The 115,343-nt window shown below is 71.6% G+C and carries 95 protein-coding genes, 2 tRNA genes and 1 pseudogene (2 of these 98 only partly in view); 71 read left to right on the top strand and 27 right to left on the bottom strand.

Going from position 1 to position 115,343, the window contains the following annotated elements:
• Positions 1–111, top strand: the 3' end of a protein-coding gene (locus ACZ4IF_RS03665; RefSeq protein ID WP_467559184.1) for a cation-translocating P-type ATPase. The gene continues 2,622 nt to the left of window position 1, outside the view; 111 of the gene's 2,733 nt are visible here — the last part of the coding sequence; the start codon falls outside the window, past its left edge; the stop codon is at positions 109–111.
• 132 nt (positions 112–243) lie between these two features.
• Here the strand turns inward: ACZ4IF_RS03665 and ACZ4IF_RS03660 are convergent, their stop codons facing one another.
• Positions 244–828: a TerD family protein gene (locus ACZ4IF_RS03660; protein WP_095934268.1), complete on the bottom strand. Its 585-nt coding sequence runs from the start codon at positions 826–828 to the stop codon at positions 244–246.
• 356 nt (positions 829–1,184) lie between these two features.
• Here ACZ4IF_RS03660 and ACZ4IF_RS03655 point away from each other — a divergent pair, with 356 nt between their 5' ends.
• From ACZ4IF_RS03655 to ACZ4IF_RS03595, 13 genes are all read left to right on the top strand, one after another.
• Positions 1,185–2,351: a hypothetical protein gene (locus ACZ4IF_RS03655; protein WP_467559182.1), complete on the top strand. Its 1,167-nt coding sequence runs from the start codon at positions 1,185–1,187 to the stop codon at positions 2,349–2,351.
• 48 nt (positions 2,352–2,399) lie between these two features.
• Entirely contained in the window at positions 2,400–3,176 is a 777-nt protein-coding gene (locus tag ACZ4IF_RS03650) for a TIGR03936 family radical SAM-associated protein (RefSeq protein WP_467559180.1), read from the top strand.
• Positions 3,177–3,437: 261 nt separating this feature from the next.
• Positions 3,438–7,481 (top strand): Rne/Rng family ribonuclease, encoded by a 4,044-nt coding sequence (locus tag ACZ4IF_RS03645; protein ID WP_467559178.1) that lies wholly within the window; start codon positions 3,438–3,440, stop codon positions 7,479–7,481.
• 259 nt (positions 7,482–7,740) lie between these two features.
• Positions 7,741–8,061: a 50S ribosomal protein L21 gene (gene rplU, locus ACZ4IF_RS03640; RefSeq protein WP_028802589.1), complete on the top strand. Its 321-nt coding sequence runs from the start codon at positions 7,741–7,743 to the stop codon at positions 8,059–8,061.
• A gap of 16 nt (positions 8,062–8,077) precedes the next feature.
• Complete coding sequence (gene rpmA / locus ACZ4IF_RS03635) at positions 8,078–8,332, top strand: 50S ribosomal protein L27 (RefSeq protein ID WP_030362615.1); 255 nt, start codon at positions 8,078–8,080, stop codon at positions 8,330–8,332.
• Positions 8,333–8,475: 143 nt separating this feature from the next.
• Complete coding sequence (gene obgE / locus ACZ4IF_RS03630; protein WP_345641902.1) at positions 8,476–9,912, top strand: GTPase ObgE; 1,437 nt, start codon at positions 8,476–8,478, stop codon at positions 9,910–9,912.
• Positions 9,913–10,173: 261 nt separating this feature from the next.
• Entirely contained in the window at positions 10,174–10,677 is a 504-nt protein-coding gene (locus ACZ4IF_RS03625) for a hypothetical protein (RefSeq protein ID WP_467559176.1), read from the top strand.
• Between the two features lie 99 nt (positions 10,678–10,776).
• The gene (locus ACZ4IF_RS03620; RefSeq protein WP_467559174.1) at positions 10,777–12,324 is read left to right on the top strand and encodes an FG-GAP-like repeat-containing protein; all 1,548 of its coding nucleotides are present in this window, start codon (positions 10,777–10,779) and stop codon (positions 12,322–12,324) included.
• A gap of 403 nt (positions 12,325–12,727) precedes the next feature.
• A complete protein-coding gene (locus tag ACZ4IF_RS03615; RefSeq protein ID WP_467559172.1) occupies positions 12,728–14,278 on the top strand; it encodes an alkaline phosphatase D family protein in 1,551 nt (516 codons plus the stop codon).
• Positions 14,279–14,369: 91 nt separating this feature from the next.
• Positions 14,370–15,560 carry a hypothetical protein gene (locus ACZ4IF_RS03610; RefSeq protein ID WP_467559170.1) on the top strand — a complete coding sequence of 397 codons (1,191 nt, stop codon included), beginning with the start codon at positions 14,370–14,372 and terminating at the stop codon, positions 15,558–15,560.
• Between the two features lie 351 nt (positions 15,561–15,911).
• Positions 15,912–17,411, top strand: coding sequence for a D-ribitol-5-phosphate cytidylyltransferase (locus ACZ4IF_RS03605; protein ID WP_435220486.1), 1,500 nt, complete (start codon positions 15,912–15,914; stop codon positions 17,409–17,411).
• A 214-nt stretch (positions 17,412–17,625) separates the two neighbouring features.
• Positions 17,626–19,728 carry a hypothetical protein gene (locus ACZ4IF_RS03600; RefSeq protein WP_467559948.1) on the top strand — a complete coding sequence of 701 codons (2,103 nt, stop codon included), beginning with the start codon at positions 17,626–17,628 and terminating at the stop codon, positions 19,726–19,728.
• Between the two features lie 266 nt (positions 19,729–19,994).
• A complete protein-coding gene (locus tag ACZ4IF_RS03595; RefSeq protein ID WP_467559168.1) occupies positions 19,995–21,185 on the top strand; it encodes a glycosyltransferase family 2 protein in 1,191 nt (396 codons plus the stop codon).
• A 47-nt stretch (positions 21,186–21,232) separates the two neighbouring features.
• Here the strand turns inward: ACZ4IF_RS03595 and ACZ4IF_RS03590 are convergent, their stop codons facing one another.
• Entirely contained in the window at positions 21,233–22,654 is a 1,422-nt protein-coding gene (locus ACZ4IF_RS03590; RefSeq protein WP_467559166.1) for a polysaccharide pyruvyl transferase family protein, read from the bottom strand.
• A gap of 282 nt (positions 22,655–22,936) precedes the next feature.
• On the opposite strand from ACZ4IF_RS03590, the gene proB reads away from it, so the two are divergent.
• The 5 genes from proB (at position 22,937) to ACZ4IF_RS03565 (ending at position 28,207) form a co-directional block, all read left to right on the top strand.
• Entirely contained in the window at positions 22,937–24,043 is a 1,107-nt protein-coding gene (gene proB / locus ACZ4IF_RS03585) for a glutamate 5-kinase (RefSeq protein ID WP_467559164.1), read from the top strand.
• A gap of 368 nt (positions 24,044–24,411) precedes the next feature.
• A complete protein-coding gene (locus ACZ4IF_RS03580; protein ID WP_467559946.1) occupies positions 24,412–24,906 on the top strand; it encodes a hypothetical protein in 495 nt (164 codons plus the stop codon).
• Between the two features lie 61 nt (positions 24,907–24,967).
• Positions 24,968–26,254 (top strand): glutamate-5-semialdehyde dehydrogenase, encoded by a 1,287-nt coding sequence (locus tag ACZ4IF_RS03575; RefSeq protein WP_359487274.1) that lies wholly within the window; start codon positions 24,968–24,970, stop codon positions 26,252–26,254.
• Positions 26,255–26,340: 86 nt separating this feature from the next.
• Entirely contained in the window at positions 26,341–26,946 is a 606-nt protein-coding gene (locus tag ACZ4IF_RS03570) for an SCO2584 family spore wall biosynthesis protein (RefSeq protein WP_467559162.1), read from the top strand.
• A gap of 193 nt (positions 26,947–27,139) precedes the next feature.
• Entirely contained in the window at positions 27,140–28,207 is a 1,068-nt protein-coding gene (locus ACZ4IF_RS03565) for an SCO2583 family membrane protein (RefSeq protein ID WP_359487278.1), read from the top strand.
• A gap of 57 nt (positions 28,208–28,264) precedes the next feature.
• Here the strand turns inward: ACZ4IF_RS03565 and ACZ4IF_RS03560 are convergent, their stop codons facing one another.
• Positions 28,265–29,395 (bottom strand): M48 family metallopeptidase, encoded by a 1,131-nt coding sequence (locus ACZ4IF_RS03560; RefSeq protein WP_467559944.1) that lies wholly within the window; start codon positions 29,393–29,395, stop codon positions 28,265–28,267.
• 70 nt (positions 29,396–29,465) lie between these two features.
• On the opposite strand from ACZ4IF_RS03560, the gene ACZ4IF_RS03555 reads away from it, so the two are divergent.
• The 7 genes from ACZ4IF_RS03555 to ACZ4IF_RS03525 all read left to right on the top strand — a co-directional run bounded on the left by ACZ4IF_RS03555 (position 29,466) and on the right by ACZ4IF_RS03525 (position 33,943).
• Positions 29,466–29,657: a hypothetical protein gene (locus tag ACZ4IF_RS03555; RefSeq protein WP_467559998.1), complete on the top strand. Its 192-nt coding sequence runs from the start codon at positions 29,466–29,468 to the stop codon at positions 29,655–29,657.
• A gap of 139 nt (positions 29,658–29,796) precedes the next feature.
• Entirely contained in the window at positions 29,797–29,958 is a 162-nt protein-coding gene (locus ACZ4IF_RS03550) for a hypothetical protein (RefSeq protein ID WP_095934250.1), read from the top strand.
• 70 nt (positions 29,959–30,028) lie between these two features.
• The gene (gene nadD / locus ACZ4IF_RS03545) at positions 30,029–30,748 is read left to right on the top strand and encodes a nicotinate-nucleotide adenylyltransferase (protein ID WP_467559160.1); all 720 of its coding nucleotides are present in this window, start codon (positions 30,029–30,031) and stop codon (positions 30,746–30,748) included.
• A gap of 16 nt (positions 30,749–30,764) precedes the next feature.
• Positions 30,765–32,507 (top strand): LCP family protein, encoded by a 1,743-nt coding sequence (locus ACZ4IF_RS03540; protein WP_467559158.1) that lies wholly within the window; start codon positions 30,765–30,767, stop codon positions 32,505–32,507.
• Positions 32,508–32,661: 154 nt separating this feature from the next.
• The gene (rsfS, locus tag ACZ4IF_RS03535) at positions 32,662–33,105 is read left to right on the top strand and encodes a ribosome silencing factor (protein ID WP_028802570.1); all 444 of its coding nucleotides are present in this window, start codon (positions 32,662–32,664) and stop codon (positions 33,103–33,105) included.
• Complete coding sequence (locus ACZ4IF_RS03530) at positions 33,102–33,764, top strand: histidine phosphatase family protein (RefSeq protein ID WP_467559156.1); 663 nt, start codon at positions 33,102–33,104, stop codon at positions 33,762–33,764. The genes rsfS and ACZ4IF_RS03530 overlap by 4 nt, the downstream gene beginning before the upstream one ends.
• 106 nt (positions 33,765–33,870) lie before the next feature.
• Positions 33,871–33,943: transfer RNA gene (locus ACZ4IF_RS03525), tRNA-Ala, on the top strand.
• 55 nt (positions 33,944–33,998) lie between these two features.
• On the opposite strand, the gene ACZ4IF_RS03520 is transcribed toward ACZ4IF_RS03525, so the two are convergent.
• Positions 33,999–34,868: a helix-turn-helix transcriptional regulator gene (locus ACZ4IF_RS03520; RefSeq protein ID WP_467559154.1), complete on the bottom strand. Its 870-nt coding sequence runs from the start codon at positions 34,866–34,868 to the stop codon at positions 33,999–34,001.
• Between the two features lie 223 nt (positions 34,869–35,091).
• On the opposite strand from ACZ4IF_RS03520, the gene ACZ4IF_RS03515 reads away from it, so the two are divergent.
• From ACZ4IF_RS03515 to ACZ4IF_RS03505, 3 genes are all read left to right on the top strand, one after another.
• Complete coding sequence (locus ACZ4IF_RS03515; RefSeq protein ID WP_467559152.1) at positions 35,092–36,456, top strand: MFS transporter; 1,365 nt, start codon at positions 35,092–35,094, stop codon at positions 36,454–36,456.
• Between the two features lie 69 nt (positions 36,457–36,525).
• A complete protein-coding gene (locus tag ACZ4IF_RS03510; protein ID WP_199791446.1) occupies positions 36,526–36,699 on the top strand; it encodes a hypothetical protein in 174 nt (57 codons plus the stop codon).
• A gap of 3 nt (positions 36,700–36,702) precedes the next feature.
• Entirely contained in the window at positions 36,703–36,936 is a 234-nt protein-coding gene (locus ACZ4IF_RS03505) for a hypothetical protein (RefSeq protein WP_010986886.1), read from the top strand.
• Here ACZ4IF_RS03505 and ACZ4IF_RS03500 read toward each other — a convergent pair.
• The gene (locus tag ACZ4IF_RS03500; RefSeq protein ID WP_467559149.1) at positions 36,905–38,089 is read right to left on the bottom strand and encodes a glycosyltransferase 87 family protein; all 1,185 of its coding nucleotides are present in this window, start codon (positions 38,087–38,089) and stop codon (positions 36,905–36,907) included. The genes ACZ4IF_RS03505 and ACZ4IF_RS03500 overlap by 32 nt on opposite strands.
• A 138-nt stretch (positions 38,090–38,227) precedes the next feature.
• On the opposite strand from ACZ4IF_RS03500, the gene ACZ4IF_RS03495 reads away from it, so the two are divergent.
• Positions 38,228–38,300 (top strand) — tRNA-Ala (locus tag ACZ4IF_RS03495).
• Between the two features lie 48 nt (positions 38,301–38,348).
• Here ACZ4IF_RS03495 and ACZ4IF_RS03490 read toward each other — a convergent pair.
• Positions 38,349–39,968, bottom strand: coding sequence for an NADH-ubiquinone oxidoreductase-F iron-sulfur binding region domain-containing protein (locus ACZ4IF_RS03490; RefSeq protein WP_467559147.1), 1,620 nt, complete (start codon positions 39,966–39,968; stop codon positions 38,349–38,351).
• Entirely contained in the window at positions 39,965–41,281 is a 1,317-nt protein-coding gene (locus ACZ4IF_RS03485; RefSeq protein ID WP_467559145.1) for a cytochrome b/b6 domain-containing protein, read from the bottom strand. The genes ACZ4IF_RS03490 and ACZ4IF_RS03485 overlap by 4 nt, the downstream gene beginning before the upstream one ends.
• 410 nt (positions 41,282–41,691) lie before the next feature.
• Between ACZ4IF_RS03485 and leuS the strand changes: the two genes are divergently transcribed.
• The 8 genes from leuS (at position 41,692) to holA (ending at position 52,663) form a co-directional block, all read left to right on the top strand.
• Positions 41,692–44,574 carry a leucine--tRNA ligase gene (gene leuS / locus ACZ4IF_RS03480; RefSeq protein ID WP_467559143.1) on the top strand — a complete coding sequence of 961 codons (2,883 nt, stop codon included), beginning with the start codon at positions 41,692–41,694 and terminating at the stop codon, positions 44,572–44,574.
• A 154-nt stretch (positions 44,575–44,728) separates the two neighbouring features.
• Positions 44,729–45,454, top strand: a complete 726-nt coding sequence (locus ACZ4IF_RS03475) for a hypothetical protein (protein ID WP_467559141.1) — start codon at positions 44,729–44,731, stop codon at positions 45,452–45,454.
• A 72-nt stretch (positions 45,455–45,526) separates the two neighbouring features.
• Complete coding sequence (locus ACZ4IF_RS03470; RefSeq protein WP_467559139.1) at positions 45,527–46,372, top strand: DegV family protein; 846 nt, start codon at positions 45,527–45,529, stop codon at positions 46,370–46,372.
• Positions 46,373–46,653: 281 nt separating this feature from the next.
• Entirely contained in the window at positions 46,654–47,835 is a 1,182-nt protein-coding gene (locus ACZ4IF_RS03465) for a ComEA family DNA-binding protein (protein WP_467559137.1), read from the top strand.
• A gap of 14 nt (positions 47,836–47,849) precedes the next feature.
• Positions 47,850–50,423, top strand: coding sequence for a ComEC/Rec2 family competence protein (locus ACZ4IF_RS03460; RefSeq protein WP_467559942.1), 2,574 nt, complete (start codon positions 47,850–47,852; stop codon positions 50,421–50,423).
• 4 nt (positions 50,424–50,427) lie between these two features.
• The gene (locus tag ACZ4IF_RS03455) at positions 50,428–51,258 is read left to right on the top strand and encodes an arylamine N-acetyltransferase family protein (RefSeq protein ID WP_467559135.1); all 831 of its coding nucleotides are present in this window, start codon (positions 50,428–50,430) and stop codon (positions 51,256–51,258) included.
• A 102-nt stretch (positions 51,259–51,360) separates the two neighbouring features.
• Positions 51,361–51,606 carry a hypothetical protein gene (locus ACZ4IF_RS03450; RefSeq protein ID WP_467559133.1) on the top strand — a complete coding sequence of 82 codons (246 nt, stop codon included), beginning with the start codon at positions 51,361–51,363 and terminating at the stop codon, positions 51,604–51,606.
• 70 nt (positions 51,607–51,676) lie between these two features.
• The gene (gene holA / locus ACZ4IF_RS03445; protein WP_467559131.1) at positions 51,677–52,663 is read left to right on the top strand and encodes a DNA polymerase III subunit delta; all 987 of its coding nucleotides are present in this window, start codon (positions 51,677–51,679) and stop codon (positions 52,661–52,663) included.
• A 547-nt stretch (positions 52,664–53,210) separates the two neighbouring features.
• Here holA and rpsT read toward each other — a convergent pair.
• Positions 53,211–53,477, bottom strand: a complete 267-nt coding sequence (gene rpsT / locus ACZ4IF_RS03440; protein ID WP_028802556.1) for a 30S ribosomal protein S20 — start codon at positions 53,475–53,477, stop codon at positions 53,211–53,213.
• 513 nt (positions 53,478–53,990) lie between these two features.
• Between rpsT and lepA the strand changes: the two genes are divergently transcribed.
• Both lepA and ACZ4IF_RS03430 read left to right on the top strand, forming a co-directional pair.
• Positions 53,991–55,859 (top strand): translation elongation factor 4, encoded by a 1,869-nt coding sequence (gene lepA / locus ACZ4IF_RS03435; RefSeq protein WP_467559129.1) that lies wholly within the window; start codon positions 53,991–53,993, stop codon positions 55,857–55,859.
• A 277-nt stretch (positions 55,860–56,136) separates the two neighbouring features.
• A complete protein-coding gene (locus ACZ4IF_RS03430; protein WP_467559127.1) occupies positions 56,137–58,011 on the top strand; it encodes an AMP-dependent synthetase/ligase in 1,875 nt (624 codons plus the stop codon).
• Between the two features lie 112 nt (positions 58,012–58,123).
• On the opposite strand, the gene ACZ4IF_RS03425 is transcribed toward ACZ4IF_RS03430, so the two are convergent.
• The gene (locus ACZ4IF_RS03425) at positions 58,124–58,708 is read right to left on the bottom strand and encodes a response regulator (RefSeq protein ID WP_467559125.1); all 585 of its coding nucleotides are present in this window, start codon (positions 58,706–58,708) and stop codon (positions 58,124–58,126) included.
• Positions 58,709–58,720: 12 nt separating this feature from the next.
• Positions 58,721–62,989: a HAMP domain-containing protein gene (locus ACZ4IF_RS03420; protein WP_467559123.1), complete on the bottom strand. Its 4,269-nt coding sequence runs from the start codon at positions 62,987–62,989 to the stop codon at positions 58,721–58,723.
• Positions 62,990–63,092: 103 nt separating this feature from the next.
• On the opposite strand from ACZ4IF_RS03420, the gene ACZ4IF_RS03415 reads away from it, so the two are divergent.
• The 3 genes from ACZ4IF_RS03415 (at position 63,093) to ACZ4IF_RS03405 (ending at position 68,091) form a co-directional block, all read left to right on the top strand.
• Complete coding sequence (locus ACZ4IF_RS03415; RefSeq protein WP_467559121.1) at positions 63,093–65,252, top strand: SpoIIE family protein phosphatase; 2,160 nt, start codon at positions 63,093–63,095, stop codon at positions 65,250–65,252.
• 295 nt (positions 65,253–65,547) lie between these two features.
• Entirely contained in the window at positions 65,548–66,780 is a 1,233-nt protein-coding gene (gene hemW, locus ACZ4IF_RS03410; RefSeq protein WP_467559119.1) for a radical SAM family heme chaperone HemW, read from the top strand.
• 27 nt (positions 66,781–66,807) lie between these two features.
• Positions 66,808–68,091 (top strand): hypothetical protein, encoded by a 1,284-nt coding sequence (locus tag ACZ4IF_RS03405; protein ID WP_467559117.1) that lies wholly within the window; start codon positions 66,808–66,810, stop codon positions 68,089–68,091.
• Here ACZ4IF_RS03405 and ACZ4IF_RS03400 read toward each other — a convergent pair.
• Both ACZ4IF_RS03400 and ACZ4IF_RS03395 read right to left on the bottom strand, forming a co-directional pair.
• Positions 68,075–68,878 carry a DUF3097 domain-containing protein gene (locus ACZ4IF_RS03400; RefSeq protein WP_467559115.1) on the bottom strand — a complete coding sequence of 268 codons (804 nt, stop codon included), beginning with the start codon at positions 68,876–68,878 and terminating at the stop codon, positions 68,075–68,077. The two genes, ACZ4IF_RS03405 and ACZ4IF_RS03400, sit on opposite strands and share 17 nt — an antisense overlap.
• 45 nt (positions 68,879–68,923) lie before the next feature.
• Positions 68,924–69,658, bottom strand: coding sequence for an MBL fold metallo-hydrolase (locus ACZ4IF_RS03395; RefSeq protein ID WP_467559113.1), 735 nt, complete (start codon positions 69,656–69,658; stop codon positions 68,924–68,926).
• Between the two features lie 170 nt (positions 69,659–69,828).
• Between ACZ4IF_RS03395 and hrcA the strand changes: the two genes are divergently transcribed.
• The 10 genes from hrcA to ACZ4IF_RS03345 all read left to right on the top strand — a co-directional run bounded on the left by hrcA (position 69,829) and on the right by ACZ4IF_RS03345 (position 80,941).
• Entirely contained in the window at positions 69,829–70,848 is a 1,020-nt protein-coding gene (gene hrcA / locus ACZ4IF_RS03390) for a heat-inducible transcriptional repressor HrcA (protein WP_028804625.1), read from the top strand.
• Positions 70,849–71,985, top strand: a complete 1,137-nt coding sequence (gene dnaJ / locus ACZ4IF_RS03385) for a molecular chaperone DnaJ (RefSeq protein ID WP_467559111.1) — start codon at positions 70,849–70,851, stop codon at positions 71,983–71,985. It begins immediately after the preceding gene.
• 122 nt (positions 71,986–72,107) lie between these two features.
• On the top strand, positions 72,108–73,241 hold the full coding sequence (locus tag ACZ4IF_RS03380) for a nitronate monooxygenase (protein ID WP_467559109.1): 1,134 nt from the start codon (positions 72,108–72,110) through the stop codon (positions 73,239–73,241).
• On the top strand, positions 73,238–73,987 hold the full coding sequence (locus tag ACZ4IF_RS03375) for a 16S rRNA (uracil(1498)-N(3))-methyltransferase (RefSeq protein ID WP_467559107.1): 750 nt from the start codon (positions 73,238–73,240) through the stop codon (positions 73,985–73,987). The genes ACZ4IF_RS03380 and ACZ4IF_RS03375 overlap by 4 nt, the downstream gene beginning before the upstream one ends.
• Positions 73,988–74,005: 18 nt before the next feature.
• Positions 74,006–74,398, top strand: a complete 393-nt coding sequence (locus ACZ4IF_RS03370; RefSeq protein ID WP_467559105.1) for a VOC family protein — start codon at positions 74,006–74,008, stop codon at positions 74,396–74,398.
• 147 nt (positions 74,399–74,545) lie between these two features.
• Positions 74,546–75,112: a hypothetical protein gene (locus ACZ4IF_RS03365; protein ID WP_467559103.1), complete on the top strand. Its 567-nt coding sequence runs from the start codon at positions 74,546–74,548 to the stop codon at positions 75,110–75,112.
• Positions 75,113–75,157: 45 nt separating this feature from the next.
• Positions 75,158–78,367, top strand: coding sequence for a S41 family peptidase (locus ACZ4IF_RS03360; RefSeq protein WP_467559101.1), 3,210 nt, complete (start codon positions 75,158–75,160; stop codon positions 78,365–78,367).
• Positions 78,368–78,491: 124 nt separating this feature from the next.
• On the top strand, positions 78,492–78,845 hold the full coding sequence (locus ACZ4IF_RS03355) for a histidine triad nucleotide-binding protein (RefSeq protein ID WP_359487337.1): 354 nt from the start codon (positions 78,492–78,494) through the stop codon (positions 78,843–78,845).
• Between the two features lie 6 nt (positions 78,846–78,851).
• Positions 78,852–79,757, top strand: coding sequence for a ribonuclease Z (locus ACZ4IF_RS03350; RefSeq protein WP_467559099.1), 906 nt, complete (start codon positions 78,852–78,854; stop codon positions 79,755–79,757).
• 188 nt (positions 79,758–79,945) lie between these two features.
• Positions 79,946–80,941, top strand: a complete 996-nt coding sequence (locus ACZ4IF_RS03345) for an adenosine deaminase (protein ID WP_467559097.1) — start codon at positions 79,946–79,948, stop codon at positions 80,939–80,941.
• A gap of 3 nt (positions 80,942–80,944) precedes the next feature.
• Here ACZ4IF_RS03345 and ACZ4IF_RS03340 read toward each other — a convergent pair whose 3' ends face one another.
• Positions 80,945–82,189 carry an MFS transporter gene (locus ACZ4IF_RS03340; RefSeq protein ID WP_467559095.1) on the bottom strand — a complete coding sequence of 415 codons (1,245 nt, stop codon included), beginning with the start codon at positions 82,187–82,189 and terminating at the stop codon, positions 80,945–80,947.
• Between the two features lie 388 nt (positions 82,190–82,577).
• Between ACZ4IF_RS03340 and ACZ4IF_RS03335 the strand changes: the two genes are divergently transcribed.
• From ACZ4IF_RS03335 to ACZ4IF_RS03315, 5 genes are all read left to right on the top strand, one after another.
• Positions 82,578–83,687 (top strand): carbohydrate kinase family protein, encoded by a 1,110-nt coding sequence (locus ACZ4IF_RS03335; RefSeq protein ID WP_467559093.1) that lies wholly within the window; start codon positions 82,578–82,580, stop codon positions 83,685–83,687.
• Between the two features lie 203 nt (positions 83,688–83,890).
• Positions 83,891–84,961 (top strand): PhoH family protein, encoded by a 1,071-nt coding sequence (locus ACZ4IF_RS03330; RefSeq protein ID WP_467559091.1) that lies wholly within the window; start codon positions 83,891–83,893, stop codon positions 84,959–84,961.
• 13 nt (positions 84,962–84,974) lie between these two features.
• Positions 84,975–85,472: an rRNA maturation RNase YbeY gene (gene ybeY, locus ACZ4IF_RS03325; protein ID WP_028804613.1), complete on the top strand. Its 498-nt coding sequence runs from the start codon at positions 84,975–84,977 to the stop codon at positions 85,470–85,472.
• On the top strand, positions 85,469–86,773 hold the full coding sequence (locus ACZ4IF_RS03320; protein WP_467559089.1) for a hemolysin family protein: 1,305 nt from the start codon (positions 85,469–85,471) through the stop codon (positions 86,771–86,773). The genes ybeY and ACZ4IF_RS03320 overlap by 4 nt, the downstream gene beginning before the upstream one ends.
• Positions 86,770–87,129 (top strand): MmcQ/YjbR family DNA-binding protein, encoded by a 360-nt coding sequence (locus ACZ4IF_RS03315; protein WP_359487353.1) that lies wholly within the window; start codon positions 86,770–86,772, stop codon positions 87,127–87,129. The genes ACZ4IF_RS03320 and ACZ4IF_RS03315 overlap by 4 nt, the downstream gene beginning before the upstream one ends.
• 186 nt (positions 87,130–87,315) lie before the next feature.
• On the opposite strand, the gene ACZ4IF_RS03310 is transcribed toward ACZ4IF_RS03315, so the two are convergent.
• Positions 87,316–87,438 (bottom strand): hypothetical protein, encoded by a 123-nt coding sequence (locus ACZ4IF_RS03310; protein ID WP_257004723.1) that lies wholly within the window; start codon positions 87,436–87,438, stop codon positions 87,316–87,318.
• Between the two features lie 430 nt (positions 87,439–87,868).
• On the opposite strand from ACZ4IF_RS03310, the gene ACZ4IF_RS03305 reads away from it, so the two are divergent.
• Entirely contained in the window at positions 87,869–88,777 is a 909-nt protein-coding gene (locus tag ACZ4IF_RS03305; protein WP_467559087.1) for a helix-turn-helix domain-containing protein, read from the top strand.
• Between the two features lie 111 nt (positions 88,778–88,888).
• Positions 88,889–89,101: a DUF397 domain-containing protein gene (locus ACZ4IF_RS03300; RefSeq protein WP_467559085.1), complete on the top strand. Its 213-nt coding sequence runs from the start codon at positions 88,889–88,891 to the stop codon at positions 89,099–89,101.
• A 49-nt stretch (positions 89,102–89,150) separates the two neighbouring features.
• Here ACZ4IF_RS03300 and ACZ4IF_RS03295 read toward each other — a convergent pair whose 3' ends face one another.
• Positions 89,151–90,584, bottom strand: a complete 1,434-nt coding sequence (locus tag ACZ4IF_RS03295; protein WP_467559083.1) for an MFS transporter — start codon at positions 90,582–90,584, stop codon at positions 89,151–89,153.
• Positions 90,585–90,729: 145 nt separating this feature from the next.
• On the opposite strand from ACZ4IF_RS03295, the gene ACZ4IF_RS03290 reads away from it, so the two are divergent.
• Complete coding sequence (locus ACZ4IF_RS03290) at positions 90,730–91,551, top strand: helix-turn-helix transcriptional regulator (RefSeq protein ID WP_467559940.1); 822 nt, start codon at positions 90,730–90,732, stop codon at positions 91,549–91,551.
• A 45-nt stretch (positions 91,552–91,596) separates the two neighbouring features.
• A complete protein-coding gene (locus ACZ4IF_RS03285) occupies positions 91,597–91,950 on the top strand; it encodes a cytidine deaminase (RefSeq protein ID WP_028804607.1) in 354 nt (117 codons plus the stop codon).
• A gap of 167 nt (positions 91,951–92,117) precedes the next feature.
• Here ACZ4IF_RS03285 and era read toward each other — a convergent pair whose 3' ends face one another.
• Positions 92,118–93,077 (bottom strand): GTPase Era, encoded by a 960-nt coding sequence (era, locus tag ACZ4IF_RS03280; RefSeq protein WP_028804606.1) that lies wholly within the window; start codon positions 93,075–93,077, stop codon positions 92,118–92,120.
• A 166-nt stretch (positions 93,078–93,243) separates the two neighbouring features.
• Here era and ACZ4IF_RS03275 point away from each other — a divergent pair, with 166 nt between their 5' ends.
• Both ACZ4IF_RS03275 and ACZ4IF_RS03270 read left to right on the top strand, forming a co-directional pair.
• Positions 93,244–94,590 carry an ammonium transporter gene (locus ACZ4IF_RS03275; RefSeq protein ID WP_467559081.1) on the top strand — a complete coding sequence of 449 codons (1,347 nt, stop codon included), beginning with the start codon at positions 93,244–93,246 and terminating at the stop codon, positions 94,588–94,590.
• The gene (locus ACZ4IF_RS03270) at positions 94,587–94,925 is read left to right on the top strand and encodes a P-II family nitrogen regulator (protein WP_467559079.1); all 339 of its coding nucleotides are present in this window, start codon (positions 94,587–94,589) and stop codon (positions 94,923–94,925) included. Before ACZ4IF_RS03275 ends, ACZ4IF_RS03270 begins: the two co-directional genes overlap by 4 nt.
• Here ACZ4IF_RS03270 and ACZ4IF_RS03265 read toward each other — a convergent pair.
• From ACZ4IF_RS03265 to ACZ4IF_RS03250, 4 genes and pseudogenes are all read right to left on the bottom strand, one after another.
• Positions 94,822–95,826: pseudogene (locus ACZ4IF_RS03265) on the bottom strand (DUF916 domain-containing protein); the annotation flags it as partial. The gene ACZ4IF_RS03270 and the pseudogene ACZ4IF_RS03265 sit on opposite strands and share 104 nt — an antisense overlap.
• Positions 95,827–95,897: 71 nt before the next feature.
• Positions 95,898–97,229 carry a beta-xylosidase gene (locus tag ACZ4IF_RS03260; RefSeq protein ID WP_467559077.1) on the bottom strand — a complete coding sequence of 444 codons (1,332 nt, stop codon included), beginning with the start codon at positions 97,227–97,229 and terminating at the stop codon, positions 95,898–95,900.
• A gap of 229 nt (positions 97,230–97,458) precedes the next feature.
• The gene (locus ACZ4IF_RS03255; protein ID WP_467559075.1) at positions 97,459–97,935 is read right to left on the bottom strand and encodes a hypothetical protein; all 477 of its coding nucleotides are present in this window, start codon (positions 97,933–97,935) and stop codon (positions 97,459–97,461) included.
• Positions 97,936–98,220: 285 nt separating this feature from the next.
• Positions 98,221–99,078 carry a helix-turn-helix transcriptional regulator gene (locus ACZ4IF_RS03250; protein ID WP_467559073.1) on the bottom strand — a complete coding sequence of 286 codons (858 nt, stop codon included), beginning with the start codon at positions 99,076–99,078 and terminating at the stop codon, positions 98,221–98,223.
• Between the two features lie 119 nt (positions 99,079–99,197).
• Between ACZ4IF_RS03250 and ACZ4IF_RS03245 the strand changes: the two genes are divergently transcribed.
• The gene (locus ACZ4IF_RS03245; RefSeq protein ID WP_467559071.1) at positions 99,198–100,052 is read left to right on the top strand and encodes an NAD-dependent epimerase/dehydratase family protein; all 855 of its coding nucleotides are present in this window, start codon (positions 99,198–99,200) and stop codon (positions 100,050–100,052) included.
• 5 nt (positions 100,053–100,057) lie between these two features.
• On the opposite strand, the gene ACZ4IF_RS03240 is transcribed toward ACZ4IF_RS03245, so the two are convergent.
• The 4 genes from ACZ4IF_RS03240 to ACZ4IF_RS03225 form a co-directional block, all read right to left on the bottom strand.
• Positions 100,058–101,326: an MFS transporter gene (locus ACZ4IF_RS03240; RefSeq protein WP_345642087.1), complete on the bottom strand. Its 1,269-nt coding sequence runs from the start codon at positions 101,324–101,326 to the stop codon at positions 100,058–100,060.
• Positions 101,323–102,645, bottom strand: a complete 1,323-nt coding sequence (locus ACZ4IF_RS03235; protein ID WP_467559068.1) for a GH1 family beta-glucosidase — start codon at positions 102,643–102,645, stop codon at positions 101,323–101,325. Before ACZ4IF_RS03235 ends, ACZ4IF_RS03240 begins: the two co-directional genes overlap by 4 nt.
• A 155-nt stretch (positions 102,646–102,800) precedes the next feature.
• A complete protein-coding gene (locus ACZ4IF_RS03230; RefSeq protein WP_432173408.1) occupies positions 102,801–103,067 on the bottom strand; it encodes a protealysin inhibitor emfourin in 267 nt (88 codons plus the stop codon).
• A gap of 32 nt (positions 103,068–103,099) precedes the next feature.
• Positions 103,100–104,170, bottom strand: coding sequence for a M4 family metallopeptidase (locus tag ACZ4IF_RS03225; RefSeq protein WP_467559066.1), 1,071 nt, complete (start codon positions 104,168–104,170; stop codon positions 103,100–103,102).
• 344 nt (positions 104,171–104,514) lie between these two features.
• Between ACZ4IF_RS03225 and leuA the strand changes: the two genes are divergently transcribed.
• From leuA to ACZ4IF_RS03195, 6 genes are all read left to right on the top strand, one after another.
• On the top strand, positions 104,515–106,236 hold the full coding sequence (leuA, locus tag ACZ4IF_RS03220) for a 2-isopropylmalate synthase (protein WP_467559064.1): 1,722 nt from the start codon (positions 104,515–104,517) through the stop codon (positions 106,234–106,236).
• A gap of 217 nt (positions 106,237–106,453) precedes the next feature.
• Positions 106,454–107,149, top strand: a complete 696-nt coding sequence (locus ACZ4IF_RS03215; protein WP_095934299.1) for a tellurite resistance TerB family protein — start codon at positions 106,454–106,456, stop codon at positions 107,147–107,149.
• Positions 107,150–107,325: 176 nt separating this feature from the next.
• Positions 107,326–109,431, top strand: a complete 2,106-nt coding sequence (locus tag ACZ4IF_RS03210) for an MMPL family transporter (protein WP_467559062.1) — start codon at positions 107,326–107,328, stop codon at positions 109,429–109,431.
• Between the two features lie 210 nt (positions 109,432–109,641).
• Positions 109,642–110,868 (top strand): sensor histidine kinase, encoded by a 1,227-nt coding sequence (locus ACZ4IF_RS03205; protein WP_467559938.1) that lies wholly within the window; start codon positions 109,642–109,644, stop codon positions 110,866–110,868.
• Complete coding sequence (locus ACZ4IF_RS03200) at positions 110,865–111,542, top strand: response regulator (RefSeq protein WP_467559060.1); 678 nt, start codon at positions 110,865–110,867, stop codon at positions 111,540–111,542. Before ACZ4IF_RS03205 ends, ACZ4IF_RS03200 begins: the two co-directional genes overlap by 4 nt.
• Positions 111,543–111,707: 165 nt before the next feature.
• Positions 111,708–112,916, top strand: coding sequence for a sialidase family protein (locus ACZ4IF_RS03195; protein WP_467559058.1), 1,209 nt, complete (start codon positions 111,708–111,710; stop codon positions 112,914–112,916).
• Between the two features lie 68 nt (positions 112,917–112,984).
• Here ACZ4IF_RS03195 and ACZ4IF_RS03190 read toward each other — a convergent pair whose 3' ends face one another.
• The 3 genes in view from ACZ4IF_RS03190 to ACZ4IF_RS03180 are tightly spaced (each overlapping or abutting the next) and all read right to left on the bottom strand, a layout consistent with a single transcriptional unit that may run on beyond the window.
• Positions 112,985–113,920 (bottom strand): dihydrodipicolinate synthase family protein, encoded by a 936-nt coding sequence (locus ACZ4IF_RS03190; protein ID WP_467559056.1) that lies wholly within the window; start codon positions 113,918–113,920, stop codon positions 112,985–112,987.
• Positions 113,917–115,008 (bottom strand): oligopeptide/dipeptide ABC transporter ATP-binding protein, encoded by a 1,092-nt coding sequence (locus ACZ4IF_RS03185; RefSeq protein WP_467559054.1) that lies wholly within the window; start codon positions 115,006–115,008, stop codon positions 113,917–113,919. The genes ACZ4IF_RS03190 and ACZ4IF_RS03185 overlap by 4 nt, the downstream gene beginning before the upstream one ends.
• Positions 115,005–115,343, bottom strand: the 3' end of a protein-coding gene (locus ACZ4IF_RS03180) for a dipeptide/oligopeptide/nickel ABC transporter permease/ATP-binding protein (RefSeq protein WP_467559052.1). The gene runs 1,638 nt beyond the window's last position; the window shows 339 of its 1,977 coding nt (coding positions 1,639–1,977); the start codon falls outside the window, past its right edge — the gene reads right to left on this strand; it ends in the stop codon at positions 115,005–115,007. The genes ACZ4IF_RS03185 and ACZ4IF_RS03180 overlap by 4 nt, the downstream gene beginning before the upstream one ends.

Here is a 115,343-nt window from a genome sequence, read left to right as displayed (position 1 = left end):
CTGGGGCAGTTCGCGTGGACGCTGGTGCCGCCCCTCGTGCTGCTGGCCCTGTGGGAGCTCGGCAAGCTCATCGCGCGGCGCGTCGGGGGAGCGACCGCGGGACGGGCGTGACGCCGGCGCGGGGCGGGACGTGTGGGGCGCGGGGTGCGCAGGGTGCAGGGAACGGGCTGAGGGGAGCGGGCCGGGACCGGCCCCCGGGCCCGGATCACGTGTCGTCGCGAGCCGGGCCGAGGGGGCCGCGTCCTACTTGCTGATGGCGAAGCGCATCAGGGCGTGCTCGTCGCCCTGCTTGATCTTGCCCGTCACATTGATCACTTCCAGCTTCCAGCTCCCGCCGGCCCGCACGGCCTTGGCCACGGCGCAGCCGTTGTCCTGCGTGAGCAGGCTCGGCCAGATGTCGGCGACCTGCTGGGTGCTGCCGCCGGTCGCGTCGTACACCTTGAAGCTGATGTTGCGCGCCTTCTGGAAGGAACTGCCCTTCTTGAAGGCCGCCGCGACGAACACGATCGACGTGATCTGGGGCGGGATGCGCGAGAACTCGACGGTCACCGTCTCGTCGTCGCCCTCGCCGCGCCCGGTCTGGTTGTCGCCGCTGTGCACCAGTGAGCCGTTGCCCATCGGGTCCAGCGAGTCGAGGCCGGCCAGACGCACGGGGTCGGACCCCTGCATGGCGACGGCTATCAGGTCGAGGTCGGTGCCGGTCTTGCGACGGAGTATGCCGACCACCCCGCCGCTGGCGCCGGCGGTGGGGTCCCAGGACACCCCGATCGACAGATGGGTGACTCCGTCCAGGTCCGCAGGGCCGTCTTCCTTCGTGAGCGTAATCATGAATGGATCATCCTCTTGATGGCGGGACTGCGACACGCAAAGTGTGCCTGGAACTTCCGGCGATCCACACAACTGGCCCGCGGGTTCCCGTTTCGCCCCGTTTGCGGGGCCCGGTCGCTGTCAACGGCCGCTCCGTGGGGGCGACATGGCGGTCGGGTCGCGGACGGGATCGAGCCGTTTCCGGCGCCCCGCCGGACCACGGCGGTCCGGCACGCCGGGCACGCACGGCAGTTGACGCCTCCTCATGTCCCCCGCCTGTGCGCTTCCTGGCGGCGGAGCGGTGACCATGCGGGTCGTCGCGGTACCGGATTGCCGGGGACCGCATCCATCCGGGCGCCTGACGCGTCTACGCGGGTATGGAATGGGAAAAGACGCCTGCTGAGCGACCCCCTGCACAGGCCCGTGGGCCGCAGCCCGAGGGGTGCCTCGCCGTCGCCATCCGCATTCCCGTACGCATCGTGGTGCTCGTCCTCGTCGTACCGGTGCGGATGGTGTGGGACGCGCTCGTCGTCGCCGGAAGGTTTCTGCGGGACACCGTGCTGCGCCCGCTGGGGCGGGCTCTGGCCCGGGCCGCGTGGGCCGTGTTCGTCTGGCCGTGGGTGACGCTGTGGCGGTACGCCCTCGTCCCGCTCGGCAGGGCGCTGGCCTGGCTCGGTCATGTGCTGCTCGTGGTGCCCGCGGTGTGGCTGTACCGCACCGTGCTGACACCCGTCGGGCACGCGATCGCCTGGGTGGCCCGGGGCGTGGGCGCGGCCGTCGCCTGGGTCCTCGGCGGCATCGCGGCGGCGCTCGGCTGGGTGTACGCGCGGTTGCTCACGCCGGTCGGACGGGCGATCGCCTGGCTGGTCAGGGGTGTCGGTCTGATCCTCGCCGCCGTGGGCCTCGGGCTGTACACCGCCGGCGCCTGGCTGGTGCGGCACCTCGTGGTGGTCCCGGCCCTGTGGCTGTACGAGTGGGTCCTCACCCCCGTCGGCAAGGGGATCGCCTGGCTGGCGGGCGGTCTCGCATGGCTCGTACGGATGATCTTCATCGGCGTCGGTGCCGCGTTCTACTGGACGGGCCGCATCCTTCTGGTGCTGCCCGCGCTCGCCTTGTGGCGATGGGTGCTCGCGCCGGTCGGACGCGTGCTCGCCGTCATCGGCAGGGAGATCGGCGAGGCCCTCGGGCACGCCTGGCGCGTCGCCGGACACATCTCGCTCGCCGTCGGCCGGTTCCTCGCGAAAGTCCTGCGGTGGACGTTCGTGGAGCCGGTGCGCTGGGTGTACCGGACCCTGCTGACGCCCGTCGGGCACGCCGTGCGGGACCTCGTACTGCGGCCCGCGGCCGAGGCCGCGCGCAGCGTCGGACGGGCCACCCGGCAGGCCCTGACCGCCGCCCGGGACTCCGCCCGGCAGGCCCGCGCCGACGTCCGGCGGATGCTCTTCGGCCCGCCCCGCGAGCCGCGGCCCGTGGCCCGCCGGGAACCGACGGCCGGTGAGACACGTACTCTAGGTAGCAGTACGACCGCTCTCACGAAGGACTGAACGACACTGGGCAAGCGACAGCCCGAAGGCCCGCCGCCCGCACCCGCGGTGCAGCGCATCCGACTGCGCTACACCAAGCGCGGCCGCCTCCGGTTCACCAGCCACCGTGACTTCCAGCGCGCCTTCGAGCGTGCGCTGCGCCGAGCCGAGGTGCCCATGGCGTACTCGGCGGGGTTCACGCCGCATCCGAAGGTGTCGTACGCCAATGCCGCACCCACCGGCACCGGCAGTGAGGCGGAGTATCTGGAGATCGCGCTCACCGAGGCGCGCGACCCGGAAACCCTGCGTGTGCTCCTCGACGAGTCGCTGCCCGACGGGCTCGACATCATCGAGGCCGTAGAGGCCCGCACCTCGGGCCTCGCCGACCGGCTCACCGCCTCCGTGTGGGAGCTGCGCCTCGACGGCGTGGTGCCTCAGGAGGCGGAGCGCGCCGTCGGCGCCTTCCGCGCGGCCGAGACCGTCGAGGTCCAGCGCAGGACGAAGAACGGCATGCGGACCTTCGACGCCCGCGCCGCCGTCGCGAGCCTGGAGACGCACACCCCCCGGGCTAATAGGCCGACCGACCAGCCCTGTGCGATACTGCGGCTGGTTGTTCGGCACGTGACGCCTGCCGTTCGACCCGACGACGTCCTGTCCGGTCTCCGCGCCGTGGCCGACCTGGCGCCGCCGGTCCCCGCAGCGGTGACCAGGCTGGCGCAGGGGCTGTTCGATGAAGAGACCGGCACGGTGACCGACCCGCTCGCGCCCGACCGCGAGGCAGTCACGGCCGCCCCAGCCGATCGCTCCGGGGCCGCCTCATCTGCCGCCGCGAAGGCGCCGGCGTAAGGAAGGTCCCGCGTAAGGACGGACGTCGTAGCGCCGCCCTCGAATCCGGGAGCCACCTGGGTCGGGCAGCGCACCGACCAGAAGACTTTCGCCAGGCCGTACGCACACATGGTGTACGGAACCGGCGAGACAGGACACAGAGAGCTCCCGTGCGGCGCCCGCGCCCCGGACGGCGGCACCGCGCATCGCGCGAGCCGCGGACGTCACCGGCATCGCCGGACCAGGCGCGGCGCCCGGGAGCCTGACGGGAGATCCACCCGCATGCTTGAGCCGACCGAACCCGCTGAGCCCTCCACGGGCTCCGAGAACAACGACACCCCCAGCGACACCCTGCCGCCGCGGCGCCGCCGCCGCGCCGCGTCGCGCCCCGCGGGCCCGCCTGCCGCCGCCACCGAGGCCGCGGCCGAGACCACCGCTCCGGCCATACCGGCCGTCGCCTCGGCCGACGAACTCGCGGAGGAGGAGACCGCCGAGGCCGTCGAGACCGAGCAGGCCGTCGCCGAGGAGACCCCGGCCGCCGCCGAGGCGGCCGAGCCCGAGACCCCCTCCGCCGAGGACACGGCTCCGCGCCGCACGCGCCGCCGCGCCACCCGCCGGGCGTCCGCGCCCGCCGGTGCGCCCGCGTCGGTGGAGGCGGCCGAGGCCGCCGAGACCGTGGTGCCCGCCGCCGAAGCGGTGACCGCGGAGACCGAGCCCGTGGCGGAGGCCCCGGCTCCCGCGGCGGAGGAAGCCGCGCCCGCCGGGCGTACGCGCCGTCGTGCGACCCGCCGCGCCTCCGCACCCACCGGTGCGCCCAAGGAGACCGAGGCCGTCGTGATCGCCGAGGCCGAGGAGACGCCCGAGGCCGTGGAGCCCGCCGCCGCGCAGGAGACCGCCCCGGCCGAGCCCGTCGCCGAGGCCGAGGAGGCCGCGCCCCGCCGCACCACGCGCCGGCGCGCCACCCGCCGGGTCTCCGCGCCCGCCGCCACGCCCGAGGGCGAGGCCGTCGAGGAGGGCGCCGAGACGCCCGAGCCCGTCGCCGGGACCACGCCCGCCGAGACCGCGCCGGCCACGGCCGCCGAGGTGACCGACGCCGAGGCCGCGCAGGCCGAGGACGGCGGACCGCGCCGCACCCGCCGCCGCGCCACCCGCAAGGCCGCCGGTGGCTTCTCCGCGCCCGCGGCGAAGGAGAAGGAGAGCGACGAGGGCGGTCGGCGCCCGGCGCGTCCGTCCGTCGCCGTGTTCCAGGCGCCCGTGTTCACCGAGCCGATGTTCCAGACCCCGGAGCGGGCCGCCGCCGCGGCTGCCGCCGAGGCCGCGGAGGCCGCCGAGGAAGCCGCCGAGGAGGTTGCCGGGACCGAGGTCGCCGAAGCCGCCGAGGAGAGCACCGGCGGACGCCGGCGCCGCCGTCGCCGGGCCGTCGAGGACGAGCCGGTGACCGTGCCGGCCGCCGTCGACGAGGCCGAGGAGGAGCCGGAGGAGGGCGCCGAGTCCGCCGAGGACGCCGTCGAGGGTGACGAGGGCGAGGAGGAGTCCGCGGGCTCCCGTCGCCGTCGCCGTCGTGGTGGCCGCCGCCGTCGTCGTGGCGAGTCCGCCGAGGCGGACGGCGAGTCCGCGGACGACGAGTTCGCCGCCGAACAGGCCGTGCAGGACGCCGAGGACACCGCCGAGCAGGTCGAGGAGGACGCCGAGGAGGCGGAGGAGCACGAGGAGGCGGGCGGTTCCGGCTCCAGCAGCAGCCGTCGCCGTCGTCGTCGCCGTCGTCGCGCCGGTGACTCCGGCGGCGAGGCCGAGCCCGGCGAGAACGACCCCGAGCGCACCGTCGTGAAGGTCCGCGAGCCCCGCAAGAAGGACGAGCACCCGACCGACGAGGTGCAGTCCATCAAGGGCTCGACCCGCCTGGAGGCGAAGAAGCAGCGCCGCCGCGAGGGCCGCGAGCAGGGCCGCCGACGCGTCCCGATCATCACCGAGGCCGAGTTCCTGGCCCGCCGCGAGGCCGTCGAGCGCGTGATGGTCGTCCGTCAGAGCGGCGAGCGCACCCAGATCGGCGTCCTCGAGGACAACGTGCTCGTCGAGCACTACGTCAACAAGGAACAGTCGACCTCGTACGTCGGCAACGTCTACCTCGGCAAGGTGCAGAACGTCCTGCCGTCGATGGAGGCCGCCTTCATCGACATCGGCAAGGGCCGCAACGCCGTCCTGTACGCGGGCGAGGTGAACTTCGAGGCGCTCGGCCTGGCCAACGGTCCGCGCCGCATCGAGACCGCGCTGAAGTCCGGCCAGTCCGTCCTCGTGCAGGTCACGAAGGACCCGATCGGCCACAAGGGCGCCCGCCTCACCAGCCAGGTCTCGCTGCCCGGCCGCTACCTGGTCTACGTGCCCGAGGGCTCGATGACCGGTATCAGCCGCAAGCTGCCCGACACCGAGCGCGCCCGCCTGAAGACCATCCTCAAGAAGATCGTCCCCGAGGACGCGGGCGTCATCGTGCGCACCGCCGCCGAGGGCGCGAGCGAGGACGAGCTGCGCCGTGACGTCGAACGGCTCCAGGCGCAGTGGGAGGACATCCAGAAGAAGGCGAAGAGCGGCAACGCCCCGACGCTGCTGTACGGCGAGCCGGACATGACCGTCCGCGTCGTCCGCGACATCTTCAACGAGGACTTCTCGAAGGTCATCGTCAGCGGCGACGAGGCGTGGGAGACCATCCACGGCTACGTCTCCCATGTCGCGCCCGACCTGGCGGACCGGCTGTCGAAGTGGACCTCCGAGGTCGACGTCTTCGCCACGTACCGGATCGACGAGCAGCTGATGAAGGCTCTGGACCGCAAGGTCTGGCTGCCGAGCGGCGGTTCGCTGGTGATCGACAAGACCGAGGCGATGGTCGTGGTCGACGTCAACACCGGCAAGTTCACCGGTCAGGGCGGCAACCTCGAAGAGACCGTGACCAGGAACAACCTGGAGGCGGCCGAGGAGATCGTGCGCCAGCTGCGGCTGCGCGACCTGGGCGGCATCGTCGTCATCGACTTCATCGACATGGTCCTGGAGTCCAACCGCGACCTGGTGCTGCGGCGCCTGCTGGAGTGCCTGGGCCGCGACCGCACCAAGCACCAGGTGGCCGAGGTCACCTCGCTGGGCCTGGTGCAGATGACGCGCAAGCGTGTCGGCCAGGGTCTGCTGGAGTCCTTCTCCGAGACCTGCGTCCACTGCAACGGCCGCGGTGTCATCGTGCACATGGAGCAGCCGTCCTCCGCCGGCGGTGGAGGCAAGCGCAAGAAGCGCGGCCGCGGGGGTGCCGAGCAGCCCCACGAGCACGAGCACGAGGCCGTGGCCGCGGAGACCACCGAGGCGGCCGAGACCGTCGAGGCGGAGACCGAGGCCGAGGTGGCCGCCGAGGCCGCGGCGCCCGCCGCGCTGCCCGCACCCGAGTTCGCCCCGGACGAGGAGCTGTACAGCAGCGCCGCCGAGGCCGAAGCCGCCGCGGGCCGGGGGCGTTCGCGCCGCCGGGCCACCCGGCGGGCGTCCGCTCCGGCGGGTGCGCCGCGGGCGGAGGGGCGTCCCTCGAAGCGCGCGGAGCGTGCGGAGCGGGCCGCCAAGTCGCGTGACGCCGCCGAGTCCGAGCCGGTCGCCGTCGAGGACCCGGTCGTCGAGGCGCCGCAGGAACTCGTCGCCGAGGCCGCCGAGGCCCCTGCGGTCATCGAGGCTCCGGTGGTCACCGAAGCCGCCGTCGTGGAGCCGGTCCAGGACGAGGCCGCGCCCAAGGGCCGTACGCGCCGTCGTGCCACGCGCAAGGTGTCGGCTCCGGCCGGTTCGCCGAAGGCCTCCGAGGAGGCCGTGGTGACGGTCACGGAGCCGGTCGTGGCGCCCGTGGCCGAGCCGGAGGCGGCCGCTGAGCCGCAGCCCGAGCCCGTGGCGGAGGCCGCCGCCGAGGCGCCCGCGGAGAGCGCCGCCCCGGCGCGTCCGCGCCGCCGCGCCGTCCGCAAGGCCACCGCGCCCACCGCGTCCCAGGAGGCGGCCGTCGTGGTCGTCCCGTCGGCCGCGGCCCCCGCGGAGGAGACGGCCGAAGCCGCCGAGGCAGTGGTCGCCGGGACCGAGGCCGACGAGGCCGAGGCTCCGGCCGCCGCCAAGAAGGCTGCGGCGCGCAAGACGGCCAAGAAGGCGACGGCCAAGAAGGCCGCCACCAAGAAGACGGCGGCCAAGAAGACGGCCGCCAAGAAGGCCACGGCCAAGAAGGCGACCGCGAAGAAGGCCGCCACCAAGGCCACGTCGAAGAAGACGGCGGCGGCGGAGCAGACCCTGTCCGCCGTCACGGCCTCCACCGACGAGGGCTGAGTCCCCGTCCGGCGTTCCGGCCCGGCACATCCGCCGGGCCGGGACGCCGAGTGACGGGCGGCACACCCGCGGGGCCCGGCCTGGTTTGACCCTTTCGGCCGTGGCCCCGTAACCTTGACCGTCGGCGTGTCACAGACGCGCCGCATCCCCGTAAACCTCTTCCTCCCGGAATCACGCGCGTCATGCGCTCCGGGAGAGGCTGCTCGCTCCGCGCGCGGCTGGACTGCGGGGTTCCGTTCCGAGCGAGAGAGAGATCCGCGTGTACGCCATCGTGCGCAGCGGTGGTCGCCAGCACAAGGTTGCTGTCGGCGACATCGTTGAGGTTGACAAGATTTCCACTGCCAAGGTTGGCGACACGGTCGAGCTCTCGACCCTGCTCGTTGTCGACGGCGACGCTGTGACCAGTGACCCGTGGGTGCTGGCCGGCATCAAGGTCCAGGCCGAGGTCGTGGACCACCACAAGGGCGCGAAGATCGACATCCTTCGCTACAAGAACAAGACCGGCTACCGCCGTCGTCAGGGCCACCGCCAGCAGTACACGGCGATCAAGGTCACTGAGATCCCCGCGGCTGCGAAGTAAGGGTAGGGACTGAGACATGGCACACAAGAAGGGCGCATCGTCCACTCGGAACGGTCGCGACTCCAACGCTCAGCGGCTCGGTGTGAAGCGCTTCGGCGGTCAGACCGTGAACGCCGGTGAGATCCTGGTCCGCCAGCGTGGCACCCACTTCCACCCCGGCACCGGTGTCGGCCGTGGCAAGGACGACACGCTGTTCGCGCTGGACGCCGGTGCGGTCGAGTTCGGCACCCACCGTGGCCGCAAGGTCGTGAACATCGTTCCGGTCGCCTGAACCAGCCCCACCAGGGCTCAGGCTCCGTAGAACAGAGTTCTTCGCGAGGCGGACCTCACTTCCCGCAGGGGAAGCGGGTCCGCCTTTCGCGTGTTACCGAAGAGACATTCCGTACGTAATCGAAGTGCTGGAGGCACCCCACCATGACCACCTTCGTGGACCGCGTCGAGCTGCATGTCGCCGCGGGTAACGGAGGCCACGGCTGTGCCTCCGTACACCGGGAGAAGTTCAAGCCGCTCGGCGGCCCCGACGGGGGCAACGGCGGGCGGGGCGGCGACGTGACCCTGGTCGTCGACCAATCCGTGACCACGCTGCTCGACTACCACCACAAGCCGCACCGCAACGCCACCAACGGCAAGCCCGGTGAGGGCGGCAACCGCTCCGGCAAGGACGGCCAGGACCTGGTCCTGCCCGTGCCGGACGGCACGGTCGTCCTCGACAAGGCGGGCAACGTGCTCGCCGACCTGGTCGGGCACGGCACGGCGTACGTCGCCGCGCAGGGCGGCCGGGGCGGCCTCGGCAACGCGGCGCTGGCCTCGGCCCGCCGCAAGGCGCCCGGCTTCGCGCTGCTCGGCGAGCCCGGCGACCTCCAGGACATCGTGCTGGAGCTGAAGACCGTCGCCGACGTGGCCCTGGTCGGCTACCCGAGCGCCGGCAAGTCGTCGCTCATCTCGGTCCTGTCGGCCGCCAAGCCGAAGATCGCCGACTACCCGTTCACGACCCTCGTCCCCAACCTGGGCGTGGTCACGGCGGGCGAGACGGTCTACACGATCGCGGACGTCCCCGGTCTGATCCCCGGCGCAAGCCAGGGCAAGGGCCTCGGCCTGGAATTCCTGCGTCACGTGGAGCGGTGCAGCGTGCTGGTGCACGTCCTGGACACCGCCACCCTCGAATCCGACCGCGACCCGGTCTCCGACCTCGACGTCATCGAGGAGGAGCTCAAGCAGTACGGCGGTCTCGGCAACCGGCCGCGCATCGTCGTCCTCAACAAGATCGACGTACCCGACGGCAAGGACCTGGCCGACATGGTGCGCCCCGACCTGGAGGCCCGCGGCTACCGCGTCTTCGAGGTGTCCGCGGTCGCGCACATGGGGCTCAAGGAGCTCTCCTTCGCGCTCGCCGACCTGGTCGGACGGGCCCGGGCGGCCAAGCCGCGCGAGGAGGCGACCCGCATCGTCATCCGCCCGAAGGCGGTCGACGACGCCGGCTTCACCGTGACCCAGGAGGAGGACGGCCTCTTCCGCGTCCGCGGCGAGAAGCCCGAACGCTGGGTCCGCCAGACCGACTTCAACAACGACGAGGCCGTCGGCTACCTCGCCGACCGCCTCAACCGCCTCGGCGTCGAGGAGCAGTTGATGAAGGCGGGCGCCCGCTCGGGCGACGGCGTCGCCATCGGTCCCGAGGAGAACGCGGTCGTCTTCGACTGGGAGCCGACCGTCATGGCCGGTGCGGAGATGCTCGGCCGCCGCGGTGAGGACCACCGCTTCGACGCGCCGCGTCCCGCGGCCCAGCGCCGCCGCGACAAGCAGGCGGAGCGGGACGAGTCGGAGAAGGAGTACGACGACTTCGAGCCGTTCTAGGGCTCGTCCTCCCACAACCACGGCATGCGCCCGGGGCACCATGACGGTGCCCCGGGCGCATGCCGTGGTGCTGTCATGAGTACGGCGGCCGGGGTGAACGCTGTGGTGCCGGCACGTGCTCTCGGGTGAACGCCGTAGAAAGTCGTGGCGCACGACAGGGCAACCGTGCGGGATGGCGGGGAGTCGTACTGGGCACGCGTGGGGATCTTGAGGCTGTGGACCCCCGCGCGTCCAACTGCCGTCCAGCCGCGCGGAGTCGACGTGTCCGAGCCCTCCCTGCCGAGACCGGGGACGCGCCGAGCGGCCGTCGTCGCGACGGCCGCGTCCGCCGCGAGCGCCACCGTCCTGTGTGTCGCCCACGCAGGTCCCGCCACCGGCGTCGCCGGGACCATGCCCACCGGGGGTGAACGGGCGGAGGGCCTCTGCCCGCTCACCACGCCGACGGACGAGCCGGGCCGTCGCGTCGAGGCGGGGGAGGGCCTCGCGCCCGCGGAGGCGAGCGGCGACGGCCGCGTGCGCCTCGCCGTCGGCGCGCCCCGCGAGGACGAGGAGACCCGTCCGGCGTGGGCGTTCCGCTCCGCAGCCTCCGCAGCTTCCGCAGGCCCCGCAGCTTCCGCAGGCCCCGCAGCCTCCGCAGGCCCCGCAGCCTCCGCAGGCCCCGCAGCCTCCAGGGCCGCCGCCGCGCGGTCCGTCTCCTTCGATGGCCCCGGTACGTTCGGCCCGGACCCGTCGTTCGGTCTCATCCAGGGCGAGTTCGCCCGCTGAGGCCCGGACTTCCCCTCCTTCCACGGGACTTGCCGGAGTCGACGGGCAACGCCGCGGCGGTTCCGGTCACCCCCGACCCCCTCTACGTCAGGAACGCTCATGTCCCCGCACACGCACCGCCGTTCCTTCCTCTCCCGTCGCAGACGCGTCGTCCTCGGCGCGGCCGTCGCGGTCGCGGCCGGCGCCCTCGTGGTCCCCAGCGTCAACGCGGCGACCACACCGGCGACTTCGGCGACCCCCAGCGCCAAGCGCCTGCACGACGACTACAACGGCGACGGCTATCCGGACCTGGCGATCGGCGCGCCCGGCGCGACAGCCGACGGCCACACCAAGGCCGGCGCGATCAGCGTGGTGTACGGGGCGGCCGGCGGCCTGTCGACGTCACGCAAGCAGGTCCTGACCTGGCCGGCCCGCTGGAATTCGGTCAATACGCTGACCGGTTACGGGACGCAGCTCCAGAGCGTCGATCTCGACGAGGACGGTTACGCAGACCTGCTGTCGTCCGTGGCGATGAAGCACTTCGACGGGTACTCCGGCAAGGTCGTCGTCGTCAACTGGGGTGGCCCCAAGGGCCTTTCGGCCGAACCGGCGATGCTGACCGGGATGCCGGACGCGATGCACATGCGGGGCTTCACCGTGGCGGACGTCGACGGCGACAAGCACCCCGATCTGGTACGGCTGGGGGTCGACGCCACGTCGACCGACCCGCAGGGGCAGCACGGCGCCGAGTCGGTCACCGCGGACGGCGCCGTGCGGCACGGCCCGTTCACCCGGGACCGGCTGGGCACCAGGACCACGTACTTCGACATCACGCCCGGTGAGTTCGAGATCGCCGACATCGTCACGTCCGGGGACGTGAACGGCGACGGCATCGCCGACATCGCCGTGAGCACCCATTCGACCGAGGAATCCGATTCACGCGGCGTCGCCCTGCTGACCGGCGGCGCGGACGGCTTCACCAACAGGGGCCTGCTCAAGGACACCACGGGTCGCCTCATCGGCGGCGAGGACCTGGCGATCGGCGACCTGAACAAGGACGGCTACGGCGACATCGTCGTCGGTCACTCCTTCGACAACTACGACAGTGATGTCGAACTCCCCACCAAGGGCGGCGCGCTGGGCGTCGCCTACGGTGGCCCGGGCGGCCTGTCCACCACCCGCAAGCCGGTGTGGATCAACCAGGACACCGCGGGCGTGCCCGGTGCGGGCGAGCACGGCGACGGCATGGGCACCGGACTGTCGATCGGCGACACCGACGGCGACGGCTACCTCGATGTGGCGACCGGCCTCCCGAACGAGGACCTCGGCAGCCTCACCGACGCGGGCAGCGTGCTCGTCCTGCGCGGCAGCGCCAAGGGGCTCACCGGCACCGGGGCGAAGGTGTTCACGCAGGACACCGCCGGAGTGCCCGGGACCGCGGAGAAGCAGGACCGATTCGGCACCGAGACCGCCCTGCTCGACGCCAACGGCGACAAGAAGGACGGCCTGATCGTCGGGGACGCGGACGAGAACGCCGGCAACGGCTCCGTCTGGATCCTGTCCGCCACGGCGAGCGGCATCACCGCGAGCGGCGCGTCCTCCTTCGGCGCCACCACGCTCGGGCTCCCCGCGACGGGTTCGCGTTTCGGCCAGTCCCTGAACGACTGAACCACCGGGACCGGCCTCGCTGCCGGCGGGCCGGTCCCGCGACACCCGGGCCGGTCCCGCCGGCCGGTCTCGCGGCGACCGGGCCGGGGCCCGCCCCCGCACACCCGGACGTCCGTCGCCGAGCCGTCCCGCGCGTCGGTCCGGGCGCGCAGGACGGGGCAGGTGAACAGACCCGTCCGCGCGCTTCGGACCGCCTGAACACCGCTGTACGGAATGTCTGCTGACGTTCCGTCCGACCCGTTGTGGCAAGATCACGTTCTTCGTGCTGCTCCAGTGCCGCAACGGGTCTTCCGTTGTCTGCCCATTTGTCATGCACGCGAAGGCCTCCGTTCAGCGGGCGGACCGTCCTCCCGTGGGAGCTTCCGAGTGTCACAAGAGCCCAGCGAGGCAAGGGAGTTCGCCGATGACCGGAGCAGTGTCGCCCGACCGCCGCCGCTTTCTGACAGCCGGTGCCGCCGTGCTCGGTGCCGCGGCGTCCGCCCAGCTGTGGTTGCCGACCACCGCGCGGGCCGCCGAAACACCTCTTCCCGAAGGCGTGTTCAGCCTCGGCGTGGCCTCCGGCGACCCGCTGCCCGACGGCATCGTGCTGTGGACCCGGCTCGCCCCCGACCCGCTGAACGGCGGCGGCATGCCCGACACCGTCGTGCCGGTGGAGTGGGAGATCGCCGAGGACGACCGGTTCAGGAAGAGCGTGCGCCGGGGCGTCGCCCAGGCCAGGCCCGAGTACGGGCACAGCGTTCACGTCGATGTCCGCGGACTGCGCCCGGACCGTGCGTACTGGTACCGCTTCCGCGCCTCCGGACGGCTCTCGCCGGTCGGACGCACCCGCACCGCGCCCCACCCGCATAGCAGGGGCGGCTCCCTGCGCGTCGCGCTGGCCTCCTGCCAGAACTGGCAGAACGGCTACTTCACGCCGTACGCCGACATGCTCGCCCAGGAACCCGACGTCGTGCTCTTCGTCGGCGACTACATCTACGAGTCCAAGCCGTCGGCGACGGCCGTGCGCAGGCACGAGGGCAGCGACGAGCCGTACACCCTCGTCCAGTACCGCAACCGCTACGCCCAGTACCGCAGCGATCCGCACCTCGCGGCGATGCACGCGGGCGCCCCCTGGGTCGTCACCTTCGACGACCACGAGGTCGACAACGACTACGCCGGCCAGATCCCGCAGGACCCCGACAAGCAGTCGCCCGACGCGTTCGTCGCCCGGCTGACCGCCGCCTACCAGGCGTACTACGAGCACATGCCGGTCCGGGCGGCCGCGATCCCGAACGGGCCGCACATCCAGATGTACCGGCGGCTCGACTTCGGACGTCTCGCCCGCCTCAACGTGCTGGACACCCGGCAGTTCCGCAGCGACCAGGCGACCGGCCAGGCAGGCGCCGAGGACCCCTCGCTCACCATGCTCGGGGCCGAGCAGAAGGACTGGCTGCTCGACGGCCTGCACCACTCGCCGACCCGCTGGAACCTGATCGCCTCGCAGATCATGATGGCCGAGACCGACCTCCAGGTCGGCGAGGGCAAGCTCTGGTACTACGACGCCTGGGACGGCTACCAGGCCGAACGCAACGCCCTCATGGGGGAGTTCGCGAGCATCCGCAACCCTGTGGTGCTCACCGGCGACCGGCACCTGACGATGGTCAGCGACCTCAAGGAGGACTTCGCCGACCCGGACTCCGACGTCGTGGGGGCCGAGTTCGTCGGGACCTCCATCTCCAGCGGCGGCGACCAGGACCAGGCGGCCTTCCACAAGGAGTGGGACCCGCGCATGGCGGACAACCCGCACTGGAAGTTCATCGACGCCCACCGGGGCTACCACCTCTTCGACATCCGCCGCGACGGCATCGACGCACAGGTGCGGGTCCCGGAGACGGTGCTCAGCCCGGAGGCGGCCTCCAGCACGCTGGCCCGGCTGCGCGTGGAGGACGGGGAGCCGGGCGTACGGCTCGTGTGACCGGTCCGCGGACCGCGGTGCCCTGGGACTCACAGGAGTCCCAGGGCATTCTCAGCCTGCCCTCACGAAGGCTCCTTAACGTCCTCTCACCATGGAGACCGACTGTTCGACCCACCCCACGACGGCCGCCGGGGGCGCCGCGCCCGCCGCGCTGCCCGCCGGCACCCGGCTGCTGCACATAGGCCCGCACAAGACCGGGACCACGTCCATCCAGGGCGCCCTGTTCGCCGCCGGGGAGGCGATGGCCCGGCACGGTGTCGACTTCCCCGCACACAGCAGGCACCCCATGGAGGCGGCGCTGGCTGTGTGCGCCCGGCCCGGCATGATGGGTGACGTCCGGCCCACCGAGGGCCACTGGCAGCGGCTCGTGGGCGCGGTGCACGCCGGTGGGAGGCGCACCTCGGTCGTCAGCAGCGAGTTCTTCGCGGACGCCCCCGACGACGAGACCGTCGCGCGGATCGTCGGTGACCTGGGCGGTGACCGCGTGCACGTCCTGGTGACCCTGCGGCCGCTGGCCAGGATCATGCCGTCGCAGTGGCAGCAGTACGTGCAGAACGGGCTGCGCATGGGCTACGAGGACTGGCTCGACCACATGCTGCGCAGGGCGCCCTACGAGAAGCCGAACCCGAGCTTCTGGCGGCGCCACCGCCACGACCGGCTCGTCGAACGCTGGGCGCGGGTCGTCGGAGCCGGAAATGTCACCGTCGCCGTGGTCGACGACCGGGAGCGCGACGGACTGATGCGTACCTTCGAATCCCTCCTCGGTCTGCCGGACGGACTTCTGGTGGAGGTGCCGGACACGGCGAACCGCTCCCTCACGCTCGCCGAGACCGAAATGCTGCGGATGCTCAACACGGAATTCCGCGGCAATGGACTGCCCGACGAGATTTATTCCAGGCTCGTGCGCAACGGCGCCGTGATGCATATGAAGAACTCCTGCCGGCCGGCATCGGACGACGCCCGGATCAGCACTCCGGAATGGGCCGTGCGGGCCGCCGCGGACATCGGCGCGGAGATGGCCGAACGGATCGCGGCGCTGGACGTACGGGTCCTGGGGGACCCGGCGCTGCTGTCCGCCGTACCGGCGACCGAGGCCCCGCGCGCCGCGCCGGTGGCCGCCCGCATGGACCCGGAGGTGGCGGCCCGGGCGCTGTACGGAGCCCTTGCCGTGGCCGCCGCCTCGGCGTCGGCCGCACCGGCACGCACGGTGCACCAGACTTCTTCGAAGGAACTGGTGAGGGTTCTCGGCCATCGGGTACTCAAGCGTCTCAAGCGAGTGTGAGGCCGGACGCCGCGGTGGCCGAGAACCGCGGTGCCACAAGTACCGCGGGCCGGAACCGTGGTATCGGAGACGGACGGTGGTCGCGGCGAATACGAGCCGTGACACCTGAAGTCGAAAGGGGTGCGGCGCCCGGGACCGGAGTGCGGTCCGTGACGTGAAGGACGCACGGAAATCGTGTGCAGTTACTCACAGCAAAACGGGACAATCCGGTCCCGTTTCTCGGAAGTCTCCTGCGCACAAGGTGAATAACCGGTTGCGCGCACATATGCAGTAGAGGGCGCTCACCTTGCATGGCAGTAACCGTAAGTGGGACCATTCCCGGGTTCCCTGTCGCCCCAAGGTAGGTCACCTGTGTCTGAGCACTTTGCCAAGCCCCGTACCACCGCAGTGATCCTGGCTGGTGGCACCGGTCAGCGCGTGGGTCTGTCGATTCCGAAGCAGCTGCTGAAGATCGCCGGCAAGGCCGTCATCGAGCACACGCTGACGACCTTCGAGAAGGCCGACTCCATCGACGACATCATCGTGCTGATGGCCCCGGGTTACGTGCCGGACGTCGAGAAGATCGTCGCCAAGGCCGGGCTGAAGAAGGTCACCAAGGTGATCGAGGGCGGCTCGACGCGGAACGAGACCACCGAGCGCGCCATCAGCGCCCTGGGTGAGGGCCTCGCCGAGGGCGAGGACCGCAACGTGCTGTTCCACGACGCCGTGCGCCCGCTGCTGTCCGAGCGCGTCATAGACGACTGCGTCACGGCTCTCGAGCGCTACCAGGCCGTCGACGTCGCCATCCCGTCCGCGGACACGATCATCGTGACCCGCACGCACGGCGAGGACGGCGAGTTCATCACCGAGATCCCGGACCGCTCCCGGCTGCGCCGCGGCCAGACGCCCCAGGCGTTCAAGCTGTCCACCATCCGCCGCGCCTACGAGGTCGCCGCCGGAGACCCCAACTTCCAGGCCACCGACGACTGCTCCGTGGTGCTCAAGTACCTGCCGGACGTGCCGATCCACGTCGTTGCGGGTGACGAGTACAACATGAAGGTCACGCAGCCCGTCGACGTCTTCATCGCCGACAAGCTCTTCCAACTGGCCTCCACCGCCGCGCCCGAGCAGGCCGACGAGGCCGCCTACCGCGAGTTGCTCACCGGCAAGACCGTGGTGGTCTTCGGCGGTTCGTACGGCATCGGCAAGGACATCGCCGAACTCGCCGAGGGCTACGGCGCGAAGACGTACGCGCTCGGGCGCTCGACCACCGGCACGCACGTCGAGAACCCCGAGGAGGTCGACGACGCGCTGTCCACGGCGTACGCGGAGACCGGGCGCATCGACTACGTCATCAACACCGCGGGCGTGCTGCGCATCGGCAAGCTCGCCGAGACGGACAACGCCACGATCGAGGAAGCGCTGAAGGTCAACTACCTGGCCCCGGTGCAGATCGCGCGCTCCTCCTACAAGTACCTCGCCGAGACCAAGGGCCAGTTGCTGCTCTACACCTCCAGCAGCTACACCCGCGGCCGGGCCGAGTACAGCCTCTACTCCTCGACCAAGGCCGCCATGGTGAACCTCACCCAGGCGCTGTCCGACGAGTGGGCCGGCGACGGCATCCGCGTCAACTGCATCAACCCCGAGCGCACCGCGACCCCCATGCGCACCAAGGCGTTCGGGCAGGAGCCCGCGGGCTCGCTGCTGTCCTCCGAGGCCGTGGCGCACACCTCGCTCGACGTCCTGCTCTCCGAGCTCACCGGTCACGTCATCGACGTGCGCCAGCAGGACCCGACGGCGGGCGCGGGCAAGGCCTCCGGATTCGAGGCTGCGCTGGCCAGCGTTCTGGACCGCCAGGACGGCGTGGCATAATTACCGCATAGCTTTTTATGGAATTCAGGCCTCTGTGGCTGCGTGTTTGCCGCGCATTCGCAGAGGCCTGAATCCGTAAGGTTCCGGATCGCCGTGGAATACCGTTTCTCGCATTTTCCCGGCTTTCTGGAGTGAAGCTCCAATTTCGTACCAAACCGGCACTCTCTCAAGAGCAGGTTTCTTCGTGATTTCCACCGCTATTCGCGTTGCCCGGGTGGGCAGCGTGGCCGAGCTGGCCGCGGCGGCCCTCATGATGCTGGGCTTCCCCTGCCTGATGCTGGCCGCGCTCCTGCCGAGCGTCGCAGCCTTCGCGGCCGCGGCCGCCGTGACGTACCTGGCGGACCACTATCTGCACCGGCGCGGCAGCTATCTGATCAACCGCCTCAGCAAGGTGCGGGCCGGTCTGTCCATCAGATTCCTGATCCGTCAGCTGCTCCTGGTGCTGCTGCTGGCGCGGTTGGAGCTGTCCGACAGCCTGGTCTTCTACGCGGCGATCGCCTGCTTCCTGGCCTTCTACGGCTTCCAGGCCCCGCACGGCGCGCTGATCACGCTGATCCGGCTGCGCCGCAAGATGCCCGTCGCCACCCGCAATGTCGACCTGGCCTCGCGCATCCGCATCCCGGACGCGCCTCCGCGCCGGCTGCTGTCCCGGTCGGCCGAGAAGATGCTCCACCTCGACCTGGCGGCCGTCGTCGGCGTCCTGGTGACCGCGGCGACCGACAACAACGTCTACGGGTTCGTGGGCATCGGCCTCACCGTGGCGCTCGGCTTCGGGTACGTCGCCGCGCTGGTGCCGTACGTCCGCGGCCGGAAGATCCCGCCGAACGCCGAGAAGGTCCTCGCGGCGGTCGACGACTGGCTGCGCGAGTACCGCCCGGAGACGGTGCTCTACTTCTCGGGCTCCAAGGACTCGGCGTACCAGGTCAACATGTGGCTGGAGACGATGGAGCAGCTGGACACCCGTCCGCTGATCATCCTCCGCGAGCGCGCCATCCTGGACCGCATGGCCCCGACCACCGTCCCGGTCGTGTGCGTGCCCGGCGGTGTGCACCTGATGAACATGGACCTGTCCACGGTGCGCGTCGCGCTCTACGCGGCGAACGTCGGCAAGAACATCCACATGCTGCGCGTGCCGACCATGAAGCACGTCTTCATCGGCCACGGCGACAGCGACAAGCTCGCGAGCGTCAACCCGTTCAGCAAGGCGTACGACGAGGTGTGGACCGCCGGCCGCGCGGGCCGCGACCGCTACGCCATCGCCGACGTCGGCGTCCGCGACGACGACATCGTCGAGGTGGGCCGCCCGCAGCTGGCCCCGATCCAGTCGTGGCAGGGCGTACCCGAGGGCCGTATCCCCACCGTGCTGTACGCCCCCACCTGGGAGGGCTGGGACGGCAACCCGGGCAACACCTCGATCGTTCTCGCCGGCGAGAACATCGTGAACAAGCTGGTGAAGGCCGACCCGCCGGTCCGTGTCCTGTACAAGCCTCACCCCTTCACCGGCACGGTCAGCGCCGAGGCGGGCGCCGCCCACCGGCGCATCACCGCCCTGGTCGAGAAGGCCGGCGCCGAGCGTGCCGCCGACTCGCGCTTCACGGCCGACGCGGCCGCCCAGACGCAGGCCCAGGCCGAGCTGGCCCGCATCGAGGCCCGGCTGGCCGAGCTGTCCGGCGCCGCCGCCGACAAGGGCGACGAGGCCGAGGCCACCCGTGACGGCGTGGCCGACGTCGAGAGGCACGCGGAGGTCGCCCGGCTGCGCGGTGAGTGGAACGAGGCGTACTGGCGTTCGTTCGGCAGCTTCGAGCACCGGGTCATCACGGGCGCCGAGCCGCGTCTGTACGACTGCTTCAACGTGTCCGACGCGATGGTCTCCGACATCTCCAGCGTCGTCTCCGACTTCATCGCGAGCGGGAAGCCGTACGCGGTCACCGACTCCGCCGAGCTCGGCGTCGAGGAGTTCAAGCGGCAGAACACCGCGGTGCGCGCCGCTGTCATCCTGTCCAACTCCGCCGCCGAACTGGGCGACCTGCTGACCGCGGTCGCCGACTCGGACGCCGACGCGCAGGCCGCCGACCGCCGGGAGCTGAAGCGGTACCTGCTCGGCCCCGACGAGCCGGCGTCGATAGACCAGTTCAACGCGGCGGTGCGGGACCTGGCGCGCAAGGCCGAGACGCGCAACCTCGGTCAGGAGGGCGGCGCGCCCGTCGGCGCCGACCTGTCGAGCGACAGCGAGCTGGTCGCGGACGATGGTCTGACGAACGTCCTGCCGGGCCAGCGGGTGACCGGCGACACGGACGGCGCGGCGATCACGGGCTGACGCCACCGGTCTTCACCAGGGCATGACCCCGAGGAGCACTCCTCGGGGTCATGCCCTTTTCTTACGCTTCTTCCCGTTCCTCTTACGTCCTCCTGCCAGCCTGACGCGTGGAGCACCTCACGCCGGGCACCCTTCCTCGCCTGTGAGCTGGATCACTAAGTGAGCGTCGGTGGGCAACCGGTACGTACTTTCAGTCGTCTTCTAGGTAGCGATTGAGGTGATAAGAGGGAAATGTTCCACGACACTTCCCGTAACGAGGGGGAAACGTGACGCAGCCTGATGTGACCGTCGTCATCGGGGCGTACGAAGCGATGCCGTACCTGGTCAAGTGCCTGGAGTCGGTGGAACACCAGACACTCGACCCCGCACGGATCGAAGTGATCGCCGTCGACGACGGGTCCACGGACGGTACGGGGGAGTACCTGGAGAAGTTCGCCGAACGCGCGCCCATGGCCGTCACGGTCATCGGCCAGCCGAACTCGGGCGGCCCCAGCGGCCCGCGCAACGTCGGCCTCGGCAAGGCCCGCGGACGGTACGTCTTCTTCCTCGACGCCGACGACCACCTCGGCCCCGAGGCCCTGGAGCGCATGGTTGCCATGGCCGACGAACACGGCACGGACGTCGTCCTCGGCAAGGTCGTCGGGGTCAACAGGAACGCGCCGAAGTCGATGTGGGCCAAGAACCTGACCCGCACCGACGTCTTCTCCTCGAACATCAAATTCACGCTCAGCGCGCAGAAGCTCTTCCGTCGCGACCTGCTCACCCGGCACGGCATGCACTTCGACGAAGCGCTGAAGACCGGCGAGGACGCCCTGTTCACGATGGAGGCCTACCTCCGCGCCGACGGAGTCTCCGTGATCGCCGATTACGAGTGCTACTACCTGGTGGGCCGCGACGACGGCAAACACGCCACCAAGAGCGGCGGTTACCCCCTGCGCTTCGACTCGGCGCGCGCCCTGATGGGTCTCATCGCCGACCTGGTGCCCCCGGGGCCGCGCCGCGACGCGCTGATGATCCGGCCATTACTCGTGACCCTGATCCCGCAGTTCGGCCCTGGCTACCTCAAGCAGAGCGAGAAGGTCCGGCGTCACAAGCTCGACCTGGCCGAGCCGCTGCTGGCCGCACACTGGCACCCCGGCGTCGCCGGCCGACTCAAGGTCCACGAGCGGCTGCGACTCCACCTGGTCGCCCAGGGGCGAGGCGATCTCCTCGTCGACGTGATTGAGTTCATCAAGGCCAAGAAGGAACCCGAGGCGGTCCTCGAGGACCGGGGCCGCAAGGCCTACCTCGCCTATCCCCACTTCCGCGACCCGGCCGCGGGCGTCCCCGACAGCTGCTACGTCCCCACGAGCCGCGAGGCGGCCGCCATCGAGGGCTTCAGGCCGCGCAAGCGGCGTCTGCCGCGGCTGCGCAGACTGGCCCGCCGTGTGCTGGGCCCGCGCCGCACGACGGCGTAGGCGCTCGTCCCCACCGCCCCACCATGCGCGGGCCCGCCGGGGCCCGGCTACTGCCGGCCGGACTGAAGTGCCTTGCGCAGGGGCCGCCCCACCGCTCGCCGCGCGCGGCGGTAGACCGAGCGCTCTCCCGTACCGCCCGGTCCCGCCAGGGCCCTCGACACCTTGCCGGCCCGAGCCAGGTCACGCCGCAACTGGGCGTTGTCCGTGGACAGTTCGGTGATACGCGTCTGGAGCCAGCCGAAACGCGCGCTGAGCGAGACGATGTCCGTCTCGTTCCAGGGGCGGATCCCGGGCGGGAAGCTGAGGGAGCGGATGCGCTCCTCGTAGGCCGCGCCCGCGTCGCCGTGCGTGAAGGTGTTCTCCAGGCCGTTGCGGTCCAGGAAACCGATGAAGCGCTCGAAACGCTCCTGATGGCCGCCCGTCAGGGAGCTGAAGTCGGCCTCCGCGTACAGCTCGGCCGGGTCGAGGTCCTCCGGCGGCTTGGTGATCTGCCGGTGCGGGATGCCGAAGTAGCGGCACAGCTCCAGGGTGCGCGAGTCGCCGCACAGCACCGTCGCGGGCGTACCCGCGAGCAGCGCCGCGATGTTGCCGTGGATGCGGGAGCCGAAGGAGAAGTCGAAGTCCCGCAGGTCGTCGATCCAGGTGACCGGGTCGATGTACACGCGGACCTTGTCCTCGCGGTACATCGGGTGGTCGGGGTGCGTGGGCATCGCGGTGACGGCCGCGTTCGGGTCCGACAGGTCGCGCCAGTGCAACTGCCGGGCGTCGCTGAGGTTCTGGCCGATGAAGCGCAGATGCGGATAGCGCGCGTGGGCGCGGCCGATGACACGCCCGAGCCCCTGCGACTTCACCGCGCTGTGCGAGCCGTTCACCGCGATCCGGGACTCCGGACCGAGGGATTCCGCACGCTTGCGCACGTCGAGGTCCTTGCCGTGCATGAACAGCGAAGGGCAGCCGATGACCTCGACGTCCTTGAACCCCATGTCCTTCAGATAGCGCTCGGTGAACTCGCCGCGCACCCCGATCGAGGCACTGTGGTCCAGGACCGCGGAGACGAAGTCCCGGACGGACGGTTCCATGGGCTTGAGCCGGGCCGGGTTGTAGCCGAGGCCGGTCTGCGCGCCGATGCCCGGCACGACCACCGGGATCTTCAACTTCCTTATGAGCCGCGTCAGTCGCCTGAGCTGCGGCTCGAACGAGGGCCGGAACGCGTTGGCCAGGGGTACGACGAACGCGTCGAACTCCTCGTTGATCCGGCCCGCGGCGCTCACGTCGGTGCGGATGCCGTTGGACACGACCTCGGTCCGCGGTGTTTCGAGGATCTTGTGCGCGGCGTCGCTGAAGATCAGATTGCCCGAGTTGGTGGCGATCACATCCTGATGGAGGGCCTCCTCCACGGGGATCACGTCGTACGGACTCTTCCCGGATCTGAGGAGTATGCGCTTCGCAGGGTGATCGTTGAGTGCCACAACATTCAACTTAACTTTGCGTCGTCTTTATTTACCATGCGCAACCCGTACAACCTTTTTTGCATACGCGACCTGTGAGCGTCCGACTACGGGGCGCCGTCCGGCAGCTGGACCGGCGGGCGCCGCGCCTCCCCCTTCGCGTAGATTGCCGGGCGGGGCAACGGACCTATGCGAGGGGACACACGGCACGTGGCAGGCGCAAGGCAGAGCGAGACGCACGCCGACGGAAGTGCTGGGGCGCACGCCCACGGGAGTGCGGTGGCGCCCACCCACCGAAGTGCCGTGGCGCAGGCCCACCGGGTCGTCGTCAAAGTGGGCTCCTCGTCGCTGACCACCGCCTCCGGCGGGCTCGACGCGGACCGTGTCGACGCCCTCGTCGACGTCCTCGCCAAGGGCCGCAGCGGGGGCGAGAGGGAGATCGTCCTCGTGTCTTCCGGCGCCATCGCCGCCGGGCTCGCGCCGCTGGGACTGCGCCGCCGCCCCAAGGATCTCGCCCGGCAGCAGGCCGCCGCCAGCGTCGGCCAGGGACTCCTCGTCGCCCGCTACACCGCCTCCTTCGCCCGCTACGGCATCCGCGTCGGGCAGGTGCTCCTCACCTCCGACGACACCAGCCGCCGCGCCCACCACCGCAACGCCTCCCGCACCCTCGACAAGCTCCTCGCGATGGGTGCCCTCCCGGTCGTCAACGAGAACGACACCGTCGCCACGGACGAGATCCGCTTCGGCGACAACGACCGTCTCGCCGCCCTCGTCGCCCACCTGGTCCGGGCCGACCTGCTCGTCCTCCTCTCCGACATCGACGGCGTGTACGACGGCGACCCGAGCAAGCCGGGCACCTCGCGGATAGCGCAGGTGCACGGTCCCGACGACCTCGCGCACGTCGAGATCGGCAGTGCGGGCAAGGCCGGCGTCGGCACCGGCGGCATGGTCACCAAGGTCGAGGCCGCCCGGATCGCCGCCGCGGCCGGCATCCCGGTGGTGCTGACCAGCGCCGTCCACGCCGCCGACGCCCTCGCGGGCGGGGACACCGGCACGTACTTCCACCCCACCGGCAAGCGGTCCGCCGACCGGTTGCTGTGGCTCCAGCACGCCTCCACCCCGCAGGGCGCGCTCGTGCTGGACGACGGAGCCGTGCGCGCCGTGGTCGAACGGCGCAAGTCCCTGCTGCCGGCGGGCATCGCGGCCGTCGAGGGCGAGTTCACCGCGGGTGACCCGGTCGAACTGCGCGACGGTACGGGCCGGGCGGTCGCGCGGGGCCTGGTGAACTTCGACGCCAAGGAGATCCCCCGGCTCATCGGCCGTTCGACCCGGGAGCTGGCGCGCGAGCTGGGCCCGGAGTACGAGCGCGAGGTCGTCCACCGGGACGACCTCGTCCTCCTGCACCCGTAGCCCCGGCGGGCGGGCGGCCCGCGACCGGCCTCGGCGCGCATCGCCGCGCTGCGGCCGTGCAGCCTGTGCAGGCGCGCTGTCGTGCCGTGTCGTGCCGTGCGGTGTCGCGCCGCTGTGCCGTCGTGCCGTGCCGTGTCGCGCCGCTGTGCCGCCGGGCAGGTCCTCGGAACGGTCGGCCGGACGCCGTGGTGGGTCACAAGCCCGAACCGCCGGTCCAAAAATGTTGTGAACGTTTCGCGGACGCCGGCCGCGGCGAGGTGAAACTCCGTAAAAGTGCCACGCGAGGGCTCCCCACCTGCTCAACTTTGTGGCAGGGAGAGTTCGGGATTCAGTACGAACATTGCGTGAAGGAGGCCGTCGTGAGACGAGTGCGCCCTGGGGCGGCGGCGTCCCGCGGTGGTACCTCTCCCGCCCTCGGCTCCACGCGGGCGGGAGGACACCCGTCCCGAGCCGCGGGCGAGGAACGCGCCCTGACGAGCGTCGCCGCCGGTGACACCTACGAGGGCGAGGCGCCCGCCGACCTGCCACGGCTGTGGCACGTCACGCTGAGCGTCTCGGGCGAGGAGGCCCCGCTCAAGGAGGTCCGGCGCGGCCTCGAACAGCTCGCCCACGACCACCCCTTCCTGCTGACCAGCCGCTACGCCAACGACCACGCGGAGATCCGCTACTGGGAAGAGGCCCGCGACCTGCACGACGCCGCGGCCGTCGCACTGCGCCTGTGGGGCGAGCACCGGCAGACCGCCAAGCTCCCGCCCTGGGAGATCGTCGGCCTGGAGGTCATCGACCGCGAGACGTACCACCAGCGGATCGCGGAGGGGTACGGACCGCTGCCCGCCACGCCTGTCGGAGTTCACCCCTTTTGAGCCCGTCTCGCGGTGTGGGACGACGAGTGGATCCGTCCCCCCGGCGCACTACCCTTCCTCCATGACCACGCTCTCGCCGTACGACTCCATGTCTCCGGTCACCCAGGCCGCCTACCGCGCGAAGGCCGCAGCCGCCGACCTGGCGCCCCTCCCGCGGGCCGACAAGGACGACGCCCTGCTCGCGATCGCGGACGCGCTGGAGGTCCGTACGAGCGAGATCGTCGAGGCCAACGCGAAGGACATCGCCCGCGCCCGCGAGGCGGGGACGAGCGAGACCGTCATCGACCGGCTCACCCTCACGCCCGAGCGAGTCCGCGCGATCGCCTCGGACGTCCGCGACGTGGTGTCACTGCCCGACCCGGTCGGCGAGGTCGTCCGCGGCTCGACCCTGCCGAACGGCATCGACCTGCGCCAGGTCCGCGTCCCGCTCGGCGTCGTCGGGATCATCTACGAGGCCCGCCCGAACGTGACGGTCGACGCGGCCGCCCTCTGCCTGAAGTCCGGCAACGCGGTCCTGCTGCGCGGCTCCTCCTCCGCGTACGAGTCGAACACCGCCCTCGTGCGGGTCCTCCGCGACGCCGTGGGCGGCGCGGGCCTGCCCGCCGACGCCGTCCAGCTGGTGCCCGGGGAGAACCGCGAGTCCGTACGCGAGCTGATGCGCGCCCGAGGCCTCGTCGACGTCCTCATCCCACGCGGCGGCGCCTCCCTGATCCGCACGGTCGTCCAGGAGTCCACCGTCCCGGTCATCGAGACCGGCACCGGCAACTGCCACGTCTACGTCGACGCCCATGCCGACCTCGACATGGCGATCGACATCCTGATCAACTCCAAGGCGCAGCGGCCCAGCGTCTGCAACGCCGCCGAGACGCTCCTCGTCCACCAGGACATCGCCCCCCAGTTCCTGCCGCGCGCCCTGGACGCCCTCGCGGCGGCCGGGGTCACCGTGCACGGCGACGAGCGGGTCCTCGCCTACGCCAAGGACTCCAAGGCCACGGTCGTCGAGGCCACCCCCGAGGACTGGGAGGCGGAGTACCTCTCCTACGACATCGCGGCCGCCGTCGTCGACTCGCTCGACCGGGCCGTGGAGCACATCCGGCTGTGGACCTCCGGCCACACCGAGGCCATCGTCACCACCTCGCAGCCGGCCGCCCGCCGATTCACCCAATTGGTCGATTCGACCACCGTCGCCGTGAATGCCTCGACGCGCTTCACCGACGGCGGCCAGTTCGGCTTCGGCGCCGAGATCGGCATCTCCACCCAGAAGCTGCACGCCCGGGGGCCGATGGGGCTTCCGGAGCTCACGAGCACCAAGTACATCGTCACCGGGGACGGGCACATCCGGCGCTGACACCCGCCTCGGCGGAACCGTCTCGTCAGGTGGATGAATTTCCATACCGTCTGCCCAAAATGACCCCCCAGGTCTACTCTGGATCCGTGCCGGAGGACGTGGGGGGCACGCCGTTCCCTGACGGCTGGGAGCCCGACGACGACCGCGACCGCGGGGGTGCGGACGAAGAGTTCGCCACCGTGGTCTTCGACGAGGACTTCGTACGGGCGGCGGTGATCCACGAGCCGACCGCCGTGGAAAGACTCCTCGCGGCCGCAGAAGCCCGCGCCGAGGCCTCCGAGGCGGAGGCACGCCGTACGCACTCCCGGGGCGCCCGCAGCGACGACGACCGGTACGAGGACGGCTTCGGCCGCGGCGATTTCGGCCATGATCCCGACCTGGACGATCTGGACGACACCGAGGTCCTGGACGGCCACTACGGCGCACCGGGGACCTACGGCAGGCCCTACGGGAAGCAGACCCGCTGGCACCGCCCCGTCGCCTGGATCCTCGCGCTCGTGATGGGTATCGGCATGGTCGCCCTGGCCTTCACGGCGGTCTACCGGGGAGCTTCCTCCGGCCGCCAGGAGCAGGTCCCGCCGCCCGCCTCCACGGGCCTGGAGCAGGGCCAGGAGAGCGTGACCGGTACCGGCCCCTCCGCCTCGGCCGACTACTCCCAGCCGGCGGTCTCGGCGGACCCCAGGAGGCCCTGACAGCGCGCCCGCCGGGGCACCGGCCCGCGGGCCGGGAGGACAAGGCCTTCGGGCCCGGCAGGACAAGGCATCCGGCCCCTCGGACGGCCCGGTGACGGTCCCTCGAACGGCCTGACGGTCCTGGTGAGAACCTGTCAGAACTTGTCGTGTACCACGGCGTTTACCTGAGCTCCGGGAGACCTACCCTGAAGGTATGGGCGGGCCTGGAGACCCACCTGAGGGGACACCCGAGGGCGCTCCCGCAGGTGGAGAGGACGAGTACCGATCCGTCGTCTTCGACGAGTCGTTCGTCCGCGCTGCCCGCCTCCAGGAGTTCTCCGCCCAGGAGCGCATGGCCGATCACACGCCGGCCGTACGCCGCCGCCCGACCCTCCGGCGCGGTCTGTCCCGGCAGGCGCTGATACTCGTCCTGCTGATCGCCATAGCCTTCGGCACGGCGATCTACATGGGCGTACGCCACCCGTACCAGACCCCCACCGCCCAGCCCCCCGAGCCGCTGCGGATGACGGTCATACCCCTGTCCCCGCAGACCGCCGTCCCCGGCTCCACCAGCACCGACGAGCTGTACGCGCACAGCCCCGCCGCGCAGTTCCGCATCGGTGCCGAGGGCATCACGCTGCCTGCTTCCCGGCGCACCGCGCACTTCTCCGACAGCCAGGTCGTCACCGCCCTGACCACCGCGAAGGACTATCTCGTCGAGTCCGCCCTCGACCCCGACGTGCTCACCGGCGGCGCCACCCGGCCCGTGCGCATCCTGCTCGATCCTCAGCAGCTCGATCAGTTCGACCAGAGTTTCGAACGGCCGATGGCCGACGGGCGGCACGCCCCCACCGGCTGGCTGGTCCGCTTCGACGCCGCCGGCGCCCAGCTCGCCGACAACAAGATCCGCGTACAGGGCACCCTCCAGGCCGCCGAATTCGACGCGAACACCCTGGAGGTCATCGCCGACCACACCTTCGTGTACGCGCTGAAGCCGACAGGGTCGGACGCGAAGGCGCGGGCCTCGCTGTTCACCGTCCGGCGCGAGCTGCACTTCCGCTTCGACCGCGACGACCTGCGCATGCACCAGGCCGAGCTGGCCGTCTCCTACGTCCAGGCCGGCCCGCTCGCCTGCTCCGAGGACTCGGTCAGCCGGCTGCATCCGCTGCTCGCGGGACAGACGGCCAAGGCGGGCGGTCCGGCCGGCACCGACCCGTACGCCACCGGGAGCGCAACGGCCCTGTGCGGCTCACTGGCGAAGAGCGCCCAGCCGAAGGTGTGACCGCTCGCCGGCTCCCCGGGCCGCGCCCGGTGGGTGGGGTGGGGGTCTCCGCCCAGGTCAGCCGTCGCCGTCGGGACGCGCGTCGTCCGGGTGGTCGTCGCCGGACCCGCCGTCGGAATTCCGCGGCGGAGCGTCCTTGGTCGCGCTGCCCGTGAAGCCGCCGAAGCCGCGCCGCACCCGGCCCCCGAGGTCTCCCGCACCGCCCGCGATGTCGCTGACCAGCTTCATCAGCGGGTCCTTGGAGTTCTTCACGTCGCTGGCGTAGCTCGCCGCCGACTGGCGGAAGGAGTCCGACACCGAAGTGTCCTTGTCCTCGCTGCGCCGCGGGTAGTGACCGTCCATGATCCGCTGGTAGTCGCGGGACTCCGCCCACTTCTTCAGCTCCGCCGCACGCACCGTGGTGAAGGGGTGGGTGCGGGGCATGACGTTGAGGATCTTCAGGACGGAGTCCCGCAGGTCGCCCCCGGCCTCGTACTCCTCGGCCTGCGCGAGGAACGCGTCCACGTTCATCTCGTGCAGATGGTTGCCGCCCGCGATCTTCATCAGGCCGCGCATCGAGGCGCGCAGGTCCTGCCCGACCAGCAGCCCGGCGCGGTCCGCGGACAGCTCCGACTTGCGGAACCATTCGCGCAGCGCCGTGACGATCGCCATGATCGCGAGGTTGCCCAGCGGGATCCAGGCGACCCGGAGGGCGAGGCTGGTGAGGAACAGCAGGATCGTGCGGTACACGGAGTGACCGGACAGCGCATGACCGACCTCGTGCCCGACGACGGCGCGCATCTCCTCCTCGTCCAGCAGCTCGACGAGCCCCGTCGTCACCACGATGATCGGCTCGTCCAGGCCGATGCACATCGCGTTCGGCTGCGGGTCCTGGGTGACGTACATCGGGGGGACCTTCTCCAGGTCCAGGATGTAGCAGGCGTCCCGCAGCATGGCGTTGAGGTGCGCGAACTGGGCGTCGGAGACGCGCACCGAGTCGGACAGGAACAGCAGCCGAAGGCTGCGCTCGGGCAGCAGGCCGCTGAGCGCCTTGAAGACCGTGTCGAAGCCGCTGAGCTTGCGCAGGGCCACCAGGGCCGAGCGGTCCGCCGGGTGTTCGTACGCCCGCGAGGAGATCCCCTCGAAGCGCCTGCGCTGCCTGCTCGGCACGTTCTCGTGCCCGTTCTGCTCGTGGCCGTCGTCGGACATGTCTTCCCCCATGTGCGTCTGTGTGCCCTATGTGCCCCCAAGGCAGAGCCCAGCCTAGGCGGAGATACCGTTGAGGGGCAGTACAGAGAAGGAGTCGTACGCCATGGAGCACATCCCCGCAGCCGCCTGGCTCACCGAGGCCGCGAACGCGGCAGACAAGCAGGGGCCGGGCAATCTGCTCCGCGTCGTGCTGGTCGTCATGGTCGTCGGCGTGGCCCTGGCCGCATGGTTCCTGCTGCGCGGGTACAAGCGGGACGACTGACCATCCGTGGCGCCCGGATTTCCGGCGCCGCGCGGCAACCGGCGTCCCCAACGGCGGAGTCGGCGTGATCGTGGCCGAGGCCCCCGCATACGATGAGCCGACGTCTTTATCCCGCCCACACCGGATAGGTCCTGCCGAGATGAGCTTCCACAGCACCGCTGCACAGTTGGTCACCGTCGCCGCCGAGGGTGAGAACGGCGGCAACCACGAGAGCCTCAGCCCGTACCTGACCGGCGGCGGCGCCCTCTTCATCCTCCTTCTGCTGCTGTGGATCACCACACGCTTCAACCGCGACCGCTGAGCCCCACAGGGCCCGCTCGGGGGCCCCTGTCGGCCGGAGCCCGTCGGCCGGGCCGGTAGGGTCTGCACGCATGGGAGAGCAGGACATGCCTACCGGTCCGGCGAGTGACACGGAGAGCGGCACCGACGGTTCCGCCGAGGGCGGCACGGCCGGCATCGTCGGCCGTGTGACGACCGGCCCCGGAAACGGTCCCTCGAATCCGGGCAAGCGCCGCCTCGGCGTCATGGGCGGAACGTTCGACCCGATCCATCACGGGCACCTCGTGGCGGCCAGTGAGGTCGCCGCGCAGTTCCACCTCGACGAGGTCGTCTTCGTGCCGACGGGTCAGCCGTGGCAGAAGACCGACCGCAAGGTCACTCCGGCCGAGGACCGCTACCTGATGACGGTCATCGCGACCGCCGAGAACCCCCAGTTCTCGGTGAGCCGCATCGACATCGACCGCGGCGGCCCGACCTACACCACGGACACCCTGCGCGACCTGCGCGCGCTCAACCCCGACACGGACCTCTTCTTCATCACCGGCGCCGACGCCCTGGGCCAGATCCTCACCTGGCGGTACACGGAAGAACTGTTCTCCCTCGCGCACTTCATCGGGGTCACCCGGCCCGGTCACACCCTGACCGACCCGGGGCTGCCGGAGGGCGGTGTCTCGCTCGTCGAGGTGCCCGCGCTCGCCATCTCGTCCACAGACTGCCGTGCGAGAGTCGCCAAGGGCGACCCTGTCTGGTATCTGGTGCCGGACGGTGTGGTGCGCTACATCGACAAGCGCGAGTTGTACCGCGGCGAGTGAGCCGAGAGGGGCACCGGTGAACGACCGATACGACGGATACGCGGGCGGCGACCAGTACGAGCTCGTCGGCTACGACGAGTTCGGGCAGCCTGTGTACCGACAGGTGTCGCAGCAGCCCCAGCAGCAGGGCTACGACCCCTACGGCTCCCAGCCCCAGGGCTACGGCTACGACCCCTACGCCTCGGGCGGCCCGCAGCCCGGGCCGCCCTACGACACCGGGCAGCAGCCGGTGTCGTACGACACCGGGCAACAGCAGGCCGTACCGCCCTACGACCCCGCCCGACGGCCTTCCGCGCCCTCGTACGACCCCTACGGCACCGGTGCCCCCGTCGCGGGCGCCCCGGGCCCGTACGACCCCTACGGGCAGGCCGCGGGCCCGGGCGGCCCCGGCACCGGGCAGCAGCCCCGCGTGGCCGAGCAGACCGCCTACATCCCGCAGCAGGCGGGGCCCGTGGAGGACGACGCACCCCGGGCGGGCCGCGACTACCGCACCGAGCAGTTCGCGTTCGTCGAGGAGCAGGCGGACGACTCCGAGGACGTCATCGACTGGCTGGCGTTCACCGAGAACCGCACGGAGCGCCGCGAGGAGGCCAGGCGCCGCGCCCGCAGCCGCGTCGTCGCCCTGGTCGTGGTGCTCGCCCTCGTCGCGGTCGGCGGCGTCGGCTACCTCTGGTACGCGGGCAAGCTGCCCGGCACCTCCTCGGACGGCAAGCCGGGTGCGACGACCGCCGTGGGCGCCCAGAACCGCGACGTGATCGTCGTCCATCTGCACAACACGAAGGGCGGCGGCACCTCCACGGCCCTGCTCGTCGACAACACCACCACCAAGCAGGGCACCACGGTCCTGCTGCCCAATGCGCTCGCCATGACGGACGACAACGGCTCGACGACCACGCTGGCCAAGTCCGTCGACGACGACGGAACCTCCGGCACCAGGGACGCGATCGACACGGTGCTCGGGACCGACATCCAGGGCACCTGGCGCCTCGACACCCCGTACCTGAACAACCTCGTCGAACTCGTCGGCAACATCGACATCACCACCAACACCGACGTGCCCGACCCCGACGCGAAGAAGAAGGGGCAGGCACCCCTCGTCAAGAAGGGCGAGGACCAGACCCTCAGCGGCAGGATGGCCGTCGCCTACGCCACCTACCGGGCCTCCGGCGAGGCCCAGAACGCGCAGCTGGAGCGGTTCGGAGCGGTCATGCAGGGCGTGCTGCGCAAGCTGTCCTCGGACAAGCAGGCCGCGACCACCACCGTGCAGACGCTCGCCCAGATCCTCGATCCGCCGCTGACCGACGCGGACCTCGGCGCCTTCCTCGCGAAGCTCGCCGACCTCGCCAAGGGCGGCGACTACAAGACCGCGCTGCTGCCCGTGCAGCAGGACGGCACGCTCAGCGAGAGCGCGAGCAACAGCGTGATCAAGGACGTGCTCGGCGGCACCGCCAAGAGCCCCGACGCCGACGCGGCCGTCCGGGTCGGGATCAAGAACGCCACGGGCACCAAGGGCGCCACCGAGCAGGCCCGCGTCGTCCTGGTCAACGGCGGCTACACCTTCCTCGACTCGGGAACGGGGGCCGCGCAGACCGTGTCGCGGATCACCTACTCCGACGCCGCCAAGAAGGCCGACGCCACCGAGGTCGCCAAGACACTGGGGCTGCCCGCCGGCTCCGTGAAGAAGGGCACGGTGACGTCCAACGCGGACGTGTCCGTGGTCCTCGGCCAGGACTACAAGCTGACCAGCCCCGCGGGCTGACCGGCCTCTCCCGGGGCGGCCGACGCCCTGCCCCGGGAGGTCCGGGGGCCGCCCGCCGGGCGCCCCCGGACCGGGGCCCGGGAAACGCGCGGGGCCTCCTCGGCGGTCCGTGAGACCCTTGAGTCATTACTGACCGCCTACGGAAAGCCGCGTAGTGACCGCCACGGACCGCTCCATCGAGCTCATCAACACCGCCGCACAGGCGGCCGCCGACAAGCTCGCGCACGACATCATCGCCTACGACGTGAGCGACGTACTGTCGATCACCGACGCCTTCCTGCTGGCGTCCGCTCCCAACGACCGCCAGGTCAAGTCGATCGTCGACGAGATCGAGGAGCGGCTGAGCAAGGAGCTCGGCGCCAAGCCGGTGCGCCGCGAGGGCGACCGCGAGGCCCGCTGGGTACTGCTCGACTACGTGGACATCGTGGTGCACGTGCAGCACAGCGAGGAGCGTGTCTTCTACGCCCTGGAGCGGCTCTGGAAGGACTGCCCGGAGCTCGACCTGCCCGCCGACGCCAAGGCGACCCGGGGCAAGGCCGCCGAGCACGCCAAACTCCAGGCCGAGGAGGACGCCGCCGAACTGGGAGAGCTCCGGTGAGCGCCGAGGCCGGGAAGAAACCCGGCCGGGGCCGCCGCATCATCCTGTGGCGGCACGGCCAGACCTCCTGGAACCTGGAGCGCCGCTTCCAGGGCTCGACGGACATCGAGCTGACCGAGACCGGCGTCGGCCAGGCCCGTCGCGCCGCCCGGCTGCTGGCCTCGCTGAAGCCCGACGCCATCGTCGCCTCGGACCTCAGCCGCGCCGCGGCGACGGCCGCGGAGCTGTCCGAGCTCACCGACCTCGACGTCACCCACGACGAGGGCCTGCGCGAGACGTACGCGGGCGTCTGGCAGGGGCTGACGCACGAGGAGATCATCGGCCGCTACGGCGACGAGTACGCCGCCTGGAAGCGCGGTGAGGCGGTGCGCCGCGGCGGGGGCGAACTGGAGACCGAGGTCGCCGACCGTGCCGCCCCCGTGGTGCTGCGGCACGCCGACAAGCTCCCCGAGGACGGCACCCTCGTGGTGGTCAGCCACGGCGGCACCATCCGCACGACCATCGGCCGTCTCCTCGGCCTGGAGTCCCGTCACTGGGAGAGCCTCGGCGGCCTCTCCAACTGCTGCTGGTCCGTCCTCGGGGAGGGCGCCCGCGGCTGGCGGCTCCTGGAGCACAACGCCGGCACGCTGCCGGAGCCCGTGCTCGGGGACGACGACTGAGCGGCCCGTTGTCCGGTCCCGGGGCCCGTCGGGACCGGATTTCACTTTCTGGCTGGTCGCAGGCTAAGGTTCTTCTTGTTCGGCCCGCTGAGCGGGAAGAACGCAAGGGGCTATAGCTCAGTTGGTAGAGCGCCTGCATGGCATGCAGGAGGTCAGGAGTTCAATTCTCCTTAGCTCCACACAATGACTCTCTTTGGAGTTGTCAAAGATCGGTGATGAAGGATCCCGTTCCCGTCAGGGGGCGGGATTTTTCGTTGCGGTGCTCTCCTGGGTCATCAGCGCCCGCAGTCGCGCCACGCGCAGGCTCGTCTCCTCGTCCACCGGCTGGTAGACCACGATCCGGCACTCCGGCAGACCGTGGATGGACAGGGAGATCGAGGTCATCCGCATCTCACCGACCGACGCGTGCCGGAACGTCTTCACCCGCGGGCCGGGCGGCACCACGTCGCCGTTGCGCCACAGCCGGGCGAAGTGCGGACTCGCCTCCGACAGGCGGCATATGAAGTCCTCCCACACCGGCTCGCCGGCATGCAGCCCGTAGGACGAACGCAGCGTCGCCACCATCACCGGGAGCTCGGACTCCCGGAACACCAGGGGGCAGGCCGGCTCGGGCACGGTGAAGAGCGTCCACAGCGCGTTGCCCATGCCCGAGTCGGCGGTCTGGGGTGTGAAGAACACGTCGCGGTAGGCGCGGTTGGTGGCGAGGATGTCGAAGCGCGCGTTGTAGACCACGGCCGGGTGCGGGTCGACGGCGTCGATGACGCCCTGGATCTCCGGTCCGACGGCTCGTGCGGCGGCCGGGGGGTCCTGCTCGTAGGGGACCTCGGCCAGGTGGTAGAGGTGCTCGCGCTCGGGCTGGTCGAGGCGCAGTGTCCGGGCGACCGCGTCCAAGACCTGCGGGGAGGCGTTGATCGGCCGCCCCTGTTCGAGCCAGGTGTACCAGGTGACACCGACGCCGGAGAGCTGGGCCACCTCCTCGCGGCGCAGCCCCGGCGTGCGCCTCCGGAAGCCCGGCGGCATCCCGACGTCCGCGGGTGTCACCCGCGCCCGCCTGCTGCGCAGAAAGGCGGCCAGCTCCGGCCTGCGGCGTTGTGTCGTGCTCATCGGCTCCACATCCCCCGTCACCATGGTCCGTGCCGGACCCGACCGCTGCCAGGTGCTGTCACTACCAGCATCGAGGGGCTCTCGTTACCGGTATCCGGCCGCCGCCACGCTCGACGGCATGACGACGACAACCCCCGCGGGCACAGGGCCCGCACGCGGTCCAAGTCCTGCTGACAGTAAAAACCCTGGCACTGACAATCGGCCGGGACGACTGCTCGCGGTCGTGCTCGCGGCCCAGTTCATGGCACTGCTCGACGTGTTCATCGTGAACGTCGCGGTGCCCACCATCGGCTCCGAACTCCACGCGTCCGGCGCGGGGCTGCAGCTGGTGGTCGCCGGATACTCCATCTCCTACGCCGTGCTGCTGATCACCGGAGCCCGGCTGGGTGACCGGCTCGGCCACCGTCGCGTCTACCTGGCCGGACTCGCCATCTTCACCGCCGCCTCGTTGGCCTGCGGACTGGCCCGGGGAACGGGGGAGTTGATCGCCTTCCGGCTGCTGCAGGGCGCCGGATCGGCCGTGATGATCCCGCAGGTCCTCAGTCTGATCCAGCGCAACTTCACCGGCGAGGCACGGGCGCGCGCCCTCGGCGCGTACGCGGCCGTCCTGGCCACCGGCGCCGCCGCCGGACAGGTGCTGGGCGGCGTGCTCGTCAGCGCCGATCTGTTCGGCACGGGCTGGCGGCCGGTGTTCCTCGTCAACGTGCCCGTCGGTCTCGTCCTCCTGGCCGTCGGCCGACGGGTCCTGCCGCGGGACGACGCCCGGGCCCTGGAACGCTCGCGCGGCCTCGACGTGCCGGGGCTCGTGCTGCTCGCCGCCGCCGTCTCCCTGTTCACCGTGCCGCTCGTGCTCGGGCAGGAGGAGGACTGGCCGCTGTGGTCCTGGTTCTCGCTCGGGTCGGCCGCGGTGTTCTTCGCCCTGTTCTGCCGGTACGAGTCCCGGCTGGCCCGGCGCGGCGGAGCGCCGCTGATCGCGCCGCGGGTGCTGCGTCATCCCGGCATCGGTCTCGCGGTCTTCCGGCTGCTGGCCGTGATGGCGGTCAACGCGGGCTTCCTGTTCTCGCTCACCCTGCACATCCAGGGCGGGCTCGGTTACAGCGCCCTGCGGGCGGGCCTCACCTTCGCGCCGACGGCGGTGATCTTCGGTCTGGTCGGCCTGACCTGGCGCAACTGGCCCGCCTCCTGGCAGCGTGCCCTGATACCGGCCGGCTTCGTGCTCGCCGCGGGCTCCGTGGCCGGCGTAGGAGCCGTCCTCGACGGCGGGGGCGACGGCGGAGCGTGGCTGTACGTGGCGTTCGCGGGTGTCGGGGCCGGGCTCGCGCTCGGGTTCAGCCCCACGCTCACCAGGGCGCTGGCGACGGTGCGGCCCGAGGACGCGGCGGACGCCAGCGGACTGCTCGCGACCGTCACCCAGCTCGGTCAGCTGATCGGTGTCGCGGCCTTCGGCACTCTGTTCTTGAACCGGCTTGAGTCACTTGGGGCTCCGGGGGCGTATACCTCTGCGGACGCGCTCCTCACATGCATGTACGCGCTGGCCGCGACGGCCTTGGTGGGTGCCGTGTCCGGACTGGTACGAAGGCGTCGCTGACCGTATTGCTCCGGCCGTGGCAGAATCAAACGGCCGGAAGGGGGCGCGGCCCGACGGGAGGGAGTAGCGATGCCTGCGAGCATCCGCGAGGAGGTCGACGATCTCCTCGAAGTGGCACCGAGACGGAAAAAAGCCACTCTCCTCGACTGCCCTTCCTGCGGATCGGTCCACGTCGCCCAGGTCCTCGGCGACAACGGCGGGATCTCCTACGTGTGCACGGCCTGCGGCCACAGCTGGAGCTGATCGATGGGTGCACACAGGCGGAAGTGCGATTGGTGCGGCAGTGGTACGCCGATCGTCCGCGACATGGAGCCGGTCAACCACGACTACCAGTACTGGTGCGAGGAGTGCGCGCGGGCGCTGATCATAAAAGGCGACCCGATCGAGACGTACCGCGAGCTGGAGGGCGAGCCGATCTACGGACGGCTCCTCGACGAGCACTGCACCCTCAAGCGGTTCTACTCGTTCGCCACAGCCTGACCCCGACCAGGGCCAGGAAGGCGCAACCGGCTCCCACGTAGAGGGACGACAGCGTCAACTCGACGCCGTTCTGGCGCAGTTCCAGCCTGCCCGGACCGTGTGGCACCCACCACAGGGAGTAGGTGCAGAAGGCCAGAGCCGCGCAGACGGCCGCCGTGCGGCTCTTCGTGGCGAGGAGCAGCACCATCGGCACGCACCACACCCAGTGGTGCGACCACGACACGGGACTGATCAGCAGGGCCGTCACCGCGCAGGCGACCGTCGCCCATGACCGCAGCCCGCGCAACTCGGCGGCGACGGCCACGGCGAGGCCCAGAACGCCCGTCAGGGCCGCGGCGACGGCCCACAGGGCCCCGGGCTCGGTGGTGTGCAGCAACCGGGCCAGGAGGCCGCGCAGCGACTGGTTGGCGGTGTCCTCGACGAGCCCGACCCGGCCGGCCTCGAAGAGCATGCGGGTCCAGAACCGCGAGGAGTCGTGCGGCAGCAGGGCCGCCGCCAGCAGCGTCGCCCCGGCGAACGCGACGGCGGCCCCGCGCGCGTGCCGCAGCCAAGGCCCCGCCGGGCCCCTGCCGGAGCGTTCCACGACACCGGTGACGAGCAGGAACACCGCGAACAGTGCGGGCGTCAGCTTGATCGCCGCGGCGATCCCGATGCCCACCCCGGCCCAGCGATGCCCCGGTCGCCGTGACAGATCCCACAGCACGAGTACGGCCAGCAGCAGATTGATCTGGCCGTACCGCAGCGTCGTCCACACCGGCTCGCACCACACGGCCGCGGCCGCCACCCACCAGGCGCCCTCCGCGCGCGTGTGGCCCACGAGTCGCAGCGAGAGTGCGACGAACGCCACAAGGAGGGCCAGGTTTCCGGTGGTCGCCACCGCGCGCATGCTCGTCGTGTCCAGCAGCGTCAGCGGCGTGAACAGCAGCGCCGCGAAGGGCGGGTAGGTGGTGGGCAGATGGGCCTCGGTCGTGCGCAGCGCGTAGAGGTCGCCGCCCGCACGGACGGTCTCTCCCTCCGCCCGGTAGACCATCAGATCGATCATCGACACGTGCGCGGCCCGCTGCGCCCACCAGAAGGCCGCGAACGACAGCAGGCACACCCCCACGGCGACGGACGTACGGCGTCTGACACGGGGGAGCGCGATCACAGTCACGAAGGCCGACACTAGCCCGCGAATCGGTACAGAAGGGAAACGATTTGGTGATGCACCCAGGTGACCGTGTAATGTTGGCGTCGCCGCCGGGGAAACCGGGCGACACGCGCGACATGCGGCTCCGCCGCAAGACCGCGAGGGGCTATAGCTCAGTTGGTAGAGCGCCTGCATGGCATGCAGGAGGTCAGGAGTTCAATTCTCCTTAGCTCCACAGACGTTGATGGCGGGCCACCCGATCGGGTGGCCCGCTTCTTCGTGTTCAGCGGCCGCTGCCGAGCGCCCGGCGGCCTCGTCCCTGGGAGAGCACCGGCAGGTTGTTCCGCGCGGGGGCCGAGGACCGGGTGTCCTCCTCGATGCGCAGGGCGAGCGCCGGGCAGCGCCGCACGGCGCGCAGTGCCTTCGCCTCCGCGTAGCGGGGCACGGCGGCCTGGGCGACGGTGGGGAAGCCGTCGGCGCCCAGCTCGAAGACCTCCGGGAGGATGTCGGCGCACAGGCCGTGCCCGCGGCACAGCGTCCAGTCCACGAAGATCTTCTGCCTGCTCGGGCCGGTTTCCTCCTGGGCCTGGCCGCCCGGGATGCCCGTGGGCTGCCTGCCGCCCTCGAAGAGCGGCAGAACGCCCTCCACGGGCCTTCCGCAGCCGTTTCCGAGGACGTGCGCGGCGAGGTCGTCGGTGAACGCCTTGATGGTCGACTCGATGAACATCGCCGAGCCGTCCGGGTGGGAGCAGGCGCCGCGCCGCTTCACGGCCTTGGCGACCTGCTTGACGGCCTCCAGGGCCGCCGGGCCACCGCCGTTGAGGATGTCCTCCAGGCCGCGCGCCGCGGCGGGCAGGCCGAGGTAGCAGGGGCCGCACTGACCCGCGCTCTCCTCGGCCAGCCACTGCGCCACGCGCAGCGACTCGCCCAGGGGGCATGTCTGCTGGGTGATCGGGAGGATCGCGCCCGCGCCGAGCGCGCCGCCCACCGCGTCCAGCGAGTTGCGCGAGACGATCGCCTCGTTGATCGTCGCCGCGTCCAGCCACTTGCCGTGGTAGCCGCCGGTCAGTACGCCCTGCGGCATCGGCGGGGCGCCGGCGAGCTGGAGCACGTACCGCAGCGGCACGCCGGTCGGCACCTCGATCACCATGGGGCGGGCGACCGCCCCGGAGACGGTGAGCATGACAGTGCCGGGCTCGTCGTACAGGCCGGTGTTGCGGTAACGGTCGGGGCCGATGCGCGCGGCGATCGCCAGCTGGGCGAAGGTCTCGGCATTGGACAGCAGCGTCGGCGCCCCGCCGACGCCGCTCTGCGACGCACTGATCTTGCGGCCGGGCGGGATGGCCGGACCGCCGTCGATGGAGCGGATCAGTGAGGCGGCAGCGCCGGTCACCATCCGCACCGGGTTGCGCTGCACGCGCGCGCGGAGGGCGGATCCGCGCCGGTTGCTCAAGCCGCGCTCGGCGAGCGCGGCTTCCATCGAGGCCTGCGTGGACGCACGCGTCACCCCGATGACCAGGGTGCGCGCACCCATGGCCTCCGCCGCCAGCAGGGCGCCGTCCAGGATGAGGTGCGGGGCACGGTTGATGAGCACCGTGTCCTTGCGGCAGGCAGGTTCGTCCTCACTTCCGTTCACGACCACCACGGGGCGGATGCCCTTCTGGATGGCCGATTCGGCTACCGAGCGCAGTTTCTTGGCGAAGGGGAAACCCGCGCCGCCGCGCCCCTTCAGGGAGATGGCCTCGGCGAGGCCCGCGAGTTGTTCGCCACCCATCGGTTCGAGCGGCCCGTGCACCTTGAGGTGCATGGGCAGATCGAGTCGTTCAACCAGGTCGAAGCCCGACGTGAGCTGCGGAAGTCCGACTACACGGACTTCCGGGACGTCGGGCAGGGCCTCGTTCACCTAAAGCCTCCGCTGGGGGCGTTCCATGATTCACCAGGGCCAGGAGCGTCGTAGGCGCCCGGCAGTACTTCAGTCGTGGGACCGCTGTCGTACGTGTCGTTGGTGTTGTACGTGCCGTAGGAGGGGTTCGTCTCACCGGTGTCGTACAAGTCACTTGTTCCGTAGGCGCCGGTGGCCGAATTGTCGTAGACGGGGACGTTGTATCCCGTGTCGTTCAGCGGGTCGTAGGCCGACTGGGGCGCCTCGCCGACGGGGGGCGGTGAGGGGATGGGCCAGCTGCCCGACGTGCTGCTGCCGTCGACGCGCGGGAACGTCTCCGTGGGCTGCATCTCCAGAGGCATCTGGAACCGCTCGGTCGGGTTCTGCCCGGTGCCGTCGGCGTCCGGCGTGCCGCCCGACACGGCGCGGTAGGCGGCCGCGAAGCCGGACATGCCGGTGCTGGTGGCGGCGGTGTCCTGGGCCACGTCGTACAGGCCCGACGCGGACGGGGTGCGCTGCGGCGGCACGAACGTGTCCTGGGCGGACCGCCTTGCGGAGCGTCCCTCGAAACCGGGTCGCGGGGACTGCGACGCGGCGCCGCGGGAGGCCTCCAGGTCCTCTCGGGACGAGCGGGCGCCGGGGCCGTTGCTCTCCCCGAGGACCGACAGGATGCGGTCGGCGACCTTGCGCTTGAACGGGGCGGACGCCGAGCGCAGCGCCAGGGCGCCCATCACGGCGATCAGGCAGAGGCTGTAGGACACGGTGACGTACGGCTTGGCGGCGCGACCCGCGTAGAGGCCGTGCACCAGGGCCGAGCACCAGGCCGGGTAGGCCAGCATGTGCACGGCCCGCCAGCGAGCCGCGACCGGCGCGGGGGACGCGAAGGCGCTGCGCAGCGCGCCGGTGATGGCCGTGAAGATCATCAACAGACCGGCCAGCGAGCCCAGGCCGATCAGCCCGTTGCTGCCCGTGACGCCGAGCCCGAAGGGGATCAGCGCGGCGATCAGGGTGGTGTGGTCGAGCGCCAGCTTGACCGTGATGTGCAGCAGCAGGAAGGCGACCGAGGAGACGGCGGTCGTCCGGTGCACGGCCTGTGCGACCAGCCGCTGGCGCGTGTTCAGGAAGAGCCGGTCGGTGGCGAGGAGTCCCCAGATGACCGAGCAGGTGAGAGCGACCAGTGAGAGCACGCCGGCGCCGAAGTTGAGGAAGTCGCGCAGGCCGTCACCTCCGACCAGCACGACCAGGGGGATGAGCAACAGAGCGGCAGCCGTCATCGCCCCGTAGGCCGAGCGGCCCGGCCGGGGTATCGAGCTGTTGTTGCGACGAGGGTTCATGGGGGGGTTACTCCCAACGGTTCGGGGAAGCGGTCCCGAAGCGGCACTCTAAGTGGAGCCATACCGAGGAGTACGAGGTTTGAGTTATTGCGTTGTTACCAAAGGGCAATCGGGTCTTTGTGTTGTCCCTTAGGGCCTGTTACGCGAAGTAATATTTGAATATCGTTCAGCTTTTTTCGGTGATCGGGACGGTGGCGCGGCGTGCCGAGCGGCCCGGAACCTCGTCGCGACGCCCGCGGCGGCTGCGGTACCCTGACGCCATGCGTGCCGTACGCCTTCTGCTTAGCGAGCCGCGCTGATCAGTCCTGACCACTGAAGAGATCGTGGTCGGAATCGGCGCGGCGTCCCCTCCTGTGCGAGGGGCTTTTTCATTTCCGCGGGCAGAGACGATCGATGGAGCTTTGAGGATCATGAGCGAGACGACTACCGCTGCCACCGCCGAGGTGGCGGCGCCGCACCGCTACACGGCCGGGCTGGCCGCTGAGATCGAGGCACGCTGGCAGGACTTCTGGGACGCCGACGGCACGTACGAGGCGCCCAACCCGAGCGGTGACCTGGCCGGGGACCCCGAGCTGGTCGCCAAGCCCAAGAAGTTCATCATGGACATGTTCCCGTACCCCTCCGGCGCGGGCCTGCACGTCGGCCACCCCCTGGGCTACATCGCCACCGATGTATTCGCCCGGTTCCAGCGGATGACCGGCCACAACGTCCTGCACACGCTGGGCTTCGACGCCTTCGGCCTGCCCGCCGAGCAGTACGCCGTGCAGACGGGCACGCACCCGCGGGTCTCCACCGAGGCCAACATCGAGAACATGAAGGCCCAGCTGCGCGGCCTGGGCCTGGGCCACGACAAGCGCCGGTCGTTCGCCACGATCGACCCGGACTACTACAAGTGGACCCAGTGGATCTTCCTGCAGATCTTCAACTCCTGGTACGACGACGAGGCCGCCAAGGCTCGTCCCATCAGCGAGCTGGTCGCCCAGTTCGAGAGCGGTGACCGTGCCGTCCAGGCCGCCGACGGCACCACGCGCGCGTGGAACGAACTGACCGCCTCCGAGCGCGCGGACGTCCTGAGCGAGTACCGCCTGGCATACGCCTCCGACGCGCCGGTCAACTGGTGCCCCGGGCTGGGCACCGTGCTGGCCAACGAGGAGGTCACCGCCGACGGTCGCTCCGAGCGCGGCAACTTCCCCGTCTTCAAGGCCAAGCTGCGCCAGTGGAACATGCGCATCACCGCGTACGCCGACCGGCTGCTGGACGACCTGGACGCGCTGGACTGGCCCGAGGCCATCAAGCTGCAGCAGCGCAACTGGATCGGTCGCTCCGAGGGCGCCCGCGTCGACTTCCCGATCGACGGCGAAGCGATCACGGTCTTCACCACCCGCCAGGACACCCTGTTCGGCGCCACCTACATGGTGCTGGCCCCCGAGCACCCGCTGGTCGAGAAGTTCACCCCGGACGCATGGCCCGAGGGAACCCACGAGGTGTGGACGGGCGGGCACGCGACCCCCGCCGAGGCCGTCGCCGCCTACCGCGCCCAGGCCGCCTCCAAGTCCGACGTCGAGCGCCAGGCCGAGGCCAAGGACAAGACCGGCGTCTTCACCGGCACGTTCGCCACCAACCCGGTCAACGGCGAGCAGGTTCCCGTCTTCATCGCCGACTACGTGCTGATGGGCTACGGCACCGGCGCGATCATGGCCGTCCCCGCGCACGACACCCGCGACTTCGCGTTCGCCCGCGCCTTCGAGCTGCCCATGCGCTGCGTCGTGGAGCCCTCGGACGACCGCGGCACGGACGCGTCCACCTGGGACGACGCCTTCGCCTCGTACGACGCGAAGATCGTCAACTCCGCCGGCGAGGAGATCTCCCTGGACGGCCTGGGCGTCGTCGACGCCAAGGCCCGCATGACGGAGTGGCTGGAGCGCAAGGGCATCGGCGAGGGCACGGTCAACTTCCGGCTGCGCGACTGGCTGTTCAGCCGCCAGCGCTACTGGGGCGAGCCCTTCCCGATCGTCTACGACGAGGACGGCATCGCCCACTCGCTGCCCGAGTCGATGCTGCCCCTGGAGCTGCCGGAGGTCGAGGACTACTCGCCGCGCACCTTCGACCCGGACGACGCGAACACGTCCCCCGAGACGCCGCTGTCCCGCAACGCGGACTGGGTCAACGTCACGCTGGACCTGGGCGACGGCCCCAAGAAGTACCGCCGCGAGACCAACACCATGCCCAACTGGGCCGGTTCCTGCTGGTACGAGCTGCGCTACCTGGACCCGCACAACGACCAGAAGCTGGTCGACCCGGCCATCGAGCAGTACTGGATGGGCCCGCGCGAGGGCCGGCCGCACGGTGGCGTCGACCTGTACGTCGGCGGCGCCGAGCACGCCGTGCTGCACCTGCTGTACGCGCGCTTCTGGTCCAAGGTGCTGTTCGACCTGGGCTACGTCTCCTCGGCCGAGCCGTTCCACAAGCTGTTCAACCAGGGCATGATCCAGGCGTTCGTGTACCGCGACAGCCGTGGCATCGCGGTGTCGGCCGCCGAGGTGGAGGAGCGCGACGGCGCCTACTACCACCAGGGCGAGAAGGTCTCCCGGCTGCTGGGCAAGATGGGCAAGTCCCTGAAGAACGCCGTCACTCCGGACGAGATCTGCGCCGAGTACGGCGCGGACACCCTGCGTCTGTACGAGATGGCGATGGGCCCCCTGGACGTCTCCCGGCCGTGGGACACGCGCGCGGTCGTGGGCCAGTTCCGCCTGCTGCAGCGACTGTGGCGCAACGTCGTCGACGAGGCGACCGGTGAGGTCACCGTCGTGGACGCCGAACCGGACGAGGAGACGCTGCGCGCCCTGCACAAGGCGATCGACGGTGTCCGCCAGGACCTGGAGGGCATGCGGTTCAACACCGCCATCGCCAAGGTCACCGAGCTGAACAACCACCTGACCAAGGCGGGCGGCCCCGTCGCGCGCTCGGTCGCCGAGCCCCTGGTGCTGCTGATCGCGCCGCTGGCCCCGCACATCGCCGAGGAGCTGTGGCGCCGGCTGGGCCGCACCGACTCGGTCGTCCACCACGACTTCCCGGTCGCCGACCCGGCGTACGTCGTCGACGAGACCGTGACCTGCGTCGTGCAGATCAAGGGCAAGGTCAAGGCGCGCCTGGAGGTCTCCCCGGCCATCTCCGACGAGGAGCTGGAGAAGGTGGCGCTGGCCGACGAGAAGGTCGTGGCGGCGCTGGGCGGCGCGGGCATCCGCAAGGTGATCGTGCGCGCGCCGAAGCTGGTGAACATCGTGACGGCCTAGCCGTCCTGCCCGCCCGGCCGCCGGGCGGGCTCGGGGTAGTCCCCTACGGGCAGGTTCGGGGTTCTCCAGGAACTCCGAACCTGCCCGTGGCGTTTACCGTTGAAGAGCGCGACGGCACCTGTCGCGGCAATGGAGGAGGAGCGTGGTGGGAACCTTGATCACAGTAATCGCGCTGCTCTTCCTGCTGTTCGTGGTACTCGGCGCGTACGCCACGGTGAAGGTGATCGGCGCCGCCAAGCGCGGCGTGGACCGCACGATCTCGCAGGCACGCCGCACGGTCGAGGACACCACGCTGCGTGCCAGGACCCTCGCCCAGCCCGGCCCGACGGGCGAGCTGGCGGAGCTCCGCCTCAAGCTGCGCACCTCCATGCGCGCCACGCAGGACGCGCTGCACGCGGGCGTGGCGGAAGACGAGTCTCTCAAGGAATCCCTGGGCCTCTTCGAGCGGCTCAGCGCGCACGGGCACGAACTGGACGACGAGCTCAAGCGCCTGGAGAGCGAGCCCGACCGGGCCACGCTCGCCGCCCGGCTTCCCGCCCTGCGCGAGCGCACCGAGCGCATCACCCGGTCCGCGGACTCGCTGCGCTGGGCCGCGCGCGACCGGGCCCGCCGCTTCGCCGACGACGACCTGGACTCACTCAGCGCACAGATCGACGTGGAATCCGGCGCACTGCGGCACTGGACCAAGGAACCGGGACCGGCCGCCGCCGGCTGGCCCGAGGCGCCGGCGGCGGACGAGGCCGCGTCCGGCGGACAGACCTGGCCGGAGAGCCCGGAGTCCCGCCGGGCCGAGGAACCGACCCGGTCCGCCATCGACCCGCCGGTCCGAGGCCCTGCCTACCCCTGGCAGAAGAAGCCCCGCCCCGAGAGCACGACTTGATCCGGTCGTCGCGACAAGAGCTGGTAGGGGCCGGGCTGCCGCCCGGCCACGCCGACAGGTAACCTCCAGCTCATGTCCCGCCATGTCGCGATCGTCACCGATTCAACGGCCTACCTGCCGCCGCGGACGATGGAGCGCCACGGCATCACAGCGGTGCCCCTGACCGTGGTCCTCGGCGACCAGGCACTCGAAGAGGGCACCGAGATCTCGGCCCGCGCCCTGGCCCAGGCGCTGCAGAAGCGCCGTTCCGTCACCACGTCCCGGCCCAGCCCCGAGGTCTTCGCCAAGGCCTATCGCAAGGTCGCCGAATCGGGCGCCACCGGCATCGTCTCCCTCCATCTGTCCGCGGAGCTGTCCGGCACGTACGACGCGGCGGTCCTCGCGGCACGGGAGGCTCCGGTGCCCGTGCGTGTGGTGGACACCGGGATGATCGCGATGGCGCTCGGCTTCTGCGCCCTCGCCGCGGCCGAGTCCGCCGAGGCGGGCGGCACGGTCGACGAGGCGGTCACCGCCGCCGAGAAGCGGGCCGCGGGCACCTCGGCCTACTTCTACGTAGACACCCTCGACTACCTGCGCCGCGGCGGCCGGATCGGAGCGGCCCAGGCGCTGCTGGGTTCCGCGCTCGCGGTGAAGCCGTTGCTGCGCCTGGACGACGGCCGCATCGAACCCCTGGAGAAGGTGCGGACGGCGTCCAAGGCGATCGCCCGGCTGGAGGAGATCGTGGCCGAGCGCGCGGGCGGCGCCCAGGTCGACATCGCCGTTCATCACCTGGCCGCCCCCGAGAAGGCGTCGGCACTCGCGGACCGCCTGCGCGAGCGGGTCCCGGGGCTCGCGGATCTTCACGTCAGCGAGGTGGGCGCGGTGATCGGGGCGCACACGGGCCCTGGACTGCTCGGGGCGGTCGTCTCTCCTCGGTGAGAGGGGCGACCGCGGGCCGTGGGTGACCGCCGCCGTCATGCGCCGCGAACCGGGCGCGCTGGGCGGGCCGTGTGGTCCGCGTGCGGTGGTGGATGCCGTCCGCAGTTCGTCCAGCCTCGCGTGTGGGGGTGGACGCCGTCGGCAGCCTGTGCGGCGTCGCGTGTGGCGATGGACGCCGTCCGCGGCTCGTTCGAGTGACGGAGTTATCCACAACTGTGTGGTAATCCACTGGAATTGAGCAAGATCATCGCGAGAGCGGTGTCATGCCGGATTCTCGTCGCATGGCACTTCGATCACGCACACGCACAGCCACACCGACCAGCGGCCCCGGACGCGGGCCCTCTTCCGACGGCCGCGACGGCCATCGACGCAGGCATCCGCGAAGCCGCGCCCTGCGCCGCGAGGCGTCCGCAGAGGCGCTCCGGCTGCGCGCCGAGGCGCTCTTCACCACAAGGCCCGTGGAGCGTCGGGAGTTGGGGCACGGACCGCCGAGGGTGGACCACACGGCGAGGGATGTGGACGAGCCCGCCGCCGGGCTCACCGTGGCGAGAGTCGCGGCTCTTACAGCCCCGCGCACGGGTGCAGATCTGCACGAGGAAGCCGACCTGTGCGAAGAGGCCGACCTTCAGGGGAGCGCCGCCCAGAAGAAGCGCGCCGACCTGCGTGCAGGCGCCGTGCGGGAGGAGGACACCGCTTCGGACGTGCCGGAGCGGGCAGCCTGGCGGTACCGGGCGGGACTCGCCGTGCGGGAGCGGCTGCCGTTGTGGTTGCAGCCGAGGTGCGGTCTCGAGCGCAGGAGCCTGGCCGCCCTCACGGTGGTACTGGTGGTCGCTGCGGTCCTCGCCGTGCAGCACTTCTGGACCGGCCGGACCCAGTCGGTCCGCGCTCCCGAGGTGGTGCGGGCAGCGGCTCCCTACGGCGACGAAGAGGGACGGAGCGGGGAGCAGGGGAAAACGGTGACGGGCCCCGATGCCTCGACGGGAGCGCCGACTCCCGTCGGTGCCGCCGGGAGCGGGATCGTCGTGGACGTCGGCGGAAAGGTACGCAGCCCCGGTCTGCAACGGCTGCCGGCCGGTTCCCGGGTCGAGGACGCGCTTCGTGCCGCGGGCGGAGTGCGGCCGGGCACGGACACCGACGCGCTCAACCGCGCGCGACTGCTCGTGGACGGCGAACAGATCGTGGTCGGTGGACGGGCCCCCGTGACGGGGCTCGGCACGGGGGATTCGGGCCCGGCAGGAGCGGGCGGATCCGTCGCCGGGGCCGCACCCTCCGCTCCGGTCGCCCTCAACACAGCCACCGTGGACCAACTCGACGGGCTCCCCGGCGTCGGTCCCGTCCTCGCCCGGCACATCATCGACTACCGCACCCAGCACGGAGGCTTCCGCTCCGTCGACGAACTGCGAGAGGTGAACGGGATCGGCGATCGTCGCTTCGCGGACCTGCGGAATCTGGTGCGGCCATGAGCGGGCCGCCACCGATGGTGCCGGGGGGCACGGTGGAGGGCCGGCTCGACGGCGCGGCGAGCCGACGAGCCGTGCACGTCGCCTCGGGGAAGCGCCTCGGTGCCGCCAACCCGCGGGAAGAGGGCCCGACGGATCTCCGCCTCGTGCCGCCGGCCCTGGCGGTCTGGGCGACCGCGGCCGTGACGGTGGCCGCCCCGCCCGGCTGGGCGGCGGGTGTGGTCGTCGTCTCCCTTCTCGCGGGCCTCGCGCTGCTGCTGACCGAGTGGAGGCGCTCCCGCACCGCACCCGGAGACGGGGAACGGCCTGCGCGTTCCTGGCGGCGGGTCTCCGCGGCGGCCGTCCTGCTCTGCGTCGCCGCGGCTGCGGCCTCGGCGGGGTTGCACGGAGCGGACCAGCGACGCGGCCCCGTGCCCGAACTGGCAAGGCGATTCGCCCACGTGACCGTGGAGCTGGAGGTCACGTCCGATCCCCGGCTCACCCGGCCACGGATCAAGGGGGACCACATGGCACCCACGGCCGTGCTGCTCGACGCGGAGGTCAGGCGCGTCACACGGTCGGACGGCACGGTGGTCGCCACGCGGACCCCCGTACTCGTGATCGTCGACGCGCGTTCGGCGAGGGGCTCACCCCGGACCGGTGACGGCTCGTCCTGGCTGTCCCTGCTGCCGTCCACGCGGCTGCGCGTGTCGGGGCGACTCGTGCCGGCGCTGTCGGACGGTGACGACACCGCGGCCGTGCTGCGCGTGCCGGAACGCGCGCGGCCGGAGGTCGTGGGAGAACCATCGGGGCCGCAGCGGTTCGCCGGACGTCTGCGCGAGGGGCTGCGGAAGGCCACCGACGGGCTGGACACGGACGCACGGGCACTGCTGCCGGGGCTGGTGGTCGGAGACACGTCCCACGTCACGGCAGAGCTGGACGACGCCTTCAAGGCGACCGATCTCACGCACCTCCTGGCAGTCAGCGGCGGCAACTTCACCATCCTGCTGGCCCTGTTCATCGGCCCGCCCGGGCTGGCCCGGCGTGCCGAGCGGCGCGGCCTGGCGCGCTTGATCGGTGTGCCTCTCAGAGCGACCGCGCTGCTCGGCGGAGCGCTCACGCTCGCCTTCGTGATCGTGTGCCGACCGGACCCGAGTGTGCTGCGGGCAGCGGCCTGCGGATCGATCGCACTGCTCGCCGTCGCGACCGGCCGCCGCAGATCGCTGATCCCCGCGCTGGCCACGGCCGTCCTGCTGCTGGTGCTGTACGACCCCTGGCTCGCGCGGAGTTACGGCTTCCTGCTCTCCGTCCTGGCGACCGGCGCCCTGCTCACGCTCGCACCGCGCTGGAGTGCCGCTCTCCGGATGCGTCGTGTGCCGCCACGCCCGGCCGAGGCGCTCGCCGCAGCCGCCGCGGCTCAGGCGGTGTGCGCGCCGGTCGTCGCGCTCCTGTCGGCCCGGGTGAGCCTGGTGGCCGTGCCGTGCAATCTCCTCGCGGAGTTCGCGGTCGCGCCGGCGACGGTGCTGGGGTTCGCGACACTGGCGACGGCCTCCGTGGCGATGCCGGTCGCCGAGGCCTTCGCGTGGTCGGCGGGTTGGCCGGCCGGATGGATCGCGGACATCGCCCGAACAGGCGCGGCCCTGCCCGGCGGGGGAGTGGACTGGCCGGACGACTGGACGGGGGCCGTGCTGCTCGCCCTGGCCACGGTCGTCGTTGTGAACGCCTGTCGGCGGCTCGTGGGACATCCATGGCTGAGCGGCGCCTTCGTGCTGCTGTTCCTGCTGCTCGTGGTCCAGCCGCCTCCGCTCACCAGGGTCATCACGGGATGGCCGCCGCCGGGCTGGCGGTTCGCGATGTGCGACGTGGGGCAGGGGGACGCCACGGTGCTCGCGACGGGCGACGGCAGCGCGGTCGTGGTGGACGCAGGACCCGATCCGGTGCTCGTCGACCGGTGCCTGAGTGCCCTCGGCGTCACCCGGATTCCGCTCGTCGTGCTGACCCACTTCCATGCCGACCATGTGGCGGGGCTGCCGGGCGTGCTGCGCGGGCGTTCGGTGGGCGCGATCGAGACGACGGGTCTGGAAGAGCCACCGGACCAGGCGGAGTTCGTGCGGAGGGAGGCTGCGGCACGGCACGTCCCGGTGACGCGGGCGGCGGCCGGGGAGCGGCGGCGCACCGGAAGCCTGGACTGGCAGGTGCTGTGGCCGCTCCCTGCTTCGGCCTCCGGCCCAGCCCCGCTCCCGGACGGCCCGAACGACGCGAGCGTGGCCCTGCTGGCGCGTTCCGGAGGACTGAGGCTGCTGCTTCTCGGCGACCTCGAACCTCCCGCGCAGCAGGCCCTGTTGAGGACACCGGCGGCTGCCGAGCTCGGCCGGGTGGACGTGCTCAAGGTCGCCCACCACGGATCGGCCTACCAGGACCCGGACCTCGTACGCAGGGTCGCCCCGCGGCTCGCGCTGATCTCTTGTGGCAGGGACAACCCGTACGGACATCCGGCTCCGAGCACCGTCGCGGCGCTGCGGGCGGCGGGCGCGGTGGTGTTGCGCACCGACGAGGACGGGGCGCTGGCGGTCGTGGGTGCGGGCGGAGCGCTGAGCGTGGCGAGAGACTGAACTCATGAACTCCGCACAGGCCGACGCCTACCTCCGCCGGATCGGGGCCCAGCACCCCGCGTGGCCCACGTCCGATGTACTGCGCGAGCTCCAGTTGCGCCATCTGGAGACGGTGCCGTTCGAGAACCTGTCGATCCACCTCGCAGAGGAGATCGTGCTGGAGGAGCGGCGGCTGCTGGACAAGCTGGTCGGCGCGCACAGGGGCGGCTTCTGCTACGAACTGAACGGCGCGTTCGGGGCGTTGCTGGGGGCCCTGGGCTTCGACGTGACCCTGCTCGCGGCGCGGGTGTACGGGAAGGAGGGGATGCTCGGGATTCCGTACGACCACCTCGCGCTGCGGGTGCGGACGGTGGACGGGGGCGACTGGCTGACCGATGTCGGCTTCGGGGCGCACAGCCACTACCCGCTGGCCTTCGGCGGCAGAGGGGAGCAGAAGGACCCGGGCGGCACGTTCCGGATCGTCGAGTCGGGTCCGGACACCGCCGGTGTGCGGGGACCCGGCACGAGCCGGGAGGACAGCGACCTCGACGTCGTCCGGGACGGCAAGGCGCAGTACCGCATGGAGGTGCGGCCGAGGGTGCTCAAGGACTTCGTCGTCGGCGCGTGGTGGCACAGCACCTCCCCGGAGTCGCATTTCGCGCGGTCGCTCGTCTGCTCACGGGTCACGGAGGAGGGCGGAAGGATCACGCTCAGCGGCCGCAAGTTCACGGTGACGACGGCCGACGGGGCGAAGGAGGTCCTGGAGCTGGCGACGGACGAGGAGGTACTGGACACCTATAGGAAGCGCTTCGGGATCGAGTTGGAGCGGGTGCCCGAGGTGCGGGCGCGGGCGTAGCGCGGAGGGTGGGGAGCCGTCGCGGCGCGGGCGGCGCGCGGGGCGGTGCCGGGATCTCGGCCCCCGGCGCGGGCGGCGTCGGGCGTATCGGAAAATGTCCACGTGAGTGATGTGAGACATGTGCTGGTACTGCCCGACCGCGACGCGGCGGAAGAGGCGGCCGAGGCACTCGGTGACCGGTTCCCCCTCGATGAGGAGCCGCAGCTCGTCCGGGACGCGCTGGCAGGCGAGGACGATGCCGAGGACGCCCAGTGGCTGGTCGTCCTGACGGACCCGGAGGAGCAGCTCGACCCCAAGGAGCTGGACGAGTTCGCGGGGGAGTGGGACGGCTGGCGCGAGGAGCCGTGACCCGCTCGTGGCTCCGGGCGGAGTGCCCGCACGGCACGTGATGTCAGTGCCGCGTGGGATGCTTTCGGTGATGGCCAGGAAGACAGCTCAAGACGACCCTCTCGCCCCCGTCACGCTCGCGGTGGGCCAGGAGGATCTCCTGCTCGACCGTGCCGTGCAGGAGGTGGTGGCCGCCGCTCGGGCCGCCGACGCCGACACGGACGTACGCGACCTCACCCCGGACCAGTTGCAGCCCGGCACGCTCGCCGAGCTGACGAGCCCGTCGCTCTTCTCCGAGCGCAAGGTCGTGGTCGTACGCAATGCGCAGGATCTCTCGGCCGACACGGTCAAGGACGTGAAGGGGTATCTGGGGGCTCCGGCCGAGGAGATCACCCTCGTGCTGCTGCACGCGGGTGGGGCCAAGGGCAAGGGACTGCTCGACGCCGCGCGCAAGGCGGGGGCGCGGGAGGTGGCGTGCCCCAAGATGACGAAGCCGGCGGACCGGCTGGCGTTCGTGCGGGGCGAGTTCCGTGCGCTCGGGAGGTCGGCGACGCCGGAGGCGTGCCAGACACTCGTCGACGCCATCGGCAGCGACCTGAGGGAGTTGGCCTCCGCGGTGTCCCAGTTGACCGCGGACGTCGAGGGGACCATCGACGAGGCGATCGTCGGGCGGTACTACACGGGACGGGCCGAGGCGTCGAGTTTCACCGTGGCCGACCGGGCCGTGGCGGGACGGGCCGCGGAGGCGTTGGAGGCGCTGCGGTGGTCCCTGGCGACCGGGGTGGCGCCCGTGATGATCACCAGCGCGCTGGCGCAGGGGGTGCGGGCGATCGGGAAGCTGTCGTCCGCACGGGGCGGCAGGCCGGCCGACCTGGCGCGCGAGCTGGGGATGCCGCCGTGGAAGATCGACCGGGTGCGGCAGCAGATGCGGGGCTGGACTCCGGACGGAGTCGCCGTCGCGCTGCGGGCCGTCGCCGAGGCCGACGCGGGAGTCAAGGGCGGTGGGGACGACCCCGAGTACGCGCTGGAGAAGGCGGTCGTGGCGATCGCCCGAGCGGCTCGGTCCGGCCGGGGCTAGGCGGTTTCGTTCGGATCGGCTCGGGTCCGCGGCGTCCGGCACGGCACCTCGCCGCGTTGTCGGATCACCCGGGTACGCCCGGTACGCGGGTGATCCTCCGCCTTGTGATGCACGGCACCGGACGCCGCGGCCCGATCCGAGCCGATCCGAACGAAACCGCCTAACCGTCCGGGCTGCCGAGCCCCCCGGTGTGCCCAGCCCTTGAGGCAGCCACGCTGCCTTGAATCGGTTGCCGCGCGCCGGGCCGACGCGGCGGGTGCGGTCCGGCGTCTGCTCCGCGAGGCCGAGGACCAGAGGCCGAGGACCAGAGGCCGAGGACCAGAGGCCGAGGGGCATGGGAGTCACTCCGGTACACCGAAGGCCCCGTCCGCTTCCTGGGGAAGGAAGAAGCACGAGGCCTTCGGTTCAAGCTGCTGGATCCACGCCCGCGTGGCGAACGCAGGCCGCGCGTGGATCCGGGGTGTCGGACGGGAGCGGATGAGAGAGGGCCCGCTCTGGTCCGGCCGACGGTCAAGTCAGGGGTTGAGCCCTAAGGGGCTCAGCCGACTCAGCCCTTGAGGGAGGCGACCTTCGAAGCAAGCGCCGACTTCTTGTTGGCGGCCTGGTTCTTGTGGATGACGCCCTTCGAGACGGCCTTGTCGAGCTGGCGCGACGCGGCGCGCGTGTACTCGGTGGCCTTCTCGACGTCACCCGCGGCAGCGGCCTCGCGGGCCTTGCGGATCGCGGTCTTCAGGGAAGACTTGACGGCCTTGTTGCGCAGCCGGGCCTTCTCGTTGGTCTTGATCCGCTTGATCTGGGACTTGATGTTCGCCACGAAATGAGCCTTTACAGGTTCTGGTGCACGGGACAGCACGTCTCGCACGCCGTTTGATTTCCTTGAGGTGTGCCTCCTGCAGAGAGGGCATGAGACACAGCCACCCAGGCTACCAGTCGCCCCGCGACCGCCCCAAACCGGTCGTCGCCTCCTCGCGCGGGACCGTTCACGCCGTTCGTTCCCGCGTTCGCCTCGTCCCGGGCCTGCGCCCACAGGCCGCCGACCCCGGTCCCCGGGTGGCCTTCGCACCTCAGGCCGCGAGCCACCCCGATCGACCCGCCCCGGCCGCCCGCCCCATCGACCACCGATCGCCGCTGCCGCCCACGCCCGCCCTTCGCACCGCTCCCCGAAAACCCGCCGCGACCCCTGTGACGGCCCGCCTCACCCCCGAAACCCGCCGTCGGCATCCACTCATGCGGCCCAAACCGGTCGCAGGTCCCCACGCGTGGGACCATGGAACCTACGTATCGATCCGACCCGAGGCGACAGGCGCCTCAAGAGACAGGACCCTGCGTGCCCGCGACCCCTAACAATGTGCCCGAGCCGAGCCGTACCGCCCCGGCTCTGATCCGCAATTTCTGCATCATCGCGCACATCGACCACGGCAAGTCCACGCTCGCCGACCGCATGCTCCAGCTGACCGGGGTGGTCGAGCAGCGGCAGATGCGCGCTCAGTACCTCGACCGCATGGACATCGAGCGCGAGCGCGGCATCACGATCAAGTCCCAGGCGGTCCGGCTGCCCTGGGCCCCGACCGAGGACCCGGGCAACACCCACATCCTCAACATGATCGACACCCCCGGGCACGTGGACTTCACGTACGAGGTGTCGCGGTCGCTGGCCGCCTGCGAGGGGACCATCCTCCTCGTCGACGCCGCCCAGGGCATCGAGGCCCAGACCCTCGCCAACCTCTACCTGGCGATGGAGAACGACCTCACCATCATTCCGGTGCTCAACAAGATCGACCTGCCGGCCGCCCAGCCCGAGAAGTTCGCCGAGGAGCTGGCCAACCTGGTCGGCTGCGACCCCGACGACGTGCTCCGGGTCTCCGCCAAGACCGGCATGGGCGTCGAGGCGCTGCTGGACAAGGTCGTCGTCGAGATCCCGGCCCCGGTCGGTGTCGCCGACGCTCCCGCCCGCGCGATGATCTTCGACTCCGTGTACGACTCGTACCGGGGTGTCGTCACCTATGTGCGTGTCATCGACGGCCAGCTCAACAAGCGTGAGCGCATCCGGATGATGTCCACGGGCGCGACGCACGAGCTGCTGGAGATCGGGACCAACTCGCCCGAGATGCTGCCGGCCGACGGGCTCGGTGTCGGTGAGGTGGGTTACCTCATCACCGGTGTGAAGGACGTCCGTCAGTCCAAGGTCGGTGACACGATCACCACCCTGCACAAGGGTGCGACCGTGCCGCTCGGCGGTTACAAGGACCCCAAGCCCATGGTCTTCTCCGGGCTGTATCCGCTGGACGGGTCCGACTACCCCGAGCTGCGCGACGCTCTCGACAAGCTGCAGCTCAACGACGCCGCGCTGGTCTACGAGCCGGAGACCTCGGCGGCGCTGGGCTTCGGCTTCCGTGTCGGCTTCCTCGGCCTGCTGCACCTCGACGTGATCCGTGAGCGGCTGGAGCGCGAGTTCGGGCTGGACCTGATCGCGACCGCGCCCAACGTGGTCTACCGGGTCGTGATGGAGGACCGCAGCGAGCACACCGTCACCAACCCGAGCGAGTTCCCCGAGGGCAAGATCGACGAGGTGTACGAGCCCGTCGTGCGCGCCACGATCCTCGCGCCCTCCGAGTTCATCGGCTCGATCATGGAGCTGTGCCAGACCCGTCGGGGCACGCTGCTCGGCATGGACTACCTCTCCGAGGACCGCGTCGAGATCCGCTACACCCTGCCGCTCGCGGAGATCGTCTTCGACTTCTTCGACCAGCTGAAGTCCAAGACCCGCGGCTACGCCTCGCTCGACTACGAGCCCACCGGCGAGCAGGCGTCCAGCCTCGTGAAGGTCGACATCCTGCTGCACGGCGACAAGGTCGACGCGTTCTCGGCGATCACGCACAAGGACCAGGCGTACGCGTACGGTGTGCGGCTCGTCGCCAAGCTGCGCGAGCTGATCCCCCGGCAGGCCTTCGAGGTGCCCGTCCAGGCGGCCATCGGCTCCCGGGTCATCGCCCGCGAGACCATCCGCGCGATCCGCAAGGACGTGCTGGCCAAGTGCTACGGCGGTGACATCTCCCGTAAGCGGAAGCTGCTGGAGAAGCAGAAGGAAGGCAAGAAGCGGATGAAGATGGTGGGCTCTGTGGAGGTTCCGCAAGAGGCCTTCATCGCCGTCCTGTCCAGCGACGACAGCGGTGGTTCGGCCAAGGGCAAGAAGTAGCCACCTGTTACCCCCGGAAACTGGGGCACAATGCGGGCTCGTCGCGCTTCGGCGCGGCGAGCCCGTACGCGTGCGTAGGTTCGCTCTCTGTAGGAAGTGACAGTCCGCCGCCTCTTACGCACTGGCCGGACGCGCTTTACTCTGATCTCTGCTCGATGGTTACTCGCGAGTTAAACAACAGCCGCAACCAGCCAGCCGCACAGCAGCAGTCGGCAGTCAGCAGCCAACAGTCGGTCGAGCCAAGACGCACGCACTGTCGCGGGCCCCGGAGGATGTCGTGAGCGACACACAGACCCTGATCGAGAACCGTCCGCCGTCCGTGGCGGCCCTCTTCCTGGAGCGCGTGGTGGCCACGCCGGACGCCGAGGCGTACCGCTATCCGGTGCCGCCTGCGTCGGGCGAGGGCGCGGACGACTGGAAGTCGCTGAGCTGGGGGCAGGCCGCCGAGCGCGTCTTCGCCATCGCGGCCGGTCTGATCGAACTGGGCGTGCAGCCGGAGCAGCGCGTCGCGCTGGCCTCCTCGACGCGGGTCGAGTGGATCCTCGCCGACCTGGGCATCCTGTGCGCGGGCGCGGCCACGACGACCATCTACCCGCAGACCAACGCCGAGGAGTCGGCGTTCATCCTCTCGGACTCCGGAAGCCGGGTCCTGATCGCTGAGGACGCCGCCCAGCTCGCCAAGGCGCAGGAGAAGCGTGCCGAGCTGCCCGAGCTGACCCATGTGGTCGTCGTCGACGCGGCCGGGGTCGAGACCGGTGACGGGGTCCTCTCGCTCGCCGAGCTGGAGGCCCGTGGCGCCGCGTACCTGGAGAAGCACCCCGAACTGATCAAGGAGCGCGTCGGCGCGATCACCGCCGACCAGCTCGCCACCCTGATCTACACCTCGGGCACCACGGGCCGTCCCAAGGGTGTCCGTCTGCCGCACGACAACTGGGCGTACATGGCGAAGGCCATCTCGGCGACCGGGCTGGTCGGCCAGGACGACGTGCAGTACCTGTGGCTCCCGCTCGCGCACGTCTTCGGCAAGGTGCTCACCTCCGGCCAGATCGAGGTCGGGCACGTCACCGCCGTCGACGGCCGCGTGGACAAGATCATCGAGAATCTGCCGGTCGTGCAGCCGACCTACATGGCGGCCGTCCCGCGCATCTTCGAGAAGGTCTACAACGGGGTCGCGGCCAAGGCGCGGGCCGGCGGCGGCGCCAAGTACAAGATCTTCCAGTGGGCGTCCGAGGTCTCCCGCGAGTACGCGAAGGTCAGCCAGGACAACTTCCGCCGCACCGGCACCGCTTCCGTGCCCTTCGCGCTCGGCGCCAAGCACAAGGTGGCCGACACGCTCGTCTTCGCCAAGATCCGTGAGGCGTTCGGCGGCAACCTGCGGGCCTGCGTCTCCGGTTCCGCCGCGCTCGCGCCCGAGATCGGCTACTTCTTCGCCGGTGCCGGCATCCACATCCTGGAGGGGTACGGCCTCACGGAGTCCTCCGCCGCCTCCTTCGTGAACCCCGGCGAGGCGTACCGCACCGGCACGGTCGGCAAGCCGCTGCCCGGCACCGAGGTGCGCATCGCGGACGACGGCGAGATCCTGCTGCGCGGCCCCGGCATCATGGAGGGTTACCACGGGCTGCCGGAGAAGACGGCCGAGGTCCTGGAGTCGGACGGCTGGTTCCACACGGGCGACATCGGTGAGCTGTCGCCGGACGGCTACCTGCGCATCACGGACCGCAAGAAGGACCTCATCAAGACGTCCGGCGGCAAGTACATCGCGCCCGCCGAGGTCGAGGGCCAGTTCAAGGCCGTCTGCCCGTACGTCTCCAACATCCTCGTCCACGGCGCGGACCGGAACTTCTGCACCGCGCTCATCGCCCTCGACGAGCCGTCCATCCTGGGGTGGGCGAAGGAGAACGGCCTGGACGGCAAGTCCTACGCCGAGATCGTCGCGGCGCCCGCCACCGTCGCCCTCGTCGAGGGCTACGTCAAGGAACTGAACGGGGGTCTCCAGCGGTGGCAGACCATCAAGAAGTTCCGGCTGCTGCCCCGTGACCTCGACGTCGAGCACGGCGAGATCACTCCGAGCCTCAAGCTCAAGCGTCCGGTCGTCGAGCGCGAGTACAAGCACCTGATCGACGAGATGTACGCGGGCACGCGCGAGGCCTAGTCCCGCCGCCCGGCCCCGGTACGGGGGCTCCGCCGCACGGCGAGCCCCCGTACCGTCGCCTGTCGCCCGCGCGCCTGGCCGGCGGCGGACGCCCCGGTGCCCGCCGTCCGCCTCACACACCCCGTCCCCGGCGCATCGCCCGGACCAGGTCCTGCACCTGGCGGACCTGGTCGAGCAGTTCCGGTAGGTCTTGGTGGTCGCCGGCGGCCATGTGGCGCTCGATGCTCCGCAGACGGTCGGCGAGGTCGTCGAAGTGCTCCTGTTCGTGCGCGAGCATGCGCTCCAGTTGCTGGTTCTTGCGGTGCAGATCGAGGAAGACGCTGACCTTGGCCCGCAGGACCCAGGGGTCGAAGGGCTTCGTCAGATAGTCGGCGGCTCCGGTCGCGTATCCGCGGAAGGCGTAGCCCGCGTCGGCGTCGGTGCCGGTCAGGAAGATGATCGGGACGTCCTTGGTCTGGTCGAGCCGCTTGATGTTCGTGGCGGTCTCGAAGCCGTCCATGCCCGGCATCCGGATGTCGAGCAGGACGACGGCGAACCGCTGCCGCAGCAGTGCCTTCATCGCCTCCTCGCCGGAACGCGCCCGCACCAGCGGCTCGTTGAGGGACCCCAGGACGGCCTCCAGCGCGATCAGGTTGTCCTCCATGTCGTCGACGAGGAGGATGCTGGCGCGCTCGCCGGTCGTTGCCTCAGCGCTCATGGTGACGGGGCCTCACTCGGTTGTCGGCGGGACGGCGGGCTCACCCCGGGGACCCGGAGCCGGCGCGACGGCACCGCCTGCGGCGTCCTCGACCCGGACGCCCGCACTCTCCCGGGCGTCCGGGTCCTCCGGTTTCTCCGCGCTCGGCGGCCCGGCCCCGCCCTCCGGGGAGCCGGCCCCCTCCAGGGCCGCCGTGTCCACGCTCCCGGCGTCCGTGTCGCTGCCCTCCGGGTCGAGGAGGGCGCAGACGACGGTGAGGAGCCGGTCGACGTCCACCGGCTTCGGCACGTAGTCGTTGGCGCCCCGCGCGATGGACTTCTCGCGGTCGCCGGGCATGGCCTTCGCGGTCAGCGCGACGATGGGCAGGCCCGTCCAGCGGGGGGTGCGGCGGATCGCGGAGATCGTCTCGTAACCGTCCATCTCCGGCATCATGATGTCCATCAGGACGAGTTCGACGTCGGGGTTGCGTTCCAGGGTCTCGATGCCCTCCCGGCCGTTCTCCGCGTACAGGACCGGCATGCCCACGCGGCCCAGGACATGGGTGAGCGCGAAGACGTTGCGGATGTCGTCGTCCACGATCAGCACGCGCCGCCCGGGCAGGACCTGGCCCGCCCGGCCGGATTTCCAGGCCTCCAGCTTCGTGGGCGTCGGCCAGGTGTCGTCCGTATCGTGGGCGGGGTACGGCTCGCTGGACAGCTGCTCGGGCACCGGTACCGCTCGGTCCTCGGGCACCGGGCCGGTCGCCGTGTGTCCGGGGCTCACCACGGGGACGTACAGCGTGAAGGTGGACCCCGTGCCCGGCTTGCTCTCGGCGATGATCCGGCCGCCGAGCAGGCCCGCGATCTCCCGGCTGATGGACAGGCCGAGACCCGTGCCGCCGTACTTGCGGTTGGTGGTGCCGTCGGCCTGCTGGAACGCCTCGAAGATCACCGGGAGTTTCTCCGCGGCGATGCCGATGCCGGTGTCGGACACCGCGAAGGCGATCACGTCGTCGCTGTGCTCGCGGGTGAAGATGTGCCCCGGGTCCTTGAGGCGGCTGACGCGCAGTTCGACCCGGCCGGTGGCGGTGAACTTGATCGCGTTGGAGAGCAGGTTGCGCAGGATCTGCTGGAGCCGCTGTTCGTCGGAGTACATCTCGCGCGGTACGTCCTCGCCGACCGTCACCTCGAAGGCGAGCCCCCGGTCGAGGGTGAGCGGGCGGAAGGTCGCGTGGACGTAGTCGAGCAGCTTGATGAGGGGCAGCTTCTTGGGCCGTACGTCCATGCGGCCGGCCTCGATCTTCGACAGGTCGAGGATGTCGTTGATGAGCTGCAGCAGGTCGGACCCGGAGCGGTGGATCGTGGTCGCGAACTGCACCTCCTGGTCGGAGAGATGCCCGTCGGGGTTGTCGGACAGCAGCCGCGCCAGGATGAGCAGCGAGTTGAGCGGGGTGCGCAGCTCGTGCGACATGTTCGCCAGGAACTCGGACTTGTACTGCGAACTCGTCGCGAGCAGCGCGGCCTTCTCCTCCAGCTCGGCGTTCGAACGCTGCAACTCGGCCTGCTGCGACTGGAGTTCGTCCGAGCGGTCCTGCAGCTGCACGGCCAGCCGCTGGGACTCGCCGAGCAGCGACTCGGTGCGCGAGTTGGCGATGATGGTGTTGATGGCGACGCCGATGGTGTTCACGAACTGGTCGAAGAAGGCCAGGTGGACGTCGGAGAAGCGGGAGAAGGACGCCAGCTCGATCACGCCGAGCAGCGTGTCCTCGAACAGGATCGGGATGATGACGACGCTGGCGGGCGCGGCCTCCCCCAGACCGCTGTTGATCTTGATGTAGTCCGGCGGAGCCTCCTCCACCAGGATCCGCTTCTTCTCGCGCGCCGCCTGCCGTACGAGCCCGTGCACGGGCATGCCGCCCGTGTCGACGGTCGCGCCCTGCGCCGAGCCGTAGCCGGCGATGAAGGCGAGTCCCTTGGCCGGGACGGCCGTGCGCAGCGAGGTCCCGTCCTCCTCCGGGTCGGCGAGGAAGAAGGCGCCGTACTGCGCGTTCACCAGGGGGGTCAGCTCGCGCAGAATCAGGTCCGCGACCTCCATCAGGTCGCGGTGGCCCTGCATCAGCGCGGCGAGCCGGGCGAGGTTGGACTCCAGCCAGTCCTTCGCGCGCGTGGTCTCGCGCAGGTTGGCCACCATCAGATTGATGTTGTCCTTCAGCTCGGCGACCTCGCCCTGTGTCTCCACGGTGATGGAGCGGGACATGTCGCCCTGGGCGACCGCGGACGCCACCTCGGCGATGGCGCGGACCTGGGTGGTGAGGTTGGAGGCGAGCTCGTTCACGTTCGTCGTGAGGCGCTTCCAGGTGCCGTACACACCCTCCACCCGGGCCTGGCCGCCCAGTTGGCCCTCGGAGCCCACCTCGCGGGCCACGCGGGTGACCTCCGAGGAGAAGGACGAGAGGGTGTCGACCATCGTGTTGATGGTCGTCTTCAGTTCGAGGATCTCGCCGCGGGCGTCCACGTCGATCTTCTTCGAGAGGTCGCCCTGGGCGACCGCGGTGGCGACCTGGGCGATGTTGCGGACCTGTGAGGTCAGGTTGTCGGCCATGTAGTTGACGTTGTCGGTCAGGTCCCGCCAGACACCCGACACACCGAGCACCTGGGCGCGTCCGCCGAGCCGCCCGTCGGTGCCGACCTCGCGGGCCACGCGGGTGACCTCGTCGGCGAAGGCGCGCAGCTGCTCCACCATCGTGTTGACGGTGTCCTTCAGCTCCAGGATCTCGCCGCGCGCGTCGACGGTGATCTTCTTCGACAGGTCGCCGTTGGCGACGGCCGTGGTCACCTGGGCGATGTTGCGGACCTGCGAAGTCAGGTTCAGCGCCATGAAGTTGACGTTGTCGGTGAGGTCCTTCCAGACGCCGGAGACGCCGCGCACCTGCGCCTGGCCGCCGAGGTTGCCTTCCGTGCCGACCTCGCGGGCGACGCGGGTGACCTCGTCGGCGAAGGCGGAGAGCTGGTCGACCATCGTGTTGATCGTGGACTTCAGCTCCAGGATCTCGCCCTTCGCCTCCACCGTGATCTTCTTGCCGAGGTCGCCCTGGGCCACGGCCGTGGAGACGAGGGCGATGTTGCGGACCTGTGAGGTCAGGTTGTCCGCCATGAAGTTGACGTTGTCGGTGAGGTCCTTCCAGACGCCGGAGACGCCCCGGACCTGGGCTCGGCCGCCGAGGTTGCCCTCGGTGCCGACCTCGCGGGCGACGCGGGTGACCTCGTCGGCGAAGGCGGAGAGCTGGTCGACCATCGTGTTGATCGTCGACTTGAGCTCCAGGATCTCGCCCTGCGCGTCGACGGTGATCTTCTGGCTCAGGTCGCCGTTGGCGACGGCCGTGGTCACCTGGGCGATGTTGCGGACCTGCGAGGTCAGGTTCGAGGCCATGAAGTTGACGTTGTCGGTGAGGTCCTTCCAGACCCCGGACACGCCGCGCACCTGCGCGCGCCCGCCGAGTTGCCCCTCCGTGCCGACCTCGCGGGCGACGCGGGTGACCTCGTCGGCGAACGCGGAGAGCTGGTCGACCATCGTGTTCACGGTCAGCTTCAGTTCGAGCAGCTCACCGGTCGCCTCGACGGTGACCGTACGGGTCAGGTCGCCGCGCGCCACCGCCGTGGTGACCAGCGCGATGTCCCGCACCTGCGCCGTCAGCCGGGACGCCATCGTGTTGACCGCCTCGGTCACGTCCCGCCAACTCCCGGACAGCCCGGTCACCTTGGCGCGTCCGCCGAGCCGGCCCTCGGTGCCCACCTCGCGGGCGACCCGGGTGACCTCGCCGGTGAACAGCGACAGCTGGTCGACCATCTTGTTGACGGCGCGTCCCAGCCGGCGCAGATCGCCCCGGAGTTGGCGATTGCCGTCGTGCAGGTCGACCCGCTGGGTCAGATCGCCGCCGGCCACCGCGTCGAGAACCCGCGTCGCGTTCGCCGCGGGCGCGACCAGGGCGTCGAGCAGCTGGTTCACGTCGTTGACGCGAGTCGTCCAGTTGCCCTGGCCCGGACTCGCGGACAGGCGCTCGTCGAGCCGGCCGTGGCGCACCAGCTCCCGACGGACCCGCTGCACCTCGGAGTTGAAGTGGGTGCTGCGGTCCATGATCTGGTTGAAGACGGTGCTCAGCTCGGCCACCAGGCCATGGCCCGTCTCCGGTACCTTGCCGAAATCGCCGTCCCGCGCGGCGGTCATCGCGGCGAGCAGAGGACGCAGATCCGATGCTCGAATCTGTCCGTCTTCGAGCACTTGCATACCACTGTTCTCACTCATGGCGGCCCACTTCGGTAACTCGGCGCTTATGGGCGTGGTCAGTCTGTCACCCTGTCCGCATCGGCTGAGGCGTATTCGTCCGAACTGCTCAGGGAGCCGCACAGTGGGGGCCATTCCGACGCAACGGGAGTTCATGGTGCGTGCCCCTGACGCGCCTGCGCACCACCGCGCCGGTCAGGACGTCGTGGCGCGCACCTCGCTGCCCGGCACCCCACTGGCCTCGGGGACCGCCCGCAGGTTCCTGCGCGACACCCTGGCCGAATGGATCGAACTCGCCCTGCCCGGAGCCGCGATGATCGACGAGAGGCTCACCGGCGACGCCCTGCTGATCGTCAGTGAACTCGTCACCAACGCGGTCGTGCACGCGGGCACCGACGTCGGCCTGCTGTGCCGCCTCGAACGTCCCGCGGACGCACTGCCCGGCCCCCTGGTCGTCGAGGTCTCCGACCACCACCCCTCGCGAGGTCTGCGCGACGAGAGTGTCGAACGGCCCTGCGGGACACCGGAGTACGGGCGGGGCCTGCGACTCGTCTCCGCGCTCTCCGAGGCCTGGGGGATCACCTACCGCCCCGGCACGAAGACCGTGTGGGCGCGCATCCCGCTCGACGGCCGCACGGGCGGCGACGGCCTGTCGCAGGACGGCCTGTTCTCCGGCACCGGCCCGGCACCGGACCTCAGGGGTACCGCGGAGGCGACGGAGCAGCCGGACGCGACGAGGAAGCCGGACGCCGCGGAGCGGGCGGACGCGGCGACAGGGCCGCACACCGCGAGGACGGCGAACGGCGTGGGGACCGCGGACGCCGGGCACGGCGGCGGGAGCACGGCGCCCGTGCGGCACGGGGAGACGACACGGACGTACGCCGGTGAGCGGGGCCCGAAGCCCGACCCGGGGACCGGCGTCACGCCCGGCCCCGAGATACGCGCACCCGAACCCGGCCGCGACGCCCAGCCCGACCAGGACTGGCTCAACCGGGGAGCCCTCTCCTTCCTCGCCGAGGCCTCCGACCTGCTCGCCGGCCAGCTCGACGAGGACCTGGTCGCCGCGCTCGCCGGACAGCTCCTGGTACCCCGCCTCGCCGACTGGTGCGCGGTGTGGCTGGAGGACGAGGCCACCGACCGGGCCGGCGGACTCGGTCTCGCCCTGGGGCCCCGGCTCGCCCGCGTCTGGCACGGCAGCGAGAACCGCATCGAGGAGCTGCGCCTCGCCCTGGAGAAGGACCCGCCGCGGCTTCCGGACGCGGTGCGCTCCCGAGCCGTGCCGGTGCCCTGGCCCGGCGAGGCCCTGGGCACCCCCGGGGCGAGCGGGGCGGCGCTCGCGTACCGGCTGATCGCGGGTGGCCGGCCGCTCGGCACGCTCGTCATCGGACGGTCCGGAGCGGCCGAGTTCCCCGACGAGGTCACCGGGCTCGTCGAGGACCTCAGCCGCCGTGTCGCCCTCGCCATCGGAGCGGCCCGCCAGTACGCGCGCCAGGCCACCATCAGCCGGGTCCTCCAGCGCGGTCTGCTGCCCGGAGCGGTCGCCGAGATCCCCGGCGTGCGCAGCGCCCTGGTGTACGAGCCGCTCGACAAGGGCGGGCCCAGCGGCGACTTCTACGACCTGTTCCCGGCCGGCGACGGCCGCTGGTGCTTCGCCGTCGGCGACGTCCAGGGCAAGGGGCCCGAGGCCGCCGTGGTGATCGGGCTGGCCCGGCCGTGGCTGCGGTTGCTGGCCCGTGAGGGCTACCACGTCGCGGACGTCCTCGACCGGCTCAATCAGCTCCTGCTCGACGACGCGACGGAGGCGGCGGACGCGGCGGCCCGGGCGCTCGTGGCCGCGGGCGGGCCCGGGCTCGGCGCGGACCTCGGCCCGCAGACACGCTTCCTGTCCATGCTCTACGGCGAGCTCGTCCCCTTCGACGGCGGGGTGCGCTGCACGCTGGCGTCCGCCGGGCATCCGCTGCCGCTGCTGCTGGGGCCCGACGGGGATGTACGGGAGGTGGCCCGGCCGCAGACCCTGCTCGGTGTCGTCGAGGACGCCGCGTACACCTCCGAGACCTTCGAGCTGCACCCCGGCGACAGCCTGCTGTGCGTCACGGACGGGGTGACGGAGCGGCGCAGCGGTGCCAGCCAGTTCGACGACGACGACGGTCTGGCAGAGGCTCTCGCGGGGTGTGCGGGGCTGACCGCGGAGCTGATCGCGGAACGTATCCGCAGGCTGGTGCACGAGTTCGGGACGGGGCCTTCGGAGGACGACATGGCGCTGCTCGTGCTTCAGGCCGAGTAGTCCCTGGCCGTCCCCGGGGGCTCCGCCCCCGGCCCCCTGATCGGCCTGGACGGCCTCGTCACCGGGTGGTGTGTGCGGGGGCGCTGTCGAGCTCCCCTGATCGGCCTGGACGGCCTCGTCCGCAAGCGCCGGACGGGCTGTTGCCTCTCCGTCGGCGGGTGGGCTGGAGCGTCCCCGTCGCCGGGTGGGCTGAGGCGTCCTCGCCGTGGGTGGGATGCCGAGCACCCGTGCGTGCGGAGCCCGCCGCCCGCGGACCGGAATCCGGAACCCCCGGCCGTGCTGGACAATGGAACGCATGCCTTCCGCACTTCCCGACGGTGAGCCCGTCCCCGACGACGGGGCGTTGCCCGCGCATGCCCTGGCCGGGGCGGCCGAGCGGCCCCTCGGGTTCTACCTGCACGTCCCGTACTGCGCGACCCGCTGCGGCTACTGCGACTTCAACACGTACACGGCGACCGAGCTGCGGGGCACCGGAGGCGTGCTCGCCTCCCGGGACAACTACGCGTCGACGCTGATCGACGAGGTCCGACTCGCCCGCAAGGTGCTCGGCGACGACCCGCGCCCGGTGCGCACGGTCTTCGTGGGCGGCGGCACGCCCACCCTGCTGGCCGCCGACGACCTCGTGCGGATGCTGGGGGCGATCCGCGACGAGTTCGGGCTCGCGGACGACGCGGAGATCACCACGGAGGCGAACCCGGAGTCGGTCGGCCCGGAGTACCTGGCGACCCTGCGCGCCGGGGGCTTCAACCGGATCTCCTTCGGCATGCAGAGCGCCCGGCAGCACGTGCTGAAGGTGCTCGACCGCACGCACACCCCCGGCCGCCCCGAGGCCTGCGTCGCCGAGGCGCGCGCGGCGGGCTTCGAGCACGTGAACCTCGACCTGATCTACGGCACCCCGGGGGAGTCCGACGACGACTGGCGCGCCTCGCTCGACGCGGCGCTCGGCGCCGGGCCCGACCACGTCTCCGCGTACGCCCTGATCGTCGAGGAGGGCACCCAGCTCGCCCGCCGCATCCGCCGCGGCGAGGTCCCGATGACGGACGACGACGTGCACGCGGACCGGTATCTCATCGCGGACGAGGTGATGTCGGCGGCGGGCTTCGAGTGGTACGAGGTGTCGAACTGGGCCACCTCCGAGGCCGGTCGCTGCCTGCACAACGAGCTGTACTGGCGCGGCGCCGACTGGTGGGGCGCGGGCCCCGGCGCCCACAGCCACGTCGGCGGCGTCCGCTGGTGGAACGTGAAGCACCCGGGGGCGTACGCGGCGGCGCTGGCCGGCGGCAGGTCACCGGGGGCCGGGCGCGAGCTCCTCGCCGACGAGGACCGCCGCGTCGAGCGGATCCTGCTCGAACTGCGGCTGCGCGAGGGCTGCCCGCTGTCCCTGCTGCGCCCCGACGGCCTCGCGGCCTCCCGCCGGGCCCTGTCCGACGGGCTCCTCGAAGCCGGTCCGTACGAGGACGGCCGGGCGGTGCTCACGCTGCGCGGGCGGCTGCTCGCGGACGCTGTCGTCAGGGATCTGGTGGACTGAACAATTGTTCGCGTACAGTCCGCGGCCATGATCTCTGGTGGATGGCCCGACGAGGACGCGACCGTCCTCCGGTACGGGCTGCGGCGGCTGCTCATGTCGCTGCCGATCGGGCTGGTGCTGATCGCCGGCGGTGTGATGGGGGTGTGGATCGCCGTCGAGCACGACGGGATCGGGGCCGGCTGGATACCGCTCGGGATGCTGGTGGCGATGGGTGTCGCCGGAGTGATTCTGCTCGTCTCCCGCTGGCGGGCCCGCCATTGGATCACCGCCTTCGACTCGACCGGTTTCTGGTGGATGCGGGGCAAGGAGATGGCGCTGATCCGCTGGGACTCCCTGGCCGGCGCGGGCATCCACTGGGCTCGCGGCAGCAAGACGGTCGTCTTCACGGTCGAGCTCTGCCCGAAGGACGAGATCGACCGCGACGATCCGCTGCTGTGGAAGTTCGTCCGCGACACGGAGCCGCTCGGGCCGGGACTGCCCCGGCTGCGCTACCGCATCGACGTGGGCGACTCCCACAAGGCGTACGAGAAGGCCTTCCGGCAGTGGGCGCCCGGGCTGTGGTTCGGCCGCCGGGAACAGCCGATGTCGTACCTGGGCGGGCCGGATCACGCGGGCCACCAGGAGCGGACCGGCACGGCGGCACGTGGCACGCCCGACCCCCTCGTGTTCGAGACCGTCGAGATCGGCGACTCGGTGGTGGTCCACCGTGCCGGTGTGCTGGTCCGCCGGCGGCTGGCCGCGGCGCTCGTCATGGTGTCGGCCTGCGCCTGGGCCGTGCCGGCCCTCCTGCCCGAGCACGGGCACGGGGCCGTCGCCGTCGTGCGCGAGGTGATCGCCGTCGTGCTCGTCGCGCTGGTCGGCTGGGGTCTCCTCCTCCACGGGCGGGGCGTGCGGCTCGTCTGGAACCAGCGCGTCACCGTGGACGCCACCGGCGTCCACGTCACCCGGCGCGGACGGTCCGCCACCGTGCCGTGGGACTCGCTCGCCGGAGTAGGCGTCCAGGCCGCCCCGCCGCTGTACACCCTCGAGCTCTGCCCGAAGGACGAGATCGACCGCGACGCCCCGCTGCTGTGGTTGTTCGTGCGCGACGGCGAGCCGCCACGGCCCGGCCTGCCCCGGCTGCGCTACCGCGTCTCCGTCCGGCCCGCCGGCGGCCGGCACGCGGTGGTGACGGCCTGTCGGCGCTGGGCGCCGGACCTCTGGCTCGGCGCGGAGCGGATGAAGTCCGGCTACGAGGGGGCCCCGGACCTCAAGGGTCACCGGCGCCGCACCCGTGGAACCGGCGGCAGGGCCGTCATTCCGGCGCCGTGACGAAGTCGATCAACTCCTCCACGCGGCCCAGGAGTTCCGGCTCCAGGTCCTTGTAGGAGCGCACCCGGGACAGGATGTGCTGCCAGGCCGCGCCGGTGTTCTCCGGCCAGCCCAGGGCCCGGCACACGCCCGTCTTCCAGTCCTGGCCGTGCGGGATCCGGGGCCAGCCCGCGATGCCCACGGCCGACGGCTTCACGGCCTCCCAGATGTCGATGTACGGGTGGCCGAGCACCAGGGCGTGGTCGCTGGTGACCGCCTCGGCGATGCGGGACTCCTTCGTGCCGGGCACCAGGTGGTCGACCAGGACGCCCAGCCGGGCGTCGGGGCCGGGACCGAAGTCCTCGACGATGGAGGGGAGGTCGTCGACGCCCTCCAGGTACTCGACGACGACGCCCTCGACGCGCAGGTCGTCGCCCCACACCTTCTCGACGAGCTCGGCGTCGTGGCGGCCCTCCACGTAGATGCGGCCCGCGCGGGCGACCCGGGCCCGCGCACCGGGCACGGCCACCGAACCGGACGCCGTGCGGGACGGGCGGGCCGGCGCCGACGACGGTCGTACGAGCGTCACCACCCGCCCCTCCAGCAGGAAGCCGCGCGGCTCCAGCGGGAACACCCGGTGCTTGCCGAAGCGGTCCTCCAGGGTGACCGTGCCCGCCTCGCAGCGGATCACGGCACCGCAGAAACCGGTACCGGGCTCCTCGACCACCAGACCGGGGTCCGCCGCGACCTCCGGCACGGGCTTGGGCTTCTTCCACGGCGGAGTCAGGTCCGGAGAGTACTGGCGCATTCGGATGACGATAGGAGAAGCGGCGGGGCGGTGCGGGGGAGATCGCTACGACACGCCGAAACGCGCCGCCAGCGCGTCCCGCTGGGCACGCACGAACGCCGCGTCCACCGTCGCTCCGTGACCGGGCACGTACACCGCCTCCTCGCCGCCCAGGTCGAGCAGCCGGTCCAGGGCGGCCGGCCAGTGTGAGGGAATAGCGTCGGGACCGGCCTGGGGTTCGCCCGACTCCTCCACCAGATCGCCGCAGAAGACGGTCTCCGGTCCGCCCGGCCCGCCGGGGACCAGGACCGCCAGATCGTGCGCGGTGTGTCCCGGGCCCACGTTCGCCAGCAGGACCTGGACGCCGCCGAGGTCGAGCGTCCGCTCGCCGGACACCGCGTGCCGGGGGTGCACCAGAAGGTCCGCCGCCTCGGCCGCCGCGCTCGGTCCGAGGCCGTGGCGCACCGCGTCGGCGCGCAGTTCCGCACGCCCGTGCGCGAGGACGGCGTCCAGCCCGACCGCGCCGAACACCTCCACCCCCGAGAACGCGGCCGCCCCGAAGACGTGGTCGAAGTGCGGGTGCGTGAGTGCGAGGTGCGTCACTCTGCGACCGGGCCCGAGCAGCCGCAGCGCCTCGGCGCGCAGCCGTGCGCCCTCACCGAGGCTCGACCCGGCGTCGATCACGAGCGCGGCGTCCTCGCCCACCACGAGCCCGACGGTGCAGTCCCAGACCGGAAGCCGCCGTCGTCCGACCCGGGGCGTCAGCCTTTCCCACCCCGGCTCTTCCCAAGTCACGCTCATACGGAGACGCTAGCCGTGCGGACGTGGTGAGCACGACATCGCAGGCCGGCCCTTGCCCGGGCCGTACCTCACAGCCGTACACTGGGCCGGGGAACGCTGGCACTCGCGTGCGCTGAGTGCCAGGCCAGGGGCCACGAGGACCACGGAGCCGACTTCTGGAGGTGTGCGCGATGCTCAGTGAACGCAGGCTCGAAGTGCTGCGCGCCATCGTCCAGGACTACGTGGGCACCGAGGAGCCGGTCGGTTCCAAGGCGCTCACCGAGCGCCACCGGCTCGGCGTCTCGCCCGCGACCGTGCGCAACGACATGGCGGCGCTGGAGGACGAGGGGTACATCGCCCAGCCGCACACCAGCGCCGGGCGCATCCCCACCGACAAGGGCTACCGGCTCTTCGTCGACAAGCTCGCCGGGGTCAAGCCGATGACGGCACCCGAGCGGCGGGCCATCCAGAACTTCCTCGACGGCGCCGTCGACCTCGACGACGTCGTGGCCCGGACCGTGCGGCTGCTCGCGCAGCTCACCCGGCAGGTCGCCGTCGTGCAGTACCCGTCCCTGACCCGCTCCACCGTGCGGCACGTGGAGCTCCTGTCGCTCGCCCCGGCGCGTGTCATGCTCGTGCTGATCACGGACACCGGGCGGGTCGAACAGCGCATGATCGACTGCCCCGCGCCGTTCGGCGAGACGTCGCTCGCGGACCTGCGGGCGCGACTCAACAGCCGGGTCGCGGGCCGCCGTTTCGCGGACGTCCCGCAACTGGTGCAGGATCTTCCGGAGGCGTTCGAGGAGCCCGAGGACCGCGGTACGGTCGCCACGGTGCTCTCCACCCTCCTGGAGACACTCGTCGAGGAGACCGAGGAGCGGCTGATGATCGGCGGTACCGCCAATCTCACCCGCTTCGGACATGACTTCCCTCTCACCATCCGGCCGGTGCTCGAAGCGCTGGAGGAGCAGGTCGTGCTCCTCAAGTTGCTTGGTGAGGCGAAGGATTCGGGCATGACCGTGCGGATCGGTCACGAGAACGCCCATGAGGGACTCAACTCCACGTCCGTGGTCTCCGTCGGCTACGGTTCGGGCGGCGAGGCAGTAGCCAAACTCGGCGTGGTCGGCCCGACCCGCATGGATTACCCGGGAACGATGGGAGCGGTACGAGCGGTGGCACGGTACGTCGGACAGATCCTGGCGGAGTCGTAAGTGGCCACGGACTACTACGCCGTGCTCGGCGTGCGCCGCGACGCTTCCCAGGACGAGATCAAGAAGGCGTTCCGGAGGCTCGCGCGCGAGCTGCATCCGGACGTCAACCCCGATCCGAAGACGCAGGAGCGGTTCAAGGAGATCAACGCCGCCTACGAGGTGTTGTCGGACCCGCAGAAGAAGCAGGTCTACGACCTCGGTGGCGACCCGCTGTCCCAGGCGGGCGGCGGTGGCGCCGGCGGCTTCGGCGCCGGCGGCTTCGGGAACTTCTCGGACATCATGGACGCCTTCTTCGGCACGGCGTCGCAGCGCGGACCGCGCTCGCGCACCCGTCGGGGCCAGGACGCCATGATCCGTCTGGAGATCGAGCTGGACGAGGCGGCCTTCGGTACCACGAAGGACATCCAGGTCGACACGGCCGTGGTCTGCGCCACCTGCAACGGCGAGGGCGCCGCTCCGGGCACCTCCGCGCAGACCTGCGACATGTGCCGCGGCCGTGGTGAGGTCTCCCAGGTCACCCGGTCCTTCCTGGGCCAGGTCATGACCTCCCGCCCCTGCCCGCAGTGCCAGGGCTTCGGCACCGTCGTCCCGACCCCGTGCCCCGAGTGCGCGGGCGACGGCCGGGTGCGCTCCCGGCGCACCCTCACGGTGAAGATCCCGGCCGGTGTCGACAACGGCACCCGGATCCAGCTCGCGGGCGAGGGCGAGGTCGGCCCCGGCGGCGGCCCCGCCGGCGACCTGTACGTGGAGATCCACGAACTGCCGCACAACGTCTTCCAGCGGCGCGGCGACGACCTGCACTGCACGGTCACCATCCCGATGACCGCGGCGTCCCTCGGCACGAAGGTGCCGCTGGAGACGCTCGACGGCCTGGAGGAGGTCGACATCCGTCCGGGCACGCAGTCCGGGCAGTCGATCCCGCTGCACGGGCGGGGCGTCACGCACCTGCGCGGCGGCGGCCGCGGCGACCTGATCGTGCATGTCGAGGTCACCACGCCGACCAAGCTCGACCCCGAGCAGGAGCGGCTGCTGCGCGAACTGGCGAAGCTGCGCGGCGAGGAGCGGCCCATCGGGCAGTTCCAGCCCGGCCAGCAGGGTCTGTTCTCGCGTCTGAAGGACGCGTTCAACGGCCGCTGACGCGACCGTCGAGAGCCGGGGCCGGAGCCGCGGAGGGCGCTGACCAGGTGCCCTTCCGGCCGGTTCCGGACAGGCGGAAGGGTGGATTCGGACTTGTACGGGGGACGTGACAACATGCGGTCATGTCCTCCGCGCTGACCGATCTCTTCCCGCTGCCGATCGTGCAGGCCCCCATGGCGGGCGGCGTCTCCGTGCCGCAGCTCGCGGCGGCGGTGTCCGAGGCCGGCGGACTCGGTTTCCTGGCCGCCGGGTACAAGACCGCCGACGGCATGTACCAGGAGATCAAGCAGCTGCGCGGACTCACGGCCCAGCCCTTCGGCGTGAACCTCTTCATGCCGCAGCCCGAGTACGCGGACCGGTCGGCCGTCGAGGTGTACGCCAACCAGCTCGCCGGAGAGGCCGCCTGGTACGAGACCGAGCTCGGTGACCCGGACAGCGGCCGCGACGACGGCTACGACGCCAAGCTCGCCGTCCTCCTCGACAACCCGGTGCCGGTGGTCTCCTTCCACTTCGGCTGCCCCGCCCCCGAGGTCCTGGAGTCCCTCGCCCGCGTCGGCACCCTCACCCTGATCGCCGCGACCACGGCCGACGAGGCCCTCGCGGTGCAGCGGGCGGGCGCCGACGCCGTCGTCGTGCAGGGCGTCGAGGCGGGCGGCCACCAGGGCACCCACCGCGACAACCCGGAGACGGACGGCACCGGCATCGGCCTGCTCTCGCTGATCGCGCAGGTCCGGGAGACCGTGCGGATCCCGATCGTCGCGGCCGGCGGCATCATGCGCGGCAGCCAGATCGCCGCCGCCCTCGCGGCCGGCGCGAGCGCCGGCCAGCTCGGCACCGCGTTCCTCGCCACCCACGAGTCCGGCGCGAACGCCGTGCACAAGCAGGCGCTGACCAACCCGCTCTACGTCCGTACGGAGCTGACACGGGCGTTCTCCGGCCGCCCCGCGCGCGGACTCGTCAACCGGTTCCTGCGCGAGCACGGGCCGTACGCGCCCGCCGCCTACCCCGAGGTCCACCATCTGACCTCGCCGCTGCGCAAGGCGGCTGCCCGGGCGGGCGACGCGCAGGGCATGGCGCTGTGGGCCGGCCAGGGCCACCGCATGGCGCGGGAGCTGCCCGCCGCACGGCTGGTGGAGGTGCTGAGCGCCGAACTCGCCGCCGCCCGGACAGCGTTGTCGGCGGCGCACGGGCTGTCGGGCCTGCCGGGCCCGGACACGTCGGCGTTCCCGGACGAGGAAGCGGGTGCGGGCCGATGACGGCACCGGTGTTCGTGGTCGAGCACTTCGACGCGGGCGGCGACGGACGCTATGTCCTCGACGGCCCCGAGGGCCGGCACGCCGTTTCGGTGAAGCGGCTGCGCCCCGGTGAGGACGTCGTCCTCACCGACGGGGCCGGACGCTACGCGGAGTGCGTGGTGCTCGACACCGAGGGCAAGGACCGGCTGGTCGTCCGGATGGACTCGGTCAGCGAGGAGCCCGCGGAGGAGCCGCGCATCACCGTCGTACAGGCCCTCCCCAAGGGCGACCGGGGGGAACTCGCCGTCGAGACCATGACGGAGACCGGTGTGGACGCGATCGTCCCTTGGGCCGCCTCCCGCTGCATCACCCAGTGGAAGGGCGACCGCGGGGCGAAGTCGCTCGCCAAGTGGCGGGCCACGGCCCGGGAGGCCGGCAAGCAGTCCCGCCGGGTCCGCTTCCCCGACGTCGCGGACGCGATGACGACCAAGCAGGTTGCCGCACTTCTCGCCAAAGCCGATCTGGCGGCGGTACTGCACGAGGACACGGAGCTGGGCACCGAGCCGTTCGCCACGGCGGAACTGCCCGCAGACGGGGAGATCGTGCTGGTGGTGGGACCCGAGGGCGGGATCTCGCCCGAGGAGGTCGAGCTCTTCACCGGGGCGGGGGCGCGGACGTTCCACCTGGGGCGTACCGTTCTGCGCACATCGACCGCCGGGACGGTGGCGACGGCGCTGCTGCTGGCACGCACCGGCCGCTGGTCCTGACACGCACGGGGGATCGTCTTGGAACTCGCCCAAGTACGGCTGCTCGTCTCCGACTTCGCCGCCTGCTACCACTTCTACGCGGACGTCCTCGGCCTCAAGCCCCAGTCGGGCTCGGCCGAGGGCCCCTACGAGAAGTTCAGCCCCGCCACCGGCTCGGCGGGCATCGCCATACAGGACCGCTCGATGATGGCCGAGGTCCTCGGTGAGCTGGGCGATGTGGCGACCGGTCACCGTTCGCTGGTCGTGCTGCGGGTGGACGACCTGGACGCGTACTGCGAGCAGATCACCTCGCGCGGCGCGACGATCCTGCACGGCCCGGCCCCCATGACCGAGCGGATGCGCGTCGCCCATCTCAAGGACCCCGAGGGGAACCTGGTGGAGCTCCAGGAGTGGCTGCTCCTCCTGGGCTGACGTCCCCGGAGGAAGTACCCGCGTTCGCCCGCGCGTTCGGCCCCGGCGCGGGTGCTCGAACCGGAATCGCACGGACGGGCGGTGCAGTCCGCGCAGTGTCCGCATGCGGTCTACCGCGGCCGCCGGGAGAGTGGCACGCTGCCGTTCATGGGGGTTTTGAGGCGTACAGGGCGCCGGGCGGGGCGTCGACGGGTACTGCTGGCGACCGGGTTCGCGGCGGCCGGGATCTTCGGCGTGGCCGCCTGCGACCCGGGGGACGGGCTGAGCCCGGCGGCAGTGGCGTACACGACCGACAGGACCGCCACCAAGGAGCTCGAACGGCAGCATGTGAACGTGCGCTGGCTCAGCTGCACCGCCTCCTACGGCAACAACAAGGCCTACACGCCCGGCAAGTCGCCCCGGCCGACGGAGAACACGGTCGCCTCCGTGGACTGCCAGGGGCAGTCGGACGACGGGCGGGATATCACCGTCAAGGGCCGGGTCACCCGGGCCGTCGACGGCGCCTGCGTGCGCGGCGACCTCGTCGCGAAGGTCGGCGGCAAGGAGTGGTTCCACGTGCAGGGCCTGGGGAACTGCAACGCCACCACCAACCCCGTCCCGCCCGTCACGTACCGGCCGCCGAACGGGCAGCCGAACCCCACCGTCACCGTGACGGTGACGAAAACCATGTGGTGCAAGGGCGATCCCACCTGCTGGCCCTCCCAGGGCAAGTGATCGTGACCCCTTTCAGCGTGCGCCCCGGCTGCATAGGGTGATCGGGTGACACAGCCCGCAGCCTCCGCGTATCTCCGTTTCCCGCATCTGCACGGCGACTTGGTCGTCTTCACGGCCGAGGACGACGTCTGGGCCGCCCCGCTCGACGGCGGGGGCCGGGCCTGGCGGGTCAGCGCCGACAACGTGCCGGTGAACCATCCACGCATCTCCCCGGACGGCTCGACCGTCGCCTGGACGTCGACCCGCGACGGGGCACCCGAGGTGCACGCCGCGCCCCTGGCCGGCGGCCCGTCCGAACGGCTCACCTACTGGGGCAGCCCCAAGACCCAGGTGCGCGGCTGGACCTCCGACGGACAGGTGCTCGCGCTCAGCACGCAGGGCCGGGAGAGCCTGCGCCGCAGCTGGGCGCGGTCGGTCCCGCTCGACGGCGGTCCGGCGGCGGTCCTTCCGTACGGCCCGGTCGGCGAGGTCGCCCAGGGCGGCCCCGGCACCGTGCTGCTGTCCGCGCCGATGGGCCGCGAGGCCGCCTGGTGGAAGCGGTACCGCGGCGGCACGGCGGGCAAGCTGTGGATCGACCGGGCGGGCGACGGCGAGTTCGTCCGCCTGCACGAGGACCTCGACGGGAATCTCGAATACCCCCTCTGGGTCGGGGAGCGCATCGCCTTCCTGTCCGACCACGAGGGCGTGGGGGCGCTGTACTCCTCCCTCGCCGACGGCTCGGACCTGCGCCGGCACACACCCGTGGACGGCTTCTACGCCCGGCAGGCGGCGAGCGACGGCTCCCGGGTCGTGTACGCGTCCGCCGGCGAGCTCTGGCTCCTCGACGACCTCGACGGCGCCGAACCGCGCCGGCTGGACATCCGGCTCGGCGGCCAGCGCGCCGACCTCCAGCCACACCCCGTCAGGGCCTCCCGCTGGTTCTCGTCCGCCACACCCGACCACACCGGACGCGGCAGCGCGATCTCCGTGCGCGGCGCCGTGCACTGGGTCACGCACCGCTCGGGCCCGGCCCGCACGCTCGCCGCCGGACAGGGCGTGCGCGCCCGGCTGCCCCGCTCCTTCCGCGCCGACGGCGAGGAACACGTCGTGTGGGTGACCGACGCGGAGGGCGACGACGCGCTGGAGTTCGCCCCCGCGACCGGCGTCGCCCCCGGAGCGACCCCGCGGCGGCTCGCCGCCGGACAGCTCGGGCGCGTCCTCGGACTCGCGATGGCTCCCGACGGCAGCCGCGCGGCCGTCGCCTCGCACGACGGACGGGTCCTGCTCGTCGAGCGCGACAGCGGCGAGGTCCGCGAGCTCGACCGCAGCGAGGACGGCGAGGCCACCGGGCTGGTCTTCTCGCCCGACTCGGCGTGGCTGGCCTGGTCGCACCCCGGGCCGCGCCCGCTGCGGCAGCTGAAGCTCGCCAACACCGCCGACCTGTCGGTGACCGAGGCGACCCCGCTCCGCTTCCGGGACTACGCGCCGGCGTTCACCCTCGACGGCAAGCACCTCGCCTTCCTGTCGGCCCGTTCCTTCGATCCCGTCTACGACGAGCATGTCTTCGACCTCGCGTTCGTCGGCGGATCACGGCCCTACCTGATCACCCTGGCCGCGACGACGCCGTCGCCCTTCGGGCCGCAGCGCCACGGCCGGCCCTTCGAGGCACCCGACAAGGACGAGACCCCCGACAGCGAGGGCGCGCCGACGACCCGGATCGACCTCGACGGGCTCGCCGACCGGATCGTGGCGTTCCCCGTCGAGGCCGCCCGCTACTCGACGCTGCGTGCCGCCAAGGACGGGGTGCTGTGGCTGCGCCACCCGGTGCGCGGTGTGCTCGGCGCCTCCCGTGCCACTCCGGAGGCCCCGGACCCGAAGAGCGAACTGGAGCGGTACGACCTCGCCCAGCAGCGCATCGAGCACCTCGCCGCGGACGCCGACCACTTCGCCGTCAGCGGCGACGGCAAGCGGGTCCTGCTGTGGACCGACGGAAGACTCAAGGTCGTCCCCAGCGACCGGCGCGCCTCGAACGACGACGAGAGCGACTCGAACATCACCGTCGACCTGTCGAGGGTGCGGCAGACCGTCGACCCGGCCGCCGAATGGCGGCAGATGTACGACGAGACGGGCCGCCTCATGCGGGACAACTTCTGGCGGCCCGACCTGGCCGGGGTCGACTGGCAGGGCGTCCTCGACCGGTACCGGCCGGTGCTGGAGCGCGTCGCCACGCACGACGACCTCGTGGACCTGCTGTGGGAGGTGCAGGGCGAGCTCGGCACCTCGCACGCCTACGTCCTGCCCGGCGGCGGAGGAGGCGGCGACCGGGCACAGGGACTGCTCGGCGCGGACATCTCCCGTCACGAGGACGGGAGTTGGCGCATCGACCGGATCCTGCCCTCCGAGACGTCCGACCCCGAGGCCCGGGCGCCGCTCGCCGCGCCCGGCGTCGCGGTACGGGCCGGCGACGCGATCGTCGCGATCGGCGGGCAGCCGGTGGACCCGGTGGCGGGTCCCGGACCGCTGCTCGTCGGCACGGCCGGCAAGCCGGTGGAGCTGACCGTGTCGCCCGCGGGCGGCGGCGATCCGCGTCACGCGGTCGTGATCCCGCTCGCCGACGAGGAACCGCTGCGCTACCACGCGTGGGTCGCCGACCGGCGCGCCTACGTCCACGAGCGCTCCGGGGGTCGCCTCGGCTATCTGCACGTGCCGGACATGGTGGGCTCCGGCTGGGCCCAGCTCCACCGCGACCTGCGGGTCGAGGTGGCCCGAAACGGGCTGGTCGTGGACGTTCGTGAGAACCGCGGCGGCCACACCTCCCAGCTGGTCGTGGAGAAGCTCGCACGGCGGATCGTCGGCTGGGACCTGCCGCGCGGACTGCGCCCGTACAGCTATCCGGAGGACGCGCCCCGCGGTCCGGTCGTCGCCGTCGCGAACGAGTTCTCCGGTTCCGACGGCGACATCGTCAACGCGGCGATCAAGGCCCTCGGTATCGGGCCGGTGGTCGGCACCCGTACCTGGGGCGGTGTGATCGGCATCGACAGCCGCTACCGGCTCGTCGACGGCACGCTCGTCACCCAGCCCAAGTACGCCTTCTGGATGGAGGGTTACGAGTGGGGCGTCGAGAACCACGGCGTCGACCCCGACGTCGAGGTCGTCCAGACGCCGCAGGACCACGCGGCCGGACGTGACACCCAGCTCGACGAGGCGATCCGGATCGCCCTCGCCGCCCTGGAGGAGAACCCGGCGAAGACCGCCCCGGCGCTGCCGGAGGACTGACGCACCCGGGTCCGGGGCGGCCGTCCCCACGGACGGTGGCCCCGGACCCCGTTGTCGCGCTGAAGAATTGCTCCGGTGGATACGATGCCGTCGTAGCGATCAACGGCGTGAAGGAGGCACACGCATGGCGGGAGAGCCGCAGGACGACTGCCTGTTCTGCAAGATCGTCGCGGGGCAGATCCCGGCGACCCTGGTCCGCGAGACCGACACCACCGTCGCGTTCCGTGACATCAACCCTCAGGCGCCCACCCACATCCTCGTCATCCCCAAGGTGCACTACCGGGACGCCGCGGAACTGGCGGCCGCCGAGCCCACCGTGGTCGCCGACCTGCTGCGCGAGGCCGGTGAGGTCGCGGGCGAGGAGAAGCTGGAGAGCTACCGCGTCGTGTTCAACACCGGCAGCGGCGCCGGACAGACCGTCTTCCACGCGCACGCCCATGTGCTGGGCGGTCGCGGCATGCAGTGGCCTCCGGGGTAACCGGCCTTGTCCGTACGTGAATTGGTGGTACTCGGCACCGCCAGCCAGGTCCCGACGCGACACCGCAACCACAACGGCTACCTGCTGCGGTGGGACGGCGAGGGGCTGCTCTTCGACCCCGGCGAGGGCACGCAGCGGCAGATGCTGCGTGCCGGGGTCGCCGCGCACGACCTGCACCGGATCTGCGTCACCCACTTCCACGGGGACCACTCGCTCGGACTCGCCGGGGTGATCCAGCGCATCAATCTCGACCGCGTGCCGCACGAGGTGACCGCACACTATCCGGCGTCCGGGCAGCGGTTCTTCGACCGGCTGCGCCACGCCACGGCCTATCGCGAGACGGTGGCGCTGACCGAGGCGCCGGTCGACGACGACGGGGTCCTCGCGGCCACGCCGTCGTACACCCTGGAGGCGTGCCGGCTCTCGCACCCCGTGGAGTCCTTCGGCTACCGGCTGGTCGAGCCGGACGGGCGGCGGATACTGCCCGGGCGTCTCGCGGAGCACGGGATCCAGGGGCCGGACGTCGGGCGCATCCAGCGGGACGGCGTGCTGCGCGGCGTCACCCTGGACGACGTCAGCGAGGTGCGGCGCGGGCAGCGCTTCGCGTTCGTCATGGACACCCGGCTGTGCGAGGGCGTCGGCGCCCTCGCCGAGGGGTGCGACCTGCTCGTCATCGAGTCGACCTTCCTGGACGAGGACGAGCGGCTAGCCGAGGACCACGGGCATCTGACGGCGGGCCAGGCGGCGCGGGTGGCCAGGGACGCCGGGGTACGGCATCTGGTGCTGACCCACTTCAGCCAGCGCTACTCCGATCCGGGCGAGTTCGAGCGGCAGGCCCGCGCGGCCGGCTTCGACGGCGATCTGACGGTGGCGTACGACCTGCTGCGGGTCCCGGTGCCGAAGCGCCGGTAGCGGTGGCCCGTGACCGGGCGGGTGGCCCGCGCCGGACGCGAGGCGGCGGTGGCGGGTGACCGGCTCGGCGCACCGGTTCCCGGGCGCCGGGCGGTGCGCTGCCGGGCCCGGGCGGCAAGCGGGCGACGCGGACGGCGGCGGGGGCGTTCGGTTCCGTTGTGTCGGGCCGTCGCCCGTACGATGCTTCGATGCCCCTCCCCAAAGCTGAACTGCACCTCCACATCGAAGGCACGCTCGAACCCGAGCTCGCCTTCGCGCTCGCCGCGCGCAACGGCGTCAGGCTGCCCTACGAGGACACCGAGGAGCTGCGCAAGGCGTACCTCTTCGACGATCTCCAGTCGTTCCTGAACCTGTACTACGAGCTCATGGCCGTCCTGCGGACCGAACAGGACTTCGCCGACCTGGCGGACGCCTACCTGGAGCGCGCCGCCGCGCAGGGCGTGCGGCACGCGGAGATCTTCTTCGACCCGCAGGCCCACATCGCCCGCGGTGTGGAGATGGGGACGGTCGTCGACGGACTGTGGCGGGCGCTGGAGCACAGCGAGGAGAAGCACGGCGTCTCCACCCAGCTGATCATGTGCTTCCTGCGGGACGAGTCCGCCGAGTCGGCCATGGCGACCCTGGAGGCCGCGAAGCCCCATCTCGACCGGATCACCGGCGTCGGACTCGACTCCGCCGAGGTCGGCCACCCGCCGGCCAAGTTCCGTGAGGTGTACGAGGCCGCCGCCGCGCTCGGTCTGCGGCGCGTCGCGCACGCGGGCGAGGAGGGGCCGCCCGAGTACATCACCGAGGCCCTCGACGTCCTCGGCGTCGAGCGCGTCGACCACGGGCTGCGCTGCATGGAGGACCCGCAGCTGGTGGAGCGGCTCGTACGGGAGCGGGTGCCGCTGACGCTGTGCCCGCTGTCGAACGTGCGGCTGCGGGCCGTGCGCGTCCTGGAGGACCACCCGTTGCGCGCCATGCTCGACGCCGGCCTGCTGTGCACGGTGAACTCCGACGACCCCGCCTACTTCGGCGGCTACGTGGCCGACAACTACCACGCGGTCCGTGACGCCCTCGGTCTCGAACTGGAGCAGATGCGGGAGCTGGCGCGCAACTCGTTCCTGGCGTCCTTCCTCGAACACGACGAGGAGCGGCGGGCCCGTTGTCTCGCCGAGGTCGACGCGTACGAGTTCGGGCGGTAGCCCTCAGCCGGTTCCGGGCCCCGGTGCGGTGGCTGCCGCGGCCGGCCGGGGCCCGGCCGTGCCGTACGCCGTCCGCTCGGCGGGAGCCGTCTCCAGCGGGATCTCGACGACGGGGGTGACCGGGACGCCGCGCCGCGGCCGGACGGCCACGAGGGTCATCGGCACGGCGATCACCAGCAGCCCGACGGCCAGGACCGTGCCCATGGCCGGGTATCCGGCCCGAGCCGAGAGCAGGCTGCCGGTGAGCGGGCCGCACGCCGTGCCGAGCGAGGACGCGGAGCCGACCAGGACGGCCCACCGGCCGCGCGGGTCGAGGGAGGCGGCGAGGCCGATCACGTACGACAGGACGACCGGGTAGAGCGTGTTCCAGGCGATCTCGCCCGCCGCGAACGACGTGAGGTCGGTGGCCGCCGCGCTGAGCGCGATGCACCCGGCGATCAGCGCCGTGCCGATACCGATGGGCAGGGCCAGACCGAGCCGGGGGCCCAGCGCGCCCGCGCCGATCACCCCCAGCAGACCCGCGCCCAGCGCCGTCGCGAACACCGCGCCGACCGTGACCTCGGTGAGTCCCGCCTGGGTCAGTCCGATGCGGCCGCTGACGCCCCACAGGGAGTTCTGGGCGAGGGACCAGAAGAGCATCGTGCCGGCGAGGAGCAGGCCGGAACGCGGGTGGGGGAGCGGCGTCGTGGTGCGCAGGGTCCGCACGGCGGGGGTGCGGTCCGGCAGCCGGCCGGTCACGGGCAGCACGAGCAGCGCCGTGCAGGCGATCGCGGCGAGGGGCAGGCCGTGGGCCGGGCCCAGGTGGGGGATCGTCAGATACAGCGCGCCGGCCAGGGCGGAGACCCCGAACAGGCCCATTGTGGTGGTGCGGTGGGGGTCGCGCTGGGCGGCGATGCCGGTCGCGGCGACCGTGGTGGCCGCGCCGGAGCCGAAGCCGCCGACGACCGCGCCGGTGACGACCAGGGGCACGGTGGTCGTCAGGGCGGCGGCGCCGTAGCCGGCGGCGGTGAGGAGCAGACCGGTGCGGGCGAGTCCGCGGGGGCCGAAGCGGTCCACGCGGGACGCGAGGAGGAACCCGGCGGTCGCCGAACTCAGCAGCAGGGCGCTGCCGATGGCGCCGGCCTGGGTGGCCGAGAGCGGGAGGCCCGCGTCCAGTCTGCCGACGGTGGTCGGCAGCAGGTACGCGGAGAGGTACCCGGCCGTGAAAAGGGCGACGAGGGGCCAGGGCATGGTGGTGCGGGCGAACACGGGCGTTCCCAGGGCATGCGAAAGGAGCGGCTCGGAAGGGGGCTTGAGCGGCTGTCGACGGACAGGAACGCGCGGGCAATTTGTATCAAGGGGCCGGGCGCGCGAAGAAGGTCGGACGGTGTGATCTACGGCACTTTCCGTTTGGTCCCGCAGAGGCGGGGTACACGCGGTCTCTTGCTCTGTCGGAGGGGGCGTCGCGGGGGCGGTGCCGCTCCGCCCGGCACGGGCCGCCGTTCGGCCGTGCGGCGGGCTCCGCTCCGTCCTGCGGGCGGGTCCGTCGTCCTCCGTCCGGGGCGGCCGGGGCGGGATCCGTCCCCGCACGACCACGGTGTGTCGTGGCCGACTTGGTGCACACTGGCCTGATCCGCACCATCTCAGGGAGCGCACCGTGATCACGCCCGACGGAGAGCGACCGCTCTGCCAGGCCCATGTCGACCCGCTCGCCGGCCTGCGCACCCCCCAGGATCCGCCCTGGGACGTCTACCTCACGGGCACGGTCTTCCTGGACATCATCTTCACCGGGCTCGACTCGGCTCCCGTGCGCGGGACGGAGTCGTGGGCGCGGGGCATGGGATCGAGCCCGGGCGGCGTCGCGAACATGGCGACGGCGCTGGCCCGGCTGGGACTGCGGACCTCCCTCGCCGCCGCGTTCGGCGACGACCACTACGGGGAGTACTGCTGGGACGCCCTGGAGCAGGGCGAGGGCATCGACCTCTCCCCGTCGCGCACCGTGCCCGGCTGGCACTCCCCGGTCACCGTCTCGATGGCGTACGAGGGCGAACGCACGATGGTCAGCCACGGGCACGAGCCGCCGCCCGAGGAGCCGGCGCCGGACTGCCCGCCGCGCGCGCGTGCGGCGGTCGCCTCGCTGACGCCCGGCACGCGCGCGCCCTGGATCGAGGAGGCGGCGAAGAGCGGCACCCGGATCTTCGCGGACGTCGGCTGGGACGACACCGGCCGCTGGGACCTGGCCGGCCTCACCGACCTGGAGCACTGCGAGGCGTTCCTGCCGAACGCCGAGGAGGCCATGCGCTACACCGGCGCGGACTGTCCGCGTGCGGCGGCGCGCGCGCTGACGGACCACGTGCCGCTGGCCGTGGTCACCCTGGGCTCGGACGGCGCGTACGCCGTGGACGGCGGCACCGGGGAGACCGCCGAGGTCCCGGCGATCGCGGTGGAGGCACTGGATCCCACGGGGGCCGGCGACGTCTTCGTGGCCGGATTCGTCACGGGGACGCTGGCCGCCTGGCCGCTCGCGGACCGTCTCGCCTTCGCCGGGCTGACCGCGGCCCTGTCCGTGCAGGAGTTCGGCGGGTCCCTGTCGGCGCCGGGCTGGTCCGAGATCGCGGCCTGGTGGCGCAAGGTCCAGTCCCTGGACGCCCAGGACCCCACGGCGCTGAGCCGGTACGCGTTCCTGGAGGGCCTGCTCCCGGAGGTGACGCGCCCGTGGCCGCTGCGCCGGGCGGTGCCGACGATCGGTTTCGGGCGCTCGGCGTGACATCCGCGCCGGGGTCCGGCGGGGCGCTCCCGACCGTCCCGCTCCCGGCGCGCGCCGTCGTGCGCGGGGCGCGGGCGCTCGGCACGGGGTGACGAAAAGCCCTACGGCTCTGTCAGTGCAGCGACGTACCCTTGGAACCGCAAGGCTGCCCGTGTGGCAAGCGTGCCGACCGAGGAGGATTCGCAGGCCTACAGAGCCGGCCCATGACTCAGACACCCACAGCTCACAGCTCCGCTCAGGAGCAGGCGCGAGCGCACTTCACCGTCCCTGCCAAGCACCCCATGGTGACCGTGCTGGGTTCCGGAGACGCGCTCCTGCGCGTGATCGAGAAGGCCTTCCCGGCGGCCGACATCCACGTCCGGGGCAATGAGATCAGTGCGGTCGGCGACGCCGGTGAAGTCGCCCTCGTCCAGCGCCTGTTCGACGAGATGATGCTGGTGCTCCGCACGGGGCAGCCGATGACGGAGGACGCAGTGGAACGCTCGATCGCCATGCTCAGGGCGAGCGAGAACGGGGAGGGCGACGGCCAGGAGACCCCGGCCGAGGTGCTCACGCAGAACATCCTGTCCTCGCGGGGCCGCACCATCCGCCCCAAGACGCTCAACCAGAAGCGGTACGTCGACGCGATCGACAAGCACACGGTCGTCTTCGGCATCGGCCCCGCCGGTACCGGCAAGACGTACCTGGCCATGGCCAAGGCGGTGCAGGCCCTGCAGTCCAAGCAGGTCAACCGCATCATCCTGACCCGCCCGGCGGTGGAGGCGGGCGAGCGCCTCGGCTTCCTGCCCGGCACGCTCTACGAGAAGATCGACCCCTACCTGCGCCCGCTGTACGACGCGCTGCACGACATGCTCGACCCCGACTCGATCCCCCGCCTGATGGCGGCGGGCACCATCGAGGTCGCGCCCCTGGCCTACATGCGCGGCCGCACGCTCAACGACGCCTTCATCATCCTGGACGAGGCCCAGAACACGAGCCCCGAGCAGATGAAGATGTTCCTCACCCGCCTCGGCTTCGACTCGAAGATCGTGATCACGGGCGACGTCACGCAGGTCGACCTGCCGAACGGCACGAAGTCCGGTCTGCGCCAGGTCCAGGACATCCTGGAGGGCGTCGAGGACGTCCACTTCTCCCGCCTCACGTCCCACGATGTCGTACGCCACAAGCTGGTCGGCCGTATCGTCGACGCGTACGAGAAGTACGACAGCGAGAACGGCACCGAGAACGGCTCCCACAGGGGTGCTCGCGGCAAAGCCGGTCACAAGGGGAAGTAGAGCCAGCACGACCATGTCGATCGACGTCAACAACGAGTCCGGAACCGAGGTCGACGAGCAGGCGATCCTCGACATCGCCCGCTACGCGCTCACACGGATGCGCATCCACCCGCTCTCCGAGCTCTCGGTGATCGTCGTGGACACCGACGCCATGGAGCAGCTGCACATCCAGTGGATGGACCTGCCCGGCCCCACGGATGTCATGTCCTTCCCCATGGACGAGCTGCGCCCGCCGTCCAAGGACGACGACGAGCCTCCGCAGGGCCTGCTCGGCGACATCGTGCTGTGCCCCGAGGTCGCCGAGCGGCAGGGCCGGGAGGCTCCGACGCAGCACTCCATGGACGAGGAGCTCCAGCTCCTGACCGTCCACGGGGTGCTGCACCTGCTGGGGTACGACCACGAGGAAGCGGACGAGAAGGCCGAGATGTTCGGCCTCCAGGCGGCCATCGTGGACGGGTGGCGTGCGGAGAAGGGCCTGACCGGCCCGTCCCCGGCCCCGACCGTGTCATGAGTCCACAGCTCGTCGTCGGCGCCATCGCGCTGGTCGTCGTCGCCTGGCTCGCCGCCTGCGCGGAGGCGGGTCTCGCGCGCATCTCCAGCTTCCGTGCCGAGGAGGCCGTCCGGTCGGGCCGGCGCGGCAGCGCCAAGCTCGCCCAGGTCGCCGCCGACCCCACCCGCTACCTGAACGTGGCACTGCTGGTCCGTGTCGCCTGCGAGATGGCCGCCGCCGCGCTCGTCACGTACGCGTGCCTGAAGGAGTTCGACGAGACCTGGCAGGCCCTGGCGGTCGCCATCGGCGTGATGGTCCTCGTGTCGTACGTCGCGGTGGGTGTGTCCCCGCGCACCATCGGCCGCCAGCACCCGCTGAACACCGCGACGGCCGCTTCGTACGTCCTGCTCCCGCTGGCCCGGGTCATGGGCCCGATCCCGCCGCTGCTCATCCTCATCGGCAACGCGCTCACGCCGGGCAAGGGCTTCCGGCGCGGCCCGTTCGCCTCCGAGGCGGAGCTGCGCGCGATGGTCGACCTCGCGGAGAAGGAGTCGCTCATCGAGGACGAGGAGCGCCGCATGGTGCACTCCGTCTTCGAACTGGGCGACACACTGGTGCGCGAGGTGATGGTCCCGCGGACCGATCTGGTGGCCATCGAGCGCTACAAGACGATCCGTCAGGCCCTCACGCTCGCCCTGCGCTCCGGTTTCTCGCGCATCCCGGTCACGGGGGAGAGCGAGGACGACATCGTCGGCATCGTGTATCTGAAGGACCTGGCCCGCAAGACGCACATCAGCCGGGAGGCGGAGTCGGAACTGGTGTCCACGGCGATGCGGCCCGCCACCTTCGTGCCCGACACGAAGAACGCGGGCGACCTGCTGCGCGAGATGCAGCAGGAGCGCAACCACGTCGCCGTCGTGATCGACGAGTACGGCGGTACGGCCGGCATCGTGACCATCGAGGACATCCTCGAGGAGATCGTCGGCGAGATCACCGACGAGTACGACCGCGAGCTGCCGCCCGTGCAGGAGCTCGGCGACGACCGCTACCGGGTGACCGCCCGCCTCGACATCGGCGACCTGGGCGAGCTGTACGGCTACGAGGCGTACGACGACGAGGACGTGGAGACCGTCGGCGGACTGCTCGCCAAGGCGCTCGGGCGCGTCCCGATCGCCGGGGCCTCGTCGGTGGTCGAACTGCCCGACGGGCGGGAGCTGCGGCTGACCGCCGAAGCCGCGGCCGGGCGCCGCAACAAGATCGTCACGGTGCTCGTCGAGCCGGTCGGCCCGGTGGAGCCCACCGAGGAGGAGAAGCCGGAGTGACCCCGCAGGAGCTGCGCGCGTTCTGTCTGTCCTTCAACGCGACCGTCGAGGACTTCCCCTTCAACCCGCAGACCTCGGTCTTCAAGGTGCTGGGGAAGCTCTTCGCGCTGACGAACCTCGACGCGGCTCCGCTGACGGTCAATCTGAAGTGCGACCCGGAGGACGCGGTACGGCTGCGCGGCGAGCACCCGGGGCTCGTCGTCCCCGGCTATCACATGAACAAGCGGCACTGGAACACGGTGACCGTGGACGGGTCGCTCCCGGACCGGCTGGTGCGGGAGCTGATCGAGGACTCGTACGACCTGGTGGTCGCGGGACTGCCGCGCGCCGAGCGGCTCCGGCTCGACCGGGCGTGAACCCGTCCCTCGGCCGACCGGGTTCCGATGGCTCGCCAGGGCGGGAAAATCGCGGCAGAATGATGAGTTCGGCGGGCTCTCGACAGGCCCACTCCGTGTAGGCCGAGCAAGCACACTCGGAGTGGAACCTGCCCTGCTGGCGTCCGCTTCCATGGCCCCGGTCTTCTTGGCCGGGGCCGTTTTCTCTCACACGTGGTGGAGCACCTCTTCGATGATCTTGTAGATCAGGAAGATGAGACTCATCCAGGGGACGATGTGGGACACCCTGTCGGTCCACGTGTTGCGGCGCCCCTCCGGCTCTGTGGCCATGGGGCTTTTCCTCCTTCCCGGCGGCTCCACATACCTTGTGGATACCGCGGTGATCCACAGGTGGTGAGTCGGAGGAAGTCGGGCGGCTCCCAAGGAGGTTGGCGTCAACCTCGCTACCGCTTGGTCGAACCTCCTTTCGTGGAACCGGAGTTGAGGCGGTTGCCGTCCGTGCGACAACGTTCCCTCTGACAATGTAGCCTCCGCGCAGACGGGTGAACAGTCCTAGATGCTGACTCCAGGTCGGTGTGTCCGATACGTTGGCTCCGATGTGCGACATAGCATCCCGAGAGTTGGCGCTCCAGCGCGACCCCCGCCACCAGCGGTGATCTGTGTCGCGTCCTGAGCGTGCGTTCTCTCGGAGAGGTACCGATGTGTAACCATCGAAATCGCCATGTCGCAACGTGCTCGGTCCTCATGGGGGTGGGGGATCATGAGTGAGGCGAAGCCGCCGAGCCCGGCGATCCAGCGGATCCGGCTCCGCACCGAACTGCGCAAGGCCCGCACGAAGACCGGGCTGACTCAGCGTCAGGTGGCCGAGGAGATGGAGTGGAGTCCCTCCAAGCTGATCCGCATCGAGGCGGGTGAGGTCGGCATCACGGTCAACGACCTGCGCCCGCTGCTCGCGGTGTACGAGATCACCAGCCAGCGCAAGGTCGACGAACTGCTGGACCTGGCCCGGGGCAGCCGGAAGATGCCGTTCTCGGAGTTCCGGGACATCTACTCCAAGGAGTTCCTCCAGTTCCTGGCGATGGAGACGTCGGCGTCGATCATCCGCAACTTCAATCCACTGGTGGTTCCCGGCCTGTTGCAGACGGAGGAGTACGCGCGTGCCGTCATGGGCGCGTACAACCGCGGGGCCTCCGAGGAGCTGGTGGACCGCTACATCGAGGGCCGTCTCGCGCGCCAGGAGATGTTGTTGGGCGACGAGGGCCCCGAACTGTTCTTCGTCATCGACGAGTCGGTCGTGCGGCGGCGGGTCGGCAGCCGCGGAGTGATGCGCGCCCAGCTGGAGCAGTTGGCCGAGCTCGCCACCCGGCCGCGGCTCACCGTCCAGATCCTGCCGTTCAGCATCGGTGCGCACCCGGGCATCCAAGGGCCCTTCACCCACTTCGAGTTCGATGCCGACGAGATGCCGGACTCGATCTATCTGGAGAACCCGCGCGGTGACTCCTACCTGAGCAGTGCTCCCGAGGAGACGGGTCGCTACCTGGAGAGCTTCTGGGAGCTGGAGGACCTGGGCATCAAGGAGCACGTGGACACGCTGTTGCGCCGGCTGGCGTCCAGGCTGGACCAGGGGCAGGACGACCTCGTGTCCCTGCTCGACGGGGCGGATCAGTAAAGTCCGTTTCACAGGGGGAAGTTGGCGAGAATTGTCTCGCTCATCACCGTATGATGCGCCGCTATTCTGAAAGAGGTGCTGCGGGTCCACACCCAGGTTGGAGGGGACGGCGTGGGTGGCTCATGGTCGTGGCGCAAGAGCAGCGCGAGCACCGGCGGGAACGGCGACTGCGTGGAGATCGCGTGGACGGGTGCGACGATCCTCGTGCGCGACTCCAAGAACGGGCGTGGTCCGTTCCTCGCGTTCGCGCCGGCCGTGTGGGAGGGCTTCCTCGGCTCTCTGTCGCACCGGTCGCCTTCCCCGGAGGAGACGACGGGCGGATGAGACGGTGACGGCCCGCGCCGGTGTCGCGGCGCGGGCCGTCGTGCCGCGATCAGGCGCGGCGGCCGAGCCCCAGGCCCACCAGTACCGCCGCCGCCAGCACGATCACCGCGTCCAGGGCGAGGACCGTGTGGACCCCGGTCAGCAGGTCGCCCGACGTGGTGGCCAGGACGCCGAGGAGCGGAATGCCGACCGTGAGCCCCACCTGCTGAGTGGACGTCACCAGACCGGTGGCCAGGCCCTGCTCCTCGTCCGGGACGCCCGACGTGACGGTCAGGCCGTACGCGATGATCGCGCCCAGGTGGCACATGCTGGCCAGGGAGACCGCGGCCGTGGCGAGCCAGACCGACCAGGTGTGGGCGTTCAGCAGCACCAGCGTCGCCACGAACAGCCCCTGACCGGCCAGTGAACCCGCCAGCGTGCGACGGGCGCCGACGCGGCCGGTGACCTTCGGGGCGTACGCCCCGGCCACCGCCGACAGCACTCCCTGCACGCCGAAGACCAGACCTGTCTCGAAGGCGGACAGGCCGAGCGTCTCTTGCAGGTACAGGGTCAGGACGAAGACCACCGTCGACATCATCGAGAAGGTGACCAGACCGGCCAGGTTGCCCCACGCCACGGTGCGGCGGCGCAGCATCGGCAGGGAGACGAGCGGCGCCGCGCTGCGCGACTCGACGTGTCCGAAGGCGCCGAGCAGCAGCACGCCCGCGACGAGCGACACGAGCACGTCGGCGCCGCCGAAGCCACGCTCCGCGGCCGTGGAGAGGGCGTAGATCAGGGCCAGCAGGCCTCCGGTGACGGTGACCGCGCCGGGCACGTCGAGGCGCGGGCGGTCCGGGGTGCGGGACTCGGGCAGCAGACCCGGCGCCAGCGGCAGCACGATCAGCGCGAACACCGACAGCAGTCCCATCGTGGAGCGCCAGCCCAGCGCGTCGGTCAGGACGCCGCCCGCCACCATGCCGACCGTGAAGCCGAGGGACAGCAGCGTGCCGGAGATGCCCAGGGCGCGGTCACGCGCCGGCCCCTCGGGGAACGTCGTCGTCAGCAGCGACATGCCGGTCGGCACGATGGCCGCCGCGCCCAGACCCTGCAGCGCGCGGGCCGTCAGGAAGGACGCCGGATCCCAGGCGCAGGTCGCGAGCACCGAGGCCGCGCCGAAGAGCGCGAGGCCGGTCAGGAAGAGCCTGCGGCGCCCGTACAGGTCGCCGATGCGGCCGAACAGCAGCAGGAAGCCGCCGGACGGCAGCGCGAAGGCGGTGACCGCCCACTGCAGGGCGGACCGGCTCATGCCCAGGTCCGAGCCCAGTACGGGCAGCGCCACGTTCAGGACGGAGAAGTCGAGCGCGACCATGAACTGCGCCGCGCACAGCACGAAGAGGACGAGCTTGTCGCGGACCGAGAGCCGCGCGCCGGGCGAGGTGTCGGCCGCCGGTGCCGGCGGGGTGCGTACGGGAGTGGACTCGAGGTCGGTGGTGTCGATCGCCATGGCCAAGAGCATCGTGCGGCCGGAATAAGCGTGGGGAGCGGGAACTTATGCTGGTGGTCGCACCACCAGTCACCAAGAGGGGGATTCGAACGTGACGGAGGACGCGCTCAGGAGTCACCGACGGCGGGAGCTGCGCGACTTCCTGATGAGCCGTCGGGCCAAGGTGTCCCCGGCGCGGGCCGGACTCCCGGACGGCGGCGCGCGACGGCGCACCCCGGGGCTGCGCCGCGAGGAGGTCGCCGTGCTCGCGGGCGTCGGCGCCTCCTGGTACCAGTGGCTGGAACAGGGGCGGGACATCTCGGTGTCCCCGCAGGTCCTCGACTCGGTCGCCCGTGTACTCCTGCTCAGCGGTGCCGAGCGGCGCCATCTGTACGTGCTGGCCGGGCTCAACCCGCCCGCGCCCGAGACGGCTCCCGAGAACCGGGACATGTGCGACGGGCTGCGGCGGCTGATCGACACGTGGATGCCGTACCCCGCGCACATCATGGACGCGTACTACAACTGCGTGATGTACAACGACGCCGCCGCGATGGTCCTCGGCATGCGTCCCGAGAACACGCAGAACTGCATCGTCGACTTCTTCACCGACCCCCTCTACCGCGGGCAGTCCCGGTCCTGGGAGACCAACGCGCGCACCGTCGTCGCCCAGTTCCGCGCCTCGTGCGCGGCCGCGCCCGACGACGAGGGCTTCCAGGAGCTGCTGGCGCGGCTCAAGGAGGCCAGCACCGAGTTCGCCGGGCTGTGGGAGGAGCGGGACATCGAGGACGCGGGGCAGATCCGCAAGGAGCTCGACCATCCGCTGGTGGGGCTGCTGTCCGTCGAGTCGACGGCCATGAAGGTGCCGGCGCGGCCCGACCTGACGATCGTGCTGCACACGCCGCTGCCGGAGGCGAACACCGCGGCCAAGCTGGAGTGGCTGGCCTCGCCGGAGGGGCGGCGCGGCTCGATGTACCCGGTGGCGGGCTGACCCCCTTGGGCGGGGTGCCGCGCCGGCACTTCGTATGCTCGGGGCATGACCGACAGCAGCGCGCTTGACCCCGAGGACCGCAAGATCGTGACCCTGGCCCGTTCCGCACGGGCGCGCAACGGTGTGCCCGAGGGGGCGGCCGTGCGTGACGAGACGGGCCGTACGTATGTCGCCGGGACCGTGGAGCTGCCGTCTCTGCGGCTGAGCGCTCTGCGGACCGCGGTGGCCATGGCCGTGGCGTCGGGGGCGAAGTCCCTGGAGGCGGCGGCGGTCGTGTCCGACGCGGAGGGGGTGTCCGAGGAGGACCGTGCGGCGGTTCTGGATCTCGGGGGGCCCGGGACGCCTGTGCTCGTCGCGGGGCCCGACGGGGCCGTACGGGGTGTCGTCGCCGCGGGCTGAATCCGTCTCCGGTGGGCGGAGGGGTTTCGCCCCCTCCGCCCCTGCCCGTCCCTTGTTCCCGGGGGATCCGCCCCCGGACCCCCGGATCGGCCTGGACGGCCTCGTCATCAGGCGCCGGACGGGCTGGAGCTCATCCCCGAGCTGGTGAGGGGCGCCGGGAGCGTGGGTCAGAAGCCCAGTTTGCGGAGCTGGCGGGGGTCGCGCTGCCAGTCCTTGGCCACCTTCACATGGAGGTCGAGGAAGACCGGGGTGCCCAGCAGCGCCTCGATCTGCTTGCGGGACTTGATCCCGACCTCCTTCAGGCGCTTGCCCTTGGGGCCGATGATGATGCCCTTCTGGCTGGGACGCTCGATGTAGACGAAGGCGTGGATGTCGAGGAGCGGCCTGTCGGCGGGCCGGTCCTCGCGGGGCAGCATCTCCTCGACGACGACGGCGATGGAGTGCGGCAGCTCGTCGCGGACGCCCTCCAGCGCGGCCTCGCGGATCAGTTCGGCGACCATGACCTGCTCGGGCTCGTCCGTGAGCTCGCCGTCGGGGTAGAGGGCCGGGCCCTCGGGCAGCAGCGGGACGAGCAGGTCGGCGAGCAGGTCGACCTGCTTGTCGCGGACCGCCGACACCGGCACGATCTCCGCCCACTCGAAGCCGAGCTCCTTGCCGAGCTGGTCGATCGCGATGAGCTGCTCGGCGAGCGCCTTGCTGTCCACGAGGTCGGTCTTGGTGACGATGGCGATCTTCGGCGTCTTCTTGATCGACGCCAGTTCCTTGGCGATGAAGCGGTCGCCGGGACCGAGCTTCTCGTTCGCCGGGAGGCAGAAGCCGATCACGTCGACCTCGGCCCAGGTGGTGCGGACCACGTCGTTGAGCCGCTCGCCGAGCAGGGTGCGCGGCTTGTGCAGCCCGGGGGTGTCCACCAGGATCAGCTGGGCGTCGGGTCGGTGCACGATGCCGCGCACCGTGTGCCGCGTGGTCTGCGGCTGGTCGGCGGTGATCGCCACCTTCTTGCCGACGAGAGCATTCGTGAGGGTGGACTTGCCCGCGTTGGGGCGGCCCACGAAGCAGGCGAAACCGGCGCGATGGGTGGCCTCGGACGGCTCGGATGACGGGGTACGAACGCTCATGGCGCCCATTGTCCCTGATCCTCGGGCGCCCGCCGCACGCCGTGCGCCCGAGTGGTACGCGGTGAGGTTCCGGAAACCCCGGCGCAACACGAAACACGACGGAAACCTGGGCGTGCACGTCCGGAAACGAGGGCCGACAACTCTCTGACGCAGCCCCCACCCCGTTGGAGACACCGTGACGCCGGCCACCGCCCTGCCCCTGGTCCTCGCCTCCGCTCCCGGTGGGAAACCACCGGTCGACACCGGTGACACGGCGTGGCTGCTCGCCGCCACCGCGCTGGTCCTGCTGATGACGCCCGGCCTCGCCCTGTTCTACGGCGGCATGGTGCGCACGAAGAGCGTCCTCAACATGCTGATGATGAGCTTCGTGTCGATCGCCCTGGTCACGGTGGTGTGGCTGGTGGCCGGGTACTCCCTGGCCTTCGGGGACGACGCCTTCGGCGGACTCGTCGGAGGGCTGCGGCACGCCGGCATGGCGGGGATCGGCCCGGACGGTGTCCACGGCACCGTGCCGACCCTGCTGTTCGCCACCTTCCAGCTCACCTTCGCGATCATCACGGCCGCGCTGATCAGCGGTGCGGTCGCGGACCGGGCGAAGTTCTCCGCGTGGCTGGTGTTCGTGCCGGTCTGGGCGCTGCTCGTATACGTTCCCGTCGCCCACTGGGTGTGGGGTCCGGGCGGCTGGATCGTGGACGCGCTGGGTGCGCTGGACTTCGCGGGCGGACTGCCCGTCGAGATCACCTCGGGCGCCTCGGGTCTCGCCCTGTGTCTGGTCCTCGGCCCGCGCCTCGGTTTCAAGAAGGACGCGATGCGCCCGCACAACCTGCCGATGGTGATGCTGGGCGCCGGGCTGCTGTGGTTCGGCTGGTTCGGCTTCAACGCGGGATCCGCGATGGGCGCGAACGGGCTGGCCGCCGCGGCCTTCCTCAACACCCTGGCCGCCGGCTGCACCGGGCTGCTCGGCTGGCTCTTCGTGGAGCAGCGCCGCGACGGCCACCCGACCACCCTGGGCGCCGCGTCCGGTGCGGTCGCGGGCCTGGTCGCGATCACCCCGTCGTGCGGCACCGTGTCGCTGCTCGGCGCGCTGGTCGTCGGACTCGCCGCCGGTGTCGTCTGCTCGTACGCCGTGGGCTGGAAGTTCAAGCTGAACTACGACGACTCGCTGGACGTCGTCGGTGTGCACCTGGTCGGCGGCATCGTCGGCACCCTGCTCATCGGCGTCTTCGCCGTCAAGGAGATGACGGGCGGGGCCGAGGGGCTGCTGTACGGCGGCGGGCTCGGCCAGCTCGGCAGGCAGCTGGTCGCCGTGGTGGCCGTCGGGGCGTACGCCTTCGCGGTCACGTACGGCATCGGCAGGCTGATCGACCGGCTGATGGGCCTGCGGGCGGACGAGGAGCACGAGCGGACCGGCCTGGACCTTACGGTGCACGCCGAGACGGCCTACGATCACGGGGTCCTGGGGCACGGCGCCCCGGTCTCCGCATCCCTCCCCACCGCCCAGAAGGCCAAGACCCAGGCATGAAGCTCATCACCGCGATCGTCAAGCCGTACCGACTCGACGAGGTCAAGACCGCCCTCCAGGAAATCGGCGTGCACGGGCTGACCGTGACCGAGGCCAGCGGATACGGTCGGCAGCGCGGCCACACCGAGGTGTACCGCGGGGCCGAGTACCAGATCGACCTCGTCCCCAAGGTCCGGATCGAGGTCGTCGTCGAGGACGCCGACGCGGAGGCCGTCATCGACGAGATCGTGAAGGCCGCGCAGACGGGGAAGATCGGCGACGGAAAGGTGTGGTCCGTACCGGTGGAGACCGTCGTACGGGTACGGACGGGCGAGCGCGGTCCCGACGCGCTCTGATCACCACCACGGCCGTGGCGATCCCGGCCGCCACCACCGCCGCGACGAGCCACGGCAGGGCGAAGAAGGACGCGCTCGCCGAGTCGCGGGTCCCGGCGGCGTCGGCCGTCAGCGTCACGTCGCCCCGGTCGAGCTGCGGGGCGCCGGACCACGGCTCGCTCAGCCGGACCCGCTGACCGGGGAGCAGCTCGGAGGGGACCTCGGTGAGGCCGCGGGCGAGCAGGGTGCGGCCGAAGAGTCCTTCCGCCCTGAGGCGCACCTTCGGGTGCAGGGTCACGTTGCCGGTGTTGTGGAGGGTGTAGGAGACGGTCGCCGTGGCGGCCCCGAGGCCCGGTACCAGGGGCTGGTGGTGGCTGACGCGGACCTTCTCGACGGCGAGGGCGGGCACGGTGGGGCCACCGACGCGCAGATAGACGCGCGCGGCCACCGCCCGCTGCACCCCGACCGCGAGTGAGCCGTCGCCCGCCTCGACGCGTTCGTCCAGTGCGACCAGTGCGCCGGGGTGGTCGCCGGGTTCGGCCCGTTCGGGCACCCGGAGCGTGAACGGCACGGTCACCGAGCCGTGCGCGGGCACCGTCACCCGGGAGCGCGCCGGCTCGGCCCACGCGCCCACCCCGCGCTGCTTCTCGCGCACGGTGCGCACGGCGAATCCGCCGTCGCGGACGGTGTTGTAGGCGTCGGCCGCGTACAGCCGGAAGGTCAGCGGCCCGCCGGTCTTGTTGGCGACGGTGACCTTGTCCCGCAAGGTCTGCCCGGGGTCGGCCGAGAGGTAGAAGTACGGGCGTGCCGCCAGACGCGTGGCGACGGGGTAGACGGACCAGCTGCCGTTGTCGGCGGCGTACGAAGGCACCGTCACGCAGCCGAGCAGGGCGTTCAGGAGGAGGACGTACAGCTTGCGCATGGGTGCGGACCCCCACGGACGAGGCGGACGGGCGGGTGCGCGCCCGGCCACCGAAGGTGCGGACGGACGGGTCAGCTGAGCGTCAGCGTGAGCACGCCGGAGTACGAACCGGGCGGGGTGAACGCCGGCACGTCGAGCGACAGCCCGGCGTCGACCGTGAACTCACCGCCGGTGAGCGTGCCGTCGGGGGTGGAGGCCAGCGTCGCGCCCGAGGAGCCCACCGTGCCGGACGAGCCTGCCCGGCAGGTGCTCGGACTGCCCGCCTTGGTCACGCAGGCCGGGGTCCAGCTCAGCGCTCCGGCGCCGATCTTCGCGCCGGGGCCGGTGAAGTCGGTGACCTTGCCGGTGAGGGACCAGCCCGCGGGGCCGCCGCGGAAGTCCTTGACGGTCACCGTCTTCAGCGCGCCGGTCGAGGCGCCGCCCTTGCCGAAGTCGACCGCCGACAGTTCGACGGCGTCCCCGGCCTGCGTCATGGACAGCGTCCCCGCCTTCACCGTGGTGGTGAGTCTCTGGGCGTTGTCGGGGACGGGGGTGTCGTCGACGACGACGTACGTGGCGGGACCCGCGCCCTTGTCGGCGTTCCAGCTCGCGCCCTCGTACGCCACCACGCCGGTCGTCGTCCGGTCGTTGACGACGAGTGTGCCGCTGAAGGCGCCCTGACCGTCCGCGGTCACGGTCGCGGTGTCGGCGGTCTGGGTGCCGCCGGAGCGTCCGGCGAGGGTGACGGTGGCGCCCGGGGTGAAGTCGCTGCCGGTGACGGTCACGCCGTCACCGGGGTTCCCGGAGGCCGAACCGAGCTGGATGGCACGGTTGTTGGTCTGTCCGCCGCCGTTCGTCGCGGTGACGGTCTCGGACACCGGGGCGGGCGGGTCGGTCACCGTGCACGGGGTGTCCAGCTCCATGATGTAGCTGGTGTGGATGTTGTAGTCGCCCGGCGAGAGCGTGATGGCGCCCGGCGCGGTGACCGTGAACGTGCCGGTCATGCTGAACGAGGGGAAGGCGCCCTTGCCCGGCACCGGGTCGTTCTTCTTGGGCCCGGCGACCGTGACGGCGCCGGTCTGCGCCCCGCCGAGCGTGACCTTGCCGGTGGGCGTCATGATGTCGGCCGGCAGGGCCAGGTCGACGGGGTTGCTCGCGGCGGGCTTGACCACCGTGTACGTCACGGTGACGGTGTCGCCGACCTTGGGGGCGGCGTTGTCGACCGTGATCTTCGCGGTGGTGGTGCCGTCGATCGGCGGGATGCCCGCGATCGCCGGCGGGATGCAGTGCGTGGGGAAGTCCACGTCCGTGGGCGCAGCTCCGGCCGGGGCGGCCAGTGCGCCTCCCGCGGTGACCGCGAGGGCGGTCGCCCCGAGCAGCGCCGCCCAGCGGCGTCTTCGGGTTGTCGGACCCGTGGTTCTCATGGTGGTTGCCCCCTCCTGAGGGATGCGGGCGCAGCGGCTCTTCTGCGCCGACAGGGGGCCATTGATGTGCGGGTCGTGTGAGAAGTCAATGGAGTCCCGGTGCGCGAACTGATGGACCATCAGTTTCTGTCAATGTCATCGACTCGGGCTTTCGTGAGACCTGTTGGGAGTCCGAGCGGTTGCGGAACCGGCGCCGCTGCGCGCGGGCGGCGCCGGTCCTCACGCGTGCCTACTCGAACACGAACGGGCCCGGGGACTGCGCCGCGGACGCGGTGCAGGTGATGGTGATGCCGAAGACCACCATCTGCAGGGAGCCGCCGAAGGCCTCCAGGCTGTCGCCGGAGGCGACGGTGCCGTCCAGCGGGCCCACCGCGACCCCGCCGCCCGCGGCGATGGCGGGGTTCTTCGTGCCGCTGAAGACGGTGGTGCCGCCGCTCGCCTTCACCATGGTCAGTGTGGAGCTGATCGAGTCCTGCGCGACGCTGATCGGAGCCGTGATGTCGGTGGAGCTCAGGGTGATGGTCGCGGCGGTGCCGCTCTGGGTGGCCGTGAGGGTGGCCGAACCGCTGCCGCCGATGCTGCAGGTGGCGTTGATGGTGGCCGTCTGCGGGGTGACGGCCGCGGCGGCCGGCGCGAAGGCCAGTGCGGTCGCGGCGAGGGTGCCCCCGGCCAGCGCCGCGGTGATTCCGAGTCGCTTGCCTCTCATCGTGTTCCCTTCCCTTGTACGGGAATTGCCATGTGGGGATGGTCGGACGGAACCGGTCCCGTCCGGGCACACGGTCTCCTCACCGCCGTGCAGGTGAGGGTGCGGGGAGTGGTGTGCGCGGACGGACCGCCCGCGAGCGGGGTGCGGGACGCCGCGCGGCGGCATCTGACGGTCCGTCGGAACGTGCGGTTCCATTGATGCGCGGGTGACGCACGATTGCAAGGGACGCCGGCTCTTTCCTTCAAGGGTCGTCAAAAGTGGCCGAAGTCGGTCCCCGGGCACCGCTCAGCGCGAGAGTGGAGGATGGGGACGGCGCGCGGGCGTCATGTCCTGCAGACCCACCACCCGCAGCAGCTGGAGCCGCTCGTGGGACTCGGTGCCGGGGCGGGCCGTGTGGACGATCAGTATCTGATGGTCCTCGGAGCTGAGCAGGATCTCGCAGTCCAGGTCGAGCAGTCCCACCGTGGGGTGCGCGAACCGCTTCGTGGAGGCGCGCCGCACCGCGACCTCGTGCTCCTCCCACAGCCGGGCGAACTCCGCGCTCTTGGCACGCAGTTCGGCCACGAGGCGGGCGGGGGCCGGGTCGTCGGGCCGGGCCGCGGTGACCGCACGCAGGTGGGACACATGGCTGCGGGCCAGCTCGGCGTGGTCCTCCGGCGGGAAGAGGGCCCGGGCCCGCGGATCGGTGAAGAAGCGCCGTACGAGATTGCGCTCCGGGCCCGCCTCGCCGACGAGGGCCACCGCCATGGCGTTCTGCGCGAGGACGTCGCCGTAGTCGGTCATGACCTGCGCGGGCGCGTCGTGCAGCCGGTCGAGGATGAGCAGCAGTCCGGGCCGGACATGCCCCGAGGCGTACTCGGCGCGCGGCGGTTCCTCGCCCACCAGGTGGAAGAGATGGTCCCGCTCGTCACCGGTGAGCCGCAGCGCCCGTGCCAGCGCGCCCAGCATCTGCCGTGACGGGCGGGGGCCGCGGGACTGTTCGAGCCGGGTGTAGTAGTCCACGGACATGCCCGCGAGGGCCGCCACCTCCTCGCGGCGCAGGCCCGGTGTGCGGCGCCGGGCGCCGGCGGCGAGACCCACGTCGGAGGGTTCGAGGCGGGCGCGGCTGCGGCGCAGGAAGTCGGCTAGTTCGGCTCGGTCCACCCCTCCAGCGTGTCCGAACCCGCCCGGCTTATCCAGGCACTGCCGGTCCCCGGACAGGGAGGTCTCTGCCGGCCGCCCCGGCTCCGGCGGAGGCTGGTCACCGACGAGAGGAGCACATGATGCTGACCTTGGTGACCGGGACGACCGGACAGGTGGGCAGGCGCCTGGTGCCGAGGCTGCTGGCGCAGACGCGGCGGGGGGAGCGGGTACGGGTCCTGGTGCGTGACGCGGGGCGCGGCGAACCCTTCGCGGAGATGGGCGCCGAGGTCGTGGTCGGTGATCTGCGGGACGCGGAGGCGCTCGGCAGGGCCGTGGCGGGGGTGGACGCGGTCGTCAACGTCGCGGCGGCGTTCCGCGGGGTGCCGGACGAGGAGGCGCGGGCGGTCAACCGGGACGCGGCCGTGGAGCTGGGCCGCGCCGCTCGGGCCTGCGGCGTACGGCGTTTCGTGCAGGTCAGCACGAATCTGGTGTACGGGGCGGGCCGGGGGCGTCCGCACACCGAGGACGACCCGGTGCGGCCCGGCGGCGCGATGTGGGGCGCCTACCCCGAGTCCAAGGCGGAGGCCGAGCGGCTGCTTCTGGCACTGGAGGGGCTGCCCGTGCGGATCGGCCGGCTCGCCTTCGTGTACGGCGAGGGCGACCCGCACCTCGCCCGGTCCCTGGACCGGGCCGGGCACTGGGCGGCCGCCCAGCGGCTGCAGATGGTCCACCACGCCGACGTGGCCCAGGGACTGCTGCGCCTGCTCCACGCGCCGGGCATCGACGGCAGGGTCTACAACATCGCCGACGACGTCCCCGTCACGGCGGTCGAACTGCACCAGCTCAACCGGGCCGAAGCCCCGGCCGCCCTGCACGAGCGCACCGACCCCGACCCGTGGCTGGGGGTCGTCTCCACCGACCGTGTCCGCCGCGAGCTCGGCTACCGTCCGCTGTTCCCCTCGGCCTGGGCGGCCCGGGACGCCGGAGCCCTGTGAGAGCCCTACTCCACCCCTCTGATCCTGCGCACCAGTACCGCCCCGGCGAGCCCGATCGCCGCCGACACCAGGTACAGCACCCGGTACCCGCCGAGATGGGTCACGATCGGCGCGGCCAGCGCGGGCGCCGCGACCTGGGGGAGGGCGTTGGCGATGTTGATGACGCCGAGGTCCTTGCCGCGGTCGAGCGCCTCGGGCAGCACGTCGGTCATCAGGGCGAAGTCGACGGACGTGAAGACGCCGAAGCCGATGCCCAGCACAGCCGACGCGACGATCGCCCCCGGCCAGGTCTGCCAGCCGGCCAGGGCGGCCGTGGCCACCGCCATCAGGACGCCCGACCAGATGACGAACGGCTTGCGGCGTCCCACCCGGTCCGACCAGACCCCGCCCACGACGACCGTGGCGAGCAGGGTGACGGCGTTGACCGCCGTGAGGACGAGGACGCCCTCCTCCGGGTCGTGGTGGTGCAGCCGGTCGCGCAGGTAGTACAGCAGGTAGAGCAGGACGAGGGCGTTGCTCAGGTTGATCAGGAAACGGGTCAGCCAGGCCCACGCCAGATCCGGGTGGCGGCGCGGGCTGAGCCGGAAGGAGGCGAGGAAGGACCGCCAGGCCCAGGGCGCGCGGGCCGACGCGGGCAGCCGCAGATCCGGGTGGCGCAGGACGTACGGCAGGACGCCCGCCAGCGTGAAGACCGCGCACGCCGCGTACCCCGCGCCCGTGCCGCCCGCGGCCGCCGCGAGTCCCGTCCCGCCGACCACGCCCAGGATCTGCGCGGCGCCGAGCCAGCCGCCCACGGAACCCCGCTGGAGCCGCGGCACCCGGTCCGGGACCGCCGCCGTGATCGCGGCGAAGGCGGCGTTCAGCGTCAGCTGGACCAGGCACCAGCCGGCCGCCATCGTCCAGACCCCACCGGCGCCCGCCAGGAGCAGCAGGGACAGCGCGCCGCCCGCCGACCCGGCGACGATCCACGGCGTACGGCGGCCCCATCGGGCGGTCGTACGGTCGGAGAGCGCGCCGAAGAACGGGTTGGCGGCCAGCGAGACCACCGCGCCCGCCCCCGTGACCCAGGCGAGCACCGTCTCCTTGGACATGCCGGTGCCGGGCGCGAAGTCCTCCGCCTGGGAGGCGAGGAGGATCTGCAGCGGCCCGAACCAGCCCACCCAGATGGCGCCGTTGGCCAGCGAGAGCGCCGCGGTCCAGCCGCGCCCCACCCGCTCGACGGGCTCGGCGAGCGCGCCGTCCCCCGCGGGCACGACGGGATCGGCGGCCGTCATCTGCGCGCCTGCGCCCGCAGGGCGTCCCGCAGCCACGTGTACGACGCCTTGGGGGTCCGCTCCAGCGTGTCGTAGTCGACGTGGACGAGTCCGAAGCGCCGGGCGTAGCCCTCGGCCCACTCGAAGTTGTCCATCAGCGACCAGACGAAGTAGCCGCGCACGTCGACGCCCTGTTCCAGCGCCCGGTGCAGGGCACGGACATGACCGTCCAGGAAGGCGATCCGCTCCTGGTCGTCGATGCCCTCGTACGAGCAGCCGTTCTCGGTGATGACGACGGGCGGGAGCCGGTCGCCGTAGCGCTCGTGGAGGCCGACCAGCAGCTCGGTGAGGGCCTCCGGGACGACCGGCCAGCCGAAGTCGGTGACCGGGTAGCCCTCCAGTTCGCGTACGGAGAAGGGAAGGTCGGCGGGCAGGGTCAGTCCGCTGAACTCGATCTCCGCGCCCTCGGGGGCACCCACCTTCGTCGGCTGGTAGTAGTTCACGCCGTACCAGTCCAGGGGTTCGGCGATCACCTTCAGGTCGGCCTCGACGTCACCGGGCAGCAGGTCGCCGATGCCCTCCGGGTACCGGCCGAGGAGCAGCGGGTCGGCGAACAGCCGGTTGAGGAGGACGTCGTAGAAGTCGGCGGCCTCCACGTCCTCGGTGCGCCGGGACGCCGCCCAGGTGGGTCCGTGCGAGTTGGCGATCCCGATGTCGTCGGCTCCCGCGGCGCGCAGCGCCCGTACGGCGAGGCCGTGGGCCAGGAGTTGGTGGTGGGCCACCGGCAGCGCGTCGAACAGCAGTCGTCTGCCGGGGGCGTGCGCGCCGAGCGCGTGGCCCAGCAGCGTGTGTTCGGCCGGTTCGTTGAGGGTGATCCACTTCTGCACCCGGTCACCGAGGCGTTCGGCGACGACGGAGGCGTGGTCGGCGAATCGGGCCGCCGTGTCGCGGGACAGCCAGTCCAGCTCCAGCGGCAGGTCCCAGTGGAAGAGGGTGGGGACGGGGCGTACGCCCGCCGCGCACAGCTCGTCGACGAGACGGTCGTAGAAGTCGAGGCCGCCGGGGGAGTTCACCCGGGGCCAGGAGACGGAGAAGCGGTACGCGTCCACGCCGAGACCGGCGAGCAGCGCGACGTCCTCGGGGTAGCGGTGGTAGTGGTCGCAGGCCACCTCCGCGGTCGAGCCGTCCTTGATCCGCCCCGGTTCGGCCGTGAAGGCGTCCCACACCGAGGGGTCGCGCTCGTCGGCGGCCCCTTCGATCTGGTGGGCCGAGGTGGACACGCCCCAGAGGAAGCCGGGCGGGAACTGCGGGAGGGGGTTCGTCGCCATGCGCGCGATCATCCGTACCGGCGGTAACGGAAGTCAACGGGGCGGTGGGAAAAGGTTGTTGCCCTTCGGGCGCCCAGGGGAAGAGGCCGTGGTCACGCCGTGACCACGGCCGTCGGGGCCGGGCGGCTGCCCGCGCCCCGGACGGAACTCCCCTCGGCGGCCGTCGGCTACGCGCCCTCCTTCAGCACTCGGGAGATCAGCGTCCGCTGTTCCTCCGTGAGCCGGGGATCGGCCGCGTACACCGTCTTCCCGTCCACGGTGATCTGGTAGCTGAAGCCGTCCGGGACGCCGACGGGGGGCGTGCCCCGGCCGGCGGCGACCGCCTGCTCGGCCAGGGCCTGCCACTCGTGGGCGTCGGACCGTCCCGAGGTGTCCACCTCGGCATGACGCTCGATGCCCGCGAATCCGCCCGTGCGCCTCACCTGAATACGCATGGGTCCTGTCTAGTACGAGTCGCGCGCCGGGGCTACGCGGCCGGTACCCCGACCTGCTCCCAGGCCTTCAGCACCGACTGGAGCTCCTCGCCGTCCCCGTACCGTTCGCGTGCCTGGGCGACGGTCAGCGCGGCGAAGTCGGCGAAGCTCGCCTGGGACTGGAGCTGCCCGCCGGTGAGGACGTCGAACCAGATCTGCCCGGCCCGCTCCCAGGCGTGGCCGCCGAGCGCCTGGGCGACCAGGTAGAAGGCGTGGTTGGGGATGCCCGAGTTGATGTGGACGCCGCCGTTGTCGCGGCCGGTGCGGACATAGCCGTCCATGGTGCCGGGCTGCGGGTCCTTGCCGAGCACGTCGTCGTCGTACGCGCTGCCCGGCTCCTTCATGGAGCGCAGGGCCGTACCGGTGACGCGCGGGGCGAGCAGGCCCGCACCGATCAGCCAGTCGGCCTCGGCGGTGGTCTGGCCGAGCGTGTACTGCTTGATCAGCGAGCCGAAGACGTCCGACATGGACTCGTTCAGGGCGCCCGGCTGGCCGAAGTAGGTGAGGTTCGCCGTGTACTGGGTGACGCCGTGGGTCAGCTCGTGCCCGATGACGTCGACCGGGATGGTGAAGTCGAGGAAGATCTCGCCGTCGCCGTCGCCGAACACCATCTGCTCGCCGTTCCAGAAGGCGTTGTTGTAGTCCCGGTCGAAGTGCACCGTCGCGTCCAGCGGCAGGCCCGAGCCGTCGATCGAGTTGCGCCCGTACGCCTTCAGGTAGAGCTCGAAGGTCGCGCCCAGACCGGCGTAGGCGCGGTTGACCGTGGCGTCCTTGCCGGGCTTGTCGTTCTCGCCGCGCACCTTCTTGCCGGGCAGGTCCTGGTGGTGGCGGGCGTCGTAGATCGTGCGGTGCGGCTTGTCCTCCTCCGCCTCCGCGGTCGGGGCGACGGTCGGGGCGCCGATGACGGTGGTCAGCCGGCGGTGGGTGCGCTCGTAGGCGTCGCGCTCCAGGGTCTGGCGGGCGGGACCGGCGAGTGCGGGGTCCTCGTGCTGGGCGAGCTTGTCGAGGACGTGGGGCGGCACGATGGTGCAGAAGACGGGCTCGAAGCCCCCGTTGGTCGTCATGCCCGGCACCCTTGCACTGAGTTATGCCACTGTCACTACCTGCAACCATGATTGGTGAAATGCGGCGATAAGGAGCATCGGAAGCCGTCGTCGAGTGGTATGGCGCACTTTTTGTCCGTTTTGCGCATGCGATCCCGCATACTGGAACACCACCCCGCACGGGGCACGGCTCGGCTAGGCTGCGGAGCATCATGCGTTTCGGGCTGCTTCTCCTTAGCTGCCGCGGCGAGGGCCTGTAGTCGAGGCCGACCCCCTCCCCGCGGAGTTTGGCGCTGCGCCGTCGGCCGTCCTTCCGGACTCGCGGACAGCGGACACCGCGGACACATCGAGGAGCCCACGCAATCATGGCGAACCGCCAGCAGCCCAGTTCCATGCCGATCAAGAAGTACGGCCGGTACGAGCAGGTCGACATCCCCGACCGCTCCTGGCCCGACAAGCGGATCACCGCCGCCCCCCGCTGGCTCTCCACCGACCTGCGCGACGGCAACCAGGCCCTGATCGACCCGATGTCGCCCGAGCGCAAGCGCCGGATGTTCGACCAGCTGGTCAAGATGGGCTACAAGGAGATCGAGGTCGGTTTCCCCGCCTCCGGCCAGACCGACTTCGACTTCGTGCGCTCGATCATCGAGGAAGAGGGCGCGATCCCGGACGACGTGACGATCTCCGTACTGACCCAGGCCCGCGAGGACCTGATCGAGCGGACCGTCGAGTCGCTGAAGGGCGCCAGGCGCGCCACCGTGCACCTGTACAACGCCACCGCGCCGGTCTTCCGCCGGGTCGTCTTCCGCGGCTCCAAGGACGACATCAAGCAGATCGCCGTCGACGGCACCCGCCTGGTCATGGAGTACGCGGAGAAGCTGCTGGACCCCGAGACCGAGTTCGGCTACCAGTACAGCCCCGAGATCTTCACCGACACCGAGCTGGACTTCGCCCTGGAGGTCTGCGAGGCGGTCATGGACGTCTACCAGCCCGGCCCGGGCCGCGAGATCATCCTGAACCTGCCCGCCACCGTCGAGCGCTCCACGCCCTCCACCCACGCGGACCGTTTCGAGTGGATGCACCGCAACCTGTCGCGCCGTGAGCACGTCGTGCTGTCGGTCCACCCGCACAACGACCGCGGCACCGCCGTGGCCGCCGCCGAGCTGGCTGTGATGGCCGGCGCCGACCGCGTCGAGGGCTGCCTGTTCGGCCAGGGCGAGCGCACCGGCAACGTCGACCTGGTCACCCTGGGCATGAACCTGTTCTCGCAGGGCGTCGACCCGCAGATCGACTTCTCCGACATCGACGAGATCCGTCGTACGTGGGAGTACTGCAACCAGATGGAGGTCCACCCGCGCCACCCGTACGTGGGCGACCTGGTCTACACGTCCTTCTCCGGCTCCCACCAGGACGCCATCAAGAAGGGCTTCGACGCCATGGAGGCCGACGCCGCGGCCAAGGGCGTCACCGTCGACGACATCGAGTGGGCCGTCCCGTACCTGCCGATCGACCCGAAGGACGTCGGCCGGTCCTACGAGGCCGTCATCCGCGTCAACTCGCAGTCCGGCAAGGGCGGCATCGCCTACGTCCTGAAGAACGACCACAAGCTGGACCTGCCGCGCCGTATGCAGATCGAGTTCTCGAAGCTCATCCAGGCGAAGACGGACGCCGAGGGCGGCGAGATCACGCCGAAGGACATCTGGGCGACCTTCCAGGACGAGTACCTGCCCAACCCCGAGAACCCGTGGGGCCGCATCCAGGTCAAGAACGGTCAGTCCACCACGGACAAGGACGGCGTGGACACGCTCACCGTCGAGGCGTCGGTCGACGGCGCCGACACCGTCCTGAGCGGGTCCGGGAACGGCCCGATCTCGGCGTTCTTCGACGCGCTGCAGTCCATCGGCATCGACGTACGCCTGCTGGACTACCAGGAGCACACGATGAGCGAGGGCGCCTCCGCGCAGGCCGCCTCGTACATCGAATGCGCGATCGACGGCAAGGTCCTGTGGGGGATCGGGATCGACGCGAATACGACACGTGCCTCGCTGAAGGCCGTCGTCTCCGCCGTCAACCGCGCGACCCGCTGACCTCGTTCACCTGGTTCTTCCCGGCCCCGTCCGCCTTTCGAGGCGGGCGGGGCCCCGTCGTTTACCGGCCAATCCCTGTGGAGGTCACGGGAAGGTCTCGTCCTGGGTACTGACTCCGCATCAACAATGTGGCTAACATCACGCCAGCGCGGCGATGTTGCCGCGGGGTCACCTCTCACGCCCAAAAGGCGGTGGGGGAGTAACGGAGGTGTGCGACGTGCTGCCAGGATGGGGACGAAACGGTCGTGCAGTTCAGGTTCCCCGCATCCTGGGCACCCGCACCGCCTGGACCACCGTCGGCGACGGCGAATTCTTCTGCCCCGGCTGCGGAGGCGACCGCAACTACCAGCGCCTGACCGGCCGCCGCCGCTTCACCCTCCTCGGCGTCCCCGTCGTCCCGCGCGGCGAGACCGGGCCCGTCGTCGAATGCGCCGCCTGCCGCCACCACTACGGCGCCGACGTCCTCGACCACCCCACCACCACCCGCTTCTCGGCGATGCTCCGCGACGCCGTCCACACCGTCGCCCTCGCCGTTCTCGCCGCCGGGGGCACCTGCGCCCGTACGTCCCTGGAGACCGCCGCGAGCACTGTGCGCTCCGCCGGCTTCGACGACTGCACCGAGGACCAGCTCGGAGCCCTCGTCGAGGCGCTCGCCGCCGACACCGGCCGGGTTCTCGGAGGACCGTGCGGAGCAAGCCTGGCCATAGAGCTCCACGAGGCGCTGGACCCACTGGCCCCGCACCTGGCCCCCACCGGCCGCGAGGCGATCCTCCTCCAGGGCGCCCGCATCGCCCTCGCCGACGGGCCCTACACCCCCGCCGAGCGCGACGCCCTGGCGACCGTGGGCGCAGCGCTCACGATCTGCGCGGACGACGTGACCCGGCTGCTGGCAGCGGCGCGCACCCCCTCGTAGGCCGGCCCGCGCGTACCCCCGAGTGTGGGCGCGCCGTACTCCCGCGGGAGTAATCCGGCCGTCCGGCCACCCCGCGCAGTACCCGTGAACTCGCCCTCCGGCGCGACGAATCCGCGCCCGCGCGCCGGGAGTCTGGTGCCTGTCCAGACATCCGGCCAGGAGGGGAGGACCCCGTCATGGGGCCCGGAGAGACAACCACGCGTACACGGCGAAGGGCCGTTCCCTGGGTGCTGCTCGGTCTGTGGGTGGCCGTCCTGGCCGTCGTCGGACCGTTCGCGTCGAAGCTCGCGGACGTCCAGCACGACCGCGCCGTGGACTACCTGCCCGCGAGCGCGGACTCCACCCAGGTGGCGAAGATCGAGGACCGGCTGCCCGGCGGGGAGAGCACCGAACTCGTCCTCGTCTACCACCGCGACGGCGGACTGAGCACCGCCGACCGGGCGACGGCCGCCCGGCAGGTCGCCGACATCGCCGGCCGCGAACCGCTGACGGCGCCCCCGAAGGGCGTGCCGTCCCGGGACGGCACCACGCTGATGTACCCGGTCGCCAGCTCCGCGCCCGGCACCGACGAGAAGAAGCGCGACGCGTTCGTCGACGACGTACGCGACGTCGCCCGCTCCGAGAACGGGATGGACGTCGAGGTGGGCGGGCCGGGCGCGCTCGCCACCGACGCCTCCGAGGTGTACGGCTCCCTCGGCGGACCACTGCTCTACACCACCGTCGCCGTGGTCGCCGTCCTGCTGATCCTCATCTACCGCAGCCCGCTGCTGTGGCTCGTGCCGCTCGCCGTCGCGGGCGTCGCCGACTACCTCTCCATGGGTGTCGCCTACGGACTCCACCAGGCCTTCGGCACCACCATCTCCGGCCAGAGCTCCGGAGTGATGACGATCCTCGTGTTCGGCGCCGGGACCGACTACGCCCTGCTGCTCATCTCCCGCTACCGGGAGGAACTGCGGCGGGTGGAACGGCCCTACGACGCCATGCGCCAGGCCCTGCGCGGCTGCGCCCCCGCCGTGCTCGCCTCCTCCGGCACCGTCGCGGCCGGCCTGCTGTGCCTGCTCGCCGCCGACCTCAACAGCAGCCGGGGCATGGGCCCGATGGGCACCGTCGGCGTGCTGTGCGCGCTCGTCGCCATGCTGACCCTGCTGCCCGCCGTCCTCGTCGTGCTCGGCCGCCGCGTGTTCTGGCCGCTCGTGCCCGCGTTCGGGAGCGAACCCAGGCAGCGGCGCAGCCTGTTCGCCGCGATGGGGTCCTCCGCGGGCCGCCGGCCGCTCACCGTCCTCGCGGGCGGCGCCGTCCTCCTCGGCGCGCTCGCCGTCGGCGCGCTGAACCTGCCGGGCTCGCTCAAGCAGGAGGACTCCTTCGTCGACACCCCCGACTCCGTCGCCGCGATGGAGACCCTGGCCCGCGCCTACCCGGGCCAGGGCACCCAGCCGATCACCGTGATGGCCCCCACGGACCGCGCCGCGGCGGCCCTCGCCGAGATCCGCCACCACCGGGGCGTGGCGAGCGCCGATCCGGGCCGCGGCGGAAAGGGCTGGACGGAGATCTCCGTCACCGCGAAGGGCGCGCCCCAGTCGGCCGCCGAGACCGCCACCATCAAGTCCCTGCGCGCGGACCTGGACCGGGGGGAGACCAAGGGCTCGTACGTCGGCGGTCCGAGCGCCCAGCAGATCGACCTCCAGGACACCAACGCCCGCGACCGGCTCGTCGTCGTACCGATCGTGCTGGTGTCCGTGCTGCTGATCCTGGTCGCCCTGCTGCGCAGCCTGGTGGCCCCGCTGCTCCTCGTCGCCGCCGTGGTCGCGGTGTGGGGTGCGGCCCTCGGCATCGGCGGGCTGGTGTTCGAGCCGCTGTTCGGATTCGAGGGGACGGACCCCGGACTCGGCCTGCTGTCCTTCGTCTTCCTGGTCGCCCTCGGCGTCGACTACGGCATCTTCCTCATGCACCGCATGCGCGAGGAGTCCCTGAACGGCTCCGAACCGGCCGCCGCCGCGCTCACCGCGCTGCGCACCACCGGAGGCGTGATCGCCTCCGCGGGCCTGGTGCTGGCGGCCACCTTCGCGGTCCTCACGAACATGGGTCTGGTCCAGCTCGTCGAACTCGGCTTCGTGATCGCGGTCGGCGTGCTGCTCGACACCTTCCTCGTCCGGACCTACCTGGTGACCAGCGCGAGCGTGGCGCTGCGGCGCAAGGTGTGGTGGCCGGGCCGGCTGGCGCGGGAGCCGCAGCCGCCGGAACCCCCGGAGACCCGGCCCGCCCCGACCGTCGCCGTCGGCTGAACCGCCGGGTGCCCCTCCGCCAGGGAGGGGCACCCGCCCCTCCCTGCCGAACGGGCGCCCGACTGACGGAAGATGGACAACGTGCAGGCACACACGGGAACGGTCACGACACCGGCACGGCCCTCGGGAACGGCGGCGGGGGCGGAGCCCACCGGGCCGGCGGGCCGGCGGCCCAGCGCCGGCGAGCGGCTGCGGGTCCTCGCCGCCCGCATGTCCGGCGGCCCGTCCCCGCACGCGGTGCGCAACGACGCCTGCCGCGCCGCCGGGCTCGCCGTCCTCGCCGTCGCGCTGGGCCTGGCCCTCCCGGACAGCCACCGGCGGCCCGACGCGCTCGGCTGGACCCTGCTGCTCCTCGCCCACGTCCCGCTGGTGTGGCGCCGCCGGGCGCCCCTGCTGGTGCTGTGCGTCATGGTCCCCGTCATCGCGACGTACCACGCGCACGACTACAACCACACGGCACCGCTGGGCGCCACACTCGTCGCGCTCTACACCGTGGCGGCGACCGGCCGGCCGCTGCGCGCGGTGCTCACCGGGGTCTCGGTCATCGGCACCATGGTCGCGCTGAAGACCTCCGACGGCATGGCGGGCGTCGCCGAGAGCCTGCGGATCGCCGGCTGGATCGTCGCGGTGCTGCTCTGCGGCGGCTATGTGCGCGTGCACCGCCAGTACGTCTCCTCGGTCGTCGAACGCGCCGAACGCGCCGAACGCACCCGCGAGGAGGAGGCGCGCCGCCGGGTCGCCGAGGAACGCCTGCGCATCGCCCGGGACCTGCACGACCTGCTCGCCCACAGCATCACGCTGATCGGCGTGCAGACCGCCGTCGCCGCGCACGTCCTGACCGCCGACCCCGACCGCCTCGACCGCACGGCGGTCGCCGAGGCCCTGGACGACATCGCCGAGACCTGCCGCACCGCCCGCGGTGAACTGCGCACCACGCTGGAGGTGCTGCGCGCCTCGGAGCTCGGCGGCGACGGCCGGGGCCCGCTGCCCGGCCTGGACGGCGTGCCCGACCTGGTCGCGGCGGCACGCACCGCGGGCGCCCGGGTGACGGCGGACGTCGCCGCCCCGGCGGCCGGCGTCCCGTCCGCCGTGGGCGCCGCCGCCTACCGCGTCGTGCAGGAGGCCCTCACCAACGCGGTCCGGCACGCGGGCCCCGGCGCGCGCGTCCGCGTCCGCCTGTACGCGGAGGACTGGGCGCTGCGCGTGACGGTCACCGACGACGGCGTGGGCGCCCCGGGCGCCCCGCCCGGTTTCGGGCTCGTCGGGATGCGGGAGCGGGTGCGCAGCGTGGGCGGAACCCTGGACGCCGGGCCGCGCGAGGGCGGCGGGTTCGCGGTGTCGGCGATGCTGCCGCTGGGGAGCGGTGCCGCCGCGCGTCCGGCGCCCGGACCGGCCCCCGTGCGGACGTCCGGGCTCACGGAAGGAGAGTGCCGATGACCATCCGGGTACTCCTCGCCGACGACCAGACCCTCGTACGGGCCGCGTTCGCCCTGCTCGTCGAATCGGCGCGCGACATGGAGGTCGTCGGCCAGGCGGCCACCGGACGGGAGGCCGTGGAGCTGGCCCGCAGCGTCCGGGCCGACCTGATCGTCATGGACATCCGCATGCCCGACCTGGACGGCATCGAGGCGACCCGTCTCATCGCCGCCGACAAGGACCTGGCCGACGTACGGGTCCTCGTCCTCACCACGTACGACACCGACGAGCACATCGCGGAGGCGTTGCGCGCGGGCGCCTCCGGCTTCCTGGTCAAGGACACCAGGCCCGCCGAACTCCTCGACGCCATCCGCACGGTGGCCGCGGGCGAGGCACTGCTCTCGCCCGGCCCGACCGCCCGGCTGATCGCGCGCTTCCTGCGCGGCCCGGCGCTGTCCCCGCCGTCGGTGGGCGGCCCCGACGGCCTGTCCGACCGTGAGCGCGAGGTGCTGACACTGGTCGCGCGCGGCCTCAACAACGCCGAGATCGCGGGCGCGTTGGGGCTCAGCCCGCTCACCGCGAAGACCCATGTCAGCCGCATCATGGGCAAGCTGGGCGCCCGCGACCGGGCCCAGCTGGTGATCGTCGCGTACGAGTCGGGCCTCGTCACCCCCGGCGCCCCGGACCTGGACTGACGTCGCGCCGCTCCCGCGGCGCGCGGTACGTGTGGACTGACGCGACGTCAACACGCCGTGTGTACACGGATGTTGTCGCGACGCTCCGGGCGCACTACGTTCTGTGGACATCCCATGTCACACGTCCCATGTCCACTGTGGTCCGATCCATCCCCAGGGAGTGTCATGACCTTCACCCGCCGCACGGCCGCGTCGGCGGCAGCCGCCGGACTCCTCGCCGCCCTCGTGGTCACGGGCACCGCCACCGCCGCTCCGCTCGCCCCCCGCGGCTGCACGACCTCCGTGCCGTACACCGCGGGCCTGGACGGCTACGACACCTACCGCATCCCGGCGACCGTCACGACCGCCGAGGGCACCGTGCTGGCCTTCGCCGAGGGAAGACACAACGGCGCGGGTGACACGGGGAACATCGACGTCGTCCTCAGACGCTCCGCCGACGGCGGCTGCACCTGGGGCCCGCTCCAGGTGGTGGCCTCCGGGGACGGCGACACCCGCGGCAACCCCGCGCCGGTCGTCGACCCGAGGACCGGGCGGATCGTCCTCCTCACGTCCTACAACAGCGGTGCCGTGACCGAGGCCCAGATCATGCGGGGCGAGGTCACCGCGGAGCAGAGCCGGCGGGTCTTCGTGCAGACCAGCCGTGACGACGGCCGGCACTTCAGCGCCCCGAGGGACATCACGGCGGACACGAAACTGCCCGGCTGGCGGTGGTACGCCACCGGCCCCGGGCACGCCATCGCCCTCCGGCACGGTCCCCACGCCGGGCGCCTCGTCGTCCCCGCCGACCACTCCGCCGCCCCGCCCGCCGGCTCCGCCGACACCGGACAGGAGGCCAAGTACTACGGCGCCCACGCCCTCTACAGCGACGACGGCGGCGCCACCTGGGAGCTGGGCTTCGTCGACGACTCCTACGACGGTGTGGTCAACTCCAACGAGAGCATGGCCGCCGAACTGCCCGACGGGCGCGTGTACTTCACCTCGCGCGACCAGAACGGCACGAGCACCGGGAACCGGCTCGACTCCTACTCCGGCGACGGCGCCGAGACCCTCGACCGGCCCTACGCCGTCCAGCCCGCCCTGGACGACGTCCCCGTCGTCCAGGGCGCCGTCCTCCAGCTCCGCGGGCGGGGCGCCCCACTCCTCTTCAGCGGCCCCTCCGTACCGAACGCCCGGCAGACGATGGCGGTGTGGCGCAGCACGGACGCGGGCGCGACCTTCACCAAGGCGCTCACCCTCTCCACCCTGCGGGCCGCGTACTCCGATCTCGTCCAGCTCGGCCCGCGCCGGGTGGGGCTCCTGTACGAGACCGGGACGACGGGCACGTACGACACGATCGAGTTCTGCCGGGTACCGGTGGGCGACCTGCTGGGGTAGGCGTTCCCGCCCTGGGCCACGCTCCTCGGACGCCGGACGGGCAGCGGCTCCGGGGCGGGCGAACGTCACTACAACAGGCCTGCTGCGGCCAGGTACTTGCCGACGTGCTCGGTCTCGCCCTCGGAGAGGGGGATCTGCGGCTCGGCCGTGGCGGGGCACGCGATGACGCCCCGCAGGTGCAGCGCCGCCTTGAAGGCACCGAGCGCCGAGGAACTCCCGCCCATCCGGGCGGGGTCTCCGACGCCGACCAGGCCGAACAGCGCGCACAGCCGCTCCTGTTCGACCCGCGCCCCCGCCCAGTCCCCTTCACCGCACCGCAGGAACAGCCGCACGTATCCCTCGGGATCGACGTTCGCGAGACCGGGCACCGCGCCGTCCGCACCGAGGGCGAGCGCCGAGTCGACGACGAGCTCGGACCCGGTGAGGAGCGCGAACCCGCGGATGTCGGGGTGGGCGCGGGCACCGGTGACGACGGAACGGAACGCGCCGAGGTCCCCGCTGGAGTCCTTGACCCCGGCGAGGACCCCGTCGGCGGCGAGTTCCAGGAGCAGCTCGGCGCTCAGCTTGGTGTGGACGGACACGGGCAGGTCGTAGGCGAAGACGGGCACGTCCGTCCGCTCGGCGATCACGCGGTAGTGGCGGGCGATCTCCGCGGGATGGGTGCGGGTGTAGAAGGGCGCGGTCGCGACGATCGCGTCGGCCCCGGCGGCGGTGACGGCGGCGGCATGGGCCAGGACCCGCGGAGTGGTCATGTCGATCGTGCCCGCGAGGACGGGCAGCTGGCCGCCGACGTGGCCGGCCACGGTCTCGACCACGAGACGGCGCTGCGGATCCGTCAGAAAGGCCGCCTCCGAGGTGGAGCCGAGGACGAACAGTCCGTGCACACCCCCCTCCATCAGATGGTCGACGAGCCTGAGGAGCGAGGGGACGTCCACCTCGCGTTCCGGTGTCAGGGGGGTGCAGACGGGCGGTACGACACCGGTCAGCGGGGCGGGGACGGTCATGAAGGCTCCCTGATGTGCTGCTGGTACGGGACGTCGGCCTCGGCGGTGGCCGGGGCGGCGGACTCGGCCTGCGCGACCAGGGCGCGCGTCGACCGGCCCTCCTCCACAGGATGGTGACACCGGAAGCGGTGCCCCGGCACCGACGCGGCCGTGGGTCCGGGCATCGTGTCCGCGCACACGTCGTCCGCCCGCCAGCAGCGGGTGCGGAACGGGCAGCCGCTGGGCGGCCGGGTCGCGGAAGGGACGGGACCGGCCAGCGGGATGGGGTCGATGGGGTCGAGGAGCCCGGGGGTCGCGGAGAACAGTGCCCGCGTGTACGGGTGCCGTGAGCGGTCGGTGACCTCGCCGGCGGGCGACTCCTCCACGATCCGGCCGAGATACATCGTGATCACCCGGTCGCTCATCCGCCGGACCGTCTGGATGTCGTGCGAGACGAACACCATGGCGAGACCGAGGCGTTCCTTCAGGTCGAGGAGGAGGTTCAGGATCTGTGCGCGCACCGACACGTCCAGCGCGCTCGTCGGCTCGTCGGCCACGACGAGGTCCGGGTCCAGGGCGAGTGCCCGCGCGATGGCGACGCGCTGGCGCTGGCCGCCGGACAGCTGGCCCGGCAGGGCGTCCCCGAGGGCGCGCGGCAGCCCGACGAGTGCCATCAGCTCCCGTACCCGGTCGTTGCGCGCGGCGGTGGTGCCGCGCCGGTGCACGTCCAGGGGGTCGCGCAGCGTCTGCCGTACGGTCAGCCGCCGGTTCAGCGCGGTCGAGGGGTCCTGGAAGATCATGCCGGTGCTGCCGCCGACCGCGGTGCGTCGCTCGGCCGGGCCCATGGCCCACAGGTCCCGGCCCTCGAAGGTGACGCTGCCGGAGGTCGGCCGCTGCACACCGACCAGGACCTTCGCGAGCGTCGACTTGCCGCAGCCGGACTCGCCGACCACGCCGACCGTCTCGCCGGGCGCGACGGTGAGGTCGGCGCCGGTCAGCGCGTACACCCTGTCCCGGGTGAACAGCCCGCCGCTGCGGGCCTTGTGGACGACGTGCGTGTCGGCCAGCTCGACGATCGGCCGGACGGACCGCTCTGCCGGCGTGCTCACTTGACCGCCTCGCTCTCCGTGGTGACCAGGTCGACGGCCGGATGATGGCAGGCGGCCGTGTGCGCGGGCGTGCCCAGCAGGCCCGGGGCCGTCGTCCGGCACACCTCGCTCGCCAGCGGGCAGCGGTCGGCGAAGCGGCAGCCGGCCGGGAAGTCGGCGGGGGAGGGCACGACCCCCTTGATCTGCGTCATCCGCTCGGCCGCCGACTCCAGGGACAGGACACTGCCCAGCAGCCCGCGCGTGTAGTGGTGCGCGGGGGCCTCCACGAGGTCGGCGGTCACCCCGGTCTCGACGATCTGCCCGCCGTACATCACGATCACCCGGTCGGTGACCGC

Source organism: Streptomyces sp. NPDC025784, assembly GCF_055558435.1.
Note: the sequence above shows the minus strand (reverse complement) of the source record. Positions and strands in the feature narration are given on the sequence as shown.

What these genes read in the sequence shown, in the direction of transcription:
- ACZ4IF_RS03485 (WP_467559145.1), bottom strand. Translation starts at nt 41,281, where the DNA reads ATGAACCCTCGTCGCAACAACAGCTCGATACCCCGGCCGGGCCGCTCG.
- ACZ4IF_RS03295 (WP_467559083.1), bottom strand. Translation starts at nt 90,584, where the DNA reads ATGGCGATCGACACCACCGACCTCGAGTCCACTCCCGTACGCACCCCG.
- ACZ4IF_RS03615 (WP_467559172.1), top strand. Translation starts at nt 12,728, where the DNA reads ATGACCGGAGCAGTGTCGCCCGACCGCCGCCGCTTTCTGACAGCCGGT.
- ACZ4IF_RS03425 (WP_467559125.1), bottom strand. Translation starts at nt 58,708, where the DNA reads ATGAGCGCTGAGGCAACGACCGGCGAGCGCGCCAGCATCCTCCTCGTC.
- ACZ4IF_RS03560 (WP_467559944.1), bottom strand. Translation starts at nt 29,395, where the DNA reads ATGTCCGACGACGGCCACGAGCAGAACGGGCACGAGAACGTGCCGAGC.
- ACZ4IF_RS03575 (WP_359487274.1), top strand. Translation starts at nt 24,968, where the DNA reads ATGACCACGCTCTCGCCGTACGACTCCATGTCTCCGGTCACCCAGGCC.
- ACZ4IF_RS03355 (WP_359487337.1), top strand. Translation starts at nt 78,492, where the DNA reads ATGGCGGGAGAGCCGCAGGACGACTGCCTGTTCTGCAAGATCGTCGCG.
- leuS (WP_467559143.1), top strand. Translation starts at nt 41,692, where the DNA reads ATGAGCGAGACGACTACCGCTGCCACCGCCGAGGTGGCGGCGCCGCAC.
- ACZ4IF_RS03455 (WP_467559135.1), top strand. Translation starts at nt 50,428, where the DNA reads ATGAACTCCGCACAGGCCGACGCCTACCTCCGCCGGATCGGGGCCCAG.
- rpmA (WP_030362615.1), top strand. Translation starts at nt 8,078, where the DNA reads ATGGCACACAAGAAGGGCGCATCGTCCACTCGGAACGGTCGCGACTCC.
- nadD (WP_467559160.1), top strand. Translation starts at nt 30,029, where the DNA reads ATGGGAGAGCAGGACATGCCTACCGGTCCGGCGAGTGACACGGAGAGC.
- ACZ4IF_RS03620 (WP_467559174.1), top strand. Translation starts at nt 10,777, where the DNA reads ATGTCCCCGCACACGCACCGCCGTTCCTTCCTCTCCCGTCGCAGACGC.
- ACZ4IF_RS03375 (WP_467559107.1), top strand. Translation starts at nt 73,238, where the DNA reads ATGACGGCACCGGTGTTCGTGGTCGAGCACTTCGACGCGGGCGGCGAC.
- ACZ4IF_RS03345 (WP_467559097.1), top strand. Translation starts at nt 79,946, where the DNA reads ATGCCCCTCCCCAAAGCTGAACTGCACCTCCACATCGAAGGCACGCTC.
- ACZ4IF_RS03660 (WP_095934268.1), bottom strand. Translation starts at nt 828, where the DNA reads ATGATTACGCTCACGAAGGAAGACGGCCCTGCGGACCTGGACGGAGTC.
- ACZ4IF_RS03505 (WP_010986886.1), top strand. Translation starts at nt 36,703, where the DNA reads ATGGGTGCACACAGGCGGAAGTGCGATTGGTGCGGCAGTGGTACGCCG.
- ACZ4IF_RS03645 (WP_467559178.1), top strand. Translation starts at nt 3,438, where the DNA reads ATGCTTGAGCCGACCGAACCCGCTGAGCCCTCCACGGGCTCCGAGAAC.
- ACZ4IF_RS03260 (WP_467559077.1), bottom strand. Translation starts at nt 97,229, where the DNA reads ATGAGAACCACGGGTCCGACAACCCGAAGACGCCGCTGGGCGGCGCTG.
- ACZ4IF_RS03550 (WP_095934250.1), top strand. Translation starts at nt 29,797, where the DNA reads ATGAGCTTCCACAGCACCGCTGCACAGTTGGTCACCGTCGCCGCCGAG.
- ACZ4IF_RS03320 (WP_467559089.1), top strand. Translation starts at nt 85,469, where the DNA reads ATGAGTCCACAGCTCGTCGTCGGCGCCATCGCGCTGGTCGTCGTCGCC.
- ACZ4IF_RS03510 (WP_199791446.1), top strand. Translation starts at nt 36,526, where the DNA reads ATGCCTGCGAGCATCCGCGAGGAGGTCGACGATCTCCTCGAAGTGGCA.
- ACZ4IF_RS03565 (WP_359487278.1), top strand. Translation starts at nt 27,140, where the DNA reads ATGGGCGGGCCTGGAGACCCACCTGAGGGGACACCCGAGGGCGCTCCC.
- hrcA (WP_028804625.1), top strand. Translation starts at nt 69,829, where the DNA reads ATGCTCAGTGAACGCAGGCTCGAAGTGCTGCGCGCCATCGTCCAGGAC.
- hemW (WP_467559119.1), top strand. Translation starts at nt 65,548, where the DNA reads ATGCCTTCCGCACTTCCCGACGGTGAGCCCGTCCCCGACGACGGGGCG.
- ACZ4IF_RS03520 (WP_467559154.1), bottom strand. Translation starts at nt 34,868, where the DNA reads ATGAGCACGACACAACGCCGCAGGCCGGAGCTGGCCGCCTTTCTGCGC.
- ACZ4IF_RS03395 (WP_467559113.1), bottom strand. Translation starts at nt 69,658, where the DNA reads ATGAGCGTGACTTGGGAAGAGCCGGGGTGGGAAAGGCTGACGCCCCGG.
- ACZ4IF_RS03205 (WP_467559938.1), top strand. Translation starts at nt 109,642, where the DNA reads ATGTCCGGCGGCCCGTCCCCGCACGCGGTGCGCAACGACGCCTGCCGC.
- ACZ4IF_RS03290 (WP_467559940.1), top strand. Translation starts at nt 90,730, where the DNA reads ATGAGCCGTCGGGCCAAGGTGTCCCCGGCGCGGGCCGGACTCCCGGAC.
- ACZ4IF_RS03235 (WP_467559068.1), bottom strand. Translation starts at nt 102,645, where the DNA reads ATGATCGCGCGCATGGCGACGAACCCCCTCCCGCAGTTCCCGCCCGGC.
- ACZ4IF_RS03310 (WP_257004723.1), bottom strand. Translation starts at nt 87,438, where the DNA reads ATGGCCACAGAGCCGGAGGGGCGCCGCAACACGTGGACCGACAGGGTG.
- ACZ4IF_RS03200 (WP_467559060.1), top strand. Translation starts at nt 110,865, where the DNA reads ATGACCATCCGGGTACTCCTCGCCGACGACCAGACCCTCGTACGGGCC.
- era (WP_028804606.1), bottom strand. Translation starts at nt 93,077, where the DNA reads ATGGGCGCCATGAGCGTTCGTACCCCGTCATCCGAGCCGTCCGAGGCC.
- ACZ4IF_RS03330 (WP_467559091.1), top strand. Translation starts at nt 83,891, where the DNA reads ATGACTCAGACACCCACAGCTCACAGCTCCGCTCAGGAGCAGGCGCGA.
- ACZ4IF_RS03460 (WP_467559942.1), top strand. Translation starts at nt 47,850, where the DNA reads ATGGTGCCGGGGGGCACGGTGGAGGGCCGGCTCGACGGCGCGGCGAGC.
- leuA (WP_467559064.1), top strand. Translation starts at nt 104,515, where the DNA reads ATGGCGAACCGCCAGCAGCCCAGTTCCATGCCGATCAAGAAGTACGGC.
- ACZ4IF_RS03380 (WP_467559109.1), top strand. Translation starts at nt 72,108, where the DNA reads ATGTCCTCCGCGCTGACCGATCTCTTCCCGCTGCCGATCGTGCAGGCC.
- ACZ4IF_RS03190 (WP_467559056.1), bottom strand. Translation starts at nt 113,920, where the DNA reads ATGACCGTCCCCGCCCCGCTGACCGGTGTCGTACCGCCCGTCTGCACC.
- ACZ4IF_RS03255 (WP_467559075.1), bottom strand. Translation starts at nt 97,935, where the DNA reads ATGAGAGGCAAGCGACTCGGAATCACCGCGGCGCTGGCCGGGGGCACC.
- holA (WP_467559131.1), top strand. Translation starts at nt 51,677, where the DNA reads ATGGCCAGGAAGACAGCTCAAGACGACCCTCTCGCCCCCGTCACGCTC.
- obgE (WP_345641902.1), top strand. Translation starts at nt 8,476, where the DNA reads ATGACCACCTTCGTGGACCGCGTCGAGCTGCATGTCGCCGCGGGTAAC.
- ACZ4IF_RS03400 (WP_467559115.1), bottom strand. Translation starts at nt 68,878, where the DNA reads ATGCGCCAGTACTCTCCGGACCTGACTCCGCCGTGGAAGAAGCCCAAG.
- ACZ4IF_RS03305 (WP_467559087.1), top strand. Translation starts at nt 87,869, where the DNA reads ATGAGTGAGGCGAAGCCGCCGAGCCCGGCGATCCAGCGGATCCGGCTC.
- ACZ4IF_RS03655 (WP_467559182.1), top strand. Translation starts at nt 1,185, where the DNA reads ATGGAATGGGAAAAGACGCCTGCTGAGCGACCCCCTGCACAGGCCCGT.
- ACZ4IF_RS03285 (WP_028804607.1), top strand. Translation starts at nt 91,597, where the DNA reads ATGACCGACAGCAGCGCGCTTGACCCCGAGGACCGCAAGATCGTGACC.
- ACZ4IF_RS03240 (WP_345642087.1), bottom strand. Translation starts at nt 101,326, where the DNA reads ATGACGGCCGCCGATCCCGTCGTGCCCGCGGGGGACGGCGCGCTCGCC.
- ACZ4IF_RS03420 (WP_467559123.1), bottom strand. Translation starts at nt 62,989, where the DNA reads ATGAGTGAGAACAGTGGTATGCAAGTGCTCGAAGACGGACAGATTCGA.
- ACZ4IF_RS03270 (WP_467559079.1), top strand. Translation starts at nt 94,587, where the DNA reads ATGAAGCTCATCACCGCGATCGTCAAGCCGTACCGACTCGACGAGGTC.
- ACZ4IF_RS03245 (WP_467559071.1), top strand. Translation starts at nt 99,198, where the DNA reads ATGCTGACCTTGGTGACCGGGACGACCGGACAGGTGGGCAGGCGCCTG.
- ACZ4IF_RS03210 (WP_467559062.1), top strand. Translation starts at nt 107,326, where the DNA reads ATGGGGCCCGGAGAGACAACCACGCGTACACGGCGAAGGGCCGTTCCC.
- ACZ4IF_RS03610 (WP_467559170.1), top strand. Translation starts at nt 14,370, where the DNA reads ATGGAGACCGACTGTTCGACCCACCCCACGACGGCCGCCGGGGGCGCC.
- ACZ4IF_RS03230 (WP_432173408.1), bottom strand. Translation starts at nt 103,067, where the DNA reads ATGCGTATTCAGGTGAGGCGCACGGGCGGATTCGCGGGCATCGAGCGT.
- ACZ4IF_RS03195 (WP_467559058.1), top strand. Translation starts at nt 111,708, where the DNA reads ATGACCTTCACCCGCCGCACGGCCGCGTCGGCGGCAGCCGCCGGACTC.
- ybeY (WP_028804613.1), top strand. Translation starts at nt 84,975, where the DNA reads ATGTCGATCGACGTCAACAACGAGTCCGGAACCGAGGTCGACGAGCAG.
- ACZ4IF_RS03225 (WP_467559066.1), bottom strand. Translation starts at nt 104,170, where the DNA reads ATGACGACCAACGGGGGCTTCGAGCCCGTCTTCTGCACCATCGTGCCG.
- ACZ4IF_RS03465 (WP_467559137.1), top strand. Translation starts at nt 46,654, where the DNA reads ATGGCACTTCGATCACGCACACGCACAGCCACACCGACCAGCGGCCCC.
- ACZ4IF_RS03365 (WP_467559103.1), top strand. Translation starts at nt 74,546, where the DNA reads ATGGGGGTTTTGAGGCGTACAGGGCGCCGGGCGGGGCGTCGACGGGTA.
- ACZ4IF_RS03470 (WP_467559139.1), top strand. Translation starts at nt 45,527, where the DNA reads ATGTCCCGCCATGTCGCGATCGTCACCGATTCAACGGCCTACCTGCCG.
- ACZ4IF_RS03405 (WP_467559117.1), top strand. Translation starts at nt 66,808, where the DNA reads ATGATCTCTGGTGGATGGCCCGACGAGGACGCGACCGTCCTCCGGTAC.